This window comes from Spirosoma oryzae, assembly GCF_003002825.1.
Lineage (GTDB): Bacteria > Bacteroidota > Bacteroidia > Cytophagales > Spirosomataceae > Spirosoma > Spirosoma oryzae.
Genome location: NZ_PVTE01000006.1, coordinates 55947 through 168838, shown reverse-complemented (window position 1 = coordinate 168838; position 112892 = coordinate 55947). Strand labels below are relative to the sequence as shown.

Below are 112892 nucleotides of genomic sequence, written 5' to 3'. Positions count from 1 at the left end.
TCCGTAGCGGCCAACTCGGTCAGCACGCGCAACGTGCCATCTTTTGAATTGTCGTTGGTAACACAGATTTCGTGCGGAATACCGTATTTACTCAACGTCTGATACAGCGATCGCAACGTAGGTGTAATCGACTCCTCTTCGTTGTAAGCGGGAATGACGACGCTAAGCTTTAACAGGGGCATGAGTATCTTACAGACTTATTGATGACGAACATACGTATAATGTGCCGGAAATTTCTACCGGTGAGGCAATAAGCGGAGAGTGCTGTACAACCTGGCGATCGGCTTTGGCAGGAGATAACGCCAGATAACGTCCTTCGTACTCTGCCAGCCGGGCTGCGCCATGTACAGGTATTTCATCGCTAGCCGTGCCCGCCGGAAGTAACTTTTCTCGTACTGTCTGGCGTCCAGCATCATTCGATAATACCGGGCGATATTCCGGCGCAGGGTTCGATTGTACTTGAAATCAAGTTCCCGGTTGATGTCGCTGTACATCCGAATGCGATTGCGCAGAAATACTTCATCGCGCTCATTGTCGTGGAAGCTGGCTCCGGCCTGATTCTTCCGGTACACCGACATGATTTCCGGGATATACCCGATCTTACCCAGTTTTGCCTTCAGAATTAAGCGGGGAATATCGCCACTCGATGACTCACGGAACCAGGCCGGATACTCTTTGATATTGTTGCGGTACATCGTGCTCGACGTAGCCATGAACCAGATTTCATTCTCACCGATCAAATCGTCGACCGTATACGATTCTTTGATACCGGGTTCGTTCAGCACGTACGACGGCGAACCATCTTCGTACGTAATCAGTGCGTTGTGGAATACAGTCGAATAATCCGGGTGGGCATCCAGGAAATCAGCCTGCATCTGAAGCTTGTTCGGATTCGTCCAGTAGTCGTCACCGTCCATCAGCGCATAGTACTCGCCCTTCGCCAGCTTCAGGGTTTCCAGGAAGTTGATGCCTCCGTTTTTACCCATGTTGCGCGGATGCAGTACCCCGATTACCAAGCCCGGATGCTGCCGTTCGTACTCCTGAATGATCTCACGGGTACCATCGTTCGAAAAATCATCACCAACCAATATTTCAATCGGAAAATTGGTCTGCTGTGCCAACGCACTGTCGATGGCTTTTCGGATAAACTTATGCTGATTATAGGTAATAATCAGGACACTGACTTTTGGCATTGGTACGCTTGTTACAAAACGCGGTTGGCGGTCTGCTACAGCCCAGAGAGCTGCCAACAGACCGCCAACGACATTGTTTTTAGGTTACACAGCGGCTTCCGACGTAGCGGCTTTCGCATTCTGAATCTGCGTTTTCCAACCTTGTGGTTCGTCTTTCGCAGCGGGCGTTCCCCAGGGGTTGTAGAACGGCAAAATCGACACCCAGCGCCCGGCCGGATCATCCCAGCTGAATCGGTCGGCGAAACTAGATGGACTTACCCAGTGGGGCAGATCGTAGCGGAACAGGATCATATCGCCCATATCCTGGTAGCCTTCGGTTTCAACGATGTGATCGTTAATGACGTACCCCGTACCACCCGAATTGTATTCGCGACCGTACTGGTTGAGGGCCAGAATCATACCTACTTTCTGCGGGTTCAGCGGGTGCCAGTGCCGCCCGAAGAAGCTGCCGCCCAGTGGGTAGTGCGTCACCTGCGGGTGAAAGTAGGGGGCTCCTTTGTGAATGCCGAACTCTTCGTTGTTACCGGTCAGGTTGTTCCAGAAACCACGCATCGGGTTGAATACCTCCAGCAGCGTTTGCTTAAACTCGTCATCGAGGTCCAGCATGGCATCGAACGTGTGATCGTGGAACAACTGCGGAGCCTGCTGGATTTTGGCAATGTGCAGGCGTTGTTTATGCTGGTTATTATCGAACGTGTCGGGGCCTTCAGCCAGTGGCGTTTCGGCCGCCCAGGCCCGCGTTCCCTCGATTACTTTGGTGAGTTTTTCAGCGGGGATGCCCGTTTTGACGATAACGATGTTGGGCTCATTGACCAACCGCATTACCTCTTCGTATGGGATTTCCGGTACGATTACTCCGTCTTTCAGCTCGGCATCGACCTTAATAATGTATTTCGCTGCTTCTTTCATCTTATTGCTGTTTAATGATGCGGCCCCAAAGTTCCGGGTCTGTCGCCTAGCGAAAGCTGACGTAGCTCACTACCAAAATTGACCTTCCCCCCTTGAACGCGCTGACAGTGCAAAAGTAGACGTTCCTGTTAAAATGCAAACCCGCTGGCTAAGGACTTAGTTTTCTTTCGGCTGTGTAGCATAACCAAAGCCCGACGCACCGAAGCCATTACCGTTGTAGAGCATGACCCACTCTTGCTGTAGCGGGAAGATATGGCAGTAATCCATCATGAGTGAATCCCAGCCTTCTAGCGACCGCTCGATACCCGCCTGCTCGTCGTTCCGCGTCCAGTTGATCCCATCGGTCGATTCCGCATAGCCGATCCGGTAGCTACGCTGAACGTCGGTACGATAATTCGTGGCATTGCGATATGAGAAATACATTTTGTACAAATCGCCATCTTTATAAACCGTTGGCCGGCCGATAGCATCGGTAAAATCATCATATCCGACACACACGTGCCCGGTCCGCTCCCACTTGATACCGTCGGTCGATTCGGCGTACTTCACGTCGTAGAATGGCTCCGGATGGCCGTCGATTACTTCGATTTTCGTACACGACAAATACCACATCCGCCAGCGAACGCTACCGTCGGGCTGTTCTTCCCGCATTACGCAAGGCTGAGCAATCCAGACCTGGTCGTAGATCGACCGATCGAGTAACGGACCGGTGTATTTGCGCTCGAAGGTCAGGCCACCGTCGCGGCTAATGGCCAGACCGATACCCAGTCGGTAACTGGCGGTATCACTTCGGTTCCAGCCAGTATAATACAGCCAGATTTCATCGCCAACGGGCAGGAACCAGGATGGCATTGCTCCGCTATCGTCGAACATACCGACCGCCCCTTTCGTCAGGCAGGGTTTGTCGTGAACATACGTAATCCGGCTTAAGTCAGTAGGATCGAGTTCAACGAACGACGTTGCCGACGAGATGTTTTCGTCGCGGGTTGAGAAATACACGCGTAGCTTATCGCCCATCGGATAGCCAAATGGGACCTGCGCATGCGTACGACTGAACGGCATCGAGCCGTCGGGTTTGTATACGAGTCCTTTCTTAGTCCACATAGTGAAAGTGGTTCAGTAATTAGTTAGCAGTTTTTATGCCATTGCCGTGACCATCAATGGCGTTCAGGCGGTCATTCCGCACGTAGATGCGCGCATCGTTGGCCAGCCCGATAAGCGTGTAATGATCAGCGACGAACTGTCCTAACGGCTTTATCAATTCGTGGCCCTGCGTCCGACGATCGGTCATCCACAGGTTCTGACTACCGACCGCATCAACAAATACCGGCGGCACCGACCGGCGAAAATCGCTCACGTAACGTCGTTGGTAATCGGCCAGCATCGGATGGGTAAATGCACTGCGTATACTGTGGTTTTCGGCTACGCCCTGCGGCATTTTCGTCTGTACGTAATAATCGCACCGCCAGCCCCAGACAACCAGTGGTTCGCCCGCCTTTGCATAGCGTTGTACGATCTTTGATACGGCGGAAGGCTGCACAACCCAGCCCCCCTGTTGATCGGATGGGTACGGATTCAGCGCTTCGTTGCGCCGGTATTGTTGTATGATAACCGCTCCAAAAATCAGAAGGAAGAACGCCGTTGCCCCCAGTCCGACCCACCAGCCCGACGGTCCGCCTACATTCAGCCGTTGCCAGCCATAGGCGAAGCCAAACAGAATAGGCCCCGTCAGGAAATAAAGGTAGTGGACATATTCGGACCCCGTTCGGGTAATCGCTAAGAGCGTTGCAACCAGCAGCAAACCAATAAATCCGCTAACCTGCCATGCTACCCGCTCCCGCTTACCCCCCACAAGCAATCCGGCCACCCAGACGACCAGCGCGAAGTAAGCCAGCCATTCAAACTCAGTACCGCGACGCAGAAAATGTGGTAGACTAAGTAAACTAGCGAGTTGGTTAGTATTGCTGGCGTAGCGGAAGTTTCCTTCAATATAAAACCGGATGAAATCGTCGTATACACCGTTCGTCTTTGTCAACAGAATCACCGCGATTGGAAAAGCTGCCACACTTACACCCAATGCAACCAGCCGAACCGCCTTCTCACCGATTGCCAACGTGGGCCGAATCAGCACGTCGATACCGACAAACAGGCCAACTACCGCAGCCAGCGGTACAGCCTGTAGCTTACCGAACGGCACCATGCCCAGCATGAGCCCAACGGTGACCAGTATGCCAATAGACGGACGATCCTGCCTGAGCAGGCGGGCATAAAGCAGGTAGCCTGCGCTCAGAAGAACTAGCGCAATCAGTTCACTGTTGTAGTGCAGAAAATCACCGTTGCGGGTCAATCCAAGCGTGAAAATCAGCGGTAGCAAGGCCATACGAGCGGCCGGATCGCCAAACCAGCGCCGGGCGGTTTGAAACAGCAAACATAGGCAGATAGCCACCAGACAGAAGGCTGTGACGTGTGCCGTGATGTAGTCGAACGGCATCCCCAATAAGCCCGGCAGTACGAGAAAATAGCTATCTAGCGGCCCCCCCGTCGTACCATCGACCGAGCGAAAGTAAACGGGATCGTACCGTAGCGTGAGCGCCTGCGTTATCATCTGGCTTTCATCGGGATTGATCTCGTTGTTGAAGACGATACTGGGTAGCCGCAGCAAGAAAAGCAGCCCGATCGCAGCCAGCAGGTATGTCCGGTTGCTGATCGACGGTTTTATGGCTACCCATAGCAGTAACCAGCATAACGCATAAACGGGCAGCCAATACAGCGTCGGAAAGGTATCGAAGTGGGGCATTCGTTGATGTCCGGTACAAGGCCGGTAGAAAAGATAAGCCGAACGGAGCACGCGTGGGTCCGTTCGGCTTATACGTTACTGTATCAATTGGCTCACGGGTATCGCATGGATTTATTTCACCATGGCCAACCGCTCGACCATGCTGTCGTGGATCTGGGTCATAGTGCTGCGCAAATCGTACGTCCAATTCCAGTCTGGGTAATGCGCCTTGAATTTGGTCAGGTCCGAGATGTACCAGATATGGTCACCACTACGGTTGGTCTCCGAGTACTGGTAGTTCATTTTATTGCCCGAGATCTCCTCGCACAGCGCTATTCCTTCCAGCATCGAACAGTTGGCATACCGGCCACCACCCGCGTTATAAACCTCGCCGGGACGGGGATTCTGGTAGAAATGCCAGAACATATTGACCAGGTCCCAGCTGTGAATGTTATCACGCACCTGCTTACCCTTGTAGCCGAAGATAGTGTACTGCGTACCAGTGATGGCGCACTTCATCAGATAACTCAGGAAGCCGTGTAACTGCGCCCCTGAGTGATTGGGACCCGTCAGACAGCCGCCCCGGAAGACACCCGTGTTCATGCCGAAATACCGACCGTACTCCTGCACCATAATGTCGGCCGCTACCTTGCTGGCCCCGAAGACTGAGTGCTTGGTATGGTCCAGACTCATGAATTCGTCGATACCGTTCTCGTAGTACGGATGGTTGGTATCGATCTCCCAGCGTGTTTCGGTCTCGATCAGCGGCAGGAAGTTGGGGTTGTCGCCGTAGACTTTGTTCGTAGAGGTAAAAATGAATACGGCCTGTGGAGCGTGTAGCCGGGTCATCTCCAGCATGTTGAGCGTACCCACCGCATTGACCCCAAAATCGGTGAAGGGTTCGCGGGCCGCCCAGTCGTGCGAGGGCTGAGCCGCCGTGTGTAGTACCAGCTTGATATCAGAACCGTATTTCTGGAAGATGGGCTCAAGCTGACTGACCTCGCGGATGTCGGCGGTATGGTGTTCGTAAGTGGCATAGTGACTGGCCAGCCGGTCCTGATTCCACTGGGTAGAGGCTTCAGGGCCGAAGAAGTACTGGCGCATGTTGTTGTCGATGCCGATGATGAGGTCGAACTTATCGGCGAAGAAGGCGACAGCTTCACTGCCGATTAACCCACCGGAGCCGGTAACTAATGCAATATTCATATCGTCTGTGCAGTTTTAAGCGGCTTTCGTACTTGAAAAGTGCTATAAAGCCACTGACTTTAAGCGGACAAAGTAACGTAAAAAATAGCAGTCGGTTTGTATCGACGCTAAAAAGCGAGGTACCGGTTAAATTAACCGATACCTCGCTTTTTGTTCTTTCTATTAACTACCTATCCCGTAGGATAGCAAGTACAGCAGTTAAACGCCCTGATCGCTCGTTCCCGCACCAAACAGTTTCTCACGGATCTTTTGCGTCCGTCCGTCCAGTGCTGGGTTTGGGGTGTATTTGTAACGCGATTGTACCGCAGCCGAATCTTTGCCAAGTCCGTACACTTCAGGATCACCGGCCTTGTACGTTTTGCTGTAATCACCGGCGCGATAGTCGGCCTGCCGAATCGTGTTGTATTTCTGATAATCACAGGACGCCAGCGACAGTACCGCTCCGACCAGTAAACCAGCACCAAATATGCGTTTCATAGTCACTTGATTGCGAATTGATTTGGCAAAATTACGTAATAGACGGAAGCCATCGGCGCATCGCCCCATTTTTCTTTATCAACGGCAGCTGCCCAACCCGGCATTCCGCAGTTCAGCACTACAACTGTTCGATTTCCGACCAGACGAAGCGTATTAGTTCGTTGATGTGATCGGCCGAAAAATCGAAGGGCACATTGGCCGCTTCGTAAATAGACCGGATCGGCGCTTTGTATCCCAGACTCAACGCCCGCTTGTACCCGTCCAGACCAGCCTGCGGATCAAGGCGGTAGTTACGCCACACGCCGATAGCCCCCAGCTGCGCGATACCGTATTCGATGTAATAAAACGGAACCTCGTACAGGTGTAACTGCCGCTGCCACCAGTATTCTTTGTAGTACGCAAAACCACTCCAGTCGGTTACGCCATCGGCAAACTCGTCGTAAATACGTACCCAGTTCTCCCGTCGTTCATCAATCGTATGGCCGGGGTTCTCGTATACCCAGTGCTGAAACTTGTCGATGGTCGCCACCCAGGGCAGGGTTTCAATGATTGATTCCAGATGTTGCCGTTTGGCCCGGCGTAGGTCTTCCGGATTGTCGAAAAATACGTCCCAGTGATCCATCGATAGCAGCTCCATACTCATGGAGGCCAGTTCAGCTACTTCCATCGGCGGGTTGCGGAACGCTTTCAGCGGTAGTTCCCGGGTGAGAAACGAATGCACCGCATGTCCGCCTTCGTGTACCATCGTGACCAGATCGCGCAGCGTTGACGTGGCATTCATAAAAATGAAGGGAACGCCAATTTCTTCCAGTGGATAATTGTAACCGCCCGGTGCCTTTCCTTTCCGCGACTCCAGATCGAGGTGACCCAGTTCGCGCATGATGCGCAAATCGTCGCCCAATTCCCGGTCGAGTCGGTCGAAGCAGGCGATGGTCCTGTCGATCAGTTCATCACTCGTGGCAAATGGTTTCAGCGGGGGCTTACCATCCTTATCCACTTTACTGTCCCACGGACGCAGTACCGACAGGTGTGGGTCTGTTTTGGCAAGTTTCTGCTTCCGGTCGAGGGCCAGCTGCGTCAACAGGGGGACTACGGCTTTCGCTACGGAATCATGAAATGCGAAACAATCCTGGGGGCTGTAATCGAACCGACCCAGCGCGGCAAACATATAGTCGCGGAAATTGGCGAAATCCGCGTTGAGCGCGATTTGGTGGCGCAGATCACGCAGTCGATCGAACAATTCATCCAGCACAGCGTGATCTTCGTACCGTCGCTGCGCAATTTTCCGCCAGGCTTCTTCCCGAACAGCTCGTTCAGTCGACTCCAGCCGATCGCTAGCCTGGGGAAGCGTCAGTTCCTGCCCGTTGATGCTGACCATCATGGCCCCGGCAATAGCACCGTATTTCCGTTCCTCGGCCTGCAGTTCGGTTTGCAGCGGTACGTTCTCGTCCCGAAAAATGGCAATCGCCTGCTGCATGCCCCGAACCATAATGTCGTAGCCTTCATCCGTAAGTTGACTCAGGTACGGGCTAGTGACGGCCTTTTGATCGAGGTCGTTGCCATAAACGGCCACGGCAGGCTGAATTTCCGCAATGAACTGATTGAGCCGTTCAACCAGATCCGGATTGGCTGTGTCGCAGGTCATGCGAATGTACCGCCAGGCAAAGTCTTCCGATACATACGATTCCAGTTCGCTCCGATCGAATAACCACCGCTTTAACTCATCAGCATCGTTGATCGGACGATCGCGAAGCGCGTCGAAATACGGTTTTACATCGGCCCATTCGCGCAATTCCAGCGACTCGTCAATAAACCGTCGCTCGGGGCGGGTGGGGATACGTAATTGTTCCATAAAAGGTAAAGTGATGCGTCTAACCTATGCATAAAAGAAGCCACCAGCAAACTTTTTTGTTCAGCACTTGCATCTACGAAAAGCATCGTATATGTTTACTACGAAATCATTCGTAGATAGAATTATGAAGCCAACCGATGCCGAACTGGAAATACTGCACGTACTATGGGCAAGCGGGCCAAGCACGGTCCGGCAGGTTCACGAACAGCTCAGCCAACACCGGGAGATAGGGTATACAACCGCACTCAAGCTGATGCAGATCATGTATGAGAAAGGGCTGCTTTCCCGCGACGATTCAAGTAAAACGCACACCTACACGGCGGCCGTCAGCGAGGAGGATACGCAACGGGGACTGGTCAGCCGGTTTGTCGAAACGGCCTTTCGCGGCTCAGCATCGCGGCTGGTTATGCAGGTGCTGGGGCAGCACAAAGCATCGCGTGAAGAACTGGATGAGATCAAACGTCTTTTAAACCAACTTGACCATGATAACGATTGAGTTTCTCGACAGTCCGGTAGCCCGCGCACTGGGCTGGACGCTCCTGCACGCACTCTGGCAGGGTTTTGCTCTGGTCTTACCAACGGCCATCCTGCTGCATTTGCTTCGGCATCGATCGAGTTTGCTGCGCTACCGAATCGGCACACTTACGCTATTCGCGCAACTGCTGGTGTCGGCAGCTACGTTTGTTCGGTATTATCAGCCAAGCCGTATCGCCACGACGGTAGCAGCCCTACCCCTCCGTTGGTCGATCAGCGCCCGGCCCCTCCCCTGGCCACAACAGGCGCTGCTTTTTCTGGAAGCACACCTGAGCGATTTTGTCTGCTTGTACCTGATTGGCGTAGCGCTGTTTGGTGTACGTCTGGCCGGTGGCTGGCTGCATCTGCGTCAACTACGTCGTTCAGCAATTGGGTCGCCCCTGCCGATCGAACAGGCCATGATCGACCGGTTACGGGCGGTACTAAACCTTCGGACAGTAGTGCGGGTACGGAAATCGGCGCGGGTCACCGGTCCGATGGTTATCGGTGTGCTGAAACCCATGTTACTGCTCCCCGCCGGACTGGCAACGGGACTAAGTCCCCGCGAGTTGGAAGCCGTACTGGCGCACGAACTGGCCCACGTCAAACGCAACGATTACGCCGTCAACCTGCTGCAATCGGTGGTCGAAATACTATACTTCTTCCACCCTGCTCTGTGGTGGTTATCGGCGCGGGTTCGGGAAGAGCGTGAACATTGTTGCGACGATATGGCCGTACAGGTTTGTGGCGACAATGGCCGTGCGCTGGCAAATGCACTGGCCCGCATCGAAGAACGGCGGCTGGAGCAGGTAGGTACCCCCGCGCTGGCCATGGCCTTTGCAGGACGGCGACAGTTACTACTGCACCGGGTTCAGCGGGTACTGGGCCTGTCGACTCGCTCGATGGTATCGAACCGCAGTCTGGCCGGGTTGACGCTGGCGACGCTGTTTTTGGTCAGCGCATCGGTATACGCCATTCAGCGGCAGGATAAACCACAGCCGCCAAAACCGAACGTCACTGTCAACACAAAAATTGACGCACCGAAACAAGCCATAGAAGCGGTTTCTCCGGCCGTATCTGTAGCTGCTGCGTCGCCTGAAATTCGCTTATCGCCGGATACCGTTCCAACAGTCGCTTCGTATAACCCAGCAGAAAAGCCTATTGTGGAAGTACACGATTCCGTGAAGGTGGGCAACGAATGGATCACTATTCGGACCGTAGATGGTTCAAAAAGTGCCTTGCAGGATACATCCCAGCTACAGCGGGCGCAGCGTCAGCTTGAGCAACTCAGTAATGAACTGACCCGGATCATGGCGGAACGCCAACCGGCGATTGATCGGCTAAGCAAAGAGATGGAGAACCTGGCGCTGAAAAACACGAGCAATCAGAAACACGTACAGGCTTTACAGGAGCAGCAGACCAAACTGGTTGCGCAACAGTCGCTACTGGTTACGAAGCAGATGAAACTCGCCCGTCAGCTAAAGCCCTTACAGGCTGACATTGATCGCCTGTCAGCCCAAAACTCGAAAGAAGCCAAATCGCTACTAGCGCAAAAGCTCCGGCAACAGGAGCAGCTTGAAAGGCAAATGGATGCACTAGGAACCCAAATGGGTGACCTGGGCGGTCAAATGGGTGATTTAGGTGGGCAGATGGCGGACCAAATCGCTCCCTATCAGCAACGTATGGAGATTCTCGCCGATTCGATAAATAAGTTGGTGGAACCCACGTATGCTTACACGGAGAAAATAGGCGAACTGTCGGGTATAATCGCGGAAAATATTAACCAACAAGCTGAAAAGGCGATGGAGATGGCGAATGAGGCACTCTACTTGAACAAGCCACGTGCTATAACAAGCAAGCCAGTTCGTCGTTCGGCAAAAAAATACCGTGTCGTTGATGGCGTTGTTGTTCCCGGTGCACCTGCTCCACCAGCCATCGAGCCACGTCCGATGAGACCGGCACGGCCAGCAACACCGGCTATCGAGGCACATCCGGCAGCACCCGCCCGACCAGCAACACCACCCAAGGCGATAAAGGGGAAAGCGGTTATACCAACTCCGCCAAAACAGTAGAGACGCAATACTTTGCGTCTCATTCACCGGATGGTTTTATCGACGCAACCATACAGTTAACAATCATAGCGCGAACCGGCCTTTGCGGCTCAGCACGCGCCAGCTAATCTACCCAGTAAGAGAACGCTTGCCGGATAAATGACCTGCCGGATAAAATGAGACGCGAAGGATCGTCGCACCGGCGCACCGGTCTCTACAAAAGAACGGCCCCGGATTGATGTCCGGGGCCGCTTGCTGTTAGTCGATTTCGATAACGACATCTCGCCCGACGGGGTGGGCAACGCAGGTCAGTACGTAGCCAGCCTTCAACTCGGCATCGGACAGGCCGTCTTCTTCATCCAGTTTGACGGTACCCGACGTGCATTTACCCAGACAGGCCGTACACATACCCGCCTGACACGAATAAGGTAAATCAATATCAAGATCGAGCGCGGCTTCGAGAATGGTTTGGTGCGGGGCAACGGCAAACTTGTATTCGCTGCCTTCGTACAATACCGTTACCTCAGGGGAGCCTTCGTCGCCCGCAGAAACGGGATCTTCGATTACGTCACCTGCGGGTACCGACGCCGTTGCAAAGCTTTCCTTGTAAACACGGTCCGCCGGAACACCCAGTATATTCATCGCCGAACGGGCTTCGGCCATCATGCCATCGGGACCGCACATGTACACGCTCGTAGTGCGAAGCTCGTCGGCCGAGAGGTTGCTCAGCAGCTTTGTCAGCGAGTGTTGATTCAACCGACCTTCCAGCCCTGTCCAGCCCGCACTGGGTTGACTCAGTACGTGTGTCACCTGAAACCGGGATGGGCCGTATGCCTGTTGCATGGCGTCGAGGTGCGCTTTGTAAATAATCGACTCCTGATTGCGATTACCAAAGATCAACCACACCCGGCTGTTTGGCTCAGTATGCAGCATCGACTTTGCCATCGAAAACAAGGGCGTAATGCCACTGCCCGCACCAATCAGCAGCAACGTCCGGCGATTCTGGCTATCCAGTTTCGGCACAAACGTTCCCATCGGCTCCAGCGTTTCGATGATGTCGCCGGATTTGATACGGTCGCAGAGATAGTTCGACGCTAGTCCGCCGGGGACCCGCTTTACCGATACGGCCAGCGATACATCGACATGGGGCGACGAAGACATCGAATAGGAACGACGCACCTTTTCACCGTTGATGTTGAGCAGGAAGGTCAGAAACTGGCCCGGTTGGTACCGAATTTCTTCGCTGATTGGGTGCCAGAAGGTTATTGTTACGGCATCGGGCGTTTCCCGAATAACCTGATTTACTTTTAGAAAATACCGATTTGCCATTAGTTATTCTATTGTTCTGTCGGTTTACCGTTTTCGGTTTACGGTGATCCCCGTCTGAAACCTGATGGATTTTCACCGAAAACTGGACACTGAAATCTATAAACCGACTTCTGTCCGCAAAAGTACGTCAGTTCGTGGTTTGATGGTACTGCACCAGTTTGTCGATTGGTGCTTTCAGGGTGCAACCCATTATCAGGCCCGCCTGTTCGACGGCTGTTCGCAACGGGTCAGCAAAGTAATGCGCAATGGAACCGACAAAATGCACCGGCCACTCCGCCGACTCCGGGAAGGGGATGATATACGTTTGCAGGAAGAGTTGAAACGCGTCCGTGACCAGCGTTCGCACAGCCGGGTGATCGCTATGATCGCTCAGGAATGGGGTGAAGGCCGCAAAGTATCGGTTCGGATTTGGCTTCTTATACGCCTTGTCGAGCAACGTTGCCCGGTCGAGGTTGTACCGTTGCTGAAACAAATCGATCAGATCCGCCGGTAGCGTTTTTTGAAAAACCGAGCGCACCAGCGTTTTGCCCAGATAGCCCCCACTCCCTTCGTCGCCCAGCCAAAAACCCAGCGATTGAATGCCACGTGTAATTTGCGTTCCGTCGTAGCAACAGGCGTTTGCCCCCGTGCCGAGGATACATACAATACCCGACGAATGACCGGATGCCGCCCGGGCGGCCCCCAGCATATCGCTGTCGACAATAATCGATTCAGCATGCGGCAACACAGCCTGCACGGCTGCCACGACAACATGATTGACCGACGGACCACTGCACCCGGCACCGTAGAAGAACACGCGCTGCACTGCATCAACCGGTAACTGTGGGGCTAGTTGAGCACTCAGCATCGTACGAATCTGATCGACCGTCTGGTAGTATGGGTTAATACCCTCCGTCTGACAAGCCGTTACGGTTCCATCGGCGGCTACCAGTCGCCAGTCGGTTTTCGTTGAGCCACTATCGGCAATAAGAAGCATATGATTTGATTTACAGCGCCATGCCATCTCGGGACGAATCGTTCAGCCCAGCCGCCCGACGACGCGAAATTTGGCAAAAACCGATTCGGAATGGGGCGCATCGGCGAGTTCATCGGTAAGATCCTGACCAGCCCAGTGTTCGTAGTGTTGCCCGTTCCGCCAGAGCCGCGACGCCGACACGTCATAGATCAGCCCGGCGTAGGCGCACCAGATCTCATCGCGGTCAGAGCCATTGCGCAGGGCCAGCTGCGAACGGGTGAAGACGGGTAACGGATCGACGCCAAAAGCAGGTAAATGAGCCACTTGTTTGATATTTATTGACCGGTGGTGTACAATTTGTGGGTAACGACAAAATTAGCGTAACTTTAGCCACTTCTGTTTTATGCAACGCTTACTCATGAGAAAGACCTCATTCCTTCCCATTTTCTCGATCCTGGCTATAGCTGGCATGCTGATGGGTTGTCCTAGTTCGAAGACTCCACCCCTATCAGAACGCATTGCCAAAGCCTGGACAGCCCGCATTGTGACGGAGAATGGTAACGTTGCTTATACCCGTGGTGGAACCAGCAACATACGCACGTACAACAACTTTAAACTCGATTTGTCGTCGGCACCAACGGTTCGTCTGACCGAATTTGATGGCAATACCTTTGTCGGTACGTATTCTGTACAGGATAATCCCCAGCAATTGACCCTAACCGCCCTGCAGCCACAACCAACCGGCACTAACGGCACCATATCCTACACGATCAACAGTATTAGTGATACCGAACTGGTACTGACCCGTACAACGACGAGCCAGAAAACCGGCGGAACAACCAACGTCTACACGCTGTCGAATCCGTAATCGGTCGCAAACCATTTTCAATACAGAGCCGTTCCCTACCCACAGGAAACGGCTTTTTTGTTGCCTGATACCAACAGTACTAGCCGCTAATAACCGACAATCCGATCACATGACTGATCTAAATGCACTGGGCGAAATTGGCCTTATCGACCGTATCCGGCAAGCTACGCCCGCCCCTACTCACCCCGAAACCGTGCTCGGCATCGGCGACGATGCCGCCGTCTTTACCTGGGACGACGCCCACTACGGCTTACTGGCAACGGACGTCCTGGTTGAAGGCATTCATTTCGACCTGACCTACGTTCCGCTGAAACACCTCGGCTATAAGGCGATTACCTTCGCCGTTTCGGATATTGCCGCTATGAATGGTTTGCCCGTTCAGGTAACGGTAGGCCTGAGTCTCAGCAGCCGGTTTCCGGTAGAAGCCGTTGACGAATTATACGAAGGCATCCGGGCGGCCTGCGAAGCGTATGACGTCGACCTGGTCGGGGGCGACACATCATCGTCACGGTCGGGCCTGATTCTGTCGATCTCCGTACTGGGCAAGGTGCCCAAAGACCTGATTACGTACCGCAGCACGGCCCAACCCAACGATGTAATCTGCGTGACGGGGGATCTGGGGGCGGCTTATCTGGGATTACAATTGCTCGAACGCGAGAAGCAGGTATTCCTCGCCGACCCCAACATGCAGCCTAACTTATCCGAAGAACGGACGTATCTGGTTCAGCGGCAACTTCGCCCCGACGCCCGTACTGACGTTGTTCATGAGTTGCGTGATCTGGGCGTTCGCCCTACGGCCATGATCGACGTGTCGGACGGTCTGGCGTCGGAGCTGCTGCATTTGTGCCGGCAGTCGAAGACGGGGGCCGTTTTGTTCGATGAGAATTTACCGATCGACGATCAATCGTACCTGGCCGCTGAAGAGTTCAGCATCAGTCCGATCACGGCAGCGCTAAACGGTGGTGAAGACTACGAACTGCTGTTTACCGTGCGCCCGCAGGAGTACGATAAATTGTCGACCAGTTCACGGATTACGGCGATCGGTTATCTCACCGCCGACCCGTCACAAATCGTATTGGCCACCAAAGCCGGGCAGCAGACCCCCATCCGGGCGCAGGCCTGGGAACAGGTAAAGCAGCAATAGCTAGCGCACTTTCAGAAATTTCGAGTACGCATCGCTGCTCGGGACAAACAGCATCGTGTCGTTTCGGAACTGCAGTTGTTGCCGGGAGAAGGTTGTCGCGCGGTTCGACGTGATGTAAAAATTCATAAACAGGCTGTCGGGATACGACGTATCGACGCGAAACGAGTGCATCGGAAAGTAGTATGACATCTCACTACCACTGGCGCTCAGCGTGCCGTCACTAGCGAAGGTCAACGTCTGCGCGGGCGTAGCTGCGTAGCGTTTGACGGTCAGGTAACTGGTATCGCGGGTTTGTACGATGGTATCGATCTTGACGGTGTACAGGGAATCTTTCAAAAACCGCCGTTCAACCAGTCGCCACGTGCCGGCAACGCGCCCATCCGCCGGACCGGTTGATATAGCTTCGGGTGAGTTACAGCTTAGCAAGCCACTTAGTGACAGCAGGAAGATCAGGAACGTAGATGGGTGTTTCACGACGCAGCTTGTTACGTGGGTCTTGTAGCAAAAATAAAGCCCCGTAACTACGAAACGGGTACGGACGCTAAATCCGTACCCGTTTCGTTTATTTTTCCGCTGTAACTAACTGGCAGCGCTATACGTACTCGCCACCGCGCTCCTTAGCGTCGGCTACGAACGCTTTTACTTTCTGTTCGTCTTCCTTACGGCAAATCATCAGCACGTTGTCGTATTCGGCAACGATGTAGCCATCCAGTCCGTTGATAGCCACCAGCCGCTCTTTCGGCGTCTTGATGATGCAGTTTTTGGTGTCGTACAGCAGCACGTGCCCATCGACGACGTTCAGGTCATGGTTCTTGTCGGATACTTCGTACAGCGACTTCCACGTTCCCAGGTCCGACCAACCGAAGTCGCTCAGGACCACGTACACGTTGTCGGCCTTTTCCATGACGCCGTTGTCGATCGATACGCTACCGCAGAGCGAATAGGCCTTATCGATAAACCGTGCTTCGCTATCCTGGTAATAGTCGGCAGCCCCTTCCTCGAAAATCTCTGCGGTTTCGGGCAGATACGCTTTGAAAGCCTTAATGATTGCCTGTATGTTCCAGACAAAAATACCCGCATTCCAGACGAATTCGCCACTATCGACAAACTGACGAGCCAGTTCCAGATTCGGTTTTTCGGTAAAGGTTTTCACCTTTTTGACGGGTTCGTCACCCTCCGGCACGTATTGAATGTAGCCATAACCGGTGTCGGGGCGGCTGGGCTGAATGCCGAGCGTTACCAGAATATCCCGGTTCTGGGTAGCGTCCAGCGCCGTTTTTATCGTCCGCTGAAACTCTTCTTCCTTCAGAATAATGTGGTCGGCGGGCGCTACAACGACGTTTGCTTCCGGGTCACGCTGAGCAATTTTATAGCAGGCATAGGCGATACAAGGAGCCGTGTTCCGCGCAACGGGTTCGCACAGAACTTGATCGCTGTGCAGTTGGGGAAGTTGCTGCAGGCACAGGTCCCGGTACAGCGAACTGGTAACGATAAAGATATTCTCGGGGGGACAGATACCGTTGAAGCGATCAGCCGTTTGCTGAAGAAGCGTACGGCCGGTACCCAGCACATCGTGAAATTGCTTTGGATAGCTTGTACGACTAAATGGCCAGAAACGGGTTCCGACCCCGCCAGCCATGATAATTACATACGTATGATTCATACAGTAACAGAAGCGTAATTGGTGGAAATACTTGCCAAGTACCTGGCAAGTTTACCCGAATCTACAGCAAAAGGTTTAGCCGGACGCAGGAAATGATTGAACGGGTACCAACGGATCAGTGGCATAAATCATACCGTTTACGCGCTTACTGGTAGTCGCCACCCACAGCCCGTAGTAGCGCAACGGCATATTGTGCTTCCTGGCTACGTAGCTGCGCCAGTTGCTGCTCTACCGTCAGGATAGTCCGTTGCGCGTCGAGTACTTCCAGATAGGTCGCCAGTCCACGAACGTATAATTCCCGGTTGTAACGCTCCGTCCGCCGGGCCAGTGTGAGCGTCTGCTGTTGCAACTCGATTTGTTGCCGCAGCAGACTTTGGTTATCGAGTGCGGTTTCTGCATCGCGCAGGGCCAGTTGCAGGGCTTGCTGGTATGTCTGCTGGTTGGTTTGCGTCTGCTGCCGGGCAAGCGCAATGTTCCGCCGAGCCCGGTGTCCTTCGTAGAGCGGCACCGACGCGTTCACACCAACAAGATAAGTCGCGCTACTGGGCGTAAACCAGGGGCCAATCCGACCCGACAGTACGCCTGCCGACCCGACCAGTGTAACGCGTGGCTGCGTACTAGCCTGTTGTAGCTGGACCTGTGCCGTCGCGATCTGGTTTTGCCGGACAAACTGCAACAAGTCAGGACGGCGCTGCAACTGATCGATCTGTACCGTCGCGTACGGGTACTGGGGCACCTGAACAGGCAAGTCGCCGGTAGCAATGGAGAACTGATTCGGGTCCTGCCCACACAACTGTGCCAGCCCATTGACCAGTTCGATACGCGAACGAGTCAACCCTTTGAGCGTTACCTGGAGAGTAGCATAGTCCGTTTCGGCCCGCTGCACATCGATCTGACTGATAAGGCCTGCCCGAAAGCGTTCCCGCAGAATCGCCAGCGTAGAATCGCGAGCCTGTATGTTTCGCCTGAAAGCCCCCTGCTCGGCATCGTTTCCCCGAATGAGCAGGTAGGTACGGGCGATGTCGGAAGCTAACGTCAGCCGGAACGACTGGAAGTCGGCTTCGCTAGCCTGCGCCTGCAAGTCGGCAACGTTGATCGTACGCCGAATTCGTTTGAACAGATCGACTTCGTAACTGGCATCGATCGGCAGAAACTGAAAGGTGTTCAGTTGAAAACGCGGTAATAAATCAGCCTGGTTCGGTATCGACAACGGCCGCCGTTCCGACAAGCTCTGCGTCGTCACCAGCGCGGAACTTCGTAGCGACGGCGACAGAAAAGACTCGGCTATCCCGACCCGAATCCGGGCTTCTTCGACCCGGCTCAACGCAGCCCGCAGGTTGGGACTGTTGTCCAGCCCCAGTTGGATCAGGGATTCCAGCAGCGGGTCGCCGAACCGCTTGAAACCACTCACGGTCAATGCCGGAGCGGGAGCACTCCCATCGGGCGAGACAGCCGAGCTGATCGTTGCAGCCGCTGGGCCTGTGGGCGTCGTACCTTGTGGTTGCAGTGTTCCGGGGGAATTGGCCGGGACAGCGCCCGGCTGCACGGTTACGGCTCCGCCTGGTGCGTTGAGCGGTGTCGTTTGGCCAAATCCGGCTGCACTGACCATCGACAACCCAGCCATCACTGCGATTCGCTTTATCATAATAAGTTGGTCCTTCATGCCTGCTCCGTACGGTCAATCGTCTCTACGTCGACAACAGCCTCTCTGTTGATGGGACCGTAGATATGGGGAAATAGCTCGTTGTTGGTAGCCACCTCGTACCGCAGCTCGGCCGTCAGTTTAGCGGGATCGATATGGAGCAACAGCAGATCGGGAACGTCTTTGTAATACCGCTCAAGAACGCCAGCCACCTGCCCCCGCTCGGATGCATGAATGAACCCTTCCGTTTGTAAACTGCCCGCTTCGTACGTCGGCTGGTTTTCGGCGGCTGCCCAGTCGGCAGTAGTGACAACGTGATAAATACGACTCATAATTGATCAGGGGTTAGTTGCCGGATACAAACCTATCAGTCCCTGTCTTCCGGCGGTGAATCAGTCATCTGCCCAGTGACGGGAAGTACGGGAGTAGTTTCAACCGATCTCCCGACACAAGCTAAGTAGAATTGCACATTGCAAAGAACACTACGTTGCTGAGTGGGGTAATAATAGCCGACAGGCTGACTATCAACACAAAGTAAGCAAAAATAGCTGGACCCGTAATTGGCTTATTTTAAGGATAACTTGTTCGGTTCATACTTATCGGAACCGGTGTACTGCGGGCACATTACTGGTAACTCATACGGGATGCCGGGCAATCGTTTACCTTTGTACCCTCAACCAGTTAAGTTTTTGTTATGCCAAAGGCTCAAATGAATACCGACAAGGGTACCATGACGATCGAATTTTTCGAGCAGGATGCCCCCAAAACGGTCGATAACTTTATCTCGCTCGCTAAGAAAGGATTCTACGATGGTGTTACGTTTCACCGCGTTATCCCCAACTTCATGATCCAGGGTGGCGACCCAACCGGTACCGGTGCGGGTGGACCCGGTTACAGCATCGAGTGTGAACTGACCGGCGAAAACCAGCGTCACGACCGGGGTGTCCTGTCGATGGCTCACCGGGGCCGCAACACGGGCGGTTCCCAGTTCTTTATTTGCCACAACCGGCAGAATACCGCCCACCTCGACCGGAACCATACAGTATTCGGTAAGGTCGTTGAAGGCGATGACGTGATCGACCAAATCCGTCAGGGTGACAAAATCAACAGTATCACGATCATTGAAGAATAGTCAGATTGGTCTGCTGATGTAGCAGTTGTTATCTACTATCAACGCGATGACGCCCAACGAAGAAGGCCCCGGCTACTACAGCCGGGGCCTTCTTCGTTAAGTCGGTTCAACCAGAAACGGTAAACCAAAAGCTATGTGTCGATTAATAGAACCGGGCGCGGTTGTCTTCAACCTTTGCGGCTTCTTTTATGGCTTCGTTGATGTAGAAACCGGTGCGAGCTGCGCTGTTCTGCTGAAGCTGCGTTTTGTACATCGTGTAGTCCGCAATGGCAGGGGCCGGCGTAATCTGCGTTGGCTCAACGATCAGCACACCGGCTTCACCAGCAAACGGCTTCGACCGCTGTCCGGCTTTCAGACCAAATGCCTTACCAAGTGCCGTTGGATCTACACCCGCGCTGCGCAGGAAGCCCGTCGCCAGATTAACATCATCGACCGTTTCGACCAGTGCACCAGCACCGTATTTCTGCGCGATGCTCTCCAGTGAACCGCTGGCGTTACCCAGTTTGCTGATGATCTGCTCACCTTTCAACTGATTGCGTACTTTAGCCGTCAGCTCGTTTTTGTAGTCGCTTACCTTTACGTCGTCTTTGCTGGTCTTGTTCGTCAATACAGCCACCACGTATTGGTCTCCGATTTCGAATGGCTCCGATACATCGCCGACATCCGTTTTCTTCTCGAAGGCCCAACGCACCAGCTGACGCGCATCGGTCAGGGCGTTTACCTGATTGGCTCCTTCCGGAACGCGTTCTGCGGTAGCCACAACCAGCCCCTTCTCTTCTTTTACCTTCGCGTTGAACTCGTCCTGATTGCTCACACCCGATGCAAACTGATCGGCTTTGCGCAGGGCTTCGTCACGCGTTGTCTGGCTGGGCGCGATCGTTTTGCCGATACCGACAACGCGGTACAACTGGTTGGTTTTGGGCTGCGTCACTTTGATGATGTGGTAGCCGAAATCCGTTTCGACCAGCCGTGGGATCAGACCAGCCGACGTAGCGCCGAACACCGCCGATTCAAAGGGTTTTACCATCTGACCGTTGTTTTTGAACGGACCCAGATCGCCACCGAGTTGCGCCGACCCATCGGCACTGTTTTGCTGCGCCAGTACTTCGAAGTTAGCACCACCCTGAATCTGCTCCAGAATGGCCTGCGCCCGACGACGTGCATCCGCTTTTGCCGAATCCGTCTGTGCTGTCGGACGAATCAGAATATGGCTGGCACGGGCGGTGTAGCTCGTATCGGTTTTGGTACCGCCGTACTTATAGATAAAGTACGTGTTGCCTTCACGGAATGGACCATAAATACCACCCGGAGCAAACGTTGGGATCGACGCGCGAAGTTGTTCCGGCATTTCACCCGCCGTCATGTACAGCGGCACGCGAACGTCGCTGTTCTGCTGCGCGAAGGTCGAATCGTTACCAGCAGCACCCAGCCCACGAGCCAGCGTTTTGATTTCGGTGTAAAGCGACGCACTGTCTTCTTTCGACGGCGCTACCGAGAACGTTACGTACTGAATCGAACGGCTGTCTACACCGGGAAACTCGTCTTTGTGCTTATCGAGGTAGCTCTGTAGCTCCGAATCCGACACCTTAACCGTCGTATCGTTGATGGCGTAATACGGAACGAACAGCAGTTTGATGTTAGCCTTCGTGTTTTGCGCCTGATACTCTTTCTCCGCTTCGGCATTCGTCGCGTAGTTCGACATCCGAAGCAGGCCTTCGTATTTGTCGCGCAGGCGATTTTCGCTGATGCTCTGTTCAAACGTAGCCCAGGCCGCCTGTTGCTGCGGGGGCAGGTTACGCATTCCTTTCAGATAGCTGATGATCTGGCTTTTGTCGAAAACACCCGTTTGAGGGTTGGTAAAGGCCTGCCGAACGGCGGGGCTGATGTTGTTGCCCTGCACCATGTCGTACAACTCTTCCGGCGACACTTTCAGCCCCAGCTTGTCGAACTCTTTCTGGTAAGCGATGTCGAACAGCAGTTGATTCCAGGCTTGCTCACGAAGCTGCGTTAGCTCCTGATCGCCCGGTGCCCGGCCTGTTTGCTGCTCGTACTGGGCTCGCAGCTGATCGACTTTGGCATTGAAATCCTGCACGTCGATTGACTGCCCGGCTATTTCACCAACTTCCTGCTGATTGCCACCGAACAGGTTACGACCTCCCAGCAGATCCCCGCCTACGATAAAGAGAAGCAAGCTGACGGCGATTACGCCGACGGCTACTCCCGAATGTTCTCTAATCTTATTAATAACAGACATTTCGCTATTATATAGTCATTTTAGCCCGCAAAATAACAGGTTTTTAGACTGTAATACAAGTTACTACCCCCCGGTAAACAGTTCATATTTTTCAGTTTTTACTCCTATTTGCCGGATACACCTCTTTTTACGTTGCTGTTTCCGTTTAGAAACAGTTTGTGGAGAAATTGACCCACTAAACCGATGTGTCTATAAACGAAAAGCCGACGGACTAAATCGTCCGTCGGCTTTGTGTCCGGGGCAGCTTCCCCCTGTATACTTCTAGTTATTGTCCAGCTTGTCGCCAGCTTTGTCGAAAGCGTTGCTGATGTTTCTGCCTGCCTGTTTGAAGCCAGCTTTAACGTCTTTCCAGGCAGCGGCTGTTGCGTTCTGCGCTTTGTCGATATCCTGGCCAAGCTCTTTGCGCTCCTGTTCCAGTTTCGCCATCTGCTCTTTCGATTCAGCTTTCGCTTTATCGCTCTGCTTGTCCATTTTAGCCTTCAATTCGTCGATTTTGGTATCCAGCTTATCGCGCTGTACTTTCATGTCGGCTACGGCTTCGTCGCGTTCGCGTTTAAAATCGTCGCCTACCTCGTCAGCTTTCGCGTCCATTTTGTCTTTTGCGTCTTCCATGTCCGCCTTCGCTTCAGCAGTGGCATCTTTGGTGTCAGCCTTGATCGCATCACCCGTATTCTCGATCGCGTCTTCGGTGCGCGACTCGTTTTTGTTGTCAGAACCACAAGCCTGCATGAGCGCCAGCGAAGCAACGACCATAACGATACCAGCGACGTTCTTTACCTGATTGAGTACGAGTTGTGTCTTCTTCATTGTGTTGTGTAGTTTGATTTACCCGATGGGTACAAACGCTGTGCCACCCCGGCCGGCCTTCCGTCACGGGCGCAGCTTGACAGCACAACCAACGGCTTTCGTAATGGGCGTCGATACCGGCCGACCAGCCAGCAAACTGGACACCGCTTCGTCAACGTAGTTTCGCTTTACACCCGCCCGATCCTGCGGATTATCATCGATGGCACCCGTATATTCCACAATGAACTGTCCATTCGTCTGTTTCAACACGAAGACCTGTGGCGTCCGACTGGCACCAAACCGGCGGGTCGCCTGCTGCGACTCGTCGATGGCATAAGTATACGGGTAGTGCTGCTCATCCGCCCGGCGCTGCATATTGGCAAACGAATCCTCCGGATAAACGGTCGGATCATTTGGCATAATGGCCAGCACGGGATAGCCCTGCGGAGCAAACTGCCGGTCGATTGCCTGAATCCGCTCTTCGTAAATTCGGGAGAACGGACAGTGATTACTCGAAAATACAACGATCAGCCCTTTCTGCGCTTGATAGTCATGCAGTGTAACGGCACGATTGTCGGTGCTTTTAACCGTAAAATCGTCGACCGCATCCCCCAGCGCATACCCACTGCGCGGCTGCGCACCGAGCGTCGTTACAACCAGAAAGCAGAATGAGAAGAAAATACGATTGATCCAGCGACTCATAGCATGTTTGTCTATTGACGTATGATAGACAAACAGCAAAGCCAAAAGATTAGTCTGCGTAATGAGCGAAACGTTACCGAATGACGACGGGCCGGGTCAGTCGCTGATTGGCCGTATCGGCACATAACCAATAGGTGCCCGGCAACAGCGGCCGTAGCAGCGTCAGGCGCAAAATTCCGTCGCTGCCGATCGTTGCCCTGACGGGTGATTCATGACCCGAGAGCGTCATCAGGCGATACCTACTGCCAGCCATGTTGCGTATATGCGCCCGAATTTCCTGCCCATCGACGGGGTTTTCCACTAATTCCAGCGCCGGAGCCGTATCGCCGGACGTAGCCGCCACCGGTTTGGAGTATGTAACCTGCCCGTCGCTGTCGACCTGCCGAAGTCGGTAGTAATTCGTACCGTCGAGTGGCCACTCATCGGTCAGTGTGTAAGTTTGGCGCTGTTCGGTCGTACCACGCGCTGGCAGCGAGCCTATTGCATTGAATTCGTTCAGGTCCTGACTCCGCTGCACGATAAATTGCTGCGCATTACGCTCCCAGGCCGTCGTCCACATCAGTTGAACGCTGTTGCCGACTGGTTTGGCGGAAAAGGAAATCAGTTCGACGGGAAGCGGGCCCGCCCAGTTCAGATGCCCGATGGTGATGCCCTGCGCCCCTGGGTTGGCATTCGCAGCCGGACCACAGCCGAAGACAATCGTCACCTGATCGACATAGCCGGAAAAGACCACACCAGACGCGGCACTTCCCGGATCATCACTCGTACCGGTTAGTGTATTACCCGACTGCGTGACATAGGCGGAGGGCGTCAACGTCGGGGCCGATATCCGTCGACCAATTTTTCCGTTGATCGTTACCTGATCCTGACTCGTCGCATTTTTGTCGATACCGTAGAGCGAAAACGACAGGTTCTGTACCCCCTGCGCGAAGGTAATCGTAATCACTTTCGTATCGCTGGTCGTCGCAAAATTGACCGCTACCTGCAAACCGGTACTTACGCCTTTTGGTGTACCTAGGGTAAAGTTACCACTACCGGTACTGGCTAGGCTAACCCCTACATCGACGGCAGGGGTACCGATTTGCGTGTAGTTGTTGCTGTGTGCTCCGTCGACCCAGGCGGGGGCGGTCGATTTGAAATGAAGATTTTGTCCGGCGACCGACAACGCGGTCAATAGGGCTGGCCCGAGCAGCCAGCATTTCAGTACGTTCATGGTGGGATATGCGCTAATTCAGCACAAGATACCCACCTGACCCGCTTACTAGCAACAGATTAGTAGACAAAAGTCCCGGCCTCGGCCGTAATCGTTACTTTCTTACCTGAAAAGGCTTCGACGCGGCCAACTACCTGAGCATCAATACCAAATGACTGGGCTATGTCGATTACTGTTTGGGCATGATCGGGCGACAGATACACCTCCAGCCGATGGCCCATGTTGAACACTTTGTACATCTCCTGCCAGCTTGTACCACTCTCCTGCTGAATCAGTTTGAACAGGGGCGGAATGGGGAACAGGTTGTCTTTGATGACGTGCAGGTTGTCGATAAAATGCAGCACTTTAGTTTGCGCGCCCCCCGAGCAATGCACCATACCGTGGATGTGCGGCCGAAGTTGATCGAGCAACACCTTGGCAACGGGCGCATACGTCCGCGTTGGCGACAGAATCAGTTGTCCTACTGTCAAGCCCGTATCACCGACAGGGGCCGTCAGCGCTTGTGAGCCACTATACACCAGGCTTCGATCGACAGCCGGGTCGAAGCTTTCGGGGTAGCGGTCAGCCAGGTCATGCGCCAGTACATCATGACGAGCAGAAGTCAGGCCGTTGCTGCCCATACCACCATTGTACGTCGATTCGTAGGTCGCCTGCCCGAACGAAGCCAGCCCAACGACGACGTCGCCCGCCTGAATCTGGTCGTTGCTGATTACCTGATCGCGACGCATACGGGCGATCACGGTACTGTCGACAATCACCGTCCGGACCAGATCACCAACGTCGGCAGTTTCGCCACCGGTGCTGTAAATCTCAATACCATGCTCGCGGAGCATTTGCAATACCTCCTCCGTGCCGTTAATCAGCTCGGCGATGACGTCACCGGGAATCAGGTTTTTGTTCCGACCGATCGTCGACGACAGCAGCATCGGACCGGTAGCACCGACACAGATCAGGTCGTCGGTATTCATCACGATTGCATCCTGCGCAATGCCCCGCCAAACGCTCATATCGCCCGTTTCGCGCCAGTACAGGTACGCCAGCGACGATTTCGTACCTGCCCCGTCGGCGTGCATGATGGTGCAGAAATCCGGATCGCCAGCCAGCGTATCGGGCACAATCTTGCAGAATGCTTTCGGGAAAAGCCCTTTGTCGAGCCGGGCAATGGCGTTGTGAACGTCTTCTTTACTGGCGGAAACTCCGCGCTGAGCGTATCGGTCGGTCATGGGGCAAAGGTAGCGAGAAAAGCCCCTGAGCGCGCGGACATCCCTTACTTTTCGGTCCAGCGTCGGCACAACAGAAAGCAGAGGTACCTAATCAGGCACCTTTCCATAGCTTTGCCTGTTTCTCAACCGTAACTTGTACTGCCTGTTTTTGAAACGATAGATGGTGTTGTCGTCAGCGTTTTTTCCAGAGACCACTTACCTCCGCACTGCCACGCGCAGTACGCTGAATTCGAGGCACTAATCGAGATTAGAACGTGATTGCTGGACGACTGCCAGCCCGGCAACTGCGAAAAGTGCTCGCTTACCTGACGATAGCCGATAATCGCCAGGATTTTGTTAAACGCGTTTTACCAGTTGAACCCGCAAATTCAAAGACGTTAATTGATGGCCCACGATCGTAAACAATTACTCCCACGCATTACCAGCATTCAGGCGATAGAGCCATTTCGGGTCACGACGCTCTGGACGACTGGCGAGGTCCGTCAAATCGATTTCGAACCCTTGTTTGTTCAGTGGAAACAGGAAAGCGACACCCGCCTTTATCCACTTTTCGATTTCGATACATTTCGGCAGGTCATTCTCTCTCCCGCCCGCACGTTGACCTGGCCGAACATACCGGTTTGCCTGACGTTAGGCAGTCGCACCATCGAAGGGTCACTCGACCTCGATCCAGACGAACTATACAGACAGAGTACGCTTATTCGTCAAGCGGAAAAGCTACCGATTGGGAATCTGTTGCGACAGGCCCGGCAGGCAGCTGGCTTATCGCAACTCGACGTCGCGACGCGTAGCGGTACATCACGACACTACATTTCGCGGATCGAAAACGGCAAATCTGACATTCAACTGGAAACTTTAAACAAGATCGTCCAGCTGGGCATCGGCAAAGCACTTCGGCTCGAAATTGCCTGACCTATATCGAGTAAGTCAACCCGATCTTCTGGCGAACGGTATCGAGCAATGTCATCAGGTTCTGGCTATCGGCAAGCGACCAGACGGGGCTTTCGGTCAGCCCGTTTGCCAGACAATCCATAACGTGCTGCGCTTCATAGTCGTAGCCGTGGGTCGCCCGGTCAACACGGATTGTTTCGGGTTCGTGACCATCCCGAAGCAGCGTGAGTGCCTTGGTTTCGTGCCAGCGCGCGTGAATCTGAATACTCCCGGTAGTCCCATGCACGTAGGCTTCACAGGGCGTTTTGGCCCGGAGCGTACTGTCCAACACCGCCAGCTCACCGTTCGGGTAGGTCAGTACCATACCACACTGCTCATCGACGCCCGTTTCTCCGAAAACCGCGCTGGCCGTTATTTGCTCCGGCATGCCCAGCATCAGGTACGAGAAGAACAGCGGATAGATCCCGATGTCGAGCAACGAGCCGCCCCCCAACTGTTTATTGTACAGGCGACCGTCGGGTTGGAACGTGGCGGCAAACCCAAAGTCGGCCCGAACGCCGGTAACCGTCCCGATCGCGCCGTCGTCGACGAGGGCTTTGGCACGTTGTAGCACCGGCATGAACCGGCTCCAGAGTGCTTCCATCAGAAAAACCTGCTTTGTCCGCGCCAGTTCGATCATCTCATTAACCTGCGCGCTGTCCATGGCAAACGGTTTTTCACCCAGCACGGCGACTCCCTTGTTCAGTAGCATCAGCGCGTTTTCGTGATGCAGTACGTGCGGAGTCGCGACGTATACAACGTTCAGGTCGGGCAGCGTCAGCAGGTCGTCGTAACTACCCAGCGCATGCGTTGCCCCGTACTGCTGCGCAAAGGCATTGGCCCGGTCCTGATCCGACGAAGCCACGGCATACAGTTGTGCATCGGGCAACGTCAGCAGATCTTGTACAAACTTGTGGGCAATACGGCCCGGTCCCAGAATACCCCAGCGAGTCATTAGTTCGGTTTACGGTTTTTGGTTTTCAGTTGTCGTCACCAGTCTGAGTCGTTTTCCCGCGCTGGCAACCGTAGTCTGTAAACCGCAAACCCGTTACTTCCTACCGGATAAATGTGGGCTTTTTTTCCTACGTTGCGGACTTTACCAACGTGTCTTTTCGTGAAGAATGTCTTTTCCAGCCTCCTCCTGCTGTGTTTTTTGTTGACTACGAACGCCTTGTGGGCGCAGGTTGTCGAGCAACCCGACCCGCTACGACCTGCCGTGCCGGACTCCGTGCGGAAAACAATCGATTCAAGCAGCCGGGATACCGTCGTCATCGTCCCCAAACCGCTTCATCTGCTTCGCTACAAGTTTACGGCCGATGGTACGATTACAGCCGGGAACGTAAACCGGGAACTGCTCCAGCTTGCCAGTTCACTCGATTACACGCTGAGCAACTATTTCAAACTGTCGGCCAACCCTTCGTTTGTGTACGGCAAGCAAAACGGTTTGCTGGCGGAGCGCGAGTTATTCAGCGATTTACGGACGACCTATCGCCACGAACAACGCCTGTACTACCTGGCTTTCGGGTCCTTTGAACGCAGCAACCTCCGGCAGATTAATCGACGGTGGACGGTTGCGGCCGGTGCGGGCTACAAGCTGGTCGAAAGCAAACGAGCGTATCTGTCGGTGACGAACGTCGTTTTGCAGGAATTCACCGACTTCTACGAGCTCGATGACATCAACGTCTTCCGCAATTCGACCCGTCTGTTCGGTGAATATAATTTTGCCGATAACCGCTGGACACTAACGCATACGGCGCTGCTTCAACCAGCGATCGGCCAGAGTAACCTCCGCTGGAACGCAACTGTGAGTGTACAGGTCAAGCTGAATACGGTAATCAGCCTGCGTACGACGCTGGCTAATGCTTACGAAAGTCTGGTCGTACCGGGGCGTCAAAACAACGATTTGCGCTTTACCATCGGTCTGACCTACGAGCGTAAATAAAAAGCGTGCGAACCGAGATTAGTTCGCACGCTTTTATTTTTAACGTTACCTCACCCCTGAATTTTCTGAAAGGCAGGGCTGTTAGGTTCTAGTTCATCTACCCCCCAGCCCCCTAAAGGGGGAGCATTCCGCCAATGAATTTCACCCCCTTCAGGGGGCGGGGGGTAGGGCTGACCGAAGGTAATTTGGCTAACGACAGCGCCAACTTAAGAACTTAACAGCCCTGCCCCCGCCCCCCTGAAGGGGAGTGGTTTATTGGGGAGTTTAACCCCCTCTAGCCCGGGCCGACGTTTCGGGGCTGGAGGTACTTCAACCGAAGGAAATTTGGCTAGTGCCGACGTCAGTTTAGGAACTTAACGCCCCTAATCCCCTGAGGGGGATTTAGGGGTAAAAGAGCAGCTACTGCTTGTCCGGGTAAGGGATAATCAGTTTCTCACCCCGGGTAGCAATGTCTTTGTCTTTGTGATTGGCCCGCATGATGGCTTCCTTGCTGACGCCATATTTCTGCGCGACAACACGCAGCACATCGCCGGGACCGACGGTATGTACGGTCATTGTTTTCACGTTCAGTCGCGTGACACCCGCTTTCACGTCGCTTTCCGATACGTTAGGATTCAACGCTTTGAGCGTGCTTACTTTCATGTTATAGCGGTTGGCAACGCCGTAGAAGGTCTCGCCTGCCCCAACCGTGTGGGTCGTCGTGACACCGACCGGCTTCACCGCCGGTTTCTCCACAACGACAGGCTTCTCCTTGGGTGCTTCCTTTTTGGGCTCTTTCGGCTCAGCCTTCTTCATCAACTCTTCCGTCCGCACCGGCGCAGCCCGTTCTGTCTCAGCAACTCGCTCACTGGCAGTGGGTTTCCCATCAGTCGTTTCACGATTTCCCTCAGCGACCTGTTCGGCGGGTATGTTAGCTTCGGCAGCATCGGCTGGTGGGGTGGCCTGCGACAGATCGACCGGAGCCGGCTGGGACGAGGTATCGTCCGGGGCCATCAGCATATCAGGGTCTTCCTGCGCCAGTGGCTGTTGCGACAACGTATCGATAGCCACGTTGGTCAGCTCATCGGAGCCCCGCGTATCGTCGGAGATGTATTCGAAGCCGACATACAGCAGGGCAGCAATCATACCGATCAGCACCACCAACGTAATGGCAGGCAGACTGGCACTACCCGGCTGACGGGGATTGGTTGAACGGTTTTCAGTTTCCATTGGCGTTGACAATGCGTTACGATTCGGTGAGTTGACGGCTCATATCGGCGACTTTCTCCTTGAGTTCGTCTTTGAACGTAGCCAGATTCCGGGCAACCCGTTCGTCGAATGTTCCGACGATCTGTGCCGCCAGAATACCCGCGTTACGCGCTCCGTCGAGCGCCATCGTTGCCACCGGAACGCCCCCCGGCATTTGCAGAATCGACAGTACCGAGTCCCAGCCGTCGATTGAATTACTGGACTTCACCGGTACCCCGATCACGGGAAGTGTTGTCAGCGATGCAACCATACCGGGCAAGTGAGCCGCACCACCCGCACCCGCTACAATTACCTTGAGCCCCCGATCGCGGGCGGCCTTCGCATAATCGACCATTTTTTCCGGCGTCCGGTGCGCCGATACAATGTCCATTTCCCAGGCTACACCAAGCGTGGTCAGAATGTCGGCGGCCTCCTGCATGACTTTTCGGTCGGAGAGGCTACCCATAATAATACCTACCATCGTGAATACGGACTTGACCGTCTGCGAAATAACGTAGATTCAGGCAGATTTCCGGGCCGCTTACACTGATTTTTTATATATGGACAAAAGAGGAAAGATGTACGAAGAAAGAGAAAAGACGGAAAACAAAAGCGGAAAACCGCAGAGAAGAACTAATGATGAGCGGACTTCCGCTCCTATCATTTTTCTGCTTACATCCTTCCTCTTTCGTCATCTATCTTCCACCTCACATCTTTTCTCTTTCGTCTCTCCTCTTTCTTCTATCAATCAAACCAGCTTCAGCGGCTCGAATGAGCGTCCCAGCACAGCCATATCGTCGGCACCCAGGTAATCGCGGAGCAGCGTGGCATAAATCTGCCGAAAGTCGACGGTGTAGTTCAGGTCACCATCGGTCAGGTTGCTGAGGTTTGGGGCTTCGTTCAACACCCCACGCCCAGGCAGTCCCCCACCAAGCAAAAACACATTACTGGCCGTACCGTGGTCAGTACCGTTGCTGGCGTTTTGTTTGACGCGCCGACCAAACTCCGAGAACGTCATCAGCAGCACGTCGTTCTGTCGTCCGGCAGCTTTCAAATCGGTCATGAATGCGCTGACGGCTTCGGCATATTGCCCCAGCAAGCGAGCCTGTTGCCCCGGTTGATTGATATGCGTATCGAATCCGCTAATCGACACGTAATACACGCTCGTACCCATGCCGGACTGAATCAACTGGGAAACGGTATGCAGCCGGTTACCCAATTCGTGATTGGGATAGGTCGTACCGGCCGACGACGGCTTTTGCGCTGTCTTGTCGAACACGTAATCGGCGGTGGATACGGTTTCAGCCAGCGTTTTGTACAGGTAGGCTACCGATTGGTTGTCGTCGGGATGCTCGTGGCTCAGCCCCGTCACCAGTTTGCTGCGGGTCTGCTTGTACAGCTTTTTCGGATCGAGCAACGCGATACCGTTGAGCGACTCCCCTTTCATGGCCAGACTCAGCGTATCATCGACTTCGATGGTACGAAACGGCTGTCGCGCCGTTCCGGTACAGGCCGCATCCAGATACCGCCCAACCCAGCCACTGGTTTTGTATTGATTTGCATCGCTGCCGGTTTGCCAGATGTCCATTGACCGGAAGTGCGATCGATCGGGGTTGGGGTAGCCGACATTGTTGATAACCGTCAGTAGACCGTCGTCGTACAGTGCCCGCAGCGGGTGCATGGCCGGGTGCAGGCCAATTTCGTCGGTCAGGGGTACTACTTTATCCGTGGGAATGGCAATGGTCGGTCGCTCCCGGTAGTAGATGTCGTTTCGATACGGCACGACGGTATTCAGCCCGTCGTTGCCACCGGACAGTTGTACGATCACCAGAATCTTGCCCGACGGCGCTACGGGTTGCCCCATGGCCGACAGTTCATACGCTTTCAGGAAGTTCGGAATCAGCAGCGACCCGGCCGTTGTCAGGGCCGACTGGAAGAGGAAATCACGGCGGTTCATAGTTTCGGTTTGCGGTTTTCAGTTTACGGTTTTCAACCTGCGGCAGTTGTTAGGCGACAGTTCGGGCTGTTGACCGCGTGGGGAACTGCACCGTAAACTGAAAACCGTACACCCTTTAACTTAACTGATACTCCGGCAGGCTCATGATCGATGCCGTTAGCGAGCGGATTCGTTCGGAACGGGTCGTCGCGGATGCGGCCTGATTGTCGATGAGCGTACGCTGATCCGGGCGCAGCGGTAGCGGCAGCAGGACTTCTGCAATGGCGTTAGTCAGCGTTAGATCATCGGTATTGGCGAAGGCTTGTTCGTAGGCTGCCCAGTCGACCGTCGTGTGGAAACTGGCGTTGCCTTTGCGGGCCAGTGATTCTGTGTTGACGTCTCCATCTTCTTTTGGCCGAACGGGCACATCGGCGGCTTTCAGCACATAGGCCGGTAACTGCATACGGAACAGCAGACTCGATGAATCGATCCAGTTGCGACCGCCCGGCCAACCCGCTACGTTGGGTGGGTAGAAAAGCGTTTGGCCCAGCGTCCGCTGCACGAAAATCTGCGGTTGTGGCTGATCGAAGGTAATGCCCAGCGTATGGCGCATACCGGCCAGTAGTTCCACCGGCGACTTGATGTGTGCACCTACATTCCGGGGTTCGTAGAACCAGTCGGCGTTAAAGATGGTCTCCATCAGGTCTGTAATGTCGTAGCCGCTTTTATAAAATTGCCCGGCCAGTTCTTCGATCCGCCGACTCGTCTCCCTGTCATCGACTGAGCCATCGGCAACAAAGTAGCGGTACACTTTCCCGACGACGAAGCGCGCCGTTTGCCGATTTTCGAGCAGCATGGCAATCACGTCTTCGCCCACGAACGGTCCCGTTTTACCGAAAATCGTTTTATTCTCGGCATCGTGTACCCGCTCCCGAAATACGAATTTCCCGTCCGGCGTATATTGCCAGCCGGTAAAGGCACGGGCGGCTTCTTTGATGTCGTGTTCGGTATAATTACCCCGCCCGAGCGTGAACAACTCCATGACCTCACGGGCGAAGTTTTCGTTGGGCGCGTTTTTCTTGTTTTGCTGATTGTTCAGGAATTGCAGCATCGCCGGTTCCTTCGATACGCTCATCAGCAGATCACCGAATTTCCCCAGTGCGTTACGCCGGATGGTGTTGACGTACTGCTGCATAAACAGCGCGTTCTGCCCCGACGGTCGACAGGCGAAGTGCCCGTGCCAGAACAGCGCCATTTTCTCCCGCAACGCCCCCGGCCCGGCCACCATTCTGTCGAGCCACAGTAGATTCAGATCGCGGATTTGCTGTGTATTCAACCGGATGCGCTCTTTCAGCATTTCCTTGTCAAGTTGGCCGTCGCGCACAAGCTGCCGCAACGCCTGCCTCGGCTGGTTTTCGGCTGGTTTGACGATTAGAAGGTCATCGACGGACGCGCTGTCGTGAAAAAGCTGCCGGATAGTCTTGCGCAGGGGTTTCTCCGTAGCCCGGTGTAGTTCAGCGGGGGTAGCCCCAAAAGCGGCCCGGCTGTAGAGGTAGCGAAGTTGCGCCTGTTTCCGTTTCGTATCCATAGTGTATACACTGTACAGAGGAAATCAGTGATCGGGCGGGCACAGCCAAACCAGTCAGTACCCGGTACCTGTTGGTAGACAGCAGACTAGGCCTACTGTTTAACCATACGCTATTAAAAGATCGTTAATCAACCGGTAACGCTACCTATTCGCAACGGCGCTATCCGTTTTGTCGTATCGTATGTGTACATTCGATACCCACTTTGTCGGTCTGCTAACTCTTACTTTATGTACCACGTTTCGCGTCGCTTTTACCAGTGCTTACTTACGTTCGGACTGACACTGTCTTCCTTTATGCTACTGGCTCAGCCCAGGCCACTAACGCAGTATTCAGACCAGCAGCAACGTCAGCAGATCGGCTTACAAAAGACGTTATCCGCCGTCGAGCAGGCGAACTACCAGCAGGCCTTAACGGTAGCGCGGCAGCGAAACCAACCCATCACTCAGCAGCACCCCGACGGTACAGTAACCATTCTGAGCGGGATCACCGAACGGGGGGAATTGCTCTACAAACGGACCTACAGTGCCACGCAGGCCGGCCTTACCACCCGTACGAATTCGTTCTATAACGGCGGTAGCCTGGGGCTTTCCCTGTCGGGTAGCACGCTTACCGGTAAACTCGGTATCTGGGACGGTGGACGGGTACGAAGCACGCATGTTGAATTTAGAAACAGCAGTGGGGCCAGCCGGGTAACCCAGATCGACAACTCAACCTCGCTCAATTCTCACTCGACTCACGTGGCCGGTATCATGGTCGCGGCAGGCGTCAATCCACGGGTGAAGGGTATGGCTAATGCGACGGACCTGCGGGCGTATGATTTCAGCAGCGACGTATCGGAGATGACAACGGCCGCGCCTAACCTGCTGGTATCAAATCACTCGTACGGCTTCAACGCGGGCTGGGTATACGACGACAGTCGCACGACGGCTATCAAGTGGGAATGGTGGGGCGATACGACAATCAGCCGAACAGAAGATTATAAGTTTGGGCTCTACGACAGCCAAAGCCGGGCGTGGGATCAGATCGCTTACAATTCGCCCTACTACCTGATTGTTAAATCGGCCGGTAACAGCCACGGCGACAACGGCCCCGGTCCGGGTCAGCCCTACTACCTGGGCAACGACACAACGCGCTCGGTTGCCCCCCGCAAAGACCAGAACGGCTACGATCAGATTGCCACCAACGGGGGTGCCAAAAACATCCTGTCCGTCGCTGCGGTGGGCATACTCTCTGACGGGTACAATCAACCCGCCGACGTAGTACTGGGGGACTTTAGCAGTTGGGGACCAACGGACGACGGGCGGATCAAGCCCGACATTGCCGGTGTCGGCGTCGGTGTTTTGTCGAGCAGTTCGGAAACTGACAGCGCGTATATTACGTACAGTGGTACGTCGATGTCTTCGCCGAACGTAGCTGGGTCGCTGCTGCTGGCGCAGGAACTGTATGCGCAACGCAACAGCGGTAAATTTTTGCGCTCATCAACACTGCGTGGTCTGGCACTGCACACGGCCGACGAAGCCGGTACCAATCCGGGGCCCGACTACCAGTTTGGCTGGGGTTTGCTAAACATGGAAAAACTGGGGCGGGTATTGCTCAACACCAACAACGCGCACCTGATGGACGAGCGGACGTTAGCGCAGGGGGGTACGTACAGCCTGACGGTAGTAGCCTCCGGTCGTGGCCCCTTAACGACCAGTATTGCCTGGACCGACCCCGCCGGCACGGCCATCACGGCCAATTCATCGGGTGGCATCCTCAATAACCGTAGCCCCCGACTGGTCAACGACCTCGACATTCGGGTCAGCAACGGCACGACCACAACGCTTCCCTGGACGTTGGACCCGGCCAACCCGACTACTGCCGCAGCCCGTGGCGACAATATTCGCGATAACTACGAACAGGTCCTGGTCAGTAATCCCGTACCGGGTCAGGCATATACGGTCACCGTTTCGCACAAAGGCACGTTGACGGGCAACACAACCAGCACGCAGGATTATGCCCTGCTGATCAGTGGTATCGGCGGTACTGCCTACTGTGCGTCGGCCCCGTCGTCGTCGGCCGGGACGCGCATCGACCGGGTTCAGTTCAACACGATCAACCAGGCGGGTTCGACCGGCTGTACGACTTACACCGACAATACGCAGGTGTCGACTGTGGTTCAACCGGGTCAGACCTTACCCCTGTCCGTTACAACAGGTACGTGTGGCGCGTCGGCCAACGTGGTCGTAAAGGCTTTCGCCGACTGGAATCAGGATGGGGATTTCAACGACGCCAACGAGTTACTGGCGACGTCACCAGTCCTGAATGGTTCGACATCGTTCAGTACGCCCGTTACCATTCCGGCCTCGGCAACCGTCGGGCAGTATGTACGCATGCGGCTTGTCGCGGTCGAAACCAGTAGCCCTGATGCCGTCTCGGCCTGCGGCAGCTACGGCGCGGGCGAAACGCAGGACTATGTGTTGCAGACCGTACAGGTGGCAAATAACGTCGGTATCGTTTCGCTGGTGTCGCCGGCCGACAATTTCTGTAGTCAGTATAGTAATGAGACGACTGTAGCCGTGCGCGTTCGGAACTACGGCTCGGCAGCCCAGCAGAATGTACCGGTTACCGTACGCATCGTGAACAGTACGGACGGAACGGAAGTAACATCGCTAACCAGCGTTATCGCATCATTACCCGCCTTCACCGACCAAACCGTCTCGCTACCACTTCCGGCAACCGTTTCGCTGACACCAGGGCAGACTTACCAGTTTCAACTTAGCATCGCCCTGGCGAATGACCTGATTCCGGATAACAACACATTGCAGGTAAACCGCACCGCTACCAACTCACCCAACGATGGTATTTTCTCGGCCACGCGCTGCGGCACTGATGGAGTACTGTCGCTGATTAACCGGGGCGGCAACATCGCGTACTGGTATGATGCGCCAACGGGGGGCAACCTGATTGCCGCCGGTAACCAGACCTCAACCACGACGCTACCGGCCAGCGGAACACTCTATGCCGGCCTGAACGATTTCAGCAGCACCATCGGACCGGCAACGAAGAGTGTGTTTGGTGGCGGGTCGTACAGCGGTAATTTTGGGCCAGCACCGCTTATCAGTACGACGGTTCCGATTCAGATCGAAAGCGCCCGGCTATACATTGGCTCGGCGGGCAAGCTGACGTTCACGGTTCAGAAACTCGACAATACGCCCGTATCGAGCGTTACTATCGACGTCACTCCGACCCGTAATCAGAGCCTGACCGCTACAACCAACGGCCAGTTGGTCGACGATCCCAACGATCAGGGTGCCGTTTACCCGATAAACCTGTCTATTCCGGCGGCCGGCGACTACAAAATTGCGATTGGCTACGCAGACGGAGCCTCAATTTTTCGCAGCAATGCGGGGAATTTCAGCTTCCCGTACCAGATCAAAACCCAATCAGGTACACCGATCGTATCCATCAACGGCGCGTCGTTCGACAATAACGGTACGATACAAACACTGACGACAGCCTGGTACTATTTCTACGGTATGCGGGTACGGGCGCTTTCCTGCCCCTCGGCGCAACGTACGCCAGTCACCCCGACGGCGGGCACAGCCGCTACGGCCAGTGTCACTGCCGATGGTTCGACTACGATCTGTCAGGGTGGTGCTGTGGTGCTACGTGCGAACACTGGTACCGATTACACATATCAGTGGTACCGAAACGGGACCGCTATCTCCGGCGCGACCGCCAGCACACTAACCGCCGGAACGGCCGGAAGCTATACCGTTCAGGTAAGTAACAACTGCCTGCCCGTCCGCTCGTCGGCAATAACGGTGTCGGTGCGAAACGCCGTCACGCCGGTTGTCACAGCAAATGGTTTTGTCCTGACGGCAAACGTCATTTCGAACATTCAATGGCTGATGAACGGCGTAGCGATTACAGGAGCCAACAGCGCCACCTACGTGGTTACGCAAACGGGCCGTTACGCAGTGCGGGGAAGTGTCAACGGCTGCGGGGAAATGACTTCCGAGGACGTGTACCTGACCATTCTGGCCGACGAACCACTGTCATCGATTGGCGAACTGCTTGTGTACCCGAACCCGGCCAGTCGGCAGGTGACAATCAAGCTGACTACGGACGCGGCACTCAAGACGTTGCCCACCGCCCGCCTGGTCGATCTACAGGGTCGAACCCTTCGCCTGGCAACGCTACAGCGCAGTGGTACGATCTACACATCAGAAGTTGATGTATCTGCCTTGTCGGCCGGAACCGTGATTGTCATCATCACCGACGATCAGAACCGCACCCTCGGCGTACAGCGCCTGACGAAGCAGTAAGGATTTACGGTTTACAGTAGTCGGTTTACGGTGAGACTCTCATGGGGAGTTATTCACCGTAAACCGACTACTGTAAACCGTAAACTATATTGTCAGCCCGCCCAGTTCTCCCGGTCGAGGCTGCGGTATTGGATGGCTTCGGCGAGGTGTTCGATACGAATGTCAGCGCTACCGGCCAGGTCGGCGATGGTGCGGGATACTTTCAGGATACGGTCATACGCGCGAGCCGACAGTCCCAACCGGTTCATGGCCGTACGCAGCAGCGCCTTACCGGCATCACTGATCTCGCAGATTTCCTTCACCAGCTGCGAAGGCATCATGGCATTGGAGTAAATCCCCGGCTGATCGGCAAAGCGGGTCGTCTGTAGTTCCCGCGCTTTGATGACCCGCTCCCGAATCGTTTCGCTTGACTCCGCCGGGCGGTTGGCCGTCATCTGATCGAACGAAACTGGCGTTACCTCCACGTGCAAGTCAATCCGGTCGAGCAACGGACCGCTGATTTTGGCAAGGTACTTCTGCACCACACCGGGTCCGCAGACGCATTCTTTCTCGGGATGGTTGTAGTAGCCGCATGGACACGGGTTCATACTGGCAATCAGCATAAAACTGGCCGGAAACTCGACCGCCCACTTGGCCCGTGAAATGCTCACTTTTCGGTCTTCAAGCGGCTGCCGCATCACCTCCAGCGCCGACCGTTTGAACTCCGGCAGTTCGTCCAGAAACAGCACACCGTTGTGCGCCAGTGATATTTCGCCCGGCTGCGGAAAACTCCCTCCTCCAACCAGTGCCGCATCGGAAATAGTGTGGTGCGGAGCGCGGTACGGCCGGGTCGCAATCAGCGTCGCCCGACTACCCAGCTTCCCGGCGACGGAGTGGATTTTGGTGGTTTCCAGCGCTTCCTGTAGGGTCAAGGGCGGCAAAATGGTCGGTAGTCGTTTGGCCAGCATGGTCTTGCCCGCGCCGGGTGGACCGATCATAATGACGTTATGGCCGCCCGCTGCCGCAATCTCCATCGCCCGCTTGATGTTCTCCTGCCCCTGCACGTGCGAGAAATCGACCTCGTACACGTTTACCTGACTGTTGAACAGATCGCGCGTATCGCTGACCAGTGGTTCGATCTCTTTTTTGCCTTCGAAGAACTCGACCGCTTCCTGCATGTTCGCCACAGGAATTACGTCGAGGTTATTGACGATGGCAGCTTCGGGTGCGTTTTCTACCGGCAGCACAAATCCTTTGTAGCCCCGTTTACGCGCTTCGATGGCAATAGGCAGTACCCCTTTGATGGGCCGTAACGTTCCGTCGAGTGCCAGTTCGCCCATAATCACGTACTCCTCCAGATTGCGCTGCATACTGACCTGCTCAGATGCCTGCAACACACAGAGCGCAATGGGTAGGTCATAGGCTGACCCCTCCTTGCGGACATCGGCCGGAGCCAGGTTGACGACGACTTTCTGCCGGGGCATGCGATAGCCAAAAAACTTCAGCGACGCTTCCACCCGCTGCTCACTTTCTTTTACGGCACTATCGGCAAGACCAACCAGATGAAAATGCAGCCCCTGCGCCACAACAACTTCTACGGTAATGATACTGGCATTGACCCCATATACGGCCGCGCCATACGTCTTGGCTAACATCTCAACTTACGGTAAAGGGTGGACAGAAAATGGGTAGGCAGTGTCCCGGCAACCCGTGTTCATAGCCGCTCCGCGATACGCAGCTTGGCGCTACGGGCACGGGGGTTGCGGGCCACTTCGTCGGGCGTTGCTTCAATGGGTTTGCGGGTAATACTGCGCAATGGCTTCAGCTCGTTGCCGTACAGATCTTTTTCGACTTCGCCCTGAAACTTTCCCTTGGCGATGAAATTTTTGACCGGCCGATCTTCCAGCGAATGGTAGGACATAACTACCAGTCGACCACCCGGTTTGAGCAGCTCCGGCACCTGCTCCAGGAATTCCTCCAGTGCCTGCATTTCCTCGTTTACTTCGATGCGAAGCGCCTGGAATACCTGCGCGAAAAACTTATTTTCCTTACCACGTGGCGCGTAGCGCTGTAAGGCCGCCTTCAGCTCGTTGATTGTCTTGATCGGGCGGTTCGAACGGGCCGATACGATGGCACCGGCGGCCGTACGAGCATTGGTGATCTCGCCGTACATACCCAGAATCCGGTGCAGTTCCGCTTCGGTATATTCGTTGACAACCTGCCGGGCCGTACGATCTGCCTGCTGATTCATCCGCATGTCGAGGTCAGCGTCGAAACGGGTCGAGAAACCGCGTTCAGGCGTATCGATCTGGTGCGACGAAATGCCCAGATCAGCCAGAATACCATCGACCTGTTTTACGCCGTACAGGCGCAGGTAGCGTTTGATATTCCGGAAATTCGAGGCAACAAACGTCAGTCGACTATCGCCGATCGCCTGTGCGTTCGCCCGGGCGTCGGCATCCTGGTCGAACCCGAACAAACGGCCGCCCTCAAGCTGATTCAGGATTTCGCGGCTATGCCCTCCCCCACCAAAGGTAATATCGACGTACGTACCGCCGGGTTGCAGATTGAGCCCGTCGATGCAGGCTTGTAGTAAAACGGGCTGATGATAATCGGTCATTCAGAAAGGCGGCACAAGAAAAGCCACGTACCGCAAATTTAACGAAAGCCGACCGAAACGTTGTGGTTATCGCCGGAGCTGCACCCGATGCCCTTTCGACAATGGAACGAACACACGTGCTGTCAGAAAGGGGGACATGGGGGTGCGAAAGCCATTGATTGCCAGCGAAACAACCGGATAGCGCCCCTCAATACTAATCAGCTTGCGGTAACTTAGTCCGACACCGGTATCCAGGAAGCCGGTTGCATTCGTGATGCCCGAATAAACTTTTGCCTGGAACGCCCCCCGGCCAAAATAACGTCCGGCGAACAAACCCAGCATTGGGTTGCTGTAACTGTAGGGCTCCCATTCGTACCGTACACGACCAACGTCGAGCATGACGAACACATTGTGAAAGCGTTTCGGCAGCAGCAGTTGCACCGTTGCCATGTATGAACTGACGCTAAAATTATCGACCCGTCCCAGGAAATAACCCGACATACCAATATCAACGATCGGGCTGTCAAACGCTTTCTTGACGATCTGTTGGGTAGGCGTTACGCGGCAGAAGCGCAGGTATTCACTCAGCAGCGCAATCAAACTATTTTCTGTATACTGTACCCGATCGGTATTGAGCGTAGGACACTCGGTAAGGGCGGCTTTCAGCTCCCGGCGAAACACGGGTTCACTGTACGAATACAAGGCGTTTCGGCGGTTCAGTTGCAGCTCGATATTGTGCAGCAGGATGACCGAATCGTTCTTGACTAACACGTAGCGCGTTTTGAGTCGGCTATCAGCAAATCGATACAGTTGCGCCAGTGGGCTATCGAGCAACTGCTCGGCTAATACGCTGGTCGTGTCGGTATGGTCGATGATCGCATCGCTGGGCAGTACCGGCTCGATTTTGTAATACGGCACGACCAGCGTCAACCCACGATACGTCGACCCGTTGTCGATACGCAGCAGTTGCACGTCAGATACCGGTATCGTCTTTACAACGGCGGAACCCTGCGGTATAAATTCAATGGTCGCCCGGCTACGTTCCGAGTCGTAAAAGCGCAGCGAACCCGTCGATGTTTGCTGATGACTATCAGTTACTGTTGCCGGCCGCAGCTGGTACTGCGCCTGCGTCGCCAGCGCCCACAGCATGAGCAGGCTACTGAATGCGTAAAAACGGATCATTGGAAAAGAGAGGAAGAACAAGTTACTGGCGCAGTTGACGCGCCTACGATGGCGTAGATACCAAGTAGCAAAACTACGACCAACAGCAGGATTTACTAACCGGCGAATGCACGTTTTTAACGTTCCCACCCGATCTTGCCTGTACCGCTCGACTGGACTGTTGGCAGCGTCGCAACGGCAGAAACTAACCGGCTTCCATACTCGTTTTTCCGCTTTAGTTTGTTACTTCACCAGAATACAACCCTTACCAATTCATGCTACGACCACTTTTGCTTTTATCGCTGATCGGCTGCTCCGGTCTGACGTTTTCCTGCGCTGGCCAATCTAAACCGACAACCGTACAACCAGGCACCTACCGTGCCGTAATAACGACCAAAGGCGGACCACTTCCCTTCGGACTGGCACTCGAACCGGGCAGGCAGGCGGGCACATACACGGCTTTCGCAATCAACGGGAGCGAACGGCTGGCGATGGATATGGCAACCGTAACCGGCGACTCCATCCGCATTCCGATGGCGCTATTTGATTCAGAACTGGTCGCGAAAGTGGATGGCAAAACGCTAACCGGAACCTGGCGTCGACACCGCACGGCGCAGCAAACACTGACGCTACCATTTCGGGCCGAACTTGGCCCTAACTACCGCTTCGTCCCCGACAGCAAATCGGCGAGCACGACGATAGCCGGTACCTGGGCAACGGAGTTTAGTAACAAGCGAAATCAGGTCGATACCGTTAATGCGGTGGGCGTATTCAAGCAAACGGGTAATCGCGTGTCGGGTACCTTTCTCACCCCCACCGGTGACTACCGCTACCTCGATGGTAATGTCGTTGGCGACAGCCTGTTCCTGTCCTGTTTCGACGGCTCGCATCTATTTTTGTTCAAAGCGAAGCATAATTCCGCAGCGAAGACCTTGGCCGGTGGTTTTTGGGCGGGTATTTCGGGCTACGAATCGTGGGTAGCTAAAGCCGACCCGAACGCCAAACTGCCCGACCCGACATCGCTGACCTATCTGAAGCCGGGGGCTAAAACACTGACGGCTTCCTTCCCCGAACCCAACGGCAACGTCGTATCGTTGACTGACCCGCGCTACAAAGGCAAGGTGACGGTCGTGCAGATTTTAGGCTCGTGGTGCCCCAACTGCATGGACGAAACCAACTTCCTGAGTCCCTGGTACAAGAAGAATCGGCAGCGGGGCGTCGAGATCCTGGGCTTATCGTTCGAGCGATCGGCCAACCTGACCGAGTCCGGCCCGAAGATCGAGCGCATGAAACAGCGATTCAAAATCGATTATCCAATCGTTCTGGCCGGCACCAACGACAAAGCGCAGGCAGCCAAAGCGCTACCCGAACTGAACGCCGTCGTCGCCTTCCCCACCACGCTCATTCTGGATAAAAAAGGGCAGGTTCGACACGTGTACACCGGCTTCAATGGCCCCGGTACCGGCAAATACTATGACCAATACGTTGACGAATTTAATAATTTGATTACTAAGCTATTGGCTGAGAAATAAGTCTTGAACTGTGATTCTTATGATTACACTGATGGGTTATGATTTTTCTCTTTGAATCAACGAAATCAATACAATCACAAGAATCATAGTTCAGACAATCATGGACTGTGATTCTCGCGATTCAGGTGATGGGCTATGATTTTTCTCTTTGAATCATAGGAATCAATACAATCACAAGAATCACAGTTCGAGACAACAGTATGCATGCATACTGTTTTACAAAAAATACGTAGCTTTACCCCCGTACGAACAGGACGACACCGCTATGAAAAAGGAGAAAACCGTTGACTTTCACATTAAGTGGGGATGGCACGCTATTTCCCGCATGTACAATGCCTACGCGGCTCAGTTCGACATCACAATGGCGATCGGCTATGTACTGCTCAACGTCGACCTCGATGAAGGAACGCCCGCTACGAAAATCGGTCCGCTGCTGGGCATGGAACCCCGCTCCCTGGTCCGGATGCTGAAAAATCTGGAAGAGCGCGGCCTGATTCGGCGCGAAGTTGACGGCAACGACAAGCGATTCGTCCGCATTTTTCTGACCGACACCGGCCGGGAGAAACGCGAGATGGCTCGCGACGGTGTCATTCAATTCAACAACCTTATTCGGGAGAATATACCGCTCGACAAACTGGTCGTTTTCTTCGACGTCATCAAAGACATCAACCGGCTTGTCGAGGAAGAGAACGCCAAAATCAAAGCGGCAGAATCGGAAGAACTTACGCTGGACTAGATCACGACTAAACACCTGATTTTCGATAACCGGTCGTCAGGCCGACATCTACACATGGAAGCTACCCTGGAGAAACCCAAAACCCAGTCGAAAACCCGAACCATCCGGCGTGTTGCCGTCTTAGGATCGGGTATCATGGGTTCACGTATCGCGGCCCACTTCGCCAACGTTGGCGTCGACGTACTACTGCTCGACATTGTTCCGAAAGAACCGAACGCTGCCGAGCAGGCCAAAGGCTTGACAACCGACAGCCCACTGGTACGAAACCGGATTGTCAACGACGCCTTTCAGACGATGCTTAAAGCCAGTCCGGCGTCGCTCTACAGCCCGAAATTCGCCAGTCGCATCAAGCTGGGCAATTTCGATGACAACCTGAAAGAAATCGCTACCTACGATTGGATCATCGAAGTAGTCGTCGAACGACTCGATATCAAACGGTCGGTCTACGAGCGGATCGAGCAGTTTCGCAAGCCGGGCACGCTGATTACGTCGAACACGTCGGGGATTCCGATGCACTTGCTGACCGAAGGACGCAGCGACGATTTTCGGCGTAACTTCTGCGGCACCCACTTTTTCAACCCGCCCCGCTACCTGCGGCTGCTCGAAATCATTCCCGGCCCCGATACCGACCCGGCCGTGGTTGACTTCCTGATGAATTATGGCAGTCTGTATCTCGGCAAAACCACTGTACTCTGCAAGGACACGCCTGGGTTTATTGCCAACCGACTCGGTATTCAGTCATTGATTCAGACCATTCGTGTCGCCGAAGACATGGGTCTGACTGTCGAAGAAGTCGACAAACTAACAGGGCCGGTAGTCGGTCGGCCGAAGTCCGGAACGTTCCGTCTGTCAGACGTCGTGGGCCTCGATACGACCGTCAATGTCGCTGGCAACCTGTCGAAGATGGAGCACGACGAATCGCGGGCGAGTTTTGACCTGCCCGCGTCGGTGCAAAAGCTGATGGACAACAAATGGCTGGGCGATAAAACCGGTCAGGGGTATTACAAGAAAACCAAAGACGCGACCGGTAAAACCGAAATTCTGGCGCTCGACCTGAAAACGTTCGAGTACAAGCTGTCGCAGAAAGTAAAGTTTGCGACGCTCGAAGGCACCAAAGCTATCGATAGCCTACGGAAGCGGTTCCCGGTACTATTGGCCGGCACCGACAAGGCGGGCGAGTTCTACCGCCGGACCTTTGCCGACGGCTTTCAATACGCGACCCACCGAATCCCGGAAATCTCGGACGAACTGTATCGCATCGATGCCGCCATTACGGCTGGTTTTGGCTGGCAGTTGGGCCTGTTCGAAACCTGGGACGCTATCGGGGTGCGGAAAGGTGTCGAGCTGATTGAAGCACAGGGCAAAAAACCAGCGCAGTGGGTATACGATATGCTCGACGCGGGTATCGACTCGTTCTACCGCGTCGAAAACGGTAAGAAACAGTACTACGACATCCCGTCGAAGAGCTACAAGACCATTCCCGGTACAGAAGCCTTCACGATTCTGGAGAACCTCTCCCAGAACGTGGTCTGGAAAAATGCCGATGCATCGATTTACGATCTGGGCGACGGCATTCTGAACGTGGAGTTCCGCAGCAAGATGAACACCTTCGGACAGGGTGTTTCCGAAGCCTTGATGAAAGGTATCGCGCTGGCGGAGAAAGATTTTCGCGGTCTGGTCGTCGGCAATGATTCGACGGATGCCTTCTCGGCGGGTGCTAACCTCGGCATGCTGTTTATGTTCGCCGTCGAGCAGGAGTTCGATGAAGTCAACCTGATGATCGCTCAATTTCAGAACATGATTATGCGACTTCGGTATTCGTCGGTACCCGTCATTGTTGCCCCGCACACGCTGACGCTGGGTGGTGGCTGCGAAGCCGTACTACACTCGGACCGGGCCGTGGCGCATGCCGAAACCTACATGGGTCTGGTCGAAGTTGGGGTTGGGCTGATTCCGGCGGGTGGTGGTACCAAGGAGATGGCCGCCCGAGCGTCGGACCTGTATCAGTCGGGTGATCCAGAACTGAACATTCTCCAGAACATCTTTATGAACATCGCCACGGCGAAAGTGTCGACGTCGGCGCAGGAAGCCCGTGACATGAATTACCTGCGGCCAACGGATCAGATCGTGCTGAATCGGAGCAGCCTGATCGCCGAAGCCAAACAAGCGGCTATCGAGCTGGCGGAGAACGGCTACACGCAACCTAAGCAGCGTACGGACATCAAGGTTCAGGGTAAAACGGGCATTGCTTTGTTCAAGGCGGGAATTGTCGCCATGCGCATGGGCAACTACATTTCCGACCATGATGTAAAGATCGCCGACAAACTGGCTTATGTACTTTGTGGGGGTGATCTGAGCAGCCCGCAACTGGTGTCGGAAAAGTACCTGCTCGATCTGGAGCGGGAAGCCTTCCTGTCGCTATCGGGCGAGAAGAAAACGCTGGAACGTATTCAAAGCCTGCTGACTGGCGGTAAGCCGCTGCGGAATTAGGGTCGGTTTACGGTAAACGGTTTTCTGTTTACGGCAAAAAGGGCGGCTTTCGGTATGTCTCGATGAGATACCGAAAGCCGCTTCGTTTTGCCGCAAACAATTTTTACATTTCGGTATGAACGCTATACGAATCCGAACTCAGGTCAATCAGAATCATGAATTAATTCTTCAGAACCTCCCTTTATCGAAAGGTAAACGAGTGGAAGTTATCATTTTGGAAGATGATTCTGAGAATAGTCTTACTACAGAAGAACGTTTTCCTCTTAGAAGCAGACCTATTCGTTATGATGACCCTTTCAGCAGTGCAACCGATTGGGAAGCAGATTTATGATTTTGCTCGACACACATGTCTGGATATGGTGGATCAATGAACCCACTAAACTCGCTCCTGAAACAGTAGCCTATCTCGACAAACTACAGCCTGCCCATGTTCATATCAGTCTGATTTCGTGCTGGGAAGTGGCCAAACTGGTTGAGAAAAATAGGTTAACGCTACCCGTCGCATTGGTAGATTGGCTCGAATTGGCTATTGATCGAACTGGCGTTACCACAATTAGCCTGGAGCGAGAAATAATAATCGATGCCTGTAACTTACCGGGCACATTCCATGCTGATCCGGCCGATCAGTTAATCGTATCCACTTCCAGAATAAAGCAATTACCATTGTTGACAGCCGATAGCAAGATTCTATTGTACGAACATGTAAATGCCCGGCATCCGTAGAATACACCTACCTGGCATCGCCATTGATGATATTACCGAAAACAGAATATTCTCTTTACACCTCTCTCGTTTTTGCTTCTTTGCGAGCATTCAGATAACCGCGCACAACGGTAAACGTGGTTACTCCCAGGAAGAAGACAATAATCCACTGCACATAGTCGACAATCCAGGGAAAGCGTTCGCCGAAGAAGAATCCGCCACCGACCAAGACAATCACCCACACCGCACCACCAACGATATTGTACAGCATGAACAGCTGAAACCGCATGTGAATCAGGCCTGCCAGCAGTGGTGCAAACGTGCGAACAATGGGTAGAAAGCGAGCGACGATCAGCGCGCTGCTGCCGTATTTCTCAAAAGCATCGCGGGTGTTCTGAATGTATTTCTGCTTGAAAAACAGCGAATCCGGCCGACTCTGAAGCCGTCCGCCGAAATAGTAGCCCGTCAGGTAACCCGTCAGCGAACCGAGCACGGCAGCTGAAAAAATACAGAGCAGCAGCAGCCACAGCGGTACGTTCAGCAGTTTAGTACCGGCAAAGACCCCCGACAAAAACAGTAGGTAGTCGCCCGGCAGGAAAAAGCCGAAGAAGATACCATTCTCGATGTAAACGATCAGCGTAACGACAATCAGCCCACCCGTCCGAATGATCTCCTCCGAGTTAAGCAGGTACTGAAAAAAATCAACGATCTGCTGCATAAGACAGTGATTGAATGGGTGATTGATAGAATGATTGAGTGTTCCAGGCAACCCTATCCAATCATTCTATCAATCACTCATTCAAAATTAGACATGTTCTGCCAGTTCCAGCCACCGGTCTGACTTCTCGGCGACCGTTTGGTCGATGGTTTCGATTTCGCGGGCCCAGGCGGTTAGCTGCTCATGGTGTCCGCCACCGTTCAGCAACTCAACGACTTCCAGCTTACGCTGTTCCAGCGAGTCAATTTCTTTCTCCAGTGTTTCGTACTCTTTCTGTTCCTTAAACGACAGCTTGCGTTTGCCCGTCGACGTATTCACCGTAGGCGTTGGGGCGGCCGGCTGATTTTTGGGAACCGCTTGCTTAGTGGGTTCCGGCGTACGTTTCTGGCTGTCGCGCCATTCGCGGTAATCGGTATAGTTGCCGGGATAATCACGCACTTTACCTTCGCCTTCCAGTACGAACACGTGCTCAACCAGCCGGTCCATGAAGTAGCGGTCGTGGGTAACGATCATTACACAGCCTGAGAAGCTAAGCAAAAAGTCTTCCAGTACATTCAGCGTTGTAATATCAAGATCGTTGGTCGGCTCGTCAAGAATCAGGAAGTTGGGATTCTGTACCAGCACCAGCAACAACTGAAGTCGTCGTTTCTCGCCCCCGCTTAACTTGGCGACGTAGTCATACTGCTTCGAGCGATCGAACAGAAACCGGCTCAGCAGTTGTGTTGCCGTTACGGTATCGCCGTTGGCCAGCTTCATCACCTCCGCTACATCCTGCACGACGTCGATTACCCGCTGATTCTCCGGCAGGTCCAGTTCCGATTGGGTATAGTAACCAAACTTCACCGTACCGCCCGTCGAAATCTTACCCGAATCGGGGCGCAACAGGCCGGTAAGCATGTTCATCAGCGTGGTTTTGCCCATGCCGTTCTTACCAATCAGCCCTACCCGATCGAATCGCTTGAAGGTATAGGTAAAGTGATCGAGCAACACCTTATTCCCGTATCGCTTGCTCAGATTCTCCACTTCCAGAATCTTCGTTCCCAGGCGGGTCATGCGTAGGTTCAGGTCGAGTTCGCCGTCGCTGCGTTTGCCGCTGGTTTTCTCTTTCAATTCATCGAACGCATCGATCCGGTACTGCGCCTTTGTCCCACGGGCTTTGGGTTGCCGGCGCATCCATTCCAGTTCCCGCCGGAAGGTGTTCCGATCTTTCGCCAATTCAGAAGCTGCTGCCTGTTCGCGCTCGTCTTTCTTCTCCAGAAAATATGCGTAGTTTCCTTTGTAGGTGTACAATTGCCCACCATCGAGTTCGGCAATCTGATTACACACCCGGTCCAGAAAGTACCGGTCGTGCGATACCATCAGCAGCGTACCGTTGTTGGTGTTCAGGTAGTTTTCGAGGTATTCGATGGCTTCCAGATCGAGGTGGTTAGTCGGCTCGTCAAGGATCAGCAGGTCAGGGTTCTGGATCAGCACCCGCGCCAGCGCCACCCGTTTCCGCTGACCGCCCGACAATGAACTGACACGCTGGTCGAAATCATGAATACCCAGTTCGCCCAGCATCTGCCGAATCTGCGCTTCGTAGTCCCAGGCCTCCAGCTTTTCCATGTCGCTCATCGCCCGTTCAAGGGCCGTATGATCGCCCGATGCCAGCGCCTGTTCGTAAGCACGCACCGCATCGAGTTGCGCGCTTTCGCCAGCCAGCACCACTTCCATGACCGTCATGGCGTCGTTCAGATCGGGCTGCTGATCGAGGTAGCCGACCGTAATGTCTTTGCGATGGGTCACCACGCCCGCATCAGGCGGTGCGGCCCCGGCCAGAATCGTCAGTAACGTCGTTTTGCCCGATCCATTCGCCCCAACGATCGCCACCTTGTCGCCCCGATTGATTCCGAATGTGAGGTTGCGGAAAAGCGTCCGGTCGCCGTACGTTTTAGAAAGATTTTCGGCTGATAAGTAATTCATTGTTTCTCAAAAAACAGTGCAGAAAACTGCTGCCTTGTTACGGCCCGTACTTTAGGGAAGTTTATAGTAGCAAGGGCGTTAAAATGTCGATCGTCAGTTATGATGTAATCTGCGTTACCGGCAATAGCGCAATCGACAAACTTGTTATCGTCTGGGTCCGTTTCGAGCAAGTACCAGAAATAGCTGGGCTCTGCCTGTATCAGATTTTGTAGGTTTATCAATGTATTGCCAGCTTTGGTGATCCCCAGAATGATCCTATAATTTCTTCGTACTCATGAAGAATTTCGGTTGACACGACTATTTCTACTGTCCCATCGAGTACAGCGTCAAACAGCCACCGACTCATTGATACTTTAGGGATACTGACCAACAACGCATTTGTATCAATCACGACTCTCATCGCTTCGGATTGTAAGGCGTACGGCGATGCACAGTTGCGTCTTGTTCAAGCTGCTCCGCTGTGATACCCCGCTCGCTGACAAGCGCATCGATTTCATCGTCGACCAGACGTGAAAAATAAGCAGCCAGCAACTGTTTGATTTCAGCCTCCTGATGAGCAGGCAGTTCGCGCTCAAACAGGCGCAGCATGTACTGCTGCATGCCGTTGAGCCGGGTGGGTTGATTGGTTTCCATATACAGCCAGACTAGTCGTCGCGTTTCAGAACCTGAATAAATACAAAGGTACAACAAAGGAAATCGTTCCTACTTTTGCCTTTACCAGGAAACGTCATTGACTTATGCCTTACCGATTCCTCTCGATTAACTGCCTCGCGATGCTGCTAACGTATACAGCAAGCCGGGCGCAGACGACTTCTGGCTTTACATCGTACACGCAGACTATTCCGGGCAGTAATCAGACCTACGCTATGGTCGCCGTGCCGGGCGGCAAGGGTATGATGGGCAGCCCCCCCGACCAGAAAGGCCATCAGCCCGATGAAGGTCCGGTGCACAGCGTAACGATTGAACCCTTCTGGATGGGCAAATACGAAGTAACCTGGGATCTGTACGACCTGTTTGCCTTCACCAATATGGAAAAGGAAATGGCCGCCAAATACCCGGCCGCCGACGCCAATCTCGCCAAAACCGACGCGACAGTTCGTCCTAGTCCGCCTTACGTCGATATGTCGTTTGGCATGGGCCGGGCGGGCTACCCGGCCATCAACATGACGCAGTACGCAGCCATTAAATTCTGCGCGTGGCTCTACGCCAAAACGGGTGTCTTCTATCGACTGCCAACGGAAGCGGAATGGGAGTACGCTTGCCGGGGTAACGACAAAAACGCAACGCTCGCTTACTCATTCGGGAACGATGTCAGCAAATTGGGCGAATACGCCGTTTTCAAAGGCAACAGCAACGGCTCGTATAAGAAAGTAGGCACGAAAAAACCGAACTCGTTTGGACTGTACGATATGCACGGTAACGTGATGGAATGGACGCAGGACCAATACATCGAGGACTACTATAAACAGAAGGCTGCCGGTAAGGTCAACGAACCATATGCACCGACCACGACACTTTATCCAAACTCCGTACGGGGTGGGTCGTGGGACGATGACCCGGCGGTATTACGGTCGGCAGCACGTACCCAATCGGCCCCAGCCTGGAAAATCATCGATCCCCAGAGCCCCAAGTCCGACTGGTGGATGACATCTGCATCGTTTTGCGGCTTCCGCATTATTCGGCCAGCGAAAACCCCGTCCGAAGCCGACATCCGCGCTTACTACGACATCAAACCGATCAAAGACTACTAGTTGATTGATTGATCGAGTGATCGAATGATTGAATGGAGCGCGTCAGCTTATTCAATCATTCGATCACTCGATCATTCTATCACTCAATCACTCAATCCTTGATTACTTTTCTTCTGCTGGGGGCCAATCTTGGGGACCGCGTGCTTACGCTGGCGCAGGCGGTAAGGCGAATTGAGCAGCGCGTCGGGCGGGTCGTCAGTCAATCGAACCTGTACGAGACCGCAGCGTGGGGCGTGACCGAGCAACCCGCTTTTCTGAATCAGGTGCTGGCCATCGAAACAACGCTGGAGCCGGAGATGGTCCTGGCGCAGACCCAGGCGATCGAGTCTGAACTCGGTCGGGTACGGCACGAACACTGGGGGGCGCGTACGATAGACATCGACCTGCTGTATTACGATCAACTCATCTGGCAATCGCCTACGCTAACACTACCCCATCCGTTCCTGCACCAGCGCCGGTTCACCCTCGTTCCGTTGGCTGAAATTGCCCCTGATTTTAGGCATCCAGTACTGCACAAAACGACGCTTGACCTGCTAGCTAACTGCGATGATACGGGAGCCGTGACGATTTTTAATTCGCCAACGATCGTCCCCCCGCACTGAAATCATAGTACCTTTGCACTCAGTTTGTTATCATTTTCTCAAAAATCACCACCGATTATGTCTGCCACGCTCGACACAGTGAGTCTGTTAGCCGACCGCATCAATGCGCTGGAAGAATCGTCCACGTTGGCGATGACCAAAAAAGCCCGCGAATTAGCCGCTCAGGGCCACAAAGTAATCAGCCTGAGCGTCGGCGAGCCTGATTTCAAAACGCCCGATCACATCTGTGAGGCCGCTAAGAAAGCCATCGACGACGGTTTCCATGGCTACTCCCCTGTTGCCGGATACCCTGATCTGCGCAAAGCCATCGCCGACAAATTCAAGCGTGATAACAACATCGACTGGAAGCCCGAGAACATCGTCGTCTCGACAGGGGCAAAACACTCGCTGGCCAACGTCATTCAGGTGCTGATCAATCCCGGCGATGAAGTCGTTATCTTCTCGCCGTACTGGGTTAGCTACTCGGAGATGGTAAAGCTGGCCGAAGGTAAATCAGTGGTGGTCGACGGATCATTTGAGAATAACTTTAAAGTTACGCCGGAGCAGTTTGAAGCCGCCATCACCGACCGCACCCGGATTGTGATGTATGCGTCGCCAAACAACCCAACCGGTTCGATTTATTCAGAGGCCGAATTGCGGGCAATTGCCGCCGTCGTTGCCAAGCACGAGAATGTATTCGTACTGGCCGACGAAATCTATGAATACATCAACTTCACCCCCGAAGGTCATTTCAGCATCGGCTCGATTCCTGAAATTGCTGACCGCGTTATCACGGTCAATGGCGTAGCGAAAGGCTATGCCATGACGGGCTGGCGCATCGGTTATATCGGTGCAGCTAAGTGGATTGCAGAAGGCGTTGAGAAGCTACAGGGACAGGTTACGTCGGGAACAAACTCGATTGCCCAGAAAGCAGCCGTTGCCGCGATCAGTGGTCCGCTGGATGCCAGCAAGGAAATGACGAAAGCCTACCAGCGTCGGCGCGACCTGGTGGTGAAGCTGCTTAAAGAAGTCCCTCATTTCCGGGTCAACGTACCTGAGGGTGCTTTCTACGCCTTCCCTGACATCAGCTATTACTACGGTAAATCAGACGGTACGACGACAATCAACAACTCCGACGATTTTGCGTCGTGGCTGCTTAACACCTCGTACGTGTCGACGGTAGCAGGTTCTGGTTTTGGTGCGCCGAACTGCCTGCGTATCTCAACGGCAGCGTCTGATGAATCGCTGGCGGAAGCCGTTCAGCGTATAAAGGATGCCGTGGCGACATTGAAATAGACGTAAACACAAAAAAGCCGGCCGGATGTTTGAAAAACTGACATCCGGCCGGCTTTTTTAGAACTATACTACTATTTCTATAGGTTATAGTATATATAATTTCTCAATACCTAACTCCTTGCTTTACACGTTGGTATATATACATATGGCACTTTTTTTGCTACCTTGAAATTAATCAGGTAGCGTTACTGCCCAATATTGTGCCAACTGATTCGTGTTAACTTAAACTTTTTTCAGAACCCCACCGTTTTGAACTTAAGCAAGTTAATTTTTAATTAATACAGTAAAAAGTTGGGTAGGAATCACTCACTTTTTTTTGAAAGAAACCCGTAATCCGTTAACTTAACCAATACCTAAAGACTAACCGAAACGATGAAACATGTCAGGCTGCATATGATCTTCCAGTGGGTCTTTTTTATGCCCATTATCCTCCCGCTGTGTATCATCTACGGTGCATTACGTGGTGCGGTTCAGATGGTCGAACGGGTCGTCAATCAAATGATGGCTGATGTTACGACCGACTCAGTTGATAAGCATACACAGCATTCATTCGATAACCCAACTTATTAGTCGGTATACAGAAAAGCCCCCGGCGATGACGACATCGACCGGGGGCTTTTGCATTACTACGGGACATCTGCCTATTCGTAAATACGATCCAGATTTTTGTCTTTGTAGTTCTCGTCGTCAAGTTCAAGAAACTCTTCCCAGAACGGGTCGTTGGGTAAGCCCGCCCGACAAATGATCGGCTCTTTTTTCACCGGATGAATAAAATACAACCGGCGCGCGTGCAGATAGATCTTTTTGTCGGCAACCGCCCGATCGTAACCGTATTTGACGTCGCCCCGGATTGGACAACCCATGTGCGCCAGTTGCGAACGAATCTGATGCGGACGCCCGGTAATCGGGTTTACTTCCAGCAGAAAGTGCTCGTTGATACGGCCTAATAACCGATACGATAATTCGGCCTTTTGCGAGCCCGGCACTTCGTAATCGTACACCGACACCTGATTCTTCTGCTCGTCTTTTACCAGCCAGTTTACCAGCTTGTTCGCATCGACCGGAGGCTTTTTCCGCACGACGGCCCAGTACGTTTTCTGGACCTGCCGTTTCCGGAAAATTTCGTTCATTCGTTCCAATGCCTTCGACGTACGGGCAAATACAACCAGTCCGCTGACGGGCCGGTCGAGCCGATGCACCAGTCCCAGAAACACCTCCCCCGGCTTATCGTATTTTTCTTTAATGTACTCTTTCAGTACTGTCAACAAGGTCGTATCACCAGTACGGTCACCCTGTACCAGGATACCAGGATCTTTATTGACAATCAGTAGGTGGTTGTCCTCGTAAACAACCTGATATGGCTTTTTCTTCATTGCTCTTTTCAGAAGAAAGAGGAAAGACGCTAGAAAAAAGATAGGCCAGTAATAGCGCCAGCTTTCTTTCTTCTTTCTTCTATTTTCTTTCCTCTCTAACTCAGTACGCTTCTTTCTCGTTCGGGAAGTCGCGGCTTTTCACATCGTCGACATAATTCGTAATCGCCTGCTTCATAACCGAATGCAGGTCGGCATATTGCCGCAGAAAGCGTGGTTTAAACTCGTTGTTGATCCCCAGCATATCGTGCACAACCAGAATCTGTCCATCAGCGTCGGGGCCGGCACCAATACCGATTGTTGGAATCTGAAGCGCCTGCGACACTTGTTTGGTCAAGGCTGCCGGTATCTTTTCCAGTACGACACCGAAGCAGCCGATTTCCTCCAGCATCTGCGCATCAGTCATCAGCTTCGCGGCTTCGGCTTCTTCGCGGGCTCGTACAGCGTACGTGCCGAACTTATAAATCGATTGTGGGGTAAGCCCCAGGTGCCCCATCACCGGAACACCCGCGCTCAGAATTCGAACGATCGACTCCCGAATTTCCTGCCCGCCTTCCAGCTTGATCGCGTGAGCACCCGACTCTTTCATAATCCGAATCGCCGACCGCAGCGCTTCCGCCGAATTACCCTGGTAAGAACCAAATGGCAGATCGACCACAACCAGCGCCCGTTTTACCGCCCGAACAACCGAGCTGGCGTGATAGATCATCTGATCGAGTGTGATGGGTAAGGTCGTTTCGTGGCCCGCCATTACATTCGACGCAGAATCCCCCACCAGAATTACTTCAACGCCAGCCGCATCAACGGCCCGCGCCATCGAGTAGTCGTAGGCCGTCAGCGCCGAAATCTTCTCGCCTTTATTCTTGAGTTCCTGAATGGTGTGCGTTGTGACGCGCTTTATATCGGGATTATGAACAGACATCTTTTTTAAGTTGTAGAGTTTTAGCGTTGTAAAGTTATAGAGTTGCAGTCTCGTAAAGGTGGCTACCGCGTCAGCCCGTCCGGCGATTAGCTGCTCGCGCCAGCAACTTTATAACCGTACAACTATCCAACTTTACAACTTCATCGAGGGGAAAGCCAGGATTCTGGATTTAGCTTGGTAAACTCTTTCCAGATCTGAAATTGCATTTCCGACACGCCATTTTTATCGGTAGCGACCGTACCGATTGGCTCGCGGGCCTTGACACGCTGCCCTGCCCGCACCTGCACCGTGCGCAGCTTGGCGTAGACCGTAAAGTACGTACCGTGCTGAATTGCTACGACGTTGTTCATGCCGGGAATGTTGGTCACGTCCTGCACGATGCCGTCGTACACCGAGCGCACACTTTCGCCGGCATTGGTCTGAATGTTTATGCCCTGATTTTCGACGTAAATACCTTTCAGCAGCGCATGGGCCCGGCGGCCGAAATGGTCCGATACGAAGCCTTTCGATACGGGCCACGGCAGGCGCGCCCGCGACGCAGTGAATGACGACGCCAGCGCCGTTTCTTCGGTATTCAGGTTGGTGTTCCGCCGTTCGTCGGCCGTGGGTGGAGCCGGCTCCGGTTCAGGATCGGCTGGCCGCTCGGCTTTGGCCACCACCTCCGGGTCGGGCTGTTTACCCGCCTTTTCGGCCGCAGCGACTTGCTCTTCGGCCCGCTTCCGCTCAGCCGCCCGACGAGCCGCTTCCTGACGGGCCAGGCGTTCGCGGGCCAGACGAGCCGCCCGTTCACGCGCTTCTCGTTCGGCACGTTCCTTCGCTTCCCGTGCAATCAGGCGGGTAATTAAATTTTCCAATTGACCGATAGCTCGACGGCTTTCGTCAAGTTCGGTCCGCAACTCAACCTCTTTTTTGCTGAGTTGCTCAACGACCTGATTCTTTTCCTGCTTGAGCGTTTCCAGTTTTTTCGACTCGCCAACTTTAGCCTGTAGCGTCCCCTTCTGCTGATTCCGTTTCCGCTGTGTGGTTCGTTCTTTCTCCGTCAGATCGCTCTGCACGGCGTTCATCTGCCGCACCTGACTTTGTCGGGCATCGGAATATTGACGCAGATAGCGGTAGCGGGCTACGAGTTGATTGAAGTTATCCGAAGCAAACAGAAAACCCAATGGACTTACCTGCTGTCGGCGCCGGTCGGCCGTGTAGATCATCGACCCGTATTCGACCTTTAGTTTTTTCAGGTCGTTGGTCAATTTGCGACTCGCCTGGCGCAGTTCAGCAATTTCTTCTTCGGTCAGGCGCAGGTCTTTGTTTAATAGGTTGATCTGCTGCGACTGCGCCTGAATCTGCTGGTTGAGCGCCTTCAACTGACCAAGGCTGGTCTGTTTCTCTGAAGCCGTTTTGTTCAGGATGGAGCGAATTTGTCCCATCTTTTCCAGGTTCTGCTTCTTCTCCTTTTCCAGTGCCTGTCGGCTACGCTGCGTCTGTTGAGCCACCGCCGGAGCCACCCAGACGAGCAGCATCAGGCAGCAGCTAAATAAGGCAGTCGTTCGTAGGGAATGAATGTGCATAGACACGTTACCGGGGTCGGTTTGATTTCGTTACGGTCGTCGCTGATAACTGGCCGGCACCGAAAACGGGAAGCCCGGATTTTCGCTCACCTGTTCAACCTTGCTGTGCCGAATCATCACCGCTGTCTGCGCCGGCTGTCCCGTATCGGTAGTTTTGTAGTTGAGCTCAAGCTGACTGGCATACGGGAATAAAAACGTATTCAGCGCCGTAAATTCCTGGTAATCGAGCCGTAGTGTATTACCAGTCTGTTGCACCGAAACAAGCAGCCTGGCTAGTTTTCGGTTCTGTTCGCCGATGTAATTGTCGATCTGTGACCCATTGCTGGTCTGCCGCAACAGCAGCGTATCGGCTTCCTGCCGGACCACCTGCGCCGGTTGACCGGGCAGCGGCAAATTTCCGACAAGCAGTGCCTGCACGAATGCGAAATTCAGCGGAAACCGAAACTGCCGACTGATGGTACCATAGTCAGCCACGGCGTACTGACGGTTGATTTTATCCAGGATGTGCACCGAATCGCGGGCAATCAATACCCTGGCACCTTCGATACCCAGCTTGGATATCGACAGCCAGATCAGGCTGTCTTTCTGCACTCGTATGCTGACAGTGGCATTGTCGATGGCCTGCTGCGGGTTCTTGAACGATAGCTTCGACCGCATGGTCAGAAACATAAAGTCGACCTGAGCGACGTTGGCATCAATGGCTCTGGCAAACGAAGCAGGGTTACCCGATGTACCACTGCTTGTCGAGCCAGAAACCGGCCGGCTAACCACACTCGAATCTGGTGTCGGGCGGGTGGTTGGCTGCGCGGTCGGGCTGGTTGCGGGCACTTGTCGGCGACAACCACCGACACCTAGCAACACGCTCATAAACAGCAGCGCGGTGTAAACGTTAGTCATCTAGTTTTCCGGTAGAGATTTTCTTGTCGATACCGGACCCGGCTCCGCCTTTCGCTTTGGCGCGTTTCCACTGCTCCACCGCCTGCGCCGATTGACCCAGCCGATACAGCACGTCGCCATAATGTTCGATGATTGTCCCGCTCACGCTTGCCGGATTGGCGTTTACAGCTTTTTCCAGATACTGTCTGGCTTTGGCATAGTCTTTCGAGACGTACAGCACCCAGGCGTATGTATCCAGATAGGTCGCATCGTTCGGGTGACGATCAACCAGCTTTTCCGCCAGTTGCCGGGCACGCGGCAGATTCGCTTTCCGCAGTGACAGGAAATAGCTGTAGTTATTCAGTACATGGTCGTTGACCGGATCACTTTTCAGCACCGTTTCGTACGATTCATCGGATTTGGCATAATCGCCCAAGCCGTTGTAGGCATCGCCTAACTGTGCGTAGATACCACTTTTCAACTCCGGAGTCACCATCGATGCCAGTAGCTTCTGGCTTTCTTCAAGTGCATCGACCGCCTGCTGGTATCGACGCTTGACCAGGTTGGCCGTCCCGTTGGAATACCAGAACATTCCCTGATTCGGGAACACTTCCAGCGCCAGTTCCGAGTGGGTCAGCAGGCTATCCATCTGGTTTAATTCGCCATCGAGTTGCAATAGCGCGCCCCATACTTCGTAGACCGAGCCGTCGAGACGGGCCGCGCGGGCGTAGGCATCCCGCCCTTCTGCTTTACGGCCCTGTCGCACCAACTGGTTGGCCACCATAATCTGTGCTTTCGGATCGTTGGGACTGGCTTTAACAAGTTCCTGAGTCAGGGCCAGGGCCTCCTGCTTACCCGTATCCGATTCGCCCACCATACCGACATAACCCGACAGAATCCGGGCTTTCATGCCTGCTTCCAGATTTGGGCTGGCCAGTACCAGATCAAGCTCTTTCTTGACCCGTGCCATGTCACCTTTCTTCCGATAGATGTCGGCCAGCAGCAAATGCGCCTGGGGCAGATCGCTACTTAATTTGAGCGCCCGGTCGATCCAGTTCAGCGCCTGATCGCTCCGGTCGTTGGCAATAAGCAATTCGGCCCCTTCCAGTAAGTAATCCGGGTCGCCCGGTGCGGATTGCACCAGTTTCTCGGCCTCCTGAACGGCCTTGTCTATCTTGTTCTGCTTGAGGTAGATTCGCTGCTTCTGCCGGGTAATTTCGTCGTTCGGACCAATTTCCTTTTCTACCCGCTCGTACGCAGCCAGCGCTTTGTCGGGCTTTTCATCGAACAGATAGATAGCTGCCAGTTCGATACCGTATTCGGCATTGTCGCTGCCCGATTTCAGGATGGTTTCGTACAGGTCCTCGGCCTCGCTGTAGCGTTTTTGCTTGACATACAACTCGGCAAGCTGTAGCGAATAGAACTTGTTGGCAGGCTCAAGACTATGGGCTTTGACTGCGTACGGCGTAGCTTCAGCCACCTTATTGCTTTTCAGCAGGGCACTCGCCGTCGCATAGTGAGCCGCAGCATTGGCCGGGTCTTTCTGAATGATCTTGGCGAACAGGGGTAGCGCTTTCGATGGCTCATCGGTCATCAGATAACGCATACCATCGGTAAACTGCATCTCAGCTTCGGCGCGGGCTACTGTCGTCGAGTTGGGCGCATGCCGCGCTACGGTTGTATCTGTTACCGCCCTAGCCGATCGCCGGCGCTGCGCCGTAGCCGGCTCCAGTAGTGTGCCCAGTATTCCACATCCCAGCAGCGCGATCTTCAGCGACTTACGATCCAGAAAACGAACTACAGTATTCATGTGGTTGAGCGATTGAGGACATACCTACCAGAACGCGATAGGGCAGGCTTGTATTGCCGCCGATGGCCGCGCAGGCCCTATAGACAAAGGTAGGGTAAAAAACAGCGGAATGCCAGTACCCGCGCAGGGTGGGTTTCCAGGCTGGAATCAGGAACAAATCGGCTGGTTTTGGTTTATACCCCTGTCGGCCCCCGGCCCATTGCCGGGTAGTAACGCACCGACATAAACCGAACCAGTTGCATAATGGAAACCCTGTATACGAGTACCGTCAGTAGTGTAGGTGGCCGGGATGGCGATGTAAAATCGCTGGATGGCATCCTGGAAATGGATCTGCGTCGCCCCACCGAAATGCACGGCGAAGGCGGCAAGCCAAATCCTGAAATGCTGTTTGCAGCCGCATATAGTGCCTGCTACAATGGTGCACTGATGGCCGTTGCCGAATGTCGTAAAATCATCCTGCCCGAACACGCTGTCGAAGTCAGCATTTCGCTTAATAAAGATGGCAACAATATGTTTCTGTCCGGGCGAATCGTGGTGAAAGCACCCGGCATGGAACATGAGCAGCTTCAACAACTTGCCGAAACGGCCCACGCGGTCTGTCCCTACTCGAAAGCGGTCAAGGGCAATATGGAGATGGACATATCGGTGCTGGTATAACAATTGGCTCCGACCAGCGAGCGTACCAACGCAGCCTGAAACTCGACAGCTGGAAGCTATTGAACACAAATAAGCGAGCCGACTTTAGAAGTCGGCTCGCTTATTTGTGTTCAATAGCCAGTGACCTCTAGCCGACCGCATCATAAATCTGCACGCGCTCCCAGAGATGCGCACATTTTTCAACGAAGGCCAGGTGCTGTGGGTGCTCCTGATAAGCATCGTGCGCAGCTTTGTCGGCAAATACCATCGTCAGGTTAAAATCGTAGCTGTGGTCGATAACGGGCCGACGGGTTTCGGCGGGCGTGCCGATATAAACGGTTGTAACGGCGTCGATACTGGTCAGTGATTCCAGCCCAGCCCGCAGTGCGGCATGATTAGCTTGCTCTTCGGGATTTTTGAGCCAGAAGAACACGATATGAACGAACATAAGTGATGTGTTTTTAGCCCACAAACTACGCAACGTCGATCGTTCTACTCACCAGCGGATCACGAAAACTTTTCCAGCTGCTTCACCAGTACCCCAAAATCTTTCGGATACGGCGCGACAAATGTCTGCTCTTCACCGTCGAGTAACGCGAATGTCAGCGAGTGCGCATGCAACGCAACCCGCTGAATCAGTGGCAATTCTTCCGTACCCTGCTTCAGGTTGAACTTCCGTTTCACATCCGACAGGAACACTGGCTCCCCGCCGTAGGTTGGGTCATTGACAATCGGTGCTTTCAGACACATCAGGTGTACCCGGATCTGGTGCATCCGTCCCGTAACGGGCATACACTCAACCAGTGTCGTCGTGCGGTATGCCTGTAGGGTATTGAATATCGTTTCGGCGATCTTCCCCTTCTCCCGATCGATTTTTACGGCCGTACCGTCTTTAATCGGCGAAATAGGCAGGTAAACTGATATGCCATCGAAGTCGTGTACCCCATTCGTGACAGCATGGTACCGCTTGGTCACTTCACGGTGCTCAAACTGCATCGCCAGGTGCCGGTAAGCCTCCGGGTTCTTCGCAATAGCCAGAATACCCGATGTTTCTTTATCAAGCCGATGACCAAGTTGAGCGTCGGGATGATACGCTTTTGCCAGCCGGATAATGCTCTGCGCCCGATCGTTGGTCCGCTCATCGAGCGATGCGATGTGGGGCGGCTTGTTGATCAGGATGTAATCATCGTTCTCAAAAACGATGAGATCCTCAAAGTTAACTTTCAAGATAACGTTAGTTTACAGTTTTCGCTATACGGTTTTCGGTGGTATCACTTCGATAATGCTGGACACCATACAGTAGCCAATTACCAAATTTCGGCAAGTTCACTGTAAACTGGATACCGTAAACCGACTACCATAAATCAATACAAAAAGCCTCTCCCGAACGGAAGAGGCTTGTCGTCCATGGCGAAACGGTCGCTTACAGCGACAGCGTGCCGCGCTCGTATGCCTTCTGAAGCGTAGCTTCCAGACCGTTCTTGTTGATGGTTTTGATGGCCGAAGTAGCCACCCGCAGCGTAACCCATTCGCCCGTCGATTCTACGAAGAAGCGCTTCTTTTGCAGGTTTGGGTAAAACTTACGCTTCGTTTTATTATTGGCGTGCGAAACGTTATTTCCCGTCCGCGTGCGCTTTCCTGTGATTTGACAAATTCTGGCCATTACCGTACTCGTTTTCCGTATGAGGGCGCAAATTTGGCTAATTTATTCATTATCTGCAACTCGCGTCCGCTTTTTTTTGAATCCATAGGGGCAATGACGGCATCCATTACGGCAACAGTACCCCCGTTTTCGATGATACGCTTCCGTGAAGACGACAAATCCCTCGGTTGTGTAGTAGTAGTCATCGGCGTCGAGACCGGGGATGGGTGGAAAAGCCGAAGCGGCCATAAGGCGTTTGGGCATGTGCCCGAATAATGGTATTTTTGAACAGAACGGTTCGTTAACTTACTTAGTTGCAGCCGTTCGCTGATCGCTTCATAACTACCTCATCAAGTAACCTGCTAAACTATGGAAACGACACTCCCCATCTCGGCCACCGATCAGGCCATGCAACTGGAATGGAACTACGGTGCCCATAATTACCACCCGATTCCGGTCGTGCTGACGCGGGGTGAGGGCGTGTTTCTGTGGGACGTAGAGGGTAAACGCTACTTCGATTTCTTATCGGCCTACAGCGCCGTCAGTCAGGGGCATTGTCACCCGCGCATCATCGGGGCTATGATCGAGCAGGCGCAGCGACTGACGCTGACATCGCGGGCTTTCTACAACGATCAGACGGGGCTCTGCGAAAAATTCCTGTGCGAGTACTTCGGCTACGATAAAGCGCTGCTGATGAACTCCGGCGCGGAAGCCGGCGAAACAGCGCTGAAGCTGACCCGTAAATGGGCGTACAAGGTAAAAGGCATTCCTCAGAATCAGGCGAAGACGGTCTACGCTGCGGGGAATTTCTGGGGCCGTACGCTGGCGGCTATTTCCTCATCGACCGATGCCAGCAGTACCAACGATTTTGGTCCGCTCCTGCCCGGCTACATCATCATTCCCTACAACGACCTCAACGCGCTTGAAGACACGTTTAAAAGTGACCCGAACATTGCCGGCTTCATGGTCGAGCCGATTCAGGGTGAAGCGGGTGTGGTCGTTCCCGACGAAGGCTATTTACAGGGCGTCCGCGATCTGTGTACCCGTTACAACGTGCTGTTCATCGCCGACGAGGTGCAGACAGGCATCGGCCGGACAGGGAAACGAATTGCCTGCGACTACGAAAACGTCAAGCCCGATCTGCTCGTGCTCGGTAAGGCCTTGTCAGGCGGCACGATGCCCGTATCGGCAGTCTTGACGTCCGATGAAGTGATGCTGACTATCAGACCCGGAGAACACGGCAGCACGTTTGGCGGTAATCCGCTGGCCTGTGCGGTTACGATGGCCGCCCTGCGCGTGGTCGACGAGGAAAAACTAGCCGACAACGCAACGAAGGTAGGCGCTGTGTTCCGCGACCGCATGACAGCGTTGAGTCACAAAACCGACATGGTGAAGCTGGTACGCGGTCGTGGCTTACTCAACGCCATCGTTATTGCGGAGAAGCATGGCCTGGGCGACGAAACGGCCTGGGAGGTGTGTCTGCGCCTGAAAGACAACGGCCTGCTGACCAAGCCGACGCACGGCGACAAGATTCGTTTCGCACCACCGCTTACCATCACCGAAGAGCAGATGCACGAAGCATGTGACATCATCGAAAAGACGCTCCTGGCGTTTTAGTACAGGTTTAAACACAGAGTAACAGAGGAGGCACAGAGTACACGGAGGTATTAATGAAATCTTCTCTGTGTGCTCCGTGCCTCCTCTGTTACTCTGTGTTTAAACTTCTAGTGCGCCAGGATGCAGTCGGCGGTGGGTTGGCCGTTTTTGAACGTACCCGTTACGCGGTCGCCGTCGGCAAAGTAGTACGAGCCTTTTCCGTTCGGTATGTTCTTCTGAAACCACCCTTCGAACCGGTCGCCATTGCGATAGTAATACACCCCGTAGTCGGAGCGGAGGTTATCCCGGAAGTTGCCTTTGTACTTGACCTTTCCGTCGGCGTAGTACTCGGTGCCAACGCCATGTTTGTCACCCTCTTCGAATTCACCCGCGTACCGTTCACGCGTCGGGTAAACAAAGGTACCCTTCCCATCTTCACAGTCGCCCGACACACAGCCAACCGTGGCCCGGCCTACCGTGGTCCGTCCTGTAGCCGCTACCCGAGATGGCGCAATCGCTGCGGGGCGGGGTACCGCTACCACAGGTGATGGCGCAGCAGCCACGGGTGACGTAACAGGCCGGGGAGCCGACGCCAGCGCAGGGCGGTTCGTCATCCCGCTTTTCGGGTACATCGCTTCCGCTTCCAGCCATCCTTTGCGTACGGCTTCCAGACGAGCCGGTTTCGCCGGATGGGTCGTCGTTGCATGTTCATCGCCCAACGCCCGCACCGCTACCATCGATTCATCGAGCGAGGCTCCCATCTGATGCAGCACGAAGCCCGAGAACTTATCGGCCTCCAGTTCTTTCTGGGGTTGTCCGCCCGTTCCGTCGATTGTATGCCCCTGCAAATGATGACCAATTTCATGGGCCATGATGCTAATGGCCGACCAATCGGTTTCGGTTTCTTCCTCAATACTTTGCATGAACGCAGCATCGTATACGATAAACCGCTGCCCTTTCATGACGGTGGCGAAGCAGTTCTCCGTATTCGTGCATTCGATGATCTTGAAGTTGCGCATCAGCCCAATCGGCTTCAGGATACGATCGACCACTTTCTGCGCGTGGGCATTCGACGTGGTCGTCGGCGAGCAGACCACGTCAGGGCTGGTCCCGCTTTTTCCCGTATAGTTGCAGATAAAGGCCCCCTTGACGGGAATTTGAGCCGATACATTACCGGCTACTGTCAGCAGTAGAATTGCAGACAGTACTGTACTCGCTTTCACAGACATAACCGGGTTGGGGTTAATCAATCAACACGGCAGAATAACGACGAAAAGCAGGTAAGTAGTACACCTAAAGGCTAAACCTGACTGGTTTTCAACGCTTGTCAGATTCGGCCCCTGGCAACTCATTTAAAAACCTGTTTACTAACCTTGCCTTTGGCACCAACAGCGTAGCAGGTTCCTTTTACACAAGCTACCGAGTGATGGCCTGTGGTATCGAGTTGCTGCCAGGTTTGTCCCTGATCGGCTGAGATGCCTGTACCCGACGGGCCAATCACGAGCAGGCGGTCGCCGGGTAGTAAAGCCACGGCTTCTTTCAATCCGGCCGGAGTAGCCGGGGTCAGCGACGACCAGCTTTTCCCGCCGTCGCGGGTAATGGTTACGTTAGGGCCAGCCAGCTTCTCCTGCTTATAATTTCCGCCAACGGCCACCCCATTTTTATCGTTGAAAAAATGTAGACCAAACAAGCCGGTAGCTTCCCCCGACGGCAATGGCGTTGTTGCAACCGACCACGTTTGTCCACGATCCGTTGACCGGAAGACCCGACTAGCAGTACCGCCCCCCGACGCAATCCAGGCATTCCGTTTTCCCTGCACAACCAAACTGGTTCCGCTGGCTGCAAAAGCCGCTTCACCCGGCGTCATTGCCGGTAGCGAAGCAGCCGGAACCGGTTGCCAGCTTTTCCCACCATCGGCGGTGGTCAGAATAAACCAACGCCCATCGATAGGGTCGCTGAACACAATACCATGCTCCTTGTCCCAGAAAGCAATACCATCGAAGAATACACCCTGCTGCTGTGTCTGGTAAAGCAGGGTCCAGGTTTGGCCACCGTCGGTTGTTTTGTAGAGCCGGGCTTGTCCCTGTTCGGCTGGGCCGGCGCTCATCAGGATCGCCGTTTGTGCGTCGAAGGCTTTCACATCCCGGAAATCGCAGGCTTGCGCGTCGGGTACGGTACCGGTTTGCCATGTCTTACCACCGTCGGCACTGCGGACAAACGTGCCTTTGGTACCACCGATCCAGACGACATCAGCGCCGGCCATATCGACCGACCGAAAACTGGCGTCGGTGTTAACGGTTTGTGGCTCCCATTGAGCCAATGCGACGTTACAGGCACCACAAAAAAGTAGCAGGGCAATCAAAGGCTTCATCATAAAAAAGCCCGCCGACGCTAGGTTGCATCATCGGCGGGCTGAAAGATAACGCCAAAAACGCGTTCATCGCGTATTGAGCGGTCGGGTCGGTATCGTTTGCTGAATGCTGTTTTGCTGACGCAGCTGCTCCAGTTCGCGTTCGACGCTACCAGCTTTGAAGTAATAATACAACCCTGCTATCAGGAACACTTTGGACAGCACAAAGACAGCGATGAACGCCGGACGCCAGTATTTGTGCACCCGAATGTGCGTATCATCAACTTCAACGTGCACATACTGCGATTCAGGATTGGTAGCCTTCGCCGAATTACGTGCTCTACTCTCGTCTGCTTCCGGTCGCCATTGCTGAATCTCGTTCTGATTGATTCGATTCATAACAGCATCCCGCAGCCCAGGTGGCGGTGGCACAGCACGGCGCATGAAAAACTGCTCCATACTGATCTCGACCTCATTCAGTTCAGCCTGCGCTTCTGGATTCTCCGACAAATATTGTTTCATTTCGGCGCGCTCCTGTTCAGAAACAATGCCGGTCAGATATGCTTCCAGGAACCCTTCTTCCAGATATTGGTATGATTTGGTTGCCATAGGTTAACTAAGCCACAGTAAATGCCTTTACGTAGGCACGAATTGCCCGAAGAACATCCGTTGTGGCTATGTTCAGGCGCGCTGCAATTTCGGTGACATGACACCCATGCCAGAACGCTAAGTTAAAAACAACTTTTGGTAAATTCCGTTCCGTCGGCTGAAATGAAGTCAACGAGCGTTCCTCCGAACCGGGCCTGCTAGCCAACGCTTTGCGCCTTGCCATTCGTATGATAAACGCACTCACCGGCTCCGTATCGTTCGCCCTCTCCGCTATTGACAACGTAGCAAAGAGATCAACTAAAACTGTCTGTGCCAGTTCGGGCTGCGGTACGATGCGCAGGATAATTCCATACGCCATTGACCCGTACTGCTCGTATAACGCCATCAGTTGCCTCTTCTCTTCTTCCGAACGTGGTAACGGTACAACCGCCTGCGCAATTGTGCTCATGATCAGCAATGTTTTAACACCACCTTGTGCTACCAACGTTCGAGCAAAAACCGTCCCACTTCCCAACAAACAGGTCAGTATATACGTAAATGGGTATTAAATTAATCTACTGAGTTCATATTCATAGTATGGCTTTGCTTATAAATACTATGCGTCAGTAGTTTGTATATCTCAGCAGTTAGTGGTTGGTCCATCAACAGCGCCAGATGCGCCTGAATGGTTGTCTGGTCATTTCGTCGAGCGGGGCCAGTTTGGACCGTGGCCGGGTCAGGTACTGCTAACGCTTTGCGCACGGTTTCCTGAATAAGCGGTGTCAGCAGACCAAACTCAAGTCCGTTGGACACCGTTAGCTGGCGGGCCAATGCCAGCAGGTGATTGCTGAAGTTACAGGCCAGTACAGCCGCCAGATGTAACAGCAAGCGCTCCGACGACGAAACCAGGTACACAATTCGGCTCATGGCCTGTCCTATAGCAACCAGTTCTTCTTCCGTCTCGGAATCGGCTGCTTCCAGACAAAGCGGCACCCCGGCGAAATCGATCAGCGGCTGCTCGCGGCTAAACGTTTGCAGGGGATAAAAGACGCCGGTTCTGACGGGTATATCGCTGTAGATCGCCATCCAGTTCTGAAGCTTGTCGAGCGAGCAGCTTCCCGACGTGTGGACAAGGATAGCGCCCTCGGGTAAAACCAGTCGCTGGCATACTGCTTCCAGCGCATCGTCCGGAGTGGCCAGTACGAATAGCCTGGACGTACTATTCGCGAAATTCAGTTCGGAGTGAATCTGCGCGTCGTACAGGTTACTGACGAGCCGCCGGGCCGATTGCGGCTGTCGGCTATAGATTTCGTTGATATGATGGCCAGCATTTTCGAGTGCTGGTGCCAGGTGCCAGGCTAGATTACCAGCGCCAATAAACGAGATGTTCATAAGCAAGTATACACCATTTTTGGCTTATGCTCGTCGACGGCCACGCTGACCTATCTAGCTGGTGCAGCAGGCTCGAAATTGTCGTTGATTTCAAACTTATTGGTAGCTCACCCTATTATGTGAGTACTACATCTCTCACCTACACAATCAAATCCTGATGGCACTGGCTGTACTTCTACTATACGGTCTGGCTCTGCTTCTGCTCTTTCTTTACAATTGCGGTCAGTTAAGCCTGATAATCAGCTACCTAAAAGCAAAAAAGAATCGTAATAAAGCCACTCGTATACACATACCGGTTAGCGAGTTACCACGCGTTACGGTTCAGCTTCCTGTTTACAATGAGTTATACGTTGTCGAGCGCTTGATCGACGCAATCGCGCAACTAAACTACCCAGCCGACAAATTAGATATTCAGGTACTGGATGACTCAACGGACGAAACGGTCTCGATCATTGCCAGCCGGATCGCGCACTATCAGCAACTCGGTGTACCCATTGAGCACGTTCGACGCCCTGAACGAACGGGATTTAAGGCCGGGGCACTCTCGTATGGGCTTACGTTTGCAAAAGGCGATCTCGTTGCCATTTTCGACGCTGACTTCGTTCCCGACCCTGATTTTCTGATCAAAACCGTACCCCATTTCACTGACCCGAACGTGGGAATCGTACAGACGCGCTGGGAGCATCTTAATGAGAATTTCTCGCTGATGACGCAGCTACAGGCTTTCGGCCTGAATGCGCACTTCACCATCGAACAAAGCGGCCGCTATGAAGCAGGTTACCTGGCCAACTTCAACGGTACAGGTGGCGTATGGCGTAAGACAGCCATATACGACGCTGGAGGCTGGCAAAGCGACACACTGACCGAAGACCTCGACTTAAGCTATCGAGCCCAACTACGGGGCTGGAAATTCGTCTACCGCGAAGATATCGGTTCGCCCGCCGAATTGCCAGTAGCCATGAACGCCCTGAAATCACAACAGTACCGCTGGATGAAGGGGGCTGCCGAGTGCGCTCGCAAACTGTTTTGGAAAGTGCTGCGTACACCCGGCGTTTCACTGTCTATGAAGCTGCACGCTTTCTTTCACTTATTCAGTAGCGCCACGTTCATTCTGGTGTTGATACTGGGCATCATGAGCGTACCCCTGATCTACATCCGGAATCTACACCCGGAATGGGAATGGGTGTTCTACGTTATCAATCTGTTTCAGTTCAACCTGCTGATCTTAATCACGTTTTATGGAATTCCCTTCTGGTTTTTTGAGCGTGAGAACAAAGCTCGGATTATCTGGTACTTCCCGATGTATTCATCGCTGATGATGGGGCTGTCGCTGCATAACACAATAGCCGTCATTGAAGGTTACGCGGGCCGGAAGACGCCTTTTATCCGAACGCCTAAATTCAACGTTACAACGGCCCGCGACCGCTGGGACGCGAACAAGTATGTCAGCCGTAAGATCAACTGGCTGACCGTTATTGAAGGACTGCTAATGCTTTATTTCTTCGGTGGGCTGGTGCTTGCTTTCTACGTCCAGGATTTCCGTATGTTCTTCCTACACATCATGCTGATGGTTGGTTTTGGCATGGTCTGCGTTTATTCGCTTATCCACGCCAGCCGCCGACCTATCTCCGTGAATGCCTGAAAACACAATACAAGGATAAAATGAGAAAAGCCACTGACTATCAGTGGCTTTTCTCATTTTATCCTTGTACCAGGAGCGGGAATCGAACCCGCACGGGCCTTACGGCCCACAGGATTTTAAGTCCGGCGCGTCTACCGATTCCGCCATCCCGGCTTATACAAAAAAAGCACCGGGGTCGGTGCCTTTTTGTAGAGCGAAAGACGGGGTTCGAACCCGCGACCTCGACCTTGGCAAGGTCGCGCTCTACCAGCTGAGCTACTTTCGCGTTTCAATTCGCTTTCTGACGTCGAATTGTGATGCAAAAGTAGCGTTTATTTAACACTTGTCAAGACCTTGCTCCCATTTTTTTTCACAAAGATTACCAACTAGCTCATCATGAATTAATTACGATTAAACTTTTTTTTGAACATCCGTAGGCCGCCCGATTCTCAAACTTTACGCTGTACAGACGGTTGTTTCCTCGGGCCTATCTATATACGTCATCACGCACAAATTATGCAGCAATCTCTGGAAGCCTATATCAACGCCATTGGTCGGGCCGTTCCTGTCCACTCAGCCCCTCAGGATGTAACGGCGCAGTTCATGGCCGACATGCTTGAATGTGATGACCGCGACCGCCGTCGACTCACAACACTGTATCGTTTTACGCGCATCGAAAAGCGTCATTCAGTAATCGCTGACTATGTCAAACAACGTGGAGAGTTTACGTTCTACCCGAACACGGCTGGCATGGAGCCCTTCCCCACCGTTAGTCAGCGCATGCAGTTATACCGTAGAGAGGCTGTACCGTTGGCATTAAAGGCCATTGATGACTGTCTGGCCAGTTATCCCGACTTTGACAGACAACAGATTACCCACGTTATCACTGTCAGTTGTACGGGTCTGTACGCGCCGGGGCCAGACATCGAGATTATTGAAGCGATGGGGTTGCCCGGTCATACGCAACGCCTAGCCATCAACTTCATGGGCTGTTACGGCGCGTTCAACGGATTGAAAACGGCGAGTTCCATTGTCCGGGCTAATCCTGACGCCAACGTGCTGCTGGTGTGCATAGAATTGTGCTCTATTCACTTTCAGAAGAAAACAGACACGGAACATTTGTTGGCGAATGCCTTATTTGCCGATGGCTCAGCGGCCGTTCTGGTGCAGAGCCGCCCCCGGCCTGATATAGCACTGCGGTTACGATCGTTTTACTGTGATCTATTGCCCGAGGGTAAAGCCGAAATGGCCTGGCATGTCGACAATTATGGCTTCGAGATGACTTTGACAAGTGAAGTACCGACGCATATTCAGCGCGGTATTCGTCAGCTAATGCAGCGACTGCTCACTCAAAGTGAGTTGACAATGGCCGACATCGGTTTGTACGCGCTGCACCCCGGCGGTCGGCGCATTCTGGAGGTGATTGAGGAACAGCTAGGCTTGACAACCAATGACAACCGGTACGCATACGCCATTCTGCGCGAATACGGCAATATGTCGTCAGCGACGGTCCTGTTCGTCCTACAGCGTATTTGGGCAGATCTGGTAAGTGGCGTACTGACCATGCCAGATCAACAGCCTAATATTTTCAGCTGTGCATTCGGTCCCGGCCTGACACTTGAATCGATGATTACGGAAGTTGTGACGGCACCCGTAGAACCAACAGAAGCTATTTTAGAATCTGCCAGTGCATCAAGCCATTTTTCGTAAGAAAGTAATAAAGCGATGTTTTTAGCACGCCCAAGCCGTAGATCGAACTACGTTTGAAGTTGATCGACGATGCCTCTTCGAAGTATTTAGTGGGACACGTCACTTCCGCAATATCATAACCTTTGTAAAAAATCTGGGCGATCATCTCGTTATCAAAAATGAAGTCGTCCGAGTTGTGCGTAAAATCCAGGCTGCGGAGTACCTCGCCGGAGAAAGCCCGGTATCCAGTGTGGTACTCCGACAGTTTTTGATTCATCAGCAGGTTTTGCGTAAACGTCAGGAAGCGGTTAGCCACGTATTTGTACATGGGCATTCCTCCCTTCAGCGCACCTTTTCCCAAAATACGGGAAGCAAACACTACCGGATACAGTCCGTTGCCAATGATGGAGATCATGGCCGTCAGCAACAACGGAGTATATTGATAGTCGGGGTGTAGCATAACCACGATGTCTCCCCCCAGTTCAACGGCCTTTTTATAACATGTTTTCTGGTTACCGCCGTAGCCTTTATTTTTATCATGCCGGATGACGTGCTGAATACCCAGCTGACGAGCAACGTCAACGGTATTGTCGGGACTAGCATCGTCGACAAGAATAACGTCATCGACAATATCAAACGGTATCTCCCGATACGTACGTTCCAAGGTCAGCGCTGCCCGATAGGCGGGCATTACTACAACTACTTTTTTACCCTTAAACATGCGTCAAAACTAATGTGTGTTCCTCATTATGCCAATTATTTGCCTGATCCAGTTAGTCCCTTGTATTGATTGCCCTTAGATTTGTTTGTCTGTTTGCTTCACGTATAAGCAACTAGTCAGACGAAGAGCAGAATCATTTACCGGTATAAATCAGGCCAAAGGTTTATCTATGTGCGCTTAATCACTGAACACCTTTGGCTTACACCGTTTATTTTGTTGCATACTAATGTCTAGCGAAACACTGTTTTTTATTGCCTTTGCCGCCTTCGTACTGGTCATCATGGCCCTCGACCTGGGCATTTTCTCGAAGCAAACCAGTCACGTCGTTACCTTTAAAGAAGCCGCTACCTGGAGTGCCGTGTGGGTAGCGCTTTCCGTCGCCTTCTACTTTTTCCTGAAATCGTACGGGTACCTGGTACACGGAATCTTCGACATGGCTCAGCTTGAGGCCGTGCGAAATAAATATGCCAGCCACGTTTCGCTCGTTCCCGGCAATTTTGACGCCAGTTTGGCCCGCTTTCAAAACAACATGTCGCTGGAGTACATCACCGGCTACCTGGTCGAATACTCGTTGTCGGCTGACAATATTTTCGTGTTTATCCTGATTTTCAACTCGTTTGGCGTACGCGAACGGTACTATAAGAAAATTCTGGTTTGGGGGATTCTGGGGGCTATCGTTCTGCGTTTCTTCTTTATTTTCATCGGTTCTGCCCTGATTCAGCGGTTCGAATGGATTCTGTATGTCTTCGGTGCCTTTCTGGTTTACACTGGTTTGCAGCTCTTTTTTCAGAAAGACGAAGACGAAAGTATCGATACCAACAATCACCCGGTTGTCAAATTCGCGTCTAAGTACCTCAACATTTATCCGCGAAATGTCAGCGACAACTTCTTTGTGCGGAGCAAAGCGAATCACAAGTTGTACGTGACACCGTTGTTCCTGATCGTTATCGTCATCGCGTTTACAGATCTGATTTTCGCCGTCGATTCGATACCAGCTATCTTTTCGATCACGAAGGACCCGTATATCGTCTTTTTCTCGAACGTCTTCGCTATCATGGGGCTCCGGTCAATGTTTTTCTTCTTGTCGAGTATCATTGAGCAGTTCCGGTTCCTCAAAGTCGGTCTGGCCGTACTGCTTACGTTTATCGGCGCGAAGATGCTCGCTGAACCCTGGCTACACGATCTCGGCTTCAAGCCCGTTTATTCGTTATACATTATCGTAGCGATACTGGCGATTAGTGTACTTGCTTCCTGGCTGATTCCTGAGAAAGCGGAGTCGAAGGCTTAGCGATTGCCGCTCGCGCCATAACACCCATTCCCTGCTGTGATCATTCCGGTTTCGCTCTCCGTTCTCCGGGCTTATCGCCGTCGGCTTACCAACCTGAGCAGCCGGAATCGTTCGCTGGTGTTAAGTAGCCTCCCCAACAGTCAGTTCCTCGACCTGCACGAGTGTGATTTTCTGCTGAATCGCTCGTCGTTCAGTCTACTGGCAGACATTATAAGCCGTAAAGCGTCGGTGCCGCTCTGCGCAGTGCTCGATGCCCGGCAGGAACGTAGCAATCAGGTCAGCCGGAAGCTCCGGCTGATCGAACGAACAAGCCGATTCATTATCGACGAGCGCGGTACCGACGATCTATACGTCGGCTGGCCGTTTGTACGGGGAAAACTGCTCGATGGGACCGTAATTCACGCGCCCTTCTTTTTCTTCCCCGTTACCATTAGCCAGCAGGGCAATCAGTGGCGGTTGATTCGTCGATCAGAGGAACTGGGTTTTCTGAATCCTACCTTTCTGATTGCCTACAGTCAGTTCAACAAGGTGACGCTACCGGATGAACTGGCGGAAAAAGCACTGGCAGACTTCGATCGTGACCCACTGGTTTTTCGTACACAGGTCTACGAATGGTTACGCGAGAGTTCGCTGGCGTTGAACGTCAATACCGATCTCTTCGCAGATACGCTGCACTTTTTCGACCGACAGCCAATACGCGGTTTGGATCAGTTGGAGCGCGTTGGCGAATTGAAATTGTATCCTGAAGCGATAGTAGGCATTTTCCCACAGGCAGGCTCATACCTATCGCCCGACTATGATCGGTTAATTGAGCTGGCTACCGACGATCAGTTTATTATCGATGAGCCGGCTATCCGCACGGAGCCATTACCAGAGAAGCTACTTCATACCCCGCTACCACTCGATGCTTCGCAGGAAGCCGCTATCCGCTTGGTACGGTCCGGTCAATCGCTGGTTGTGCAGGGGCCGCCGGGTACGGGAAAATCGCAGCTTATCGCTAACCTGATGGCCGATGCGGCAGCCGACGGTCGACGCGTATTGTTGGTTTGTCAGAAACGAGCCGCACTCGATGTGGTACAGGCCCGGTTACAGACGATAGGGATGGGCCCATTTATGGCGCTCGTACACGATTTTCAGGAAGACAGACGAGCGCTGTACGAACAGATTGCCGGCCAGATCGAGCGTGTAGATGAGTACCGACAACTGAACAACAGTCTGAATGCGGTTTTGCTGGAACGTGATTTCGAGTTGGAAAGTCAGCGCATTGACGATGCCGTACGAATGCTTCAGGCGTTTAAAACAGCACTCTTCGACACCAGTTTGTTCGGTATTTCAGCAAAGGAACTTTACCTGACCAGCCGGCCGGACCAGCCAGCGATTGATGTAAGCCCTGTGGCGTCTCAGTTTAAGCTGGCTGACGCAACGGCTTTCACCGAACGCCTGACGCAATTTGCGGCTTATCGGGAGCGACTACCGACTACCCATTTGTGGGCTGACCGCCGTTCGTTTGCCGACTTCTCCCCCGCCGACCGCCCCCGCCTTGCCCAGGCGGTTCAACAATGGGCCGACCTGGCGCGATCTGCACAGGAGCAGCTGGCAACAATAAACATTCAGTCGTTGTCACGAACAGCTGTGATGGCGTGGGCCGTCTACGAAACAGACATACTAGCCGCAGTAAGACAGCTCAATGCTTCATCAGCAGCCTCAGTCTGGCGTACTGTCGGTCAGTTACGAGCGCAGCAGTACCAGACCGACGAATGGCTATCTGACAACCAGCTAAACGAACTAGCGCAAACGTGGCAGCGGCTGGAAACGGATGCATTGCCGGAATCGATTGTAACGCAACGGGATCTGCCTTCCTTTCAGCAGTTGGTAGCTGAAGCCCTTGCCGCAAGACCATCGTGGGTGAAGTGGCAGTGGTGGCGGGTAAACGGATCATCCGCCAAAACACTAGACAACGTATTAGCCGCCGTCGGCTTGGGGTCGTCGGAGAACGAGTTGCGTCATCTTTACAATCAAGTGGGTAATGCGCTGCGGGCCGGGCAAATCCGGCAGGAAGTATTGCCCTGCCTGAGTCGTCTCGCCCTCCCCATCGTTCCGGCTTCGTTGCACGATCTGGCTCAGGCGCGGCACTTACTGGCGCATATCGATGCGATTCCCCCGCTTCACACGCTAGCCGACGTAACAGAACTAACCGCTCAACAACTGGCTGACAGACTCCAGTTATTGTTGCGAATATCAACCCAGTTGATTCAGTTCGAGCAGACGCAGGCTTATTTATCGATTGCTCAATTGGACCGGCTCTGGCAGCAGCCAACAGCAGCGTCGGCAATGCATATGTCGCTTCAACAGGACTTTGATCTACTCATAGAGGCAGATCGACTGACAAGCACATTTTCGACTGCGGAGCACCAGATTGTCGATAGTCTATCCCGATATCCACCCCGCGACTGGACCAATCTGTTCCAAAACTCGATTCGACTGGCCTGGCTAGACAAGTTGGAGCAAACCTACCCTGAGTTAAGCAGCGTTTCGTCGTTGAAAATGGCACAGACCGAACAGGCTTTACAGGCTAGTTTGCAGCGAAAACGGCAACTTAGTCAGGATATGTTGCTGGTCAAATTGCGCGAACAGACGTATCGTAAACTGACATTCAACCGGGTCAGCAATGTCGTTACCTATCGGGACCTGTTGCACCAGACTACTAAAAAGCGAAACGTCTGGCCACTGCGCAAACTGCTCGATACCCATGTCGACGAAGTGGTCAAACTCGTTCCCTGCTGGCTGGCATCGCCCGAATCCGTCTCCGCTATTTTCCCCCTGCGATCCAACCTCTTCGACCTCGTAATTTTTGACGAAGCTTCTCAGTGCTTCGCCGAGAGTGGCTTACCCGCCTTTTTTCGGGGTCGGCAGCTCGTAGTTACGGGCGACAGTCAGCAGCTCCAGCCCAGCGATTTGTACCGCACACAGGTTGATGATTTGACCAGTCCAGACGACGACGTACCCGCCGAACTTGAGCTTGAATCGTTGCTGGAACTGGCAGCCCGGCACTTACCACAAGTATGGCTGACCGAACATTACCGCAGCCGGTCACTCGATCTGATTACGTTTTCGAACCAGCATTTTTACCAGAATCGCTTGCAACTCCTCCCCTATTTTGAGGAAATCAATCAGTCGATACCGGCCATTCGTTACCTGCATGTCGACGGTCGATGGCAGCAAAACACCAATACGCTGGAAGCGACGACTGTGGTAGCACAATTACAACAGCTTTCATCCGAGATGCCAGGCTGTAGCGTTGGTGTGGTTACGTTCAACTACGCCCAGCAGCAGCTTATTCAAAACTTGCTGGACGAGACACCGCTTGCGACTCAGATACCCGATTTGTTCGTCAAGAATATTGAGAACGTCCAGGGCGATGAACGCGACGTCATCATCTTCTCGATTGGTTATGCGCCCGACGACCGGGGAAAATTAGCGATGCAGTTCGGCAGTTTGAACGCAGCCGGGGGCGAAAACCGGCTCAACGTAGCTGTGACGCGAGCACGACGACGTGTAGTCATTATCACCAGTTTGTGGCCGGAGCAGCTTACGGTCGACCACGTTACCGGCGATGGACCTAAACGGTTGCGGGACTATTTAGCCTATGCCTTACGCGTATCGGAAGGAGTCTTTATACCGCAGCCACAACAACCAACTACCCTGACTGGTCACACGCTGCTTAAAGACAAGATCGCAAGGCAGCAATCGACTGCTCGCCCTTCACTTCCCTTCGCCGATCTAACGGTCGGCCCATCAAATGCCTACGAATCCTTAATCCTGACCGACGACGACCAGTTTTATCAGCAGGCCGTGAAACAGTCACTTGCTTACTTGCCGATTGCCTTGCGGGAACGTGGCTGGCTATTTCGACGCGCCTGGAGTCGCGAATACTGGCGTAATCAGGTATAAAAAAGGCGGGACGTTTCCGCCCCGCCTTTCCGCTATTCTTTCATCATGGTAACGAACTGATCGAACAGGTAATGCGAATCATGTGGACCTGGCGACGACTCAGGGTGGTATTGAACCGAAAAGGCAGGCTTGTCTTTCCGGCGGATACCCTCGATTGTATTATCGTTCAGATTGATGTGCGTCAGTTCTACGTTATCCGTATCCTTCACTTCGTCGGCACTAACTGCGAAACCGTGGTTCTGCGACGTGATCTCGCATTTGCCGGTGATGAGGTTCTTCACCGGGTGGTTTAGGCCACGGTGGCCGTTATGCATTTTATACGTAGAGATACCGCTAGCCAGCGACAGAATCTGGTGGCCAAGGCAGATACCAAAGAGAGGTTTTTCGGCATCGAGTGCCTGCTTCACCGTTTCTACGGCATAAGGCATGGCAGACGGATCGCCCGGGCCGTTTGCAATGAAAAAACCAGTAGGATTCCAGACGGCCAGGTCTTCGTAGCTGGTTTTGGCTGGAAATACTTTGCAGAAGACATCGCGCTCTGTAAAGTTGCTCAGGATGCTACGTTTCACGCCCAGGTCGAGCACAGCTACCCGCAATGCTGACTCCGGATCGCCTTCTTCATAGGCTTCTTTCGTGCTGACTTCTGACGACAGTTCCAGTCCGGCCATATCCGGCACCTCCTGTAACTTTGATAGCAACACAGCCGGGTCCAGGATTTCCGACGAAATAATGCAGTTCATTACGCCTTTCGAGCGAATGTACCGCACCAGTTGCCGCGTATCCACGCCGTGAATACCAACGATATTCGCCCGTTCGAAATACTCCTGCAACGAACCGTCTGCTGTGTACCGTGAGTGGATGTCGGAGAAGAAGTTACAAACCATCCCCCGGATTTTTACGCTGCCCGACTCCTGCTCTGCATTATGCAGCACACCGTAATTACCGATGTGTGATGTCGTGTTGATGATTACCTGACCATAGTACGAAGGGTCGGTATAAATTTCCTGATAGCCGGTCATGCCGGTATTGAAGCAGATCTCACCGCCGGCTGTGCCTATTTTGCCGAGCGCCAACCCCCGGTAAACGGTTCCATCCTGTAAAACCAATACGGCTTCCTGTGCCTGTTTCATGAATACGTTAATCAGAAAGGTTAAAAAAAAGGGCTAACCGTTACCGGCTAACCCATTTTTGTATGACGACATTGATGATTCACCGATGATTACTCTTTACCGCCTTTCAAACGATCCTGCATCTCTTTCAGTTCATCCATTTTTCCATCGCGGGCCAGTGCAGCCTGTTCGTTCCAGCTACCAGCATCGTGCACATTGAAACTCGGACCTGCCTCAGTTAGCACTTGCTGTACCGCTTCGTCATTCGCATCGGCTAGTTGCGCAAAAGTCGTGATCCCTGCATTTTTGAGCAACTCGGCGATTTTCGGACCGATACCCTCAATAATCGTCAGGTCGTCACCAGCGGCAGACGATGTTTCTGCTACTTCTGCGTCAGCTGGTAGGGTTTCAGCCGGTGCGGGTGCAACTTCTGCCCCTTCGGCTTTCGAACCGCCACTCCGGCGGCTCCGGCGCGTACGAGTCGTAGCCGTTGCTTTCTCAGCAGCAGCACCCAGCAGCAGTTCGTTGAAGTCAACCAGTTCGATCAGGCAGGTCTCTGCATTATCGCCCTGACGGTTGCCCAACTTGATGATGCGTGTGTAGCCACCAGGACGGTTTGCGATCTTGTCAGCAACTGCACCGAACAGTTCTTTAATCGTTTCTTTGTTAGCCAGCGTCTGGAAAACAACCTTACGATTCTGGTTGTTGTCGTCCTTTGCCCGTGTCAGGATAGGCTCGACAAACTTCCGCAGCTCTTTAGCTTTGGCCACCGTCGTCTCGATACGCTTGTGCATGATCAGCGACGATGCCATGTTTTGCAGCATCGCTTCGCGGTGCGAATGCGTACGGCTTAGGTGATTATCTTTTTTACCGTGTCTCATTGTTTTTGTGAGGGTTACGGTTTTCGGTTTACAGTTTACGGAGGTCAAAACCAAGTACCGTAAACCGAATACCGTAAACCGGCTTAATCTTCGTCTAGTCTGTATTTAGCCACATCCATGCCGAACGTCAGGTTCTTTTCGGCCACCAGTTGCTCAAGCTCCGTCAGCGACTTCTTACCGAAGTTGCGGAACTTCATCATGTCAGAAATCTCCAGCCGGACCAGATCGCCCAGTGTGCGAACGTCCGCTGATTTCAGACAGTTGTAAGCGCGAACCGACAGATCCAGATCCGCCAGCGACGTCTTCAGCAACTTGCGCATGTGCAGTACTTCCTCATCGACAACGTTTTCTTCTTCCGGTTTCGCCGTTTCGAAGGTCATCGTCTGATCCGAGAACAGCATAAAGTGCTGAATCAGGATGTAAGCCGCACCTTTCAACGCTTCTTCCGGATGAATCGAACCGTCTGTTTCGATGTCAAGCAGCAACCGTTCATAGTCCGTTTTCTGCTCAACCCGTGTGTTTTCGACACTATACTTCACGTTTTTGATTGGCGTGTAGATAGCGTCGATGGGGATGTGACCAAACGGAAGTTCGTTAACCCGTGGTTCGTCGGCAGGGACATAACCACGACCTTTTTCAACGAAAATTTCCATCTCCAGATCCAGCGTATCATCGATATGGCAGATTTCAAGGTCTGGGTTCAGTACCTCAAACGAAGGGGAAAATTTCGATATATCACCGGCTTTCAGCACCGACTGCTTCTTGATGCTGACCGTAATTTTGTTGTCAACCATGTCCGAGATCTTCTTGAACCGAACCATTTTCAGGTTCAGAATGATCTCCGTCACGTCTTCAACAACACCCTCTATTGACGAAAACTCGTGCAATACGCCGGGGAATTTCACGCTTGTAATGGCGTAGCCCTCCAGCGACGATAGCAGAATACGCCGTAGCGCGTTGCCTATCGTTACACCGTATCCTTTTTCAAGGGGTTTGAATTCAAACACTCCGTGAAAGTCGTCTGCTTTCTCCACGACGACTTTGTCGGGCATTTGGAACGCTAAAATTGACATACGTTTCGTATTGTTTTACAGCAGTTCACTGCCTTGCGTGAAGACTCAAAATGAGTTTTCAGATTACTCGCCTTACGGCACTCGATTGTATAACAGGAATACCGCAGGTCGAATGTCTGTAAACCGTATGTATACATAAGCAGCAGAACCCGCACGGGTTCTGCTATGGGCTTATTTCGAATACAATTCGACGATTGCCTGCTCGTTGAAGTTCTCAGGAATCTGATCGCGCTCTGGGTAGCTGATGAACTTACCAGCCATTTGCTGATTGTCCCATTCAACCCAGTTGTATCTGCGGGGGTTCCGTGCTGACAGGCTTGTCGAAACGGCTTCCAGCGACTTCGATTTCTCCCGAACACCGATCAGCTGACCAGGTTTCAGTGAGTACGAAGGAATATTGACTACTTCGCCATCAACGATGATGTGTTTGTGCGCAACTAACTGACGAGCTGCCCGACGCGACGAAGCAATACCTAAACGGTAAACCGTGTTGTCCAGACGAGCTTCACACAGTTTCAGCAGGTTTTCACCCGTGATGCCTTCGCGAACTTGCGCCCGGTGGAACAACGCCCGGAACTGACGCTCCAGGATACCGTACGTATATTTTACCTTTTGTTTTTCCAGCAGTTGCAGCGCATATTCCGACTGCTTGCGCTTACGACCACGGCCATGCATACCGGGTCCGTAGTTCTTTTTCTGCAGCGCTTTGCTGGTACCCATCACGGGTTCACCGAACTTACGCGAAATTCTGGCCTTGGGGCCTGTGTAACGTGCCATTCGTAAATTGAATGAATAATTGTGAAAAAATGGACAGACACAACTGAATGTCGCCTGACCTTATTCATGGAGCTGCCAGAAGCCCGGCAGTACTATTAGACGCGACGGCGTTTTGGCGGCCGGCATCCATTGTGCGGTAATGGCGTGATATCACGAATCGTGGTCACTTCAATACCTGAGTTCTGAATGGTACGGATAGCCGATTCACGACCCGATCCTGGACCTTTCACAAATACTTCTGCTTTCCGCATACCCAGATCATGGGCAACAGCTGCGCAGTTTGACGCTGCGGTTTGTGCTGCATATGGGGTGTTCTTTTTCGAACCACGGAAGCCCATCTTACCAGCCGACGCCCAGGAAATAACCTGGCCGTTCATGTTGGTGATAGAAATGATGATGTTATTAAACGTAGCCCGGATATGAACCTGACCAACGGGCTCAACAACCACCACCCGTTTTTTCGCTTTGTCCTTGCGTTTTGCTTGTGCCATTGTAAGTAGGTAATCGTCAGTAAGTCATCGGTTTGTATTACGTGCTAACTGGAATACAGAGCGGCAAATACACCTGATAACGATGAGCGACCGATTAATTATTTCGTTACTTTCTTCTTGTTAGCAACCGTCTTCCGCTTACCCTTACGTGTACGCGAGTTGTTTTTGGTATGCTGACCACGAACCGGAAGACCTTTCCGGTGACGCAGACCACGGTAGCAACCAATGTCCATCAGACGCTTGATGCTCAGCTGCACTTCCGAACGGAGTTGACCTTCCACTTTGTACTCATTCGTAATCGTGTTACGTACGGCACTTGCTTCTTCGTCTGTCCACTCGCTGGCTTTTTTGTCCACGCTGATACCAGCGTCAACCAGAATCTTCTTCGCCCGGCTCCGGCCGATGCCGTAAATGTAGGTCAGCGCGATTTCACCACGCTTCTTATCCGGAATATCAACACCTGCAATACGTGCCATTCTTAGCCTTGTCTTTGTTTGTAACGGGGATTCTTCTTGTTGATCACGTACAGCTTCCCTTTCCGACGGATCACGATGCAGTCTTCGCTGCGCTTCTTGATTGACGCTTTAACTTTCATGATTCTACAGTTTTTCGGTTCAATGTTTACGGTCGACGATGGTATTGCTACGCACTGAAAACTGTAAACCGTAAACCCTTATTTGTACCGGTAAACAATACGCGCCTTACTCAAATCATAAGGCGACATCTCCAGTTTCACGCGATCTCCGGGAAGGATTTTGATGTAGTTCATCCGCATCTTCCCGGAAATATGAGCGATTACCTCATGCTTGTTTGCCAGTTCTACCCGGAACATTGCATTCGATAATGCTTCTAAGATTATACCGTCCTGCTCTATTGAGTTTTGCTTTGCCATGTTTGCTTTTACGCTGCCACCATTTCTTGAGTATCAACCATGAGACTCGTGTTGGCCGTTACCGCTTCGATGTACTCGAACGTGGTTAGTATTTCTGCTTTCCCCTTGCGGACGGCAACCGTATGCTCAAAGTGTGCCGAAGGTTTCCGGTCAACGGTACGGATTGTCCATCCATCGCGTTCCTGAACGATTGCTTTTTTTCCGAAGTTGATCATCGGCTCGATGGCCAAGATCATTCCTTCGTGCAACTTCGGTCCTTGTCCCCGCTTTCCATAGTTTGGCACTTCAGGTGCTTCGTGCAGATTCTGCCCGACACCGTGTCCCACTAATTCACGAACAACAGAGTATCCGAATTTCTCAGCGTACGTTTGAACGGCATACCCAACATCGCCGACTCGGTTACCTTCCACTGCTTTCTCTATACCCATGTACAACGACTCCTTCGTACGGGCTAGTAAGCGTCTTACAGCAGGCGAAACGTTACCAACAGGGTAAGTGTAGGCGCTATCGCTATGATAACCGTTCAGCTTAACACCACAATCAATCGAAATGATATCGCCATCACGAACTTCATAACGACCAGGAATTCCGTGTACGACAACGTCATTGACTGATATGCACAGGGAAGCCGGAAACTTGTTATATCCAAGAAATGAAGGTGAGCCCCCATTATCCTTAATAAACGTTTCAGCGACCTTATCAAGTTCCTTCGTCGTAACACCCGGTCGAACCAGTTTAGCCACTTCGGCATGCGCTTTTCCAAGAATCTGCGCACTGATTTTTATCAGTTCGATTTCTTCATCGCTTCTGATATAAATCATCTTATCCTTTTTGTCCGAACCGGCCATAGTTCCTTAAGCGACCGCAGCCGTTTCGTTAGTACGTCCTTGTACACGACCAGACTTCATCAGGCCTTCGTAACGACGCATGAGCAGATAGCTTTCTACTTGTTGCAGCGTATCAAGGACTACACCAACCATGATAAGCAATGAGGTTCCGCCGAAGAACTGAGCGAAACCACTGGTCATCCCCAGCAGGTTGGCAATGGCAGGCAGAATAGCAACGATAGCCAGCATGATGGCACCAGGCAACGTGATCCGATCCAGTACAGTACCGATGTATTCCGATGTCTGGAAACCGGGTTTCACACCGGGAATGAATCCGCCACTACGTTTCATATCATCGGCAATCTGGGTTGGGTTAACCGAGATAGCTGTGTAGAAAAACGTAAAGACAATGATCAATACAGCAAACAGAACATTGTATTGCCACGAGGTATAGCTGCTGAACGAATTCTGAACGCTTGCGGCAAAATCGCTCTTTTCAGCAAACAACTGAGCAACGTACCCTGGAATGAACATCAGCGCCTGGGCGAAGATGATTGGCATCACACCCGCTGCGTTTAGCTTCAATGGCAAATACTGCCGTTGGCCACCAACAACTTTGTTACCAATTACCTGCTTGGCGTACTGGATTGGAATCCGCCGAACAGCCTGCGTTAAAACAACCGCGCCCATGATTACAAAGTACAGAGCGACCATCTCAAGTACGAAGATCAACAGACCAGCCGTACCACGTGACTGCTGCTCACCGATAATAGCACCCGGAAGCCGGGATACGATGCCGATCATAATGATCATCGAGATACCGTTACCAATACCTTTGTCAGTGATCCGTTCACCCAGCCACATACAAAAGATTGTACCAGAGGTGAGAATGAACAGCGACGATATGGTAAACAAGCCCCGGTCGATGTACAGCGCATCCTGTGGAACGGTTGTCTGGACGTATGTTAACGCCTGAACAGCCGTAACGACGATGGTAAGCACCCGGGTGATCTGATTCAACCGCTTCCGGCCAGATTCGCCTTCCTTCTGCATTTTCTGGAAGTAAGGCAACGCCAGCGTTAGCAGCTGAATGGCAATCGACGCCGAGATGTAAGGCATGATACCCAGCGCAAAGATCGAGGCCTTGCTGAATGCACCACCAAGAAACGTGTCGAGCAGCCCCAGCAGTCCCTGCGGGTTAAGATTCAATTTGCTTGGATCGACACCCGGCAGAACAATAGCAGAACCGAGACGAAACGCCGTGATAAACAACAACGTGTTGAGGATGCGAGTCCGCAACTCGTCAATTGCAAAAATATTCTTAAACGTGGTGATCAGTCGGTTCATACGATGTAACGGCTACTGCCGCCCTCACAACTAGTTAGCTGCTTCTTCCTTTGCTTCTTTAACGGGCGTAATCGCTTTACCACCCGCCTTCTCAATCGCTTCTTTAGCGCTGGCCGAGAAAGCATGGGCGTGAATTTCTACAGCCGATGTAAGTTCACCACGGCTTAGTATTTTCACAAGATCTTTTTTCGCCACCAGACCATGCTCCGCCAGGAAGTTCAGATCTACTACAGTAGCTTTCGTCTCGTCAACCAGTGCCTGAATCGAGTCCAGATTGAGTGGTTTGTACTCAACACGGTTAATGTTTTTGAAGCCGAACTTCGGTACCCGACGCTGAAGGGGCATCTGACCACCTTCAAAGTGGGTTTTACGGCTGTAACCTGAGCGCGACTGCGCCCCTTTGTGACCACGGGTTGACGTACCGCCCATCCCCGAGCCTTGCCCGCGTCCGACTCGCTTGCGCTCTTTGACGGAACCTTTTGCCGGTCTAAGGTTGCTTAGATTCATTGGAGTTGTTAATAAAAAAAGATGATTCTTTTGGCTTTCAGGTCATTCACGTAGAGACACGGTGAACCTGCAAAACCAAAAGAATCGCAAATGTACTTAAATTTCTTCAATCTTCACTAGGTGTTGCACCTTCGTGAGCGTTCCTTTCAGTGAATCATTCAATTCACGCTCGACGCTCCGATTGATTTTGCCCAGGCCAAGCGACTTGATCGCGTTTTTCTGGGTCTGCGGCCGCTTGATCGTGCTGCTGACCTGCGTAATGCGTACTCGTGCCATGTCTTCTATTGCCTGTTAAATTAACCGTTGAACACTTTGGCCACGCTTACCTGACGCTGGAAGGCTACCTGGTGAGGCAGACGCATTTTCAGCAGTGCATCGAGCGTAGCTTTTACCACGTTGTGCGGGTTCGACGAACCTTTCGATTTGGCCAGGATGTCGTGCACACCAGCTGACTCCAGCACAGCGCGCATAGCGCCACCGGCGATCAGGCCCGTACCCGGAGCGGCTGGTTTCAGCAGGACAAAGCCACCGCTGAATTTACCTTCCATCTCGTGGGGAACCGTGCGCTTCAGCAAAGGGATCTGAACCAGATTCTTCTTTGCATCTTCCACGCCTTTTGCAATAGCGTCGGTTACCTCGTTGGCTTTGCCCAGGCCGTAGCCGACAACGCCATTGCCATCACCAACGACTACGATAGCCGAGAAGCTAAACCGGCGACCACCTTTTACCACTTTAGCTACGCGGTTGATGGCTACCACCTTTTCTTTCAGGTCGGCTTCGTTGTATTTTGTAGGTCTTGCTGCGTTCGTATTCATGCGCAATAATTGCTTAGAACTTAAGGCCACCCTCGCGGGCTGCGTCGGCCAGTGCTTTTACTTTACCGTGATAGAGATACCCGTTGCGGTCGAACACAACAGTACTGATGTTCTGGGCAACTGCTTTCTCTGCCAGCCGCTGACCTACTTTCTTAGCAGTTTCAACGGTGTTGCCGGTTACTTCGCTCTTCAGTTCAACTGACGAAGCAGAAGCCAGCGTGTGACCAGCTACGTCGTCAATAAGCTGCGCATAAATTGCGGTATTCGACCGGAAAACCGACAGACGCGGACGCTCAGCCGTACCCGATACTTTGGCACGGATACCAAACTTGATCCGTGTTCTTCTTTCTTGTTTCGTTGCCATGTTATTTGATTCCGACCAAATAGGCGATTAAAATGTGTTCGGTTTTCGGTATACGGTTCTCGATAAACAATGCCGTAAACCGAAAACCGTGTACTAAAACTATTTCTTCGACGAAGACTTACCAGCTTTCCGACGAACTTCTTCGCCAACGAACCGGATACCTTTGCCCTTGTACGGCTCAACTTTACGCAGCGAACGAATCTTTGCCGCTACGTCGCCTAGCAGTTGCTTGTCTGAACCTTCCAGATAAACTTTCGGGTTCTGCCCTTTCTCCGTAACAGCCGTTACTTTGATTTCTGTCGGTACCGCAACATAAACGTTGTGCGAATAGCCAAGCTGCAACTCCAGGACGTTGTTGGTAACAGCCGCTTTGTAACCTACCCCAATGATTTCGAGGTTCAGTTTGAAGCCTTCGCTTACACCGGTTACCATGTTGTTCACCAGTGAACGGTATAGACCGTGCATGGCTTTATGACGCTTCTGCTCAGTAGGACGCGACACCTGAATCTGACCATCTTCGACAGCTACCGAGATGTCCCGGTCAACTGTCTGCGTGAGCGTGCCCTTCGGTCCTTTTACGGTTACTACGTTCTGGTCATCGACCGACAGCGTAACGTTACTTGGCAGAGCAATGGGTTTCTTACCTATACGTGACATTGTTCAGTTCGGATTAATAGACGTAACACAGTACTTCACCACCTACGTTAAGCGTCTTCGCTTCTTTATCGGTCATTACACCTTTCGAAGTCGAGATGATCGCTACACCCAGTCCGTTGAAGATACGGGGCAGGTTGTCGGCACCCCGGTACTGACGGAGACCCGGACGGCTCACACGCTGCAAGTCAACAATGGCCGACTGTTTGGTTGTCGGGTTGTATTTCAGCGCGATTTTGATGCTGCCCTGTGCGGTGCTATCGTCGAACTTATAGTTCTGAATGTACCCTTTATCATAGAGCACTTTCGTAATCTCTTTCTTTATATTCGAAGCAGGGATCTCCACAACCCGGTGCTTGGCACGGATAGCGTTTCTGACGCGGGTCAGGTAATCTGCTATTGGATCTGTATTCATTCTGAGCGTTGCGTTACTTGCAAACCAGTAGGTTCACAAAATTACGGAAACTGAATTGTTGCTTTAGACTTGGCTTACCAGCTTGCCTTGGTTACACCAGGGATTTTACCGGCCGATGCCATTTCCCGGAACGTTACCCGAGAGATACCAAACTTCCGCATGTATCCCCGTGGGCGGCCCGTCAGTTTGCAACGGTTGTGCAGCCGAACTGGCGATGCGTTTTTGGGCAGTTTGTCCAAACCGATGTAATCACCGGCAGCCTTCAGGGCAGCCCGCTTTGTAGCGTATTTGGCTACCAGTGCTTCACGTTTCCGCTCCCGCGCTTTGATTGATTCTTTTGCCATGTCGGTATCTTATTGTTTGCCGCCAGATTTTGCGAACGGCATACCCATTGCTTTCAACAATTCGTAGCTTTCGTTATCCGTGTTGGCCGTCGTCACAAACGTGATATCCATACCTGAAATACGGGCTACTTTGTCGATACTGATTTCGGGGAAGATGATCTGCTCCTGTACGCCGAAGGTATAGTTACCACGACCATCGAATCCTTTGTCGCTAATGCCTTTGAAGTCACGAACGCGGGGAAGTGCTACAGTCGTCAGACGATCGAGGAACTCGAACATCCGCTCGCCACGCAACGTCACCTTTGCACCGATCGGCATTTTCTCCCGCAGTTTAAAGTTCGAAACGGCTTTCTTCGACAGCGTCGGAACGGCTTTCTGACCCGTGATGGTCGTCAGCTCTTCAACACCTACGTCAACCAGTTTCTTGTCAGCTACAGCAGCTCCGATACCTTTGTTGATGACAATCTTGCTCAGGCGGGGCACTTGCATGACCGACTTGTACTGGAATTTGTCTTTCAACTGAGGAACAACCTCGTTCAAATATTTTTCTTTCAGTCTTGGCGTTGCCATTTCTATAGACCTTTTATTGTTTGCGGTACGAATCCGGGATAAAGTTGCCCGTCTTCTTGGAGAAGCGCTGTAGTTTACCCTTTTCGTTTACTTTACGACCAGTGCGGGTGGGTTCGCCGGTAGCAGGATCGACCAGCATCAGATTGCTGATGTGGACTGAACCTTCTGTTTTTACCAGATTTCCCTGCGGATTTGAAGCCGTTGGCTTCAAGTGTTTCGTAATCATGGCGACGCCTTCGACACGAGCGCGATCTTTCTCCACGATCACTTCTTTCACGACACCGCGCAACCCTTTTGAGTTTCCACCGATGACGACGACGGTGTCGCCTGCCTGGATGTGGAATTTATGTTTTGGAAGCGTTATTTTCTTTTCCATCGCTTACAGTACCTCAGGGGCTAACGATACAATTTTCATAAACTGCTTCTCGCGCAACTCACGGGCTACGGGTCCGAAAATCCGGGTTCCCCGTGGCTCATCGTTGTTGTTGAGCAGAACGGCAGCGTTGTCTTCAAAGCGGATGTACGATCCGTCTTTCCGGCGTACTTCCTTCTTCGTGCGAACGACTACGGCTTTCGATACCGTACCCTTCTTCATATTGCTGGACGATAGCGCCTGCTTCACCGTCACAACGATCTTATCACCGACCGATGCGTAGCGTTTGCCGGTACCGCCCAGGACGCGGATAACCAGCACCTCTTTCGCGCCACTGTTATCGGCAACTCCTAATCTTGATTCTTGCTGTACCATGGCTTACTTCGCTTTTTCGATGATTTCGACTAAACGCCAACGCTTGTTTTTGCTCAACGGACGGGTTTCCATGATGCGAACGGTGTCGCCGATACCACATTCGTTGTTTTCATCGTGCGCGGTGAGTTTCTTCGTCTTGTTCTGAAACTTACCGTACAGGGGATGCTTCACCTTGCGCTCGATAGCAACGGTGATCGTTTTCTGCATCTTGTTGCTGGTTACCCGGCCGATGCGCTCTTTGCGGTTATTACGCTCCGACGTAGCTGCGGTTTCAGCCTGAGGCTGGGCGACGGCTACCGGCGTTTGCTCTTCTGTCTGCGGAGTGGCTGCTTGTTGCTCTTCCATAATCGGTTTACTTAGGATTTAGCGGTCAGTTCCGTGTTCAAACGAGCTACGCGCTTCCGGCTTTCACGGATACGCATCGGGTTCTCGATGGGCGATACAGCGTGCGCGAACTTCAGTTTCAGCAGTTGATTCTGCTCAGCACTAAGCTCCGTGCGCAGTTGCTCAACCGTCAATCCTTTCAAATCTTCTTTTTTCATTTTGTTTGTCGCTTTAGGCTACTATTCCTGACCCTGCTCCTGGTAATCGCGACGGACTACAAACTTGGTCCGTACCGGCAGCTTCTGAGCCGCAAGGCGCAGCGCTTCCATTCCAGTTGCCAGATCAACACCCGTTGCTTCAAACATGATCGTGCCGGGTTTCACGACGGCCACCCAATATTCGGGAGCACCTTTACCTTTACCCATCCGTACTTCAGCCGGCTTCTTGGTGATTGGCTTATCGGGGAAAATCCGAATCCAAACCTGACCTTCCCGCTTCATAGCACGCGTTACCGAAATACGGGCGGCTTCAATCTGACGGGCGGTGATACGGCCGGGCTCCAGCGACTTAATACCGAAGGTACCGAAGGCTATCTCATGACCGCGCGATGCAATACCGGGAATCCGGCCTTTATGCATCTTACGGAATTTAGTTCTTTTTGGCTGTAACATTTCTATAGAAAGGTTTACAGTTTACAGTTAACGGTTTTCGACTAGCACTAAGTTCAGTGCGAAAACTGAAAACTGTAAACTCGTTTATCGTCTCTGTCCACCGCCACGGTTGCCGCCCTGACCACCGCCACGGTTGCCACCCTGACCACCACCACCACGGTTGTTACCACCGCGATCATTGCGATCACCACGGCCACGACCACCACGATCGTTTCCGTCACGATCACCGCGTGGGCCACGACGGTCGCCACGATCAGCCGGACCAGCCGAACGTTCGTTGGCTTGTGCCTGACTCATCATAGCAGCAGGAGACAGATCACGCTTGCCGTATACTTCACCTTTGAAAATCCACACCTTGATGCCGATTTTACCGTAAACCGTTTGGGCTTCCGAGATCGCGTAATCGATGTCGGCACGCAGCGTATGTAGGGGGACACGGCCCTCTTTATACTGCTCCGAACGGGCAATTTCAGCACCACCCAGACGACCCGATACTTTTACTTTGATACCCTGAGCACCAACGCGCATTGCCGACTGAATAGCCTGCTTCATGGCGCGACGGAACGAAATACGAGCCTGTAGCTGCTGAGCAATTGCTTCACCAACCAGTTTGGCATCGATTTCAGGACGCTTGATCTCGAAGATATTGATCTGGACATCTTTGCCCGTGATCTTTTTCAGCTCTTCCTTGATCTTGTCGACCTCACCACCCCCTTTACCAATCACGATACCCGGACGGGCTGTGTGAATGGTCAGGGTTACACGCTTCAGCGTCCGTTCGATAACGACGCGGGCGATAGCGCCTTTCGGGATACGGGCTGCGATGTACTTACGGATTTTCTCGTCTTCAACGAGTTTGTCCGAGAACTCTTTACCGCCGTACCAGCTCGACTCCCAGCCCCGAACAATACCAAGTCGCAGGCCAACTGGATTAATTTTTTGTCCCATTTCTCTTATTGTTCGTTTTCTGAGGTAGTTGCTTCAGCGGGTTCGATGGCGGCTTGTACAGCGCTGTCGATAACAATCGTGATGTGGTTCGACCGCTTCCGAATCCGGTGACCACGACCTTGTGGAGCGGGACGCAGACGCTTCAGCATCGGGCCACCATCAACGAAGATCGTTTTTACGTACAGGTCAGCATCTTCAATCCGCTCATCAGCGTTTTTCTGCTGCCAGTTAGCTACAGCCGACAGCAACACCTTTTGTAGGGTGGCTGCGCCAGCCTGCGGCTGAAATTTCAGAATACCCAGCGCCCGGCTTACGCGCTGACCACGAATGAGGTCAGCGATCAACCGCATCTTACGGGGCGACGTGGGCACATCTTTAAGTTTTGCTACTGCTTCCATTTGGAATTGTGAGTTGTAAAGTCTTATAGTTGTTGTGTTGTAAAGTTTATCGGTTGCGTCAGCATCACTTTATAACTTTTGAACTCGACAACTATACAACTTCAGTTTATCGTTTGCCCTTGTCTTTCTTGGCGGTGTGCCCCCGGAAGTTGCGCGTGGGAGAAAATTCGCCCAGTTTGTGACCAACCATGTTCTCCGTTACATAGACAGGAATGAATTTATTCCCGTTGTGAACAGCGAACGTGTGGCCTACGAAATCTGGCGAAATCATCGACCGACGCGACCAGGTTTTGATAACCGATTTGCGGCCCGACTCATTCTGCGTCTGTACTTTGTTGTCCAGACGAAAGTCGATATATGGGCCTTTTTTGAGTGAACGTGCCATTGTTGTTGGTTCAAGGTTCAAAGTTTAAGGGCTAAGGTTGTTGCGGTGAACATCAAACTTTAACCGCTAAACTTTTAACCATTTTATTTTTTGCGTCGGCTAATAATCATGCTTTCAGAAGCCTTGTTCTTCTTACGGGTCTTCTGACCTTTAGCGAACTGACCATTCCGTGACCGGGGGTGACCACCCGAAGCCCGGCCTTCACCACCACCCATCGGGTGATCGACAGGGTTCATTACCACGGCGCGGACGCGTGGACGACGACCCAGCCAACGATTACGACCAGCCTTACCAACGACAACGTTCATGTGATCGGGGTTCGAAACCGAACCAACCGTAGCCATGCAGGCGCTCAGTACCCGGCGGGTTTCGCCCGACGGCATACGCAGGATAGCGTACTTGTCTTCACGACCAACCAGCTGCGCGTACGTACCAGCCGACCGAGCCATTGCACCACCTTTACCAGGGGTCAGCTCGATGTTGTGAACGATCGTACCAACCGGCATAGCGCTCAGTGGCATGGCGTTTCCAACGTCTGGCGTCGAGCCTTCGCCCGACTGTATTTTCTGACCAACGGTGATACCCTGTGGTGCGATGATGTACCGCTTCTCACCGTCTGGATACTGCACCAGCGAGATGCGGGCCGAACGGTTGGGATCGTATTCTACAGTCAAAACTTCGGCTGGTTGGCCGACTTTGTCGCGCTTGAAATCAATGATACGGTAGTGCCGCTTATGACCTCCACCAATGTAGCGCATAGTGCGGTGGCCTTCGTTGTTACGGCCGCCGGTTCTCTTCAGGGGCTCCAGCAGGCTTTTTTCCGGCTTGGAGGTGGTTATTTCCGCAAAGTCGGGTGCCACGCGAAAACGTGTACTCGGCGTTATTGGTCTTAGTTTTTTAACTCCCATGACTGTTTTAATGGTAGGGCAATGCCCGGTTTACAGATCAGCGTAAATGTCGATTACTTCGCCTTCTGCCACCGTAACGATTGCTTTCTTGGTGGTTGGGGTCTTACCCGTTACAACGCGGCCGTTGATATTCTTGCTGCGGTTTTTACCATATACCCGCATCGTGTTTACCGACGTCACGTTCACGCTGTACATCTTCTCGATCGCTTTACCGATCTCGATTTTGTTGGCTTTCTTATCGACCTCAAAAGCATACTTTCCCTGCTTGTTCAGGTCCGTCATCTTCTCCGTGACGATTGGGCGTTTCAGTACGTTCATGTTCTTTGGTCGAGACTACTGGTTGAACAGCGTTTGAATGGTCGACAGCGCGGCTTCGCTGATCAGGAGTTGATCGGCGTTCATCAGGTCGTAGGTATTAACCTGCGCAGCTGTGGTCACCTTTGCTTTCTCTACGTTCCGGCTCGACAGAACGACGTTCGCGTCGAGGTCAGGCAGGATGAGCAGCGTTTTACGGCCCGTCAGTTGCATATCGTTCAGGAACTGAACGTAATCTTTCGTACGGGGCGCTTCCAGCGCGATTGAATCGATGACCGAAATTTTAGAAGCCTGTGCTTTTGCAGCCAAAGCTGACTTACGCGCCAGCGACTTCACTTTCTTGTTCAGTTTGAAGCTATAATCGCGGGGACGGGGACCGAAGATCGTACCACCACCAACGAATACAGGTGACTTGGCGCTACCGGCCCGTGCACCACCCGTACCTTTTTGCTTCTTCAGTTTGCGGGTCGAGTGGGCGTTTTCAGCGCGCTCTTTCGCTTTGTGTGTACCCTGACGCTGATTGGCCAGGTATTGTTTCACGTCGAGGTAGATCGCGTGCTGATTCGGCTCGATGCCGAATACATCTTCGGGCAGCGTGACTTTCTTGCCTGTGTCGACGCCCTTGCTGTTATATACGATTACGTCCATAGCCTATTTCTCGATGATAACGTATGAATTTTTGGCTCCTGGAATCGAACCACTAACAACGAGCAGGTTTTGCTCAGACATGACACGCAGAATGCGCAGGTTTTGCACTTTCACGCGGTTACCGCCCATACGGCCGGCCATACGCAGCCCTTTGAAGACGCGCGAGGGGAACGAACAGGCACCGATCGAACCTGGGTGACGACCCCGGTTATGCTGACCGTGCGTCTGACCGCCTACACCACCGAAACCATGACGTTTCACAACGCCTTGGAAGCCACGACCTTTCGCCGTTCCGACTACGTCAACGAAGTCGCCTTCGCCGAATACGTCAGCGGCCGTCAGCGTGTCGCCAAGCGTAAACTCTTTGTCGAATTCCTTGAACTCAACGAGTTTGCGCTTAGGCGTGGTACCCGCTTTCTTGAAGTGGCCCAGCTCCGGCTTGTTGGTGTGCTTTTCTTTTTTCTCGCCGAAACCCAGTTGCACAGCCGTGTAGCCGTCTTTCTCGACGCTACGGACTTGGGTAACGACACAGGGACCCGTTTCAATCACTGTACATGCCAGAGCCTGCCCGTCCGCATTGTACACGCTGGTCATCCCGATTTTCTTGCCAATTAAACCAGACATTTGTGTTTGTTTAAAGTAAGCAGGTGAAAAATGGTACTAATTTCCGCATCGGACCTTCCGAATTGGGCCGCAAAAGTAGACATTATACCGGACGAATCCTATATCTATCTAGCAGTCAGGCCCGAAAACAACATAAAAAAAGGCCGGGCGCGCTGCACCTGACCTTCAATATCACAGCGAGTGTCCGCCTGCGCGGGCTCAGCTGCTGAAAAGTCAGGTGTGGTTTCTGCTGAGTCGCTTACACGGTAGCGGACCTTCACCTATCGTATGTCATTCACTCGGGTTCCGAGTTTGGGACTGCAAAAGTAGTGATTCTCTGATAGAAACAAAAAATTTGCAATAACAAATTTGTGAGGAAAAATAAATCTACCCTACCCCTTCTCAAGATCAGCTATGGTACAAAGGCAAGCCGTTGTTATGCCGGAAAAACGGCCATCCAATTTTCTTCATGTTGCCGCATAGCCGTAGCCTCCTCGTCTAACTTATCGCCGTAACCACAGAGGTGCAACAGGCCATGAGCCAGTACCCGGCGCATTTCCAGTTCGGGCGTTATATTCAACTGCTTGGCGTTATCGGCCACGCGCTCGACACTTATGAAAATATCGCCTTCCAGCTTGTCATCTTCTTCGCGCTGGTCGAACGTGATAATGTCCGTATAGTAATCATGCTGCAAGTAATCGCGGTTGACCTGCAACACATATTCGTCGGAGCAAAAAATGTAATTCAGTTCACCAATTCGGTATCCTTCCTGCTTGGCCTGTTCGGTAAGCCACTGCCGGGTTTTCTGTTTGTGCGGAAGTTTATAATCGATGTCTTCGTTGAAAAAGCGAATCATGGCGAACGGATCGGTACAAAATGAGTTTACCCGTTGCGGGCAGTGCAGCAACCTTATTAAGCCGGTTGTCTGCTACAGCGGCAAAGATACCGTATGAAAGCCATTCAACTGAGTGAAACGCACCAGCCGGTGCAACTCGTCGACGTCCCCACCCCTACCCCCGGCCCCGATGAGGTACAGATTCGCCTGCGAGCCGCTGCGCTGAATCACCGCGACGTATTTGTGCAACAGGGTTTATATCCCGGTATGAAACTACCGGCTATTCTGGGGTCCGACGGGTCAGGTTCGATCAGCGGTCTGGGTTCGGCTGTACGTGATTTACAGGTTGGTCAGGATGTTATCATCAATCCAGGGCTGTACTGGGGTAAAAATCCACGCTTCTACGGACCCGACTTTCGCATTCTGGGCATGCCAGACGCGGGTACCTTTGCTGAGTACGTTACCGTTCCTGCTCGCTACGTCCATCCCAAGCCGGCGCATCTGTCGTTTGAACAGGCAGCAGCCATTCCACTCACGAGCCTAACGGCCTGGCGTGCGCTCGTTACCCGGGGACGTCTGAACCAGGATCAATCGACCGAACGGGTTCTCATCACCGGCATTGGTGGTGGAGCAGCTTTGTCGGCCCTACAATTTGCCGTGGCTATCGGCGCGGAGGTATGGGTCACGTCCGGCTCGGACGAAAAAATTCAGCGGGCCATCGAGCTTGGCGCAAAGGGGGGCGTTAATTACAAACAGGCGGACTGGCTCAAGCAATTGATGACACAAACGGGCGGTGGCCGAACGGGTTATTTCGACGTCATCATCGACAGCGCAGGCGGACCGGGCTTCGCCAAGTTGATCGATGCGGCAGCTAGTGGCGGGCGTATTGTTTTTTATGGCGGCACAACCGGAAACATCACGGACATCGCCCCGCCTAAGGTGTTCTTCAAACAACTCGACATCCTGGGAACGACAATGGGAACTGAGCAGGAGTTTACGGATATGCTTACCTTCGTCAACAAGCATCGCATCACGCCGATTGTCGACACGGTACTGCCACTGGTAGAAACCGAACAGGCTCTGCGTCGGATGGAGTCAGGAAAACAGTTTGGCAAGATTGTGCTGTCGATTGCGCGCAACTGAGTATTCGCCAAATTTGTTTTGTCTCTTTCGCGTCCGCTCAATAAGAATACACCGAGTTCATACCATAAACCCCAACTTATCCACAATTGCTATGTGGATAAGTTGGGGTTTATACACATTTAGCCTGTAAACAGTTGACTCCGTAATCAATCGGAAGCAGTGTATTTTTGCGCCATGATTGAAACGACACAACCAGTTTTACAGGCGATAGCCCACCGACTGGCCACTCGGCAGCAGGACGGGTCGCTTCGATCGTTACGCGTTAATGGATCATTTGTCGATTTAAGCTCCAACGATTACCTTGGTTTAGCTCGCTCGTCGACCCTACGATCGGCCATTCAACAGGCGGTCGATCAAGACTCCTTATTTAATGGAGCTACCGGCTCTCGACTATTGGCAGGGCAGACCGAACTGGCGGACCGTGTCGAGGTCGAACTCGCTGATTTTTACCGATCAGAACGAGCGCTGATTTTTAACTCCGGTTACGATGCGAACGTCGGGCTATTGGCCTGCCTGCCCCAGAAAGGCGATACGCTACTAACCGACGAGTTGATTCATGCCAGCATGATCGACGGGGCTCGGCTGAGTTACGCTGCGCGCCATCGATTCCGGCACAACGACTTGTCGGATCTGGAACAACAGCTGCAAAGAGCAACGGGACAGGTGTTTGTCGCGGTTGAATCAGTCTATTCGATGGACGGAGACTTCGCTCCGTTACCCGAACTGTGCGCTTTATGCGATCGATATGGTGCAGCATTGCTCGTCGATGAAGCACATGCATCGGGCGTATACGGCCCGAATGGTGAAGGACGCGTCGTCGCACTGGGTTTGCAGGACCGGGTACTGGCGCGTATACATACATTTGGTAAAGGAATGGGTGTACACGGAGCAGCCGTTATCGGGTCGGCCTTGCTGCGCGACTACCTGATCAATTTTGCCCGTTCCTTTATCTATACCACGGCCTTGCCCCCCCATAGCTTGCTGGCCATCCGGGAAGCGCATCGACTAGTTCAACGTGATAGCGACATCCGGCACCACCTAGCTGACCGGCTACACTATTTTCAGACCCAGGTAGTAGCGCAGTTACCTGCCACTCGCTGGACCGATAGTCAATCACCCATTCAGTGTCTGCTCGTCAGCGGAAACGACGAAGCACGTCGGGTTGCTCTAGCAGGACAGCAGGCTGGCCTTGATTTGCGCGCCATCCTCAGCCCGACCGTACCGATTGGGCAGGAACGGATTCGTATCTGTCTGCATGCATTCAACACGACCGACGAACTCGATCGGTTACGGATGGTTCTACAAACCGCCCTACCTCATTAATTTTTTTATGCCTTTACCTCATCAACTTATTGTAGCTGGCATCGGTACCGAAATCGGCAAAACGATTGTATCGGCGACGCTAACCGAGGCCTTGCAGGCCGACTACTGGAAACCCGTGCAGGCGGGTGGCCTCGACGATTCAGATACCGATACGGTTCGCCGACTGGTTAGTAACCCCCATTCCCGCTTTCATACCGAAGCGTACCGACTCAACCAGCCCATGTCGCCCCACGCGGCTGCGGCTGCCGATGGTGTCACGATTCAGCTCGACGCTTTCCAGTTACCGAAAACCGACAATGCGCTGGTCGTGGAACTGGCCGGTGGCCTGATGGTTCCCCTGAACGATCAGTCGCTTAATATTGACTTGGTCGTTCAGCTTGGTCTACCCGTGGTACTGGTATCGCGCAACTACCTCGGCAGTATCAACCACACGCTGCTGTCGGTAGCTGCCTGTCAGAGCCGGTCGATTCCGCTGGTGGGTCTGATTTTCAACGGGCCGACCGTACCGGCAACCGAATCCTTCATCCTGAATTATACACAGCTTCCTTGTCTGGGCCGCATCGGGCAGGAAGCGCAGCTTACTCCCCATGTCATTACCCACTACGCCCGTCAGTTTGCCTGAGTCGTTGCCTGAACGCGACCATACCGTTGTCTGGCATCCGTTTACGCAGATGCAGACGGCTCCGCTGCCGATTCCCATTGTCCGGGGTGACGGTTCGGTACTACATGCCGCCGATGGCACGACCTATCTGGATATGATTTCGTCGTGGTGGGTCAACCTGCACGGTCATGCGCACCCGGCGATTGCCCGGCGGCTGGCGGAACAGGCGCATACGCTCGAACACGTCATTTTTGCCGGCTTCACGCACCAGCCCGCCGTCGAACTAGCTGAGCGACTGTTGACCATCCTGCCCGACAAGCAGGCCAAGGTTTTCTATTCCGATAATGGCTCGACGGCAGTGGAGGTTGCGCTTAAGATGGCGTTTCAGTACTGGTACAACAGAAATCAGCCGCGCCGAAAAGTGATCGCGTTGACCGATGCGTACCATGGCGATACGTTTGGAGCAATGGCCGTCGGTGGACGTAGCGCCTTTTCAGCTCCCTTCGCGCCCTTCCTGTTCGACGTCGATTACCTACCGACACCCGTTGCCGGACAGGAAGAAGAAACGCTAGCCCTTGCCCGACAGCTATTCACCAGCGATGTCGCGGCTTTTATTGTCGAACCGCTGGTGCAGGGATCGGGCGGCATGATTATGTACGAACCGGCCCTCCTCGACGAGCTGTTCCGGCTGGCGAGAGAGCAGGGTATCCTGCTGATTGCCGATGAGGTCATGACCGGTTTCGGCCGGACGGGCAAACTGTTTGCGTCGCACTACCTGACCGAAAAGGCCGACCTGATGTGTTTGTCGAAAGGATTGACGGGGGGTACGATGGCGCTGGGGGTAACCACCTGCACGCAGGCAATCTACGACGCGTTTCTGTCCGACGACCGGATGAAGACCTTGTTTCATGGTCATTCCTTTACGGCCAACCCCCTCGCCTGTTCCGTTGCGCTTGCCAGCATGGATCTGCTACTAGCCGACGAAACACAGCAGGCGATTCAGCGTATCAGCGCCAACCACAGCCGGTTTGCAGAAACGATTGCGGGACATCCGCGCGTTAGTTCGATTCGGCAGCGGGGCACGTTACTGGCGTTCGACCTGAACGTAGGCGAACAAACGTCGTACTTCAACCATATCCGCGATCATGCGTACCAGTTCCTGCTCGACCGGGGTGTATTGATGCGACCATTGGGCAATGTGCTGTACCTGATGCCACCCTACTGCACGACCGACGAGCAACTCGCGTACGTTCACGAACAGATCATGGCATTACTGAATAGCTTGTAGTTTCGGACAGCCGGGATATTTTTTTGTCATTCCGACGACAGGAGGAATCTTCGGGAATAGGAAATACTTATTGCCTACTGAAGATTCCTCCTGTCGTCGGAATGACAAAAACCTGACACTGTTGGATTATTGTCTATTTCATCAACTAACTGCCCTCGTTGTGTACTGGTCCATGACATCGCTGGGGTGAATCTCCAGCACGTGGGCCAACACGAGCAGCACCAGCGTGCGCGACGCGATCTTCCGGGATATGCCCGCAATCGACGCGAACAGATCGACCGTGATACTGCTATGTTCGCCTAGGTGCTGCATTAGCTTGTGTTCCTTGTCGCCGTACGTAAACCGGATCGAGCGTTCGGCCTGCTGCCCCTTCAGGATTTCCCGCACTTCCCGGCTAGCCTGCACCGATTTATCGGCGACGCGGACATAAGCTTTTTTGTTGTCGGGATCGTTGACCGGGTCGGGAATGATGTAATGCGGGCGGGTCGGGCTTGGTGGTACCCGGATTACCAGCACCTCGCGCTCGTCGTAGAGCTGCACACGATCAATGGTATATGAGATGCGGGGAAAGCAGTATTTGTTGATGGCCCGGACAAGCAGGTACTCGTCTTCATCGGCGTATTTCAGACCGCGAATGGTCTTGTCGTCGGCCACGCCAATCAGCATAATACCACCGTTGGTGTTGGCGAAAGCGACAATACCCCGGATAATCTTTTCGGGATGATTTGTTTTCAGTTTGAACTCTAAACTACTACCCTCGCCCCGCTTAACCAGGTTCTTGAGTGCCTGATAGTCCATAACCGATGTGTTCATCTGGTTGAGTACTGACTGGTGATAAAGATACGGATTCTCCAATGACTTGCAAGTGTTAGCTCCCAATCTCTATTTTGCGCTGAAAAGTAACCGACAGACGGCCAACTTTTCGCAGAAACATTCCGTTAGTATCGGGAGTAGTCGGCGAGTTGGGCAAGACTTTCTGGGGGATAAAACCCATCGCTCAAGCCTTTACGCAGACTGGTTCGCAGTTGTTTGTCTTACTCAGAAAACACGAAAATGCTGGTAAACATTGCTCTGGTAATAGGTACTTTTCTGTTTATGGAAGGGGTGGCTTGGTTTACGCACAAATACATCATGCACGGCGTTTTGTGGAGCTGGCACCGCGACCACCATAACCATCATAAAGGTTTTTTTGAAATAAACGACCTCTTCGCCGTTGTGTTCAGTGTCGTTGCCATCGGGCTGATTCTGGCCGGTGTTGAGATTCCTGAACTGGGCTTTCTGGCCTGGATCGGTGCCGGCGTGACACTATACGGAATCTTCTATTTCCTGTTCCATGACGTAATCGTACACCGTCGTGTCAAGATGAAGTTCGACACCAGCGGACGCTATATGCAGCGTATCATGCGGGCACACTACATACACCATAAGGTGCACACCAAAGAGGGTGCGGAAGCATTCGGATTTCTTTACGCGCCCAAACGCTATGATCGGTCGGTGAAAGAACCGAAAGTAACCTCCGCGAAAGAATCAGCCAACTAAGTCAGATGAGACAGCCTTAAAGCTGTCTCTTTTTTTATGCCGGTCGTCTGTTAAACCACGGCCGCTCCTGCTCAAGCTGACCAGCAAGTTGAAACAGAGTAGCTTCGTCGCCCATACGCCCCGAGAACATAACACCAATCGGCAAGCCCTCGGCTGACCAATGCAGCGGTACCGACATGGATGGCTGGCCGGTCATATTGGCAATGACGGTATACGAAATATAGCCCAGCGACTTTTCAGCCAGTTCGGCGATCAGTTTCGTTCCTTTCAGGTATTTAAGCCCCCGCATAGCGTCGACCAGCTTCATCGTCCGCGCTTCCGACGCTGAGTTTTGAAAGGTACCGATTTTGATTGGTGGCCGGGGTAAGGTAGGCGTTAGAAAGAGGTCGTAGGTTTCGTGGAATTGCCCCATAGCCCGGTTCAGGCTGTTCCAGCGTCGTTTCTGGTAAGCAACGTCGGCGGCTGTAAAGCCTTCCGCCAGTCGACCCAGCGCCCACGTATTCAATTCTACGTCGTCTCGCTGAACAGGGCGACCAAGGTACTGACTGATTTCGCGCAGGGTAGCCGCCGTCTCGCTCAAGACGTTTACGAAGAACGCTTCTGTGACGATTGTCTTCTCGTAGGGCAACGGTACTTCATCGACCATATGGCCCAGTTTCTCCAGCAGCGTTACGGTTTCGCGAACGGCCGCAACGCATTCGGGATCGGTCGTCTGCGAGGGCATGAGGTGCTGTGTCGAGAACGCAATGCGTAGCTTACCCGGCTCCCGCCCTACTTCTTCGGCGTATGGTCGGTTCGGTGGCGCAATCAGATACGGGTCACCGGGAGAATGGCCAGCGATAGCATCGAGTAGTCCCGCACTGTCGCGCACCGACCGGGTGAGTACATGACCGATAACGGCCCCGTTCCAGAGTTCGCCATAATTCGGCCCCAGCGACACGCGCCCCCGCGACGGTTTCAGGCCAAACAGCCCGCAACACGATGCCGGAATACGGATCGACCCGCCCCCGTCGGAAGCGGTTGCCGCCGGAACAATACCAGCCGCCACGGCTACGGCCGAACCACCACTCGACCCTCCGGGGGAGTACGCTGGATTCCACGGGTTATGCGCCGGACCGTACAAGGTTGATTCTGTATAGGGTGTCAGGCCAAACTCAGGCGTATTCGTCTTGCCAAACGGAACGAGACCAGCGTTTAGAAATCGCCGAACGGTATCGCTATCTGTCGACGATACATAGTCACGATAGGCCCGGCTCCCTGACTTCAGGGCTGTTCCGGCCCAGCCTAGCTCCAGATCTTTCAGCAGAAAAGGAACGCCCCGAAACGGCGCATTTGCTGGCAGTTGCTCAATGACGGTACGCCCTTTCTCGTACAATGGCGTTACGATCGCGTTTAGCGTGGGATTCACAGCCTCCGCCCGCGCAATGGCCGTTGCCAGCAACTCGGCCGGGCTAACGTCGCCATTTCGTACCAGTTCAGCTAATGCGGTTGCATCGTGCCGGACGTATTCGTCAAACGGCAGTTCTTTACTTGACGGGTTCATAGCGGTAGTCGAGACAGAAAAGTAGCGACGCAATGTGTATTTTTTCTGTCATTAATCCACCTATCCGAATAATTCGCTACCGCTGATCGGCCCTACGGTTACGCTTTCGCTATGTCGGTGTCGAGCAGCTGGTTCTCGGCAGTGAGTGCGGCTCCAAACCAGCGGGCGCGTTCAGCTCGCCCTGCTACATCGCCCGTATCGATCAGATGAATACCACCGGGCAAGTCGGCGGTCGGCGCTTCCCAGACCACTTGCAGCCCAACCCAGGCGAGTAGCTCATTCAGGGGTTCTTCCAGGGCACTGTTCCCGAAAATACACAGGTTGAAATAGTCCGTCAGTCGTTCATCTGCTACCGATTCGGCTACCGTCCGGTAATCATCAAGCGTATAACCAATGAACGGTTTACCAAAACGTATCCACATCTGTCGCATTACATCATCGAGCGATTGGGCATGATTGGTCAACCGGCGAATGCGCAAGTCCAGGATGAGGGCGGCAATCGCTCCTTTGTGATAAACCGACACTTTCCGGTCAGGAACGCCTTTCTCGTAGCCGTCAAGCCACAAATCCCATGACGACTCGGTCAGCGACTGAAACGCCCGGCCATTATTTTCGAAGTGCCGTTTGACGATAACCTGCAACTCCTTCAAATACGCGTCATCGTCAAACACACCCGACCGGCGCAGCATCAGGTCGCCATAGTAGGTCGTCACGCCCTCGGCAACAAAGCAGGTATCGAAGTAATTTTCGCGGGTAAAGTCGTACGGCAGCAGTTCAGTCGGGCGGATTCGGATAATGTTCCAGGCATGAAATAATTCGTGCGATGCTACACCCAACAAATCGTTATATAAACCGGCCCCTTCATCGGCGGGCCCCAGCACTAGTACCGTTGAATTGCGGTGTTCGACACCGTGGTAGTAAGCCACCGGTAGCACCAGCGTCAGGAAATGATAGTCGCCCTCCGGGAATTCGCCGTATAGGGCAATCTGCTGGGCCGAAAAACGTGTGAAGTCGTCCACGATGCGATCAGCATCGAAAGCGGTGGTCCCGTCGGTTCGCCAGCCGCCCTGAATCCAGACGTGAAACTGCGTTTGCTGGATGTCGTACTGAATATGCTGTAGACTGGGTGCAGCCAGCAGCGGACAGTCGACCAGTTCGTAAAAGTCAGCCGCCTGTAAGCGAACCGGGCCACTTGTATCAGTTGCGTCATCGATACGTGTCAGGCCACAGGCAACGGTCCAGTGGCGGGGAATGTGCACGTCCAGTGTACAAGGATCGTTGATGTGTCCTTCAGCGTAAAGACAAAGGTTCACCGGATTGACGTATAGCAACGATTCGTCGATGAAGCTGCTGCCGGCGTTGAGCTGATAGGTCGTCGGGATCAGGCTATAAAAATTGTATTTGGCAATAACCGTTGTCCCGGTTTTGGTAATTACCCGCCAGCGGTCTTTCGTAATCTTGCGAAAGGGCAGTGGTTGTCCCGTCTCGTCCGTGACGGTGAACCGCTGAATATTCTTGGCGAAGTGCTGTAACTCATACCGACCGGGCCGCCAGGCAGGCAACTGCAACTCAATAACCGAACCCGGCGTCACCTGCGCCAGCTCGGCTTCGACAGCAATGTAATGCGGCAATTCGGGATCGGCAGACAGGCGGTAATGCATGGTGGGTATCGTCGTTCAGTAAGCAAATACAAATCGATAACTGACGTAATTGGCGAAAGGGTTTCCCAAAATAGGCAGACTAATCGCACAGACAGCTCGTTTTAACGACCGAAAATTGGATTTACCAGCTATTTCACTGGCTGACAGGCACCAATTTCACGATCGGCACTTGGTTAAGACAAAGCGTTCTACTATTTTTGCGGACTCATTTCGAAACTCAGGAGTTTTAGGCAAGATAGATCATGAAAAGAACGTACCAACCATCGAACCGGAAGCGGAAAAACAAGCACGGCTTCCGCGAGCGGATGTCAACCGCCAACGGCCGTCAAGTACTGGCCCGCCGTCGTGCCAAAGGTCGCTGGAAGCTGACCGTATCGGACGAGAAAAAAGGCGATCGCTTTAAAGTTTAATTCCCGGTTTCTGGTTCGTCGTTTCGCGTCCTGCCGGGCTCCAGACGTCAACCTATGCATATGCGGCAAACCTTTACGAAATCGGAGCGGCTTTGCAGCAAAAAAATTCTGGGTGAACTCTTTAAAAAAGGTAGTACGGCCGTTGGGACGTTCTACCTTTTTCCGTTTAGACTCCTTTATCTAAACGAACCTGAAGCCGCCGGAGCGCTGCCCGCCATCGTCATTACCGTTCCCAAACGGCAGTTCAAACGGGCCGTCGACCGCAACCTGATTCGTCGGCGTGTCCGCGAGGCTTACCGGCTCAACAAGCAGTTACTCTTTCCCCCCGAGGGCCGCACGCGCCCCCTACCCAGCCACCTCGCCTTGCTTTATACGGCCAAGCAGATTATTTCGTTTGAGGAGATAGAAAAAGGTATGAAATTAGCCTTACGAAAGTTGTAGGTTTTCGGTATTCAGTTTACGGTTTTCCGTCTGTCCAATACCCACAACCGTGTGACGGTCCACCGCCTGATCACTACTGTAAACCGACTACTGTAAACTGTAAACCCTTATGCACCTCAGCAAACGTTTGACGCTTTTCGCCACAGCCGGGCTCGTAGCGGGTGGTATTGGCCTGTTTTCGTTCAAGAACGACGACCGCTTCTTCGAGATCGCCCGCAACCTCGACATTTACGCGACTTTGTTCAAGGAACTGAACATGTACTATGTCGACGAGATCAACCCTAACCGGATGGTGAAAAGCAGTATCGATGCGATGCTGAAGGGGCTTGATCCGTACACCAATTTCTACGCGGAAGACGAAATCGAAGATTACATGACCATGACCACCGGTCGCTACAACGGCATCGGAGCGGTTATCGGGCAGCGGCAGGGCAAGAACATCGTGCTGATGATTTACGAAGGCACCCCCGCCGAGAAGTCGGGCCTGCAAATCGGCGACGAAATTCTGAAGATTGACGGTGTCGAGCTGAAAAGCCGGAAAGATGCCGATGCCAGTAAGCTCATCAAAGGGCAGAACAATACAGCGGTAAAACTATCGGTAAAGCGATACGGGGCTACGGCGCCGGTCGAGGTGACCGTGATGCGCGACGTCGTGAAGATGACCAATGTGCCCTACTACGGCATGTTGTCGGACGACGTGGGCTACATCGACCTGAAGGACTTCACGGCTACGGCCTCGCGGGAAGTACGGACGGCGGTGCAGGAGCTGAAGGGTAAGGGCATGAAAAAGCTGGTGCTCGACGTACGCGAAAATCCCGGTGGGCTGCTCAACATGGCCATCGACATCTGCAACATCTTTATCCCGAAAGATTCGGAAGTGGTGACGACGAAGGGGAAGGTGACCGAGTGGAATAAAACCTACACGGCCATGAATGCGCCGATGGACCTAGAAATTCCGATCATCGTGCTGACCAACAGTCATAGCGCGTCGGCCGCCGAGATCGTATCGGGTGTCATTCAGGACTACGACCGGGGTGTATTGATCGGGCAACGGACGTACGGCAAAGGGCTGGTACAGACCACCCGCGAACTGTCGTTCAACACCAAGCTAAAGATTACAACGGCGAAATACTACATTCCCAGCGGCCGGTGTATTCAAGCTATCGACTATAGCCACCGTAACCCAGACGGCAGCGTGGGCAAGATTCCCGATTCACTGCAAACGGCGTTTAAGACCAAAGCCGGCCGGCCGGTGTACGACGGCGGTGGTGTGTTGCCCGATGTCGTTACCGAAAATCAGCTGGCTGCCCCGATCGCGCAAAGCCTGACCAACAAAGGACTGATCTTCGACTATGCCGTGAAGTATCATCACGATCACCCGACGATCAAACCCGCCCGCGAATTCCGCCTGACCGACGCCGAGTACGCCGACTTCATGAAGTGGGTCGCCGACAAGGAGTATGACTACACGACGCAGGTTGAAAAAGATCTGGGTACGCTGGAAGCATCGGCCAAGAAAGAAAAATATTTCGACCTCATTCAAGATCAGTTGAAGTCGCTCAAGACCAAGATGTCGCACAGTAAAGACGCTGATCTGATGACGTTCCGCAACGAAGTTCGCGCGCTGCTCGACGAAGAGATTGCGGGGCATTATTACCTACAGAAAGGGATCAAGGAAGCTTCGTTCGCCGACGACACCGAGTTGAAAGCGGCACTCGCGCTGTTTAAAGACATGAATCGGTATAACTCGATTCTGAAAAAGAAATAATCCGTGCTTATTCTTTCTATCGACACCTCAACGACAGTCTGTTCGGTTGCGCTGCACCAGAATGGCGTGCTGTTGGGGTGTTACGAATTGTTTGTCGAACGAACGTCATCGGCGATGCTGACCAGCCTGATCGACGATGTAGTCCGGCAAACGAGCTTCACGCTCAATCAGCTCGACGCCGTTGCCGTGGCGATGGGGCCGGGTTCGTATACAGGCCTGCGTATCGGCGTGTCGACGGCGAAAGGCTTGTGTTTTGCACTCGACAAACCGCTGATTGCCGTCAATACGCTGGCTGCCATGGCCGAGCAGATTCGTGGCTTTTATCCCGCCGAAATGCTGCTTTGTCCTATGATCGATGCCCGGCGGATGGAAGTCTACTGCGCCTTTTACGACACTACCGGTGAAGAGCGGGTACCGACAAAAGCTGAGATTATCGACGAGCATTCGTTTACCGACCAGTTAAGCCACCAACCAGTCGTTTTCTTCGGCGATGGGGCAGCCAAGTGTCAGGCGGTACTGGGGCAACAGCCGAATGCTATTTTCCCCGAGCAGGTCGTCGTTCCGTCGGCGCGCACGATTGGTAAACTGGCAACGGCACTAGTTGCGGCTGGTCAGGTTGAAAATCCGGCTACGTTCGAGCCGTTCTACCTCAAGGATTTCATGACGACGCAGCCACGAAAAACGGTTGTTTGAACACGGAGAAAACAGAGACTTACACAGAGTACACAGTGCTATGGCTCTCTGTTTTCTCTGTGCGAAGCTCTGTTCACTCTGTGTTTAAACCCGAAAAAGGTTGTTGCTTTGCGAGTATGAAACATACGCTTACCCTACTCTTACTCAGCGTTGGCCTGACGGCTTTCGGACAGGCTTCGGTCGCTTATTATCCATTCAATAACGTCGTCTCGGTCAGCAGCAACGCCGATCGCGCGTTCTGGGTCGACGCCCGCGTGCAGACCAATACCGTTTTTGGCTCGCTCAGCACGACTTTCTGCCCGATGGTCAACGTCGTCCGTAAAGAGCGGATCAACTATTACACGGGCCTCGGCATTCGTGCCAATTTCCTGAATGGACTTGATAACCGGGATGTGCTGGAGGGCTATTCACTTCACGTTGGCGCGCGGGCACACGTCCCCTTCGTACCCAACCTACGGGTAGCGGTGGAGATCGCGCCTTACTCGCGTAAAGACTTCAAAGTCGGCGTCCTGCAATCATTCCTGGGTATAGCCTACCAGTTCGCAAAAAAGCCGAAGCCGTTGTAGTACGTTTGGTAGAAAGAGTTGATTTTATTATCCCGAGCCGGCGGCCCGGTCGCAGGCTCGGGATGACAAACATAGTACGAAGATTAAGCAGCATTTTATGCTCGACAAGCAACGTCTGTGTTTATCAAGTTACTTCGCGCCGTCGGCTTTACCCCAGTTCGTAGCCAGTGTACCGACACCCGTACCAAGCTGTACGCCGGCATCGATACTAAATCGATATTGCGTTCCGGCATAGAGTGTCGCGATAATAGCGTCGTCGCTCTGTTTCTTCAGCCATGTCGTTTCAGCCGGGAACAGGTAGGTCAGTATCGTGTTGGCCGCTGCGGACGTGGCAGCATGATCGCTGACATAAGCCGGGGTATTCGGCATTAGGACTGATGTTTTAATTTTTGCGTCGAGCTGGGCGGGGCGGGGTACGAAATACGTGTATTTGGCCTGCCAGCCTGTGGTTGTCACATCGTGCAACGCCCGGTTGAGTAGCGCATAGGTTCGGGCTGAGCGCAGTTCATTCTGCCGATCTTCCTGAATAAGTTGCTCGGCAATCAGGTTCCAGTGACCTGCCACGGTATACGTCGCCAGCCCGTCGTTCCAGTAATCGGCGGTGGCCCATTGGTCGCGGGTCCGGCTGTCGGCGGTGGCACGAACCTCAGCCAGTGCCGTCTGAAACGCGGTGGTGTTAGTCAGTGGTGGGGCGGCTGGGGATAACTGTGCTACCGTTGTCGAGTCAAACCAAGTTTTGACGCGGCCCGCCAGGGGTACGACCGGCAACCGGGACGGAATTTCCAGACTTTGCCAGGTAACGTCATACGGCGCTTTGGCCTTCATCGTCGCCCAGCTATCCGTGCTGGTAGTGAACCGATCGGTACGGGCGCGGTTCAGGGCAACAGCCGCTACCGCAGCCGCCAGGGTTTCCCCCGCTTTCACATCACTCGCTACGTTGATACCCGCCCATAGCTGACTCTGTTTATGTTCAGTCGCCTTCGCCTTGATGTAAGTGGCTTCGTTCGGGAAGAAGTAGGTCAGAATCTGGGCTGACGCTTCGGCGATAGCCGCCCCTTCCGACGGATACGAAGGCACGTCGGCGACCGGCAAACGAGTGACGATATTTTGCCGATTCAGCGAAGGCCGGTTGTACTGGTATTTAGCCCGCCAGGCCACGACAAGCGCATCGTACTGGGCCGCGCTAAGTAAGGCATACAGTCGGGTGGCGAACGGTAAACTGGCCACCGGTGCGCTGGGGTCGACCGTCAGGTATTGGCCCGTCGCGTCGTTGTACACCGGTGCGGTGTTGTATTTGGCGACGAGCTGCCGGGCAATCTGATTCCAGCGTACCACGCCCCCCTGCCCCCAATAGTTCACGGCCGTATTCTGATCCGGCGTCGAGGTTAGGATTCCGTTTTTTACTGACGTCAATTCCGTCTGATACGCATCCGACGTAATTGCCGTTGGTGCCGGAACGCTGATCGCGCTGGCCGATGAGAGCAGTACGGTTCGCCAGGTTCCCCCATCCGGGTCGATCGTAGCTGGTTCAAAATAAGGGAGAACGCCTTCGCTGATTGTATTTTCCTTACAACCTGTCAGTCCAGCGCCCACTAACAGCAGGCTAAGGCACAGGTTGCGTACCGTTGATGTATAAGTCATGCCCGGATTCCGGTTGGATACACTTAGTTGCCGATGATAATACCCCCACTGAGCCGGGTTGATTTACCGATATTCTGCCCGTCGAGCGTCGTGCTGTAGCCGAAATTCAGCCCTAGCCGACCGACAAGCCGCAGAAACAGGGTACCGCCTACCCGCTGAAAGCCAATGGCGTTTGTTGGAAACGGTATGCCGGGGCCGATGTCCGTACCGACCGCATAGGGCGTTTGTTGCTGCCCCCACACGTCGATGTACACTCGTTTTGTCGCGAAACCGGTTCGGATAATCGCTTCGGTAACATCAGGTACATTGACTTTCATACCGCTGTTCGGATTGACCTGACTGGGATCGTAGACATTGACGATCCGGTCGAGCGTAACGGGGCCACGGCGGATGTAGCCAAACTGACCGGTCAGGAAAAACGAACCCGACTTAAAATGCAGCATGGTCCGACCGTCGATATTTTTCGAGCCTTGCCCGAGCGCCAGCATGTTGTCGTTGACGTAGTTCTGAATGGGCATCGTGTATCCCAGCGCAAACAGCCACGACAGCCGTGCTTTACCCAGCTTGTAGTCGAAGGCTTCCCAGCGTAAGGCGGCCGTTACATCCTGAAAACCCTCCTGTTTCGGCTGATAGCCAGCGCTGGCTTCGGTACGTATGTAGGGGGCCGTTACGATCAGGTCGAGGTCGTAACCTAATCCGTATACGCCATACAGATTGAGCGCCTGCGTGGTTACTGTGCCCAGGTTCGGGTCGCGGAAAGGGGTGGTTCCCCGGTAATACGTATCGAACGTTTCCTGCGAATACGTAACGGCCAGACTGGCTTTTCGGTCGCCCTTCATGAAGCCGTCCATTAGTCCCTGCGCCGACGCAAATCGTGGCAGAGACAGGCAAACAAGGATCAGGCTAAGTCGGATAAATTGTTGCATAGGCACAGTGTAGGAACGTAAAGGTACACGATCCCGTATGTTCACCAGTGCAATCGACGCAATTTATGACCGTATCTAACGCAGACGTCCGCGCCCACAGACAGCTCTGCAAGCACGGACGTCTACTGTTCGACGCTCGGTTTATAGCCCTGACCCATCGGCTTTACCACGGGCCGTAGCAAAAGAGCCGATCTTTTTGCCGCAGGCCATACCGACCTCACAGTCAAAGCGATAGTGAATCAGCCCATACATGCGTGATACCGATGCTTCGTTAGCCTTGGCCATGAAATCGTCGGCCTGGTCGGGGAAAATACCGCTCAGGACAACGGCGGCAGCGCCCGAGAACGTTGAGTGTCCGGATGTGTAAGCCGGGAAGTTAGGCAGACCAACCGACGTTTTCAGGCCAAACTGTTGTGGGCGTGGGTAGTAATAGTAATACTTGGTATCCCAGCAGCAGATAGCGGCATCCATCAGCGCCGTCCCGACCAGCGCCAGCGTCCGGGCCATCCGTACCTCACTGTAGCGAGCGTCGTGGGCAGCATTGGCCGCCGTGCGGTGCCAGTGACCGGGGGGGGTGTAGCTACCAACGCCATCTGCCCAGTAGTTGGCTACGCGCGCCTGCTCGCGCGTCTGCGTCCGTTGGATCGTTTTCAACTCATCCAGTGCCTTCGTAAACTCCGGGCTACCAATTGCCGGTGGTGCATCAGGGCGGATTTTTACCATCGTCGCCTGGTCGAAATTCCAGGTTTTTACAACGCCGTAGTTCGGCAGCATCGGTGGGCGGGCGGGCGATTCCTGACTCACCCATACCTCGCTCAGACCACGGGTTTGGACATCTTTGATCATACCACCCGTTACCGACTGATTGTTGGACGTACTCATACCATCGGTTTTGGCGCGGGCCATTACCTTGGCAGCAACCTGACTACCTAAACTCGTACCGGCGCTAACATCACTCGCTACGTTCATCCCAGCCCACAGCCGGCTATTCTGGTGTTCAGCCAGTTTCGCGTCCAGATACGGCACTTCGCCGGGAAACATCGCTTTCAACACCGTGTATGACGCCATGGCAACTACAGCATCTTCCGATGGGTATGATGACATAGCAGCCACGGGAAGCGCGGGTTTGATACCGCTGTCTACCGTCGACGGAGCCGCCCGGTTGTACTGCTTCTTGTAGTACCAGGTGGCGACCAATGCATCATATTGCGCTACGCTCAGGTAGGCCAGGGCTCGCGCCGTGTAAGGCGGATTTGCGAAAGGAAAGCGGGGATCGGCCAGCGGATTGGCCGCATCGGGGACGGGGTACTTTCCATCGGCCGTCGACGCGGGGGGCAGGTTATACCGGGCCGATAGTTCACGGGCAATCTCGTTCCAGCGGTATACAGCGCCAGCCCCCCAGTAGGTCACGGCCTGCTGCTGCTCTGTCGTCAGCGTTTTCGACTGGGTTTTCAGGTCACTCAATTCCGCCTGATAGGTAGTCGAATTAGTGGCAGCGGGAGCCGCCAGCGTAACGTCGGTCGGGCTGGTCAATACGTAGGTTTTCCAGTTGCCTGCCGTTTCGTCAAGGTTAGTGGGTAAGTAGGCTACCGGCTGCGACTCGTCGATCGTCTTGCTACAGCCAGTCATGCCGACAACCACGCCCGTCAGAATGAGCAGGTTGCCGAGGAAAGAATATATACGGTTGTTCATTACGGCTTTTTCCAGTTGAATAGATACAATAGGCCAACGGTGTAGCTGGTGCTTTGACCAGTATTTACACCGTCGATGACTTGTCCGACACGCGCATTGACTCCGATGTTACGGGGCTGCACTCTAGCGTAGACGCCAACGATAGTCGCTTTTGCGTTATTTGTTGGAAACGGCATGTCGTTGCGACGAATGTAGTCGCCCGAGAGACAGGCGGTCCGCTCCGTGAAGGCTTCGGCCTGCCATTTCCGGCGCAACACACCGACGCGCAACGCAGCATCGTATGTGTTTGGCACGTTGACCTGATTAACGTTGTATATCCGATCATCGGCCAGATAAGCATCCCGGTCAATGCGGATATTACTACGCCAGCCGTACGAACCGTGCGTAGTAACGTACAAGCCCGTAGCCGGGTGCTTGTAGTTCAGCAGCAGACGACCGGTCAGCGTCCGGCATTGCATGCCA

119 protein-coding genes and 2 tRNA genes (2 of these 121 cut by a window edge) are annotated in these 112892 nt (G+C 53.3%); 33 read left to right on the top strand and 88 right to left on the bottom strand.

What is annotated here, in order from left to right; translation table 11 throughout:
* From CLV58_RS08795 to CLV58_RS08760, 8 genes are all read right to left on the bottom strand, one after another.
* On the bottom strand, positions 1-182 hold the 5' end (the start) of the coding sequence (locus tag CLV58_RS08795; RefSeq protein ID WP_106137422.1) for a glycosyltransferase family 2 protein. 598 nt of this gene lie to the left of the window's left edge; the window shows 182 of its 780 coding nt (coding positions 1-182); the start codon lies at positions 180-182; its stop codon lies beyond the left edge, outside the window.
* A 54-nt stretch (positions 183-236) separates the two neighbouring features.
* Positions 237-1193 carry a glycosyltransferase family 2 protein gene (locus tag CLV58_RS08790; protein ID WP_106137421.1) on the bottom strand — a complete coding sequence of 319 codons (957 nt, stop codon included), beginning with the start codon at positions 1191-1193 and terminating at the stop codon, positions 237-239.
* Positions 1194-1277: 84 nt separating this feature from the next.
* Positions 1278-2102 (bottom strand): hypothetical protein, encoded by an 825-nt coding sequence (locus CLV58_RS08785; protein ID WP_106137420.1) that lies wholly within the window; start codon positions 2100-2102, stop codon positions 1278-1280.
* 156 nt (positions 2103-2258) lie between these two features.
* On the bottom strand, positions 2259-3206 hold the full coding sequence (locus CLV58_RS08780; RefSeq protein ID WP_106137419.1) for a glycoside hydrolase family protein: 948 nt from the start codon (positions 3204-3206) through the stop codon (positions 2259-2261).
* Between the two features lie 19 nt (positions 3207-3225).
* Entirely contained in the window at positions 3226-4899 is a 1674-nt protein-coding gene (locus CLV58_RS08775; RefSeq protein ID WP_106137418.1) for a hypothetical protein, read from the bottom strand.
* Between the two features lie 111 nt (positions 4900-5010).
* Complete coding sequence (locus CLV58_RS08770) at positions 5011-6084, bottom strand: NAD-dependent epimerase/dehydratase family protein (protein ID WP_106137417.1); 1074 nt, start codon at positions 6082-6084, stop codon at positions 5011-5013.
* A 198-nt stretch (positions 6085-6282) separates the two neighbouring features.
* On the bottom strand, positions 6283-6561 hold the full coding sequence (locus tag CLV58_RS08765; protein WP_106137416.1) for a hypothetical protein: 279 nt from the start codon (positions 6559-6561) through the stop codon (positions 6283-6285).
* Between the two features lie 118 nt (positions 6562-6679).
* A complete protein-coding gene (locus CLV58_RS08760) occupies positions 6680-8413 on the bottom strand; it encodes a M3 family oligoendopeptidase (RefSeq protein WP_106137415.1) in 1734 nt (577 codons plus the stop codon).
* 124 nt (positions 8414-8537) lie between these two features.
* On the opposite strand from CLV58_RS08760, the gene CLV58_RS08755 reads away from it, so the two are divergent.
* Positions 8538-8909, top strand: coding sequence for a BlaI/MecI/CopY family transcriptional regulator (locus CLV58_RS08755; RefSeq protein WP_106137414.1), 372 nt, complete (start codon positions 8538-8540; stop codon positions 8907-8909).
* The gene (locus CLV58_RS27995; RefSeq protein WP_146141394.1) at positions 8896-10998 is read left to right on the top strand and encodes a M56 family metallopeptidase; all 2103 of its coding nucleotides are present in this window, start codon (positions 8896-8898) and stop codon (positions 10996-10998) included. The genes CLV58_RS08755 and CLV58_RS27995 overlap by 14 nt, the downstream gene beginning before the upstream one ends.
* A 237-nt stretch (positions 10999-11235) precedes the next feature.
* On the opposite strand, the gene CLV58_RS08745 is transcribed toward CLV58_RS27995, so the two are convergent.
* The 3 genes from CLV58_RS08745 to CLV58_RS08735 all read right to left on the bottom strand — a co-directional run bounded on the left by CLV58_RS08745 (position 11236) and on the right by CLV58_RS08735 (position 13585).
* On the bottom strand, positions 11236-12306 hold the full coding sequence (locus CLV58_RS08745; protein WP_106137413.1) for a ferredoxin--NADP reductase: 1071 nt from the start codon (positions 12304-12306) through the stop codon (positions 11236-11238).
* A gap of 127 nt (positions 12307-12433) precedes the next feature.
* Entirely contained in the window at positions 12434-13282 is an 849-nt protein-coding gene (locus CLV58_RS08740; RefSeq protein ID WP_106137412.1) for an N-acetylglucosamine kinase, read from the bottom strand.
* A gap of 42 nt (positions 13283-13324) precedes the next feature.
* Positions 13325-13585: a cytochrome b5 domain-containing protein gene (locus tag CLV58_RS08735; protein WP_106137411.1), complete on the bottom strand. Its 261-nt coding sequence runs from the start codon at positions 13583-13585 to the stop codon at positions 13325-13327.
* 94 nt (positions 13586-13679) lie between these two features.
* Here CLV58_RS08735 and CLV58_RS08730 point away from each other — a divergent pair, with 94 nt between their 5' ends.
* Positions 13680-14129: a hypothetical protein gene (locus CLV58_RS08730; protein ID WP_106137542.1), complete on the top strand. Its 450-nt coding sequence runs from the start codon at positions 13680-13682 to the stop codon at positions 14127-14129.
* A gap of 109 nt (positions 14130-14238) precedes the next feature.
* A complete protein-coding gene (thiL, locus tag CLV58_RS08725) occupies positions 14239-15273 on the top strand; it encodes a thiamine-phosphate kinase (RefSeq protein WP_106137410.1) in 1035 nt (344 codons plus the stop codon).
* Here the strand turns inward: thiL and CLV58_RS08720 are convergent, their stop codons facing one another.
* The 4 genes from CLV58_RS08720 to CLV58_RS08705 form a co-directional block, all read right to left on the bottom strand.
* Complete coding sequence (locus CLV58_RS08720) at positions 15274-15747, bottom strand: hypothetical protein (protein WP_245882276.1); 474 nt, start codon at positions 15745-15747, stop codon at positions 15274-15276.
* 118 nt (positions 15748-15865) lie between these two features.
* Complete coding sequence (locus CLV58_RS08715; protein WP_106137409.1) at positions 15866-16936, bottom strand: mannose-1-phosphate guanylyltransferase; 1071 nt, start codon at positions 16934-16936, stop codon at positions 15866-15868.
* 145 nt (positions 16937-17081) lie between these two features.
* Positions 17082-18581 (bottom strand): efflux transporter outer membrane subunit, encoded by a 1500-nt coding sequence (locus CLV58_RS08710; RefSeq protein ID WP_245882275.1) that lies wholly within the window; start codon positions 18579-18581, stop codon positions 17082-17084.
* 14 nt (positions 18582-18595) lie between these two features.
* A complete protein-coding gene (locus CLV58_RS08705; protein ID WP_106137407.1) occupies positions 18596-18910 on the bottom strand; it encodes a DUF952 domain-containing protein in 315 nt (104 codons plus the stop codon).
* A 362-nt stretch (positions 18911-19272) separates the two neighbouring features.
* Here CLV58_RS08705 and CLV58_RS08700 point away from each other — a divergent pair, with 362 nt between their 5' ends.
* Positions 19273-19710, top strand: coding sequence for a peptidylprolyl isomerase (locus CLV58_RS08700; protein ID WP_106137406.1), 438 nt, complete (start codon positions 19273-19275; stop codon positions 19708-19710).
* A 142-nt stretch (positions 19711-19852) separates the two neighbouring features.
* Here the strand turns inward: CLV58_RS08700 and CLV58_RS08695 are convergent, their stop codons facing one another.
* The 5 genes from CLV58_RS08695 to CLV58_RS08675 all read right to left on the bottom strand — a co-directional run bounded on the left by CLV58_RS08695 (position 19853) and on the right by CLV58_RS08675 (position 25888).
* Complete coding sequence (locus tag CLV58_RS08695; protein ID WP_106137405.1) at positions 19853-21964, bottom strand: peptidylprolyl isomerase; 2112 nt, start codon at positions 21962-21964, stop codon at positions 19853-19855.
* A 261-nt stretch (positions 21965-22225) separates the two neighbouring features.
* Positions 22226-22771 (bottom strand): sll1863 family stress response protein, encoded by a 546-nt coding sequence (locus CLV58_RS08690; protein ID WP_106137404.1) that lies wholly within the window; start codon positions 22769-22771, stop codon positions 22226-22228.
* Between the two features lie 63 nt (positions 22772-22834).
* Complete coding sequence (locus CLV58_RS08685) at positions 22835-23452, bottom strand: thioredoxin family protein (RefSeq protein ID WP_106137403.1); 618 nt, start codon at positions 23450-23452, stop codon at positions 22835-22837.
* 73 nt (positions 23453-23525) lie between these two features.
* The gene (locus CLV58_RS08680) at positions 23526-24665 is read right to left on the bottom strand and encodes a hypothetical protein (protein ID WP_106137402.1); all 1140 of its coding nucleotides are present in this window, start codon (positions 24663-24665) and stop codon (positions 23526-23528) included.
* A gap of 59 nt (positions 24666-24724) precedes the next feature.
* A complete protein-coding gene (locus CLV58_RS08675) occupies positions 24725-25888 on the bottom strand; it encodes an AIR synthase-related protein (RefSeq protein ID WP_106137401.1) in 1164 nt (387 codons plus the stop codon).
* 138 nt (positions 25889-26026) lie between these two features.
* On the opposite strand from CLV58_RS08675, the gene CLV58_RS29115 reads away from it, so the two are divergent.
* Both CLV58_RS29115 and CLV58_RS08670 read left to right on the top strand, forming a co-directional pair.
* Positions 26027-26146, top strand: a complete 120-nt coding sequence (locus CLV58_RS29115) for a DUF4160 domain-containing protein (RefSeq protein WP_146141400.1) — start codon at positions 26027-26029, stop codon at positions 26144-26146.
* 126 nt (positions 26147-26272) lie between these two features.
* The gene (locus CLV58_RS08670) at positions 26273-26800 is read left to right on the top strand and encodes a helix-turn-helix domain-containing protein (protein WP_106137400.1); all 528 of its coding nucleotides are present in this window, start codon (positions 26273-26275) and stop codon (positions 26798-26800) included.
* Position 26801: 1 nt separating this feature from the next.
* On the opposite strand, the gene CLV58_RS08665 is transcribed toward CLV58_RS08670, so the two are convergent.
* The gene (locus CLV58_RS08665) at positions 26802-27773 is read right to left on the bottom strand and encodes a Gfo/Idh/MocA family protein (RefSeq protein WP_106137399.1); all 972 of its coding nucleotides are present in this window, start codon (positions 27771-27773) and stop codon (positions 26802-26804) included.
* Between the two features lie 201 nt (positions 27774-27974).
* Between CLV58_RS08665 and CLV58_RS08660 the strand changes: the two genes are divergently transcribed.
* Positions 27975-28760 (top strand): DUF481 domain-containing protein, encoded by a 786-nt coding sequence (locus tag CLV58_RS08660; RefSeq protein ID WP_245882274.1) that lies wholly within the window; start codon positions 27975-27977, stop codon positions 28758-28760.
* Between the two features lie 399 nt (positions 28761-29159).
* Here CLV58_RS08660 and CLV58_RS08655 read toward each other — a convergent pair whose 3' ends face one another.
* The 4 genes from CLV58_RS08655 to CLV58_RS08640 all read right to left on the bottom strand — a co-directional run bounded on the left by CLV58_RS08655 (position 29160) and on the right by CLV58_RS08640 (position 33511).
* Positions 29160-29969, bottom strand: a complete 810-nt coding sequence (locus CLV58_RS08655; protein ID WP_106137397.1) for a LysM peptidoglycan-binding domain-containing protein — start codon at positions 29967-29969, stop codon at positions 29160-29162.
* A gap of 16 nt (positions 29970-29985) precedes the next feature.
* Positions 29986-30468, bottom strand: coding sequence for a 5-(carboxyamino)imidazole ribonucleotide mutase (purE, locus tag CLV58_RS08650; protein WP_106137396.1), 483 nt, complete (start codon positions 30466-30468; stop codon positions 29986-29988).
* A gap of 267 nt (positions 30469-30735) precedes the next feature.
* Positions 30736-31944, bottom strand: coding sequence for a DUF1501 domain-containing protein (locus CLV58_RS08645; protein ID WP_106137395.1), 1209 nt, complete (start codon positions 31942-31944; stop codon positions 30736-30738).
* A gap of 115 nt (positions 31945-32059) precedes the next feature.
* Positions 32060-33511 carry a DUF1800 domain-containing protein gene (locus CLV58_RS08640; protein ID WP_106137394.1) on the bottom strand — a complete coding sequence of 484 codons (1452 nt, stop codon included), beginning with the start codon at positions 33509-33511 and terminating at the stop codon, positions 32060-32062.
* Positions 33512-33739: 228 nt separating this feature from the next.
* Between CLV58_RS08640 and CLV58_RS08635 the strand changes: the two genes are divergently transcribed.
* A complete protein-coding gene (locus CLV58_RS08635; protein WP_106137393.1) occupies positions 33740-37822 on the top strand; it encodes a S8 family serine peptidase in 4083 nt (1360 codons plus the stop codon).
* Positions 37823-37914: 92 nt separating this feature from the next.
* Here the strand turns inward: CLV58_RS08635 and CLV58_RS08630 are convergent, their stop codons facing one another.
* The 3 genes from CLV58_RS08630 to CLV58_RS08620 form a co-directional block, all read right to left on the bottom strand.
* Entirely contained in the window at positions 37915-39456 is a 1542-nt protein-coding gene (locus CLV58_RS08630) for a YifB family Mg chelatase-like AAA ATPase (RefSeq protein ID WP_106137392.1), read from the bottom strand.
* Between the two features lie 59 nt (positions 39457-39515).
* Positions 39516-40421, bottom strand: coding sequence for a 16S rRNA (cytosine(1402)-N(4))-methyltransferase RsmH (gene rsmH / locus CLV58_RS08625; RefSeq protein ID WP_106137391.1), 906 nt, complete (start codon positions 40419-40421; stop codon positions 39516-39518).
* Positions 40422-40487: 66 nt separating this feature from the next.
* Positions 40488-41582, bottom strand: a complete 1095-nt coding sequence (locus CLV58_RS08620) for a hypothetical protein (RefSeq protein WP_106137390.1) — start codon at positions 41580-41582, stop codon at positions 40488-40490.
* A 254-nt stretch (positions 41583-41836) separates the two neighbouring features.
* Between CLV58_RS08620 and CLV58_RS08615 the strand changes: the two genes are divergently transcribed.
* The 4 genes from CLV58_RS08615 to CLV58_RS08600 all read left to right on the top strand — a co-directional run bounded on the left by CLV58_RS08615 (position 41837) and on the right by CLV58_RS08600 (position 47042).
* Positions 41837-43093: a peroxiredoxin family protein gene (locus tag CLV58_RS08615; RefSeq protein ID WP_106137389.1), complete on the top strand. Its 1257-nt coding sequence runs from the start codon at positions 41837-41839 to the stop codon at positions 43091-43093.
* Between the two features lie 265 nt (positions 43094-43358).
* Positions 43359-43829 (top strand): MarR family winged helix-turn-helix transcriptional regulator, encoded by a 471-nt coding sequence (locus CLV58_RS08610; protein WP_106137388.1) that lies wholly within the window; start codon positions 43359-43361, stop codon positions 43827-43829.
* Positions 43830-43883: 54 nt separating this feature from the next.
* Positions 43884-46319: a 3-hydroxyacyl-CoA dehydrogenase/enoyl-CoA hydratase family protein gene (locus CLV58_RS08605; protein WP_106137387.1), complete on the top strand. Its 2436-nt coding sequence runs from the start codon at positions 43884-43886 to the stop codon at positions 46317-46319.
* A 327-nt stretch (positions 46320-46646) separates the two neighbouring features.
* Entirely contained in the window at positions 46647-47042 is a 396-nt protein-coding gene (locus tag CLV58_RS08600; protein WP_106137386.1) for a type II toxin-antitoxin system VapC family toxin, read from the top strand.
* Between the two features lie 55 nt (positions 47043-47097).
* On the opposite strand, the gene CLV58_RS08595 is transcribed toward CLV58_RS08600, so the two are convergent.
* The 5 genes from CLV58_RS08595 to CLV58_RS08575 all read right to left on the bottom strand — a co-directional run bounded on the left by CLV58_RS08595 (position 47098) and on the right by CLV58_RS08575 (position 50334).
* Positions 47098-47739 (bottom strand): DedA family protein, encoded by a 642-nt coding sequence (locus CLV58_RS08595; protein WP_106137385.1) that lies wholly within the window; start codon positions 47737-47739, stop codon positions 47098-47100.
* 87 nt (positions 47740-47826) lie between these two features.
* On the bottom strand, positions 47827-49701 hold the full coding sequence (locus CLV58_RS08590) for an ABC-F family ATP-binding cassette domain-containing protein (RefSeq protein WP_106137384.1): 1875 nt from the start codon (positions 49699-49701) through the stop codon (positions 47827-47829).
* Positions 49698-49871 carry a PIN domain-containing protein gene (locus CLV58_RS29110; protein WP_211300832.1) on the bottom strand — a complete coding sequence of 58 codons (174 nt, stop codon included), beginning with the start codon at positions 49869-49871 and terminating at the stop codon, positions 49698-49700. The genes CLV58_RS08590 and CLV58_RS29110 overlap by 4 nt, the downstream gene beginning before the upstream one ends.
* A gap of 47 nt (positions 49872-49918) precedes the next feature.
* Positions 49919-50047: a hypothetical protein gene (locus tag CLV58_RS29105; protein WP_425443504.1), complete on the bottom strand. Its 129-nt coding sequence runs from the start codon at positions 50045-50047 to the stop codon at positions 49919-49921.
* Positions 50048-50097: 50 nt separating this feature from the next.
* A complete protein-coding gene (locus CLV58_RS08575) occupies positions 50098-50334 on the bottom strand; it encodes a hypothetical protein (protein ID WP_106137381.1) in 237 nt (78 codons plus the stop codon).
* Between the two features lie 140 nt (positions 50335-50474).
* Here CLV58_RS08575 and CLV58_RS08570 point away from each other — a divergent pair, with 140 nt between their 5' ends.
* From CLV58_RS08570 to CLV58_RS08555, 4 genes are all read left to right on the top strand, one after another.
* Positions 50475-51452: a formylglycine-generating enzyme family protein gene (locus tag CLV58_RS08570; protein WP_288426980.1), complete on the top strand. Its 978-nt coding sequence runs from the start codon at positions 50475-50477 to the stop codon at positions 51450-51452.
* 98 nt (positions 51453-51550) lie between these two features.
* Positions 51551-52054 carry a 2-amino-4-hydroxy-6-hydroxymethyldihydropteridine diphosphokinase gene (gene folK, locus CLV58_RS08565; protein ID WP_245882273.1) on the top strand — a complete coding sequence of 168 codons (504 nt, stop codon included), beginning with the start codon at positions 51551-51553 and terminating at the stop codon, positions 52052-52054.
* Between the two features lie 57 nt (positions 52055-52111).
* Positions 52112-53329, top strand: coding sequence for a pyridoxal phosphate-dependent aminotransferase (locus CLV58_RS08560; protein WP_106137378.1), 1218 nt, complete (start codon positions 52112-52114; stop codon positions 53327-53329).
* Positions 53330-53701: 372 nt separating this feature from the next.
* Entirely contained in the window at positions 53702-53899 is a 198-nt protein-coding gene (locus CLV58_RS08555) for a hypothetical protein (protein WP_106137377.1), read from the top strand.
* Positions 53900-53970: 71 nt separating this feature from the next.
* Here the strand turns inward: CLV58_RS08555 and CLV58_RS08550 are convergent, their stop codons facing one another.
* The 5 genes from CLV58_RS08550 to CLV58_RS08530 all read right to left on the bottom strand — a co-directional run bounded on the left by CLV58_RS08550 (position 53971) and on the right by CLV58_RS08530 (position 59872).
* Complete coding sequence (locus CLV58_RS08550) at positions 53971-54702, bottom strand: RluA family pseudouridine synthase (RefSeq protein WP_106137376.1); 732 nt, start codon at positions 54700-54702, stop codon at positions 53971-53973.
* Between the two features lie 100 nt (positions 54703-54802).
* Positions 54803-55621: a 3-methyl-2-oxobutanoate hydroxymethyltransferase gene (gene panB / locus CLV58_RS08545; protein ID WP_106137375.1), complete on the bottom strand. Its 819-nt coding sequence runs from the start codon at positions 55619-55621 to the stop codon at positions 54803-54805.
* 140 nt (positions 55622-55761) lie between these two features.
* Positions 55762-57186 carry a murein hydrolase activator EnvC family protein gene (locus tag CLV58_RS08540; RefSeq protein WP_106137374.1) on the bottom strand — a complete coding sequence of 475 codons (1425 nt, stop codon included), beginning with the start codon at positions 57184-57186 and terminating at the stop codon, positions 55762-55764.
* 30 nt (positions 57187-57216) lie between these two features.
* Positions 57217-58083 (bottom strand): lipoprotein insertase outer membrane protein LolB1, encoded by an 867-nt coding sequence (gene lolB1, locus CLV58_RS08535; protein ID WP_106137373.1) that lies wholly within the window; start codon positions 58081-58083, stop codon positions 57217-57219.
* The gene (locus CLV58_RS08530; RefSeq protein ID WP_106137372.1) at positions 58076-59872 is read right to left on the bottom strand and encodes a tetratricopeptide repeat protein; all 1797 of its coding nucleotides are present in this window, start codon (positions 59870-59872) and stop codon (positions 58076-58078) included. The genes lolB1 and CLV58_RS08530 overlap by 8 nt, the downstream gene beginning before the upstream one ends.
* 243 nt (positions 59873-60115) lie before the next feature.
* Here CLV58_RS08530 and CLV58_RS08525 point away from each other — a divergent pair, with 243 nt between their 5' ends.
* Entirely contained in the window at positions 60116-60529 is a 414-nt protein-coding gene (locus CLV58_RS08525; RefSeq protein WP_106137371.1) for an Ohr family peroxiredoxin, read from the top strand.
* A gap of 127 nt (positions 60530-60656) precedes the next feature.
* Here the strand turns inward: CLV58_RS08525 and CLV58_RS08520 are convergent, their stop codons facing one another.
* The 4 genes from CLV58_RS08520 to CLV58_RS08505 all read right to left on the bottom strand — a co-directional run bounded on the left by CLV58_RS08520 (position 60657) and on the right by CLV58_RS08505 (position 62399).
* Positions 60657-60956 (bottom strand): Dabb family protein, encoded by a 300-nt coding sequence (locus CLV58_RS08520; protein ID WP_106137370.1) that lies wholly within the window; start codon positions 60954-60956, stop codon positions 60657-60659.
* Between the two features lie 59 nt (positions 60957-61015).
* Positions 61016-61735, bottom strand: a complete 720-nt coding sequence (locus CLV58_RS08515) for an RluA family pseudouridine synthase (RefSeq protein WP_106137369.1) — start codon at positions 61733-61735, stop codon at positions 61016-61018.
* A 196-nt stretch (positions 61736-61931) separates the two neighbouring features.
* Entirely contained in the window at positions 61932-62171 is a 240-nt protein-coding gene (gene rpmB, locus CLV58_RS08510) for a 50S ribosomal protein L28 (protein WP_106137368.1), read from the bottom strand.
* Positions 62172-62213: 42 nt separating this feature from the next.
* Positions 62214-62399: a C1orf53 family protein gene (locus CLV58_RS08505; protein ID WP_106137540.1), complete on the bottom strand. Its 186-nt coding sequence runs from the start codon at positions 62397-62399 to the stop codon at positions 62214-62216.
* A 120-nt stretch (positions 62400-62519) separates the two neighbouring features.
* On the opposite strand from CLV58_RS08505, the gene rocD reads away from it, so the two are divergent.
* Positions 62520-63767: an ornithine--oxo-acid transaminase gene (rocD, locus tag CLV58_RS08500; RefSeq protein ID WP_106137367.1), complete on the top strand. Its 1248-nt coding sequence runs from the start codon at positions 62520-62522 to the stop codon at positions 63765-63767.
* A gap of 107 nt (positions 63768-63874) precedes the next feature.
* On the opposite strand, the gene CLV58_RS08495 is transcribed toward rocD, so the two are convergent.
* From CLV58_RS08495 to CLV58_RS08475, 5 genes are all read right to left on the bottom strand, one after another.
* Complete coding sequence (locus CLV58_RS08495) at positions 63875-64975, bottom strand: M48 family metalloprotease (protein WP_106137366.1); 1101 nt, start codon at positions 64973-64975, stop codon at positions 63875-63877.
* 119 nt (positions 64976-65094) lie between these two features.
* A complete protein-coding gene (locus CLV58_RS08490; RefSeq protein ID WP_245882272.1) occupies positions 65095-66120 on the bottom strand; it encodes a WD40/YVTN/BNR-like repeat-containing protein in 1026 nt (341 codons plus the stop codon).
* Between the two features lie 63 nt (positions 66121-66183).
* Positions 66184-66705: an anti-sigma factor family protein gene (locus CLV58_RS08485; protein WP_106137365.1), complete on the bottom strand. Its 522-nt coding sequence runs from the start codon at positions 66703-66705 to the stop codon at positions 66184-66186.
* 7 nt (positions 66706-66712) lie between these two features.
* On the bottom strand, positions 66713-67153 hold the full coding sequence (locus CLV58_RS08480; protein ID WP_106137364.1) for an RNA polymerase sigma factor: 441 nt from the start codon (positions 67151-67153) through the stop codon (positions 66713-66715).
* A 101-nt stretch (positions 67154-67254) separates the two neighbouring features.
* Positions 67255-68076: a Rossmann-like and DUF2520 domain-containing protein gene (locus CLV58_RS08475; protein WP_106137363.1), complete on the bottom strand. Its 822-nt coding sequence runs from the start codon at positions 68074-68076 to the stop codon at positions 67255-67257.
* 157 nt (positions 68077-68233) lie between these two features.
* Between CLV58_RS08475 and CLV58_RS08470 the strand changes: the two genes are divergently transcribed.
* Positions 68234-69718 carry a glycosyltransferase gene (locus tag CLV58_RS08470; RefSeq protein ID WP_106137362.1) on the top strand — a complete coding sequence of 495 codons (1485 nt, stop codon included), beginning with the start codon at positions 68234-68236 and terminating at the stop codon, positions 69716-69718.
* 67 nt (positions 69719-69785) lie between these two features.
* Here the strand turns inward: CLV58_RS08470 and CLV58_RS08465 are convergent.
* Both CLV58_RS08465 and CLV58_RS08460 read right to left on the bottom strand, forming a co-directional pair.
* Positions 69786-69871 (bottom strand) — tRNA-Leu (locus CLV58_RS08465).
* 39 nt (positions 69872-69910) lie between these two features.
* Positions 69911-69983: transfer RNA gene (locus tag CLV58_RS08460), tRNA-Gly, on the bottom strand.
* 230 nt (positions 69984-70213) lie between these two features.
* Between CLV58_RS08460 and CLV58_RS08455 the strand changes: the two genes are divergently transcribed.
* Entirely contained in the window at positions 70214-71407 is a 1194-nt protein-coding gene (locus CLV58_RS08455) for a type III polyketide synthase (protein WP_106137361.1), read from the top strand.
* On the opposite strand, the gene CLV58_RS08450 is transcribed toward CLV58_RS08455, so the two are convergent.
* Entirely contained in the window at positions 71367-72107 is a 741-nt protein-coding gene (locus CLV58_RS08450) for a glycosyltransferase family 2 protein (protein WP_106137360.1), read from the bottom strand. The genes CLV58_RS08455 and CLV58_RS08450 overlap by 41 nt on opposite strands.
* 226 nt (positions 72108-72333) lie before the next feature.
* Between CLV58_RS08450 and CLV58_RS08445 the strand changes: the two genes are divergently transcribed.
* Together CLV58_RS08445 and CLV58_RS08440 are read left to right on the top strand one after the other, a co-directional pair.
* Entirely contained in the window at positions 72334-73395 is a 1062-nt protein-coding gene (locus CLV58_RS08445) for a TerC/Alx family metal homeostasis membrane protein (protein ID WP_106137359.1), read from the top strand.
* 36 nt (positions 73396-73431) lie between these two features.
* A complete protein-coding gene (locus tag CLV58_RS08440) occupies positions 73432-77346 on the top strand; it encodes an AAA domain-containing protein (protein ID WP_245882271.1) in 3915 nt (1304 codons plus the stop codon).
* 32 nt (positions 77347-77378) lie between these two features.
* On the opposite strand, the gene carA is transcribed toward CLV58_RS08440, so the two are convergent.
* The 31 genes from carA to ybeY form a co-directional block, all read right to left on the bottom strand.
* Positions 77379-78476 (bottom strand): glutamine-hydrolyzing carbamoyl-phosphate synthase small subunit, encoded by a 1098-nt coding sequence (gene carA, locus CLV58_RS08435; RefSeq protein ID WP_106137358.1) that lies wholly within the window; start codon positions 78474-78476, stop codon positions 77379-77381.
* Between the two features lie 89 nt (positions 78477-78565).
* Positions 78566-79336, bottom strand: a complete 771-nt coding sequence (gene rplQ, locus CLV58_RS08430; protein ID WP_106137357.1) for a 50S ribosomal protein L17 — start codon at positions 79334-79336, stop codon at positions 78566-78568.
* A gap of 83 nt (positions 79337-79419) precedes the next feature.
* Positions 79420-80409 (bottom strand): DNA-directed RNA polymerase subunit alpha, encoded by a 990-nt coding sequence (locus CLV58_RS08425; protein WP_106137356.1) that lies wholly within the window; start codon positions 80407-80409, stop codon positions 79420-79422.
* A 171-nt stretch (positions 80410-80580) separates the two neighbouring features.
* On the bottom strand, positions 80581-81186 hold the full coding sequence (gene rpsD / locus CLV58_RS08420) for a 30S ribosomal protein S4 (RefSeq protein ID WP_106137355.1): 606 nt from the start codon (positions 81184-81186) through the stop codon (positions 80581-80583).
* Between the two features lie 95 nt (positions 81187-81281).
* On the bottom strand, positions 81282-81677 hold the full coding sequence (rpsK, locus tag CLV58_RS08415; RefSeq protein ID WP_093827728.1) for a 30S ribosomal protein S11: 396 nt from the start codon (positions 81675-81677) through the stop codon (positions 81282-81284).
* Positions 81678-81775: 98 nt separating this feature from the next.
* On the bottom strand, positions 81776-82153 hold the full coding sequence (gene rpsM / locus CLV58_RS08410) for a 30S ribosomal protein S13 (protein WP_106137354.1): 378 nt from the start codon (positions 82151-82153) through the stop codon (positions 81776-81778).
* A gap of 2 nt (positions 82154-82155) precedes the next feature.
* Positions 82156-82272, bottom strand: coding sequence for a type B 50S ribosomal protein L36 (ykgO, locus tag CLV58_RS08405; RefSeq protein ID WP_009284800.1), 117 nt, complete (start codon positions 82270-82272; stop codon positions 82156-82158).
* 78 nt (positions 82273-82350) lie between these two features.
* Positions 82351-82569: a translation initiation factor IF-1 gene (infA, locus tag CLV58_RS08400; protein ID WP_018618718.1), complete on the bottom strand. Its 219-nt coding sequence runs from the start codon at positions 82567-82569 to the stop codon at positions 82351-82353.
* Positions 82570-82577: 8 nt separating this feature from the next.
* Entirely contained in the window at positions 82578-83417 is an 840-nt protein-coding gene (map, locus tag CLV58_RS08395; protein ID WP_425443500.1) for a type I methionyl aminopeptidase, read from the bottom strand.
* Between the two features lie 6 nt (positions 83418-83423).
* A complete protein-coding gene (gene secY, locus CLV58_RS08390; protein ID WP_106137353.1) occupies positions 83424-84743 on the bottom strand; it encodes a preprotein translocase subunit SecY in 1320 nt (439 codons plus the stop codon).
* Between the two features lie 30 nt (positions 84744-84773).
* The gene (rplO, locus tag CLV58_RS08385) at positions 84774-85250 is read right to left on the bottom strand and encodes a 50S ribosomal protein L15 (RefSeq protein WP_106137352.1); all 477 of its coding nucleotides are present in this window, start codon (positions 85248-85250) and stop codon (positions 84774-84776) included.
* Positions 85251-85346: 96 nt separating this feature from the next.
* Positions 85347-85526, bottom strand: coding sequence for a 50S ribosomal protein L30 (gene rpmD, locus CLV58_RS08380; RefSeq protein ID WP_106137351.1), 180 nt, complete (start codon positions 85524-85526; stop codon positions 85347-85349).
* A gap of 20 nt (positions 85527-85546) precedes the next feature.
* Complete coding sequence (gene rpsE / locus CLV58_RS08375) at positions 85547-86065, bottom strand: 30S ribosomal protein S5 (protein ID WP_106137350.1); 519 nt, start codon at positions 86063-86065, stop codon at positions 85547-85549.
* Positions 86066-86078: 13 nt separating this feature from the next.
* Positions 86079-86429: a 50S ribosomal protein L18 gene (gene rplR / locus CLV58_RS08370; protein ID WP_106137349.1), complete on the bottom strand. Its 351-nt coding sequence runs from the start codon at positions 86427-86429 to the stop codon at positions 86079-86081.
* Between the two features lie 99 nt (positions 86430-86528).
* Positions 86529-87086, bottom strand: a complete 558-nt coding sequence (gene rplF, locus CLV58_RS08365) for a 50S ribosomal protein L6 (RefSeq protein WP_106137348.1) — start codon at positions 87084-87086, stop codon at positions 86529-86531.
* 13 nt (positions 87087-87099) lie between these two features.
* Positions 87100-87498, bottom strand: a complete 399-nt coding sequence (gene rpsH / locus CLV58_RS08360) for a 30S ribosomal protein S8 (RefSeq protein ID WP_106137347.1) — start codon at positions 87496-87498, stop codon at positions 87100-87102.
* Positions 87499-87572: 74 nt separating this feature from the next.
* Complete coding sequence (gene rpsN / locus CLV58_RS08355) at positions 87573-87842, bottom strand: 30S ribosomal protein S14 (RefSeq protein ID WP_106137346.1); 270 nt, start codon at positions 87840-87842, stop codon at positions 87573-87575.
* Positions 87843-87851: 9 nt separating this feature from the next.
* Positions 87852-88412, bottom strand: a complete 561-nt coding sequence (rplE, locus tag CLV58_RS08350; RefSeq protein WP_106137345.1) for a 50S ribosomal protein L5 — start codon at positions 88410-88412, stop codon at positions 87852-87854.
* A 13-nt stretch (positions 88413-88425) separates the two neighbouring features.
* Positions 88426-88788 (bottom strand): 50S ribosomal protein L24, encoded by a 363-nt coding sequence (rplX, locus tag CLV58_RS08345; protein WP_106137344.1) that lies wholly within the window; start codon positions 88786-88788, stop codon positions 88426-88428.
* A 3-nt stretch (positions 88789-88791) separates the two neighbouring features.
* A complete protein-coding gene (gene rplN / locus CLV58_RS08340) occupies positions 88792-89160 on the bottom strand; it encodes a 50S ribosomal protein L14 (RefSeq protein WP_012930232.1) in 369 nt (122 codons plus the stop codon).
* A gap of 3 nt (positions 89161-89163) precedes the next feature.
* Positions 89164-89505 (bottom strand): 30S ribosomal protein S17, encoded by a 342-nt coding sequence (gene rpsQ, locus CLV58_RS08335; protein ID WP_106137343.1) that lies wholly within the window; start codon positions 89503-89505, stop codon positions 89164-89166.
* An 11-nt stretch (positions 89506-89516) separates the two neighbouring features.
* Positions 89517-89702, bottom strand: coding sequence for a 50S ribosomal protein L29 (rpmC, locus tag CLV58_RS08330; RefSeq protein WP_106137342.1), 186 nt, complete (start codon positions 89700-89702; stop codon positions 89517-89519).
* Between the two features lie 21 nt (positions 89703-89723).
* A complete protein-coding gene (gene rplP, locus CLV58_RS08325) occupies positions 89724-90155 on the bottom strand; it encodes a 50S ribosomal protein L16 (protein WP_106137341.1) in 432 nt (143 codons plus the stop codon).
* 84 nt (positions 90156-90239) lie between these two features.
* Positions 90240-91103, bottom strand: a complete 864-nt coding sequence (gene rpsC / locus CLV58_RS08320) for a 30S ribosomal protein S3 (protein WP_106137340.1) — start codon at positions 91101-91103, stop codon at positions 90240-90242.
* Positions 91104-91108: 5 nt separating this feature from the next.
* A complete protein-coding gene (rplV, locus tag CLV58_RS08315) occupies positions 91109-91501 on the bottom strand; it encodes a 50S ribosomal protein L22 (protein WP_106137339.1) in 393 nt (130 codons plus the stop codon).
* Between the two features lie 106 nt (positions 91502-91607).
* Positions 91608-91886, bottom strand: a complete 279-nt coding sequence (gene rpsS, locus CLV58_RS08310; RefSeq protein ID WP_106137338.1) for a 30S ribosomal protein S19 — start codon at positions 91884-91886, stop codon at positions 91608-91610.
* A gap of 83 nt (positions 91887-91969) precedes the next feature.
* Positions 91970-92794 carry a 50S ribosomal protein L2 gene (gene rplB, locus CLV58_RS08305; protein WP_106137337.1) on the bottom strand — a complete coding sequence of 275 codons (825 nt, stop codon included), beginning with the start codon at positions 92792-92794 and terminating at the stop codon, positions 91970-91972.
* Positions 92795-92824: 30 nt separating this feature from the next.
* A complete protein-coding gene (gene rplW, locus CLV58_RS08300; protein ID WP_106137336.1) occupies positions 92825-93112 on the bottom strand; it encodes a 50S ribosomal protein L23 in 288 nt (95 codons plus the stop codon).
* A gap of 15 nt (positions 93113-93127) precedes the next feature.
* On the bottom strand, positions 93128-93757 hold the full coding sequence (rplD, locus tag CLV58_RS08295; RefSeq protein ID WP_106137335.1) for a 50S ribosomal protein L4: 630 nt from the start codon (positions 93755-93757) through the stop codon (positions 93128-93130).
* A gap of 3 nt (positions 93758-93760) precedes the next feature.
* Positions 93761-94381: a 50S ribosomal protein L3 gene (gene rplC, locus CLV58_RS08290; protein ID WP_106137334.1), complete on the bottom strand. Its 621-nt coding sequence runs from the start codon at positions 94379-94381 to the stop codon at positions 93761-93763.
* Between the two features lie 415 nt (positions 94382-94796).
* Entirely contained in the window at positions 94797-95216 is a 420-nt protein-coding gene (gene ybeY, locus CLV58_RS08285; protein WP_106137333.1) for an rRNA maturation RNase YbeY, read from the bottom strand.
* Positions 95217-95309: 93 nt separating this feature from the next.
* Between ybeY and CLV58_RS08280 the strand changes: the two genes are divergently transcribed.
* The 4 genes from CLV58_RS08280 to bioA all read left to right on the top strand — a co-directional run bounded on the left by CLV58_RS08280 (position 95310) and on the right by bioA (position 99550).
* Entirely contained in the window at positions 95310-96338 is a 1029-nt protein-coding gene (locus tag CLV58_RS08280; RefSeq protein ID WP_106137332.1) for a zinc-binding dehydrogenase, read from the top strand.
* A gap of 174 nt (positions 96339-96512) precedes the next feature.
* Positions 96513-97661, top strand: a complete 1149-nt coding sequence (locus tag CLV58_RS08275) for an aminotransferase class I/II-fold pyridoxal phosphate-dependent enzyme (protein ID WP_106137331.1) — start codon at positions 96513-96515, stop codon at positions 97659-97661.
* Between the two features lie 7 nt (positions 97662-97668).
* On the top strand, positions 97669-98283 hold the full coding sequence (gene bioD / locus CLV58_RS08270; RefSeq protein ID WP_106137330.1) for a dethiobiotin synthase: 615 nt from the start codon (positions 97669-97671) through the stop codon (positions 98281-98283).
* Complete coding sequence (gene bioA / locus CLV58_RS08265; protein ID WP_106137329.1) at positions 98249-99550, top strand: adenosylmethionine--8-amino-7-oxononanoate transaminase; 1302 nt, start codon at positions 98249-98251, stop codon at positions 99548-99550. The genes bioD and bioA overlap by 35 nt, the downstream gene beginning before the upstream one ends.
* Before the next feature lie 141 nt (positions 99551-99691).
* On the opposite strand, the gene CLV58_RS08260 is transcribed toward bioA, so the two are convergent.
* Positions 99692-100363: an AlbA family DNA-binding domain-containing protein gene (locus tag CLV58_RS08260; protein WP_106137328.1), complete on the bottom strand. Its 672-nt coding sequence runs from the start codon at positions 100361-100363 to the stop codon at positions 99692-99694.
* 240 nt (positions 100364-100603) lie between these two features.
* Between CLV58_RS08260 and CLV58_RS08255 the strand changes: the two genes are divergently transcribed.
* Positions 100604-101089 carry a sterol desaturase family protein gene (locus CLV58_RS08255; protein ID WP_106137327.1) on the top strand — a complete coding sequence of 162 codons (486 nt, stop codon included), beginning with the start codon at positions 100604-100606 and terminating at the stop codon, positions 101087-101089.
* 34 nt (positions 101090-101123) lie between these two features.
* Here CLV58_RS08255 and CLV58_RS08250 read toward each other — a convergent pair whose 3' ends face one another.
* Together CLV58_RS08250 and CLV58_RS08245 are read right to left on the bottom strand one after the other, a co-directional pair.
* Complete coding sequence (locus CLV58_RS08250) at positions 101124-102632, bottom strand: amidase (protein WP_106137326.1); 1509 nt, start codon at positions 102630-102632, stop codon at positions 101124-101126.
* Between the two features lie 98 nt (positions 102633-102730).
* Positions 102731-104293, bottom strand: coding sequence for a M61 family metallopeptidase (locus CLV58_RS08245; protein WP_106137325.1), 1563 nt, complete (start codon positions 104291-104293; stop codon positions 102731-102733).
* 242 nt (positions 104294-104535) lie between these two features.
* Between CLV58_RS08245 and rpmH the strand changes: the two genes are divergently transcribed.
* The 5 genes from rpmH to CLV58_RS08220 all read left to right on the top strand — a co-directional run bounded on the left by rpmH (position 104536) and on the right by CLV58_RS08220 (position 108171).
* On the top strand, positions 104536-104703 hold the full coding sequence (gene rpmH, locus CLV58_RS08240; RefSeq protein WP_106137324.1) for a 50S ribosomal protein L34: 168 nt from the start codon (positions 104536-104538) through the stop codon (positions 104701-104703).
* Positions 104704-104763: 60 nt separating this feature from the next.
* Positions 104764-105144 carry a ribonuclease P protein component gene (locus tag CLV58_RS08235; protein ID WP_106137323.1) on the top strand — a complete coding sequence of 127 codons (381 nt, stop codon included), beginning with the start codon at positions 104764-104766 and terminating at the stop codon, positions 105142-105144.
* 109 nt (positions 105145-105253) lie between these two features.
* Entirely contained in the window at positions 105254-106912 is a 1659-nt protein-coding gene (locus tag CLV58_RS08230; RefSeq protein ID WP_106137322.1) for a S41 family peptidase, read from the top strand.
* A 3-nt stretch (positions 106913-106915) separates the two neighbouring features.
* Positions 106916-107605 (top strand): tRNA (adenosine(37)-N6)-threonylcarbamoyltransferase complex dimerization subunit type 1 TsaB, encoded by a 690-nt coding sequence (gene tsaB / locus CLV58_RS08225; RefSeq protein ID WP_106137321.1) that lies wholly within the window; start codon positions 106916-106918, stop codon positions 107603-107605.
* Positions 107606-107721: 116 nt separating this feature from the next.
* Positions 107722-108171 (top strand): hypothetical protein, encoded by a 450-nt coding sequence (locus tag CLV58_RS08220; RefSeq protein WP_106137320.1) that lies wholly within the window; start codon positions 107722-107724, stop codon positions 108169-108171.
* Between the two features lie 129 nt (positions 108172-108300).
* Here the strand turns inward: CLV58_RS08220 and CLV58_RS08215 are convergent, their stop codons facing one another.
* The 4 genes from CLV58_RS08215 to CLV58_RS08200 form a co-directional block, all read right to left on the bottom strand.
* Positions 108301-109812, bottom strand: a complete 1512-nt coding sequence (locus tag CLV58_RS08215) for a phosphatase PAP2 family protein (protein WP_106137319.1) — start codon at positions 109810-109812, stop codon at positions 108301-108303.
* Positions 109813-109835: 23 nt separating this feature from the next.
* A complete protein-coding gene (locus CLV58_RS08210; RefSeq protein ID WP_106137318.1) occupies positions 109836-110738 on the bottom strand; it encodes a hypothetical protein in 903 nt (300 codons plus the stop codon).
* A gap of 141 nt (positions 110739-110879) precedes the next feature.
* Complete coding sequence (locus tag CLV58_RS08205) at positions 110880-112430, bottom strand: vanadium-dependent haloperoxidase (RefSeq protein WP_106137317.1); 1551 nt, start codon at positions 112428-112430, stop codon at positions 110880-110882.
* A protein-coding gene (locus tag CLV58_RS08200) for a hypothetical protein (RefSeq protein ID WP_106137316.1) crosses the window boundary here: on the bottom strand, positions 112430-112892 show its 3' portion. It continues 437 nt past the right edge of the window; only the last 463 of its 900 coding nucleotides appear in the window; its start codon lies beyond the right edge, outside the window; the stop codon is at positions 112430-112432. Before CLV58_RS08200 ends, CLV58_RS08205 begins: the two co-directional genes overlap by 1 nt.

Bases quoted from the DNA above. Each gene is read 5' to 3' on its own strand.
- CLV58_RS08790 (WP_106137421.1), bottom strand. From the start codon at position 1,193: ATGCCAAAAGTCAGTGTCCTGATTATTACCTATAATCAGCATAAGTTT.
- CLV58_RS08785 (WP_106137420.1), bottom strand. From the start codon at position 2,102: ATGAAAGAAGCAGCGAAATACATTATTAAGGTCGATGCCGAGCTGAAA.
- CLV58_RS08780 (WP_106137419.1), bottom strand. From the start codon at position 3,206: ATGTGGACTAAGAAAGGACTCGTATACAAACCCGACGGCTCGATGCCG.
- CLV58_RS08775 (WP_106137418.1), bottom strand. From the start codon at position 4,899: ATGCCCCACTTCGATACCTTTCCGACGCTGTATTGGCTGCCCGTTTAT.
- CLV58_RS08770 (WP_106137417.1), bottom strand. From the start codon at position 6,084: ATGAATATTGCATTAGTTACCGGCTCCGGTGGGTTAATCGGCAGTGAA.
- CLV58_RS08765 (WP_106137416.1), bottom strand. From the start codon at position 6,561: ATGAAACGCATATTTGGTGCTGGTTTACTGGTCGGAGCGGTACTGTCG.
- CLV58_RS08760 (WP_106137415.1), bottom strand. From the start codon at position 8,413: ATGGAACAATTACGTATCCCCACCCGCCCCGAGCGACGGTTTATTGAC.
- CLV58_RS08755 (WP_106137414.1), top strand. From the start codon at position 8,538: ATGAAGCCAACCGATGCCGAACTGGAAATACTGCACGTACTATGGGCA.
- CLV58_RS27995 (WP_146141394.1), top strand. From the start codon at position 8,896: ATGATAACGATTGAGTTTCTCGACAGTCCGGTAGCCCGCGCACTGGGC.
- CLV58_RS08745 (WP_106137413.1), bottom strand. From the start codon at position 12,306: ATGGCAAATCGGTATTTTCTAAAAGTAAATCAGGTTATTCGGGAAACG.
- CLV58_RS08740 (WP_106137412.1), bottom strand. From the start codon at position 13,282: ATGCTTCTTATTGCCGATAGTGGCTCAACGAAAACCGACTGGCGACTG.
- CLV58_RS08730 (WP_106137542.1), top strand. From the start codon at position 13,680: ATGAGAAAGACCTCATTCCTTCCCATTTTCTCGATCCTGGCTATAGCT.
- thiL (WP_106137410.1), top strand. From the start codon at position 14,239: ATGACTGATCTAAATGCACTGGGCGAAATTGGCCTTATCGACCGTATC.
- CLV58_RS08715 (WP_106137409.1), bottom strand. From the start codon at position 16,936: ATGAATCATACGTATGTAATTATCATGGCTGGCGGGGTCGGAACCCGT.
- CLV58_RS08710 (WP_245882275.1), bottom strand. From the start codon at position 18,581: ATGATAAAGCGAATCGCAGTGATGGCTGGGTTGTCGATGGTCAGTGCA.
- CLV58_RS08705 (WP_106137407.1), bottom strand. From the start codon at position 18,910: ATGAGTCGTATTTATCACGTTGTCACTACTGCCGACTGGGCAGCCGCC.
- CLV58_RS08700 (WP_106137406.1), top strand. From the start codon at position 19,273: ATGCCAAAGGCTCAAATGAATACCGACAAGGGTACCATGACGATCGAA.
- CLV58_RS08695 (WP_106137405.1), bottom strand. From the start codon at position 21,964: ATGTCTGTTATTAATAAGATTAGAGAACATTCGGGAGTAGCCGTCGGC.
- CLV58_RS08690 (WP_106137404.1), bottom strand. From the start codon at position 22,771: ATGAAGAAGACACAACTCGTACTCAATCAGGTAAAGAACGTCGCTGGT.
- CLV58_RS08685 (WP_106137403.1), bottom strand. From the start codon at position 23,452: ATGAGTCGCTGGATCAATCGTATTTTCTTCTCATTCTGCTTTCTGGTT.
- CLV58_RS08680 (WP_106137402.1), bottom strand. From the start codon at position 24,665: ATGAACGTACTGAAATGCTGGCTGCTCGGGCCAGCCCTATTGACCGCG.
- CLV58_RS08675 (WP_106137401.1), bottom strand. From the start codon at position 25,888: ATGACCGACCGATACGCTCAGCGCGGAGTTTCCGCCAGTAAAGAAGAC.
- CLV58_RS08670 (WP_106137400.1), top strand. From the start codon at position 26,273: ATGGCCCACGATCGTAAACAATTACTCCCACGCATTACCAGCATTCAG.
- CLV58_RS08665 (WP_106137399.1), bottom strand. From the start codon at position 27,773: ATGACTCGCTGGGGTATTCTGGGACCGGGCCGTATTGCCCACAAGTTT.
- CLV58_RS08655 (WP_106137397.1), bottom strand. From the start codon at position 29,969: ATGGAAACTGAAAACCGTTCAACCAATCCCCGTCAGCCGGGTAGTGCC.
- purE (WP_106137396.1), bottom strand. From the start codon at position 30,468: ATGGTAGGTATTATTATGGGTAGCCTCTCCGACCGAAAAGTCATGCAG.
- CLV58_RS08645 (WP_106137395.1), bottom strand. From the start codon at position 31,944: ATGAACCGCCGTGATTTCCTCTTCCAGTCGGCCCTGACAACGGCCGGG.
- CLV58_RS08640 (WP_106137394.1), bottom strand. From the start codon at position 33,511: ATGGATACGAAACGGAAACAGGCGCAACTTCGCTACCTCTACAGCCGG.
- CLV58_RS08635 (WP_106137393.1), top strand. From the start codon at position 33,740: ATGTACCACGTTTCGCGTCGCTTTTACCAGTGCTTACTTACGTTCGGA.
- CLV58_RS08630 (WP_106137392.1), bottom strand. From the start codon at position 39,456: ATGTTAGCCAAGACGTATGGCGCGGCCGTATATGGGGTCAATGCCAGT.
- rsmH (WP_106137391.1), bottom strand. From the start codon at position 40,421: ATGACCGATTATCATCAGCCCGTTTTACTACAAGCCTGCATCGACGGG.
- CLV58_RS08620 (WP_106137390.1), bottom strand. From the start codon at position 41,582: ATGATCCGTTTTTACGCATTCAGTAGCCTGCTCATGCTGTGGGCGCTG.
- CLV58_RS08615 (WP_106137389.1), top strand. From the start codon at position 41,837: ATGCTACGACCACTTTTGCTTTTATCGCTGATCGGCTGCTCCGGTCTG.
- CLV58_RS08610 (WP_106137388.1), top strand. From the start codon at position 43,359: ATGAAAAAGGAGAAAACCGTTGACTTTCACATTAAGTGGGGATGGCAC.
- CLV58_RS08605 (WP_106137387.1), top strand. From the start codon at position 43,884: ATGGAAGCTACCCTGGAGAAACCCAAAACCCAGTCGAAAACCCGAACC.
- CLV58_RS08600 (WP_106137386.1), top strand. From the start codon at position 46,647: ATGATTTTGCTCGACACACATGTCTGGATATGGTGGATCAATGAACCC.
- CLV58_RS08595 (WP_106137385.1), bottom strand. From the start codon at position 47,739: ATGCAGCAGATCGTTGATTTTTTTCAGTACCTGCTTAACTCGGAGGAG.
- CLV58_RS08590 (WP_106137384.1), bottom strand. From the start codon at position 49,701: ATGAATTACTTATCAGCCGAAAATCTTTCTAAAACGTACGGCGACCGG.
- CLV58_RS29105 (WP_425443504.1), bottom strand. From the start codon at position 50,047: ATGAGTCGGTGGCTGTTTGACGCTGTACTCGATGGGACAGTAGAAATA.
- CLV58_RS08575 (WP_106137381.1), bottom strand. From the start codon at position 50,334: ATGGAAACCAATCAACCCACCCGGCTCAACGGCATGCAGCAGTACATG.
- CLV58_RS08570 (WP_288426980.1), top strand. From the start codon at position 50,475: ATGCTGCTAACGTATACAGCAAGCCGGGCGCAGACGACTTCTGGCTTT.
- CLV58_RS08560 (WP_106137378.1), top strand. From the start codon at position 52,112: ATGTCTGCCACGCTCGACACAGTGAGTCTGTTAGCCGACCGCATCAAT.
- CLV58_RS08555 (WP_106137377.1), top strand. From the start codon at position 53,702: ATGAAACATGTCAGGCTGCATATGATCTTCCAGTGGGTCTTTTTTATG.
- CLV58_RS08550 (WP_106137376.1), bottom strand. From the start codon at position 54,702: ATGAAGAAAAAGCCATATCAGGTTGTTTACGAGGACAACCACCTACTG.
- panB (WP_106137375.1), bottom strand. From the start codon at position 55,621: ATGTCTGTTCATAATCCCGATATAAAGCGCGTCACAACGCACACCATT.
- CLV58_RS08540 (WP_106137374.1), bottom strand. From the start codon at position 57,186: ATGCACATTCATTCCCTACGAACGACTGCCTTATTTAGCTGCTGCCTG.
- lolB1 (WP_106137373.1), bottom strand. From the start codon at position 58,083: ATGACTAACGTTTACACCGCGCTGCTGTTTATGAGCGTGTTGCTAGGT.
- CLV58_RS08530 (WP_106137372.1), bottom strand. From the start codon at position 59,872: ATGAATACTGTAGTTCGTTTTCTGGATCGTAAGTCGCTGAAGATCGCG.
- CLV58_RS08525 (WP_106137371.1), top strand. From the start codon at position 60,116: ATGGAAACCCTGTATACGAGTACCGTCAGTAGTGTAGGTGGCCGGGAT.
- CLV58_RS08520 (WP_106137370.1), bottom strand. From the start codon at position 60,956: ATGTTCGTTCATATCGTGTTCTTCTGGCTCAAAAATCCCGAAGAGCAA.
- rpmB (WP_106137368.1), bottom strand. From the start codon at position 62,171: ATGGCCAGAATTTGTCAAATCACAGGAAAGCGCACGCGGACGGGAAAT.
- CLV58_RS08505 (WP_106137540.1), bottom strand. From the start codon at position 62,399: ATGGCCGCTTCGGCTTTTCCACCCATCCCCGGTCTCGACGCCGATGAC.
- rocD (WP_106137367.1), top strand. From the start codon at position 62,520: ATGGAAACGACACTCCCCATCTCGGCCACCGATCAGGCCATGCAACTG.
- CLV58_RS08495 (WP_106137366.1), bottom strand. From the start codon at position 64,975: ATGTCTGTGAAAGCGAGTACAGTACTGTCTGCAATTCTACTGCTGACA.
- CLV58_RS08490 (WP_245882272.1), bottom strand. From the start codon at position 66,120: ATGATGAAGCCTTTGATTGCCCTGCTACTTTTTTGTGGTGCCTGTAAC.
- CLV58_RS08485 (WP_106137365.1), bottom strand. From the start codon at position 66,705: ATGGCAACCAAATCATACCAATATCTGGAAGAAGGGTTCCTGGAAGCA.
- CLV58_RS08480 (WP_106137364.1), bottom strand. From the start codon at position 67,153: ATGAGCACAATTGCGCAGGCGGTTGTACCGTTACCACGTTCGGAAGAA.
- CLV58_RS08475 (WP_106137363.1), bottom strand. From the start codon at position 68,076: ATGAACATCTCGTTTATTGGCGCTGGTAATCTAGCCTGGCACCTGGCA.
- CLV58_RS08470 (WP_106137362.1), top strand. From the start codon at position 68,234: ATGGCACTGGCTGTACTTCTACTATACGGTCTGGCTCTGCTTCTGCTC.
- CLV58_RS08455 (WP_106137361.1), top strand. From the start codon at position 70,214: ATGCAGCAATCTCTGGAAGCCTATATCAACGCCATTGGTCGGGCCGTT.
- CLV58_RS08450 (WP_106137360.1), bottom strand. From the start codon at position 72,107: ATGTTTAAGGGTAAAAAAGTAGTTGTAGTAATGCCCGCCTATCGGGCA.
- CLV58_RS08445 (WP_106137359.1), top strand. From the start codon at position 72,334: ATGTCTAGCGAAACACTGTTTTTTATTGCCTTTGCCGCCTTCGTACTG.
- carA (WP_106137358.1), bottom strand. From the start codon at position 78,476: ATGAAACAGGCACAGGAAGCCGTATTGGTTTTACAGGATGGAACCGTT.
- rplQ (WP_106137357.1), bottom strand. From the start codon at position 79,336: ATGAGACACGGTAAAAAAGATAATCACCTAAGCCGTACGCATTCGCAC.
- CLV58_RS08425 (WP_106137356.1), bottom strand. From the start codon at position 80,409: ATGTCAATTTTAGCGTTCCAAATGCCCGACAAAGTCGTCGTGGAGAAA.
- rpsD (WP_106137355.1), bottom strand. From the start codon at position 81,186: ATGGCACGTTACACAGGCCCCAAGGCCAGAATTTCGCGTAAGTTCGGT.
- rpsK (WP_093827728.1), bottom strand. From the start codon at position 81,677: ATGGCACAAGCAAAACGCAAGGACAAAGCGAAAAAACGGGTGGTGGTT.
- rpsM (WP_106137354.1), bottom strand. From the start codon at position 82,153: ATGGCACGTATTGCAGGTGTTGATATTCCGGATAAGAAGCGTGGTGAA.
- ykgO (WP_009284800.1), bottom strand. From the start codon at position 82,272: ATGAAAGTTAAAGCGTCAATCAAGAAGCGCAGCGAAGACTGCATCGTG.
- infA (WP_018618718.1), bottom strand. From the start codon at position 82,569: ATGGCAAAGCAAAACTCAATAGAGCAGGACGGTATAATCTTAGAAGCA.
- map (WP_425443500.1), bottom strand. From the start codon at position 83,417: ATGGCCGGTTCGGACAAAAAGGATAAGATGATTTATATCAGAAGCGAT.
- secY (WP_106137353.1), bottom strand. From the start codon at position 84,743: ATGAACCGACTGATCACCACGTTTAAGAATATTTTTGCAATTGACGAG.
- rplO (WP_106137352.1), bottom strand. From the start codon at position 85,250: ATGAATCTAAGCAACCTTAGACCGGCAAAAGGTTCCGTCAAAGAGCGC.
- rpmD (WP_106137351.1), bottom strand. From the start codon at position 85,526: ATGGCACGAGTACGCATTACGCAGGTCAGCAGCACGATCAAGCGGCCG.
- rpsE (WP_106137350.1), bottom strand. From the start codon at position 86,065: ATGAATACGAACGCAGCAAGACCTACAAAATACAACGAAGCCGACCTG.
- rplR (WP_106137349.1), bottom strand. From the start codon at position 86,429: ATGGCAACGAAACAAGAAAGAAGAACACGGATCAAGTTTGGTATCCGT.
- rplF (WP_106137348.1), bottom strand. From the start codon at position 87,086: ATGTCACGTATAGGTAAGAAACCCATTGCTCTGCCAAGTAACGTTACG.
- rpsH (WP_106137347.1), bottom strand. From the start codon at position 87,498: ATGAATACAGATCCAATAGCAGATTACCTGACCCGCGTCAGAAACGCT.
- rpsN (WP_106137346.1), bottom strand. From the start codon at position 87,842: ATGGCAAAAGAATCAATCAAAGCGCGGGAGCGGAAACGTGAAGCACTG.
- rplE (WP_106137345.1), bottom strand. From the start codon at position 88,412: ATGGCAACGCCAAGACTGAAAGAAAAATATTTGAACGAGGTTGTTCCT.
- rplX (WP_106137344.1), bottom strand. From the start codon at position 88,788: ATGGAAAAGAAAATAACGCTTCCAAAACATAAATTCCACATCCAGGCA.
- rplN (WP_012930232.1), bottom strand. From the start codon at position 89,160: ATGGTACAGCAAGAATCAAGATTAGGAGTTGCCGATAACAGTGGCGCG.
- rpsQ (WP_106137343.1), bottom strand. From the start codon at position 89,505: ATGGAAGAGCAACAAGCAGCCACTCCGCAGACAGAAGAGCAAACGCCG.
- rpmC (WP_106137342.1), bottom strand. From the start codon at position 89,702: ATGAAAAAAGAAGATTTGAAAGGATTGACGGTTGAGCAACTGCGCACG.
- rplP (WP_106137341.1), bottom strand. From the start codon at position 90,155: ATGTTACAGCCAAAAAGAACTAAATTCCGTAAGATGCATAAAGGCCGG.
- rpsC (WP_106137340.1), bottom strand. From the start codon at position 91,103: ATGGGACAAAAAATTAATCCAGTTGGCCTGCGACTTGGTATTGTTCGG.
- rplV (WP_106137339.1), bottom strand. From the start codon at position 91,501: ATGGAAGCAGTAGCAAAACTTAAAGATGTGCCCACGTCGCCCCGTAAG.
- rpsS (WP_106137338.1), bottom strand. From the start codon at position 91,886: ATGGCACGTTCACTCAAAAAAGGCCCATATATCGACTTTCGTCTGGAC.
- rplB (WP_106137337.1), bottom strand. From the start codon at position 92,794: ATGGGAGTTAAAAAACTAAGACCAATAACGCCGAGTACACGTTTTCGC.
- rplW (WP_106137336.1), bottom strand. From the start codon at position 93,112: ATGAACGTACTGAAACGCCCAATCGTCACGGAGAAGATGACGGACCTG.
- rplD (WP_106137335.1), bottom strand. From the start codon at position 93,757: ATGGACGTAATCGTATATAACAGCAAGGGCGTCGACACAGGCAAGAAA.
- rplC (WP_106137334.1), bottom strand. From the start codon at position 94,381: ATGTCTGGTTTAATTGGCAAGAAAATCGGGATGACCAGCGTGTACAAT.
- ybeY (WP_106137333.1), bottom strand. From the start codon at position 95,216: ATGATTCGCTTTTTCAACGAAGACATCGATTATAAACTTCCGCACAAA.
- CLV58_RS08280 (WP_106137332.1), top strand. From the start codon at position 95,310: ATGAAAGCCATTCAACTGAGTGAAACGCACCAGCCGGTGCAACTCGTC.
- CLV58_RS08275 (WP_106137331.1), top strand. From the start codon at position 96,513: ATGATTGAAACGACACAACCAGTTTTACAGGCGATAGCCCACCGACTG.
- bioD (WP_106137330.1), top strand. From the start codon at position 97,669: ATGCCTTTACCTCATCAACTTATTGTAGCTGGCATCGGTACCGAAATC.
- bioA (WP_106137329.1), top strand. From the start codon at position 98,249: ATGTCATTACCCACTACGCCCGTCAGTTTGCCTGAGTCGTTGCCTGAA.
- CLV58_RS08260 (WP_106137328.1), bottom strand. From the start codon at position 100,363: ATGAACACATCGGTTATGGACTATCAGGCACTCAAGAACCTGGTTAAG.
- CLV58_RS08255 (WP_106137327.1), top strand. From the start codon at position 100,604: ATGCTGGTAAACATTGCTCTGGTAATAGGTACTTTTCTGTTTATGGAA.
- CLV58_RS08250 (WP_106137326.1), bottom strand. From the start codon at position 102,632: ATGAACCCGTCAAGTAAAGAACTGCCGTTTGACGAATACGTCCGGCAC.
- CLV58_RS08245 (WP_106137325.1), bottom strand. From the start codon at position 104,293: ATGCATTACCGCCTGTCTGCCGATCCCGAATTGCCGCATTACATTGCT.
- rpmH (WP_106137324.1), top strand. From the start codon at position 104,536: ATGAAAAGAACGTACCAACCATCGAACCGGAAGCGGAAAAACAAGCAC.
- CLV58_RS08235 (WP_106137323.1), top strand. From the start codon at position 104,764: ATGCGGCAAACCTTTACGAAATCGGAGCGGCTTTGCAGCAAAAAAATT.
- CLV58_RS08230 (WP_106137322.1), top strand. From the start codon at position 105,254: ATGCACCTCAGCAAACGTTTGACGCTTTTCGCCACAGCCGGGCTCGTA.
- CLV58_RS08220 (WP_106137320.1), top strand. From the start codon at position 107,722: ATGAAACATACGCTTACCCTACTCTTACTCAGCGTTGGCCTGACGGCT.
- CLV58_RS08215 (WP_106137319.1), bottom strand. From the start codon at position 109,812: ATGACTTATACATCAACGGTACGCAACCTGTGCCTTAGCCTGCTGTTA.
- CLV58_RS08210 (WP_106137318.1), bottom strand. From the start codon at position 110,738: ATGCAACAATTTATCCGACTTAGCCTGATCCTTGTTTGCCTGTCTCTG.
- CLV58_RS08205 (WP_106137317.1), bottom strand. From the start codon at position 112,430: ATGAACAACCGTATATATTCTTTCCTCGGCAACCTGCTCATTCTGACG.